The following is a 115,343-nucleotide window of genomic DNA, read 5'->3' on the forward strand; positions in this document are numbered from 1 at the left end:
CAGCTTCGTGAAGCGCTTCGGACATAGTCGGGTGCGAGAACACCATCATGCCAAGGTCTTCGGCGCTAGTGCCAAATTCCATGCCGATCGCGCCCTGCTGAACCAGCTCGGCCGCCGCCGGGCCCATGACATGCACACCCAGAACACGGTCAGTCTTGGCATCAGCAATGACTTTGACCAAGCCAGCCGTGTCGTTTGCTGCCATGGCACGGCCACTGGCGGCGAACGGGAAGGTGCCCACGTTGATCTCGACGCCCTCGGCCTTCAACACCTGCTCGGTCTTGCCGACCCATGCGATTTCCGGATGGGTATAGATGACCGATGGAACCAGGTCGTAGTTCATTTGCGATTTATGCCCGGCAATCCGCTCGGCAACCATCACACCCTCTTCCGATGCTTTGTGCGCAAGCATGGCTCCACGAACGACGTCCCCAATGGCGTAAACACCCGGAACGCTGGTCGCGCACTGATCATCGACGAAGATGAAGCCGCGCTCATCCATATCAACACCTGCGTCAGCAGCGAGCAGATCGGTAGTCACCGGACGGCGGCCGACTGCAACAATCAGCTTGTCGAAGGTCTGCTGCTGCTCGCCTTCTGCGTTGGTGAAGTTGACCGTAACCTGATCGCCATTGACTTGGGAGCCAGTGACTCGGGCGCCCAGCAGAATCTTCAGGCCCTGCTTGCTCAGCACCTTGAAAGCTTCTTTGGAAATCTGCTCATCCGCGGCAGGCAGGAATTTGTCCATCGCTTCGAGGACAGTGACTTCCGCCCCCAGGCGCGCCCATACCGAACCCAGCTCCAACCCGATGACGCCAGCGCCAATAACGCCAAGCTTGGCCGGAACGCTCTGGAAATCCAGCGCGCCAGTGGAGTCAACAATGATGTTCTGATCAACCGGTGCCGGCGGAATGTCGACTGGTTTGGAACCGGAAGCAAGGATCACATGCTCTGCGCCCAGGACCTGGGTGTTGCCGTCGAGGCCGGTGACTTCAACCTGCTTGCCGCTGAGCAGCTTGCCGTGGCCTTCGAACACGGTCACACCATTGGCCTTCATTAGGCCGGCAACACCGCCAGTCAGGTTCTTAACGATCTGGTCCTTGCGCGCGACCATCGTCGGGACATCCATGGCCACTTCGCCAGTGCTGATGCCGTGGACCTTGAAGCTCTCGTGGGCTTCATGGAACTTGTAGGAGCTGTCCAGCAGCGCCTTGGATGGAATGCAACCGACGTTCAGGCAGGTACCGCCAAGTGCGGTTTTACCTTCCTTGCCCTGATATTTTTCGATACAGGCGGTCTTCAGACCCAGCTGCGCTGCGCGAATGGCTGCAACATAACCGCCGGGGCCGGCACCGATCACGACGACGTCGAATTTCTGGCTCATTACGAATCCTCTTGAGTGCAGCAGAAAAAATCAAAGGCCGCAGACAGCAGGCCCAGCAAATGCCTAGCCTGCCAACTGCAGCCCGTGACGCTTGTTAGATGTCCAGCAACAGACGCGCCGGATCTTCCAGCAGGTTCTTGATGGTCACCAGGAAGCTCACCGCTTCCTTGCCGTCGATCAGGCGATGGTCATAGGACAGCGCCAAGTACATCATCGGCCGGATAACCACCTGACCATTTACAGCCATCGGCCGCTGCAGAATGTTGTGCATGCCCAGGATAGCGGCCTGTGGCGGGTTCACGATCGGGGTCGACATCATCGAACCGAACGTACCGCCATTGGTGATGGTGAAGGTGCCGCCAGTCATCTCATCAATCGACAGCTTGCCATCACGCGCCTTCTTGCCGAAGGTGGCGATGCCGCTTTCGACTTCAGCCAGGTTCATCAGTTCGGCATTGCGCAGAACAGGGACGACCAGGCCACGATCACTGGAGACAGCGACACCGATGTCCTGATAGCCGTGGTAGACAATGTCAGTGCCATCGATCGACGCGTTGACTGCGGGGAAACGCTTCAACGCTTCAACGGAAGCTTTGACGAAGAAGGACATGAAGCCCAGACGCACGCCATTGTGTGTCTTCTCGAAAAGATCCTTGTACTTCGAACGAAGGGCCATGACTTCGGTCATGTCGACCTCGTTGAAGGTCGTCAGCATCGCCATGTTCGACTGAGCCTCGACCAGGCGCTCGGCGACCTTCGCACGCAGGCGGGTCATCGGCACGCGCTTCTCGGTGCGATCACCGCCCGCTGCGACAGGAGCAGCAGCAGTGCTGGCAGCAGGCTTGCTGGCAGCCGGAGCGGACTTCTTGGCTTCGATAGCGGCAACCAGGTCTTCTTTAGTGACGCGACCGTCTTTACCAGTGCCCTTGACGCTGTTCGGGTCGATGCCGTTTTCTTCGGCCAGCTTACGTGCAGCAGGCGCGAGGATCGCATCTTCTGCGCCGGCTGCCGGTGCCGAAGCTGCAGAGGCTGCTGGAGCAGCGGTTTCAGCCGGTGCCGATGCGGCGGGAGCAGAGGCTGTTGCACCTGCGTCGAGCTTGCCAAGCAGCTCACCGCTGAGGACGGTATCGCCTTCGTTTTTGACGATTTCGCTCAGCACGCCATCCGCTTCGGCCAGCACTTCCATAACGACCTTGTCGGTCTCGATGTCGACAATGAGTTCGTCACGCTTTACCGCATCGCCTGGCTGCTTGTGCCAAGTCGCAACGGTGCCGTCAGCAACCGATTCCGGAAATTGAGGGGCTTTGATCTCGATAGCCATTAGCAGGGTCCTATTGATTCGGTTTTTACATCAAGGCCGCGATGTTCGCGGCCTCTTGCAAGAATGATTAAACGGTGAAGGCGTCCTGCAGCAGTTTTTCCTGCTGTTCGGCGTGCATGGAGGCGTAACCGACTGCAGGCGCTGCTGAAGCCTCACGACCCGCGTATTGCAGGAACAGCTCCTTTTTGTGCGCGACGGCAACACGACGCATATGGTGCTGGCTGCAATACCAGGCGCCCTGGTTCATCGGCTCTTCCTGACACCAGACGATATTCTTGATGTTCTGGTAAGGCGCCAGCACCTCAGCCAAATCATCTTCTGGGAACGGGTACAGCTGTTCCAGACGAACGATGGCGATGTCCTCACGGCCTTCGTTACGGCGCTTGTCCAGCAGATCGTAGTAAACCTTGCCACTGCACATGACAACGCGTTCGACCTTGCTCGGATCGATCTGATCGACCTCCGGAATCACAGTCAGGAAAGAACCTTGGGTCAGGTCTTCCAGAGTCGAGGTCGCCAGCTTATGACGCAGCAGGGACTTCGGCGTCAGCGCTACCAGAGGCTTGCGCAGGGGACGGATCGCCTGCCGGCGAAGCATGTGATAGACCTGAGCCGGAGTTGTCGGCACGCACACCTGGATGTTGTGCTCGGCGCACAGTTGCAGATAGCGCTCCAGACGTGCTGACGAATGCTCTGGTCCCTGCCCTTCATAGCCGTGCGGCAATAGCATGGTCAGACCACACAGCCGGCCCCACTTGTGCTCGCCGCTGGTGATGAACTGATCTATGACGACCTGTGCACCGTTGGCGAAGTCACCGAACTGAGCCTCCCACACCACCAATGCGTTCGGCATGGTAGTGGCATAACCATACTCAAACGCCAGTACCGCCTCCTCCGACAGGAAGGAGTCGTAGAGGTCGAAGCGAGGCTGGCCTTCGTAAAGATGCTGAAGCGGGATGTAGGTGCTGCCATCCTTCTGGTTGTGCAACGCCGCATGGCGGTGCGAGAAGGTGCCCCGACCCACGTCCTGACCACTGATACGAACCGGGTGGCCTTCGAACAGCAGGGTTGCATAGGCCAGTGTCTCGGCGTAGCCCCAGTTAATGGCGAGCGCACCGGCTCCCATCTTCTGGCGATCTTCGAGAATCTTCGAAACCTGCCGCTGAACAACGAAGCCTTCCGGCACCGCCAGCATCTTGCTGGACAACTCCTGCAGCGCCTTCAATTCGAAACGCGTGTCGTAGCGAGCAGTCCAGGTATGACCCAGATAAGGACGCCAATCAACAAACAATTCCTTGTTCGGCTCTTTGACCAGGCTCTTGACCACGTGAAGACCGTTGTCCAACGCGGCACGATACTCGTCGACCTTGGCCTGAACGCGCTCGTTGTCGAGAACGTTTGATTGCGTCAGCGAATCGGCATACAGCTCACGCGTAGTGCGCTGCTTGGCGATCTTCTGATACATCAGTGGCTGAGTGCCGCTAGGCTCATCCGCTTCGTTGTGACCACGACGGCGGTAGCAAATCAGGTCGATAACAATGTCGCGCTTGAACTGCATCCGGTAATCGACTGCGAGCTGCGTGACGAAGAGAACAGCTTCTGGATCATCCGCATTCACGTGGAAGATCGGCGCCTGGATCATCTTTGCAACGTCGGTCGCATACTCAGTGGAGCGCGCATCTTCTTGCTTGTTGGTGGTAAAGCCAACCTGATTGTTGATCACGATCCGGATGGTACCTCCCGTGCGATACGCACGAGTCTGGGACATCTGGAACGTTTCCATCACGACGCCCTGCCCCGCCACGGCGGCATCACCATGAATCGTGACCGGCAGAACCTTATCGCCCACCGCATCGCAACGACGATCCTGACGGGCACGGACGGAGCCTTCAACGACCGGCGAAACGATTTCCAGGTGCGACGGGTTGAATGCCATCGCCAAGTGTATTTCGCCACCCGGAGTCATCACGTTCGAGGAAAAGCCCTGGTGATACTTCACATCGCCGGAACTGAGGCCTTCAACCTTCTTGCCTTCGAATTCGTCGAAGAGGTCGCGCGGGTTTTTGCCGAAGGTGTTGACCAGTACGTTGAGGCGGCCACGGTGGGCCATGCCAATGACGATTTCCTTGGTGCCATAAGAGCCTGAGCGTTGGATTATTTCATCCAGCAATGGAATCAGACTTTCGCCACCTTCAAGGCCAAAACGCTTGGTGCCCGGATACTTGGTGCCCAGGTACTTTTCCAGGCCCTCAGCAGCCGTCAGCCGCTCAAGCAGGTGACTCTTGATTTCAGGCGAGAAAGACGGGCGACCACGAACGCTTTCGAGTCTTTGCAGAAACCAGTTGCGCTGGTCTGAGTCGACGATGTGGGTGAACTCAGCCCCGATAGTGCGGCAATACGTCTCTTGCAGCGCTTGGTGAATTTCACGCAAGGTTGCCTGATCTTTGCCCATGGCAAGGTCGCCGGTACGGAATACCGTATCCAGATCGGCGTCAGTCAGAGCGTAGTTGTTGATTGCCAGATCGGCGGGCGCCGGCCGTTGCTGCAAGCCGAGCGGATCAAGCTGAGCCACCTGATGGCCCCGCATCCGGTACGCCTGAATAAGACGCAGGACTTCGACCTGTTTCTTCTCATGCTCGCTACTGACACTACCGGCCGAAGCAGGCTGAGCGCGGCGTTGGTTTTTGGCCAACAACACGAAGTGATCGCGGATTGTCGAATGCGATACATCGGCCGCAGCGCCACCGCTGACTGGCAGCTTCTGGAAATAGGTGCGCCATTCTTCTGGCACAGCGTTGGGATCGTGCAGGTAGAGCTCGTAGAGCTCTTCCACATAGGCAGCGTTACCACCGGATAGGTGGGCACTGTCCCACATGCGCTGCATTACGCTTTCTTGCATGTCTGGTCACCTTCGATAAGGAGACACCACCAGCGTGGAGACCGCAGCATGACTTCCCAAGTTCTGAAGCAGCGACCCAGGTAAAGCCACTACGGACCGCGCAGATAGTTTCCGAGAACCACCCCGGATGCCCCTGCTGGTCATCAAATTTTCAGAGCGAAACCACGGCTTTGTGAGCTGGGGTTCCTACTAAGACTACGGCGCCGAGTTGAACTCAGGCGCCGTAGGTGTCGCGGTAAAGCATTAAAGGCCTGCAACTACTATTAATACTCGCAGACGCTTTGGGTGCATCAGGTTGCGCTCTGCAGCAGCATATTCCGCACATGGCCAATGGCCTTGGTCGGATTCAGCCCTTTCGGGCACACGCTCACGCAGTTCATGATGCCCCGGCAGCGAAACACGCTGAACGGATCATCCAAAGCAGACAGACGGTTCTCAGTCTCGGTGTCGCGGCTGTCGGCCAGGAATCGATAAGCCTGTAGCAGCGCAGCGGGTCCGAGGAACTTGTCTGGATTCCACCAGAAGGACGGGCAGCTGGTGGAGCAGCAAGCGCAAAGGATGCACTCGTACAAACCGTCAAGCTTCTCCCGATCCTCCGGACTCTGCAGACGTTCGATAGCCGGAGCCGGGGTATCGTTCATCAAATACGGGCGAACCTTCTCGTACTGCTTATAGAAGATGCCCATATCGACCGCCAAGTCACGAATAACTGGCAAACCGGGTAGAGGACGAACAACCAGCTTGTTACCTTTGACTACAGACGAGAGCGGCGTGATGCAGGCCAGCCCGTTCTTGCCGTTCAGGTTCATGCCGTCCGAGCCACAAACGCCCTCGCGGCACGAGCGGCGATAGGAGAAGCCCTCGTCCTGCTCTTTGATAAGGGCAAGCACGTCGAGCACCATCAGGTCTTTACCATCGGTATTGACCTGAAAGTCCTGCATATAGGGCTTTGCGTCTTTATCCGGGTTATAGCGATAAACGCTCACTTGCAACATATCGGCGACCTCAGTAAGTCCGAACCTTAGGTTCGAAAGTCGGAACAGTCTTCGGAGAGAAGTTCACGGCACGCTTGGCTACGCGCTTCTCACCCGGGAAGTACAGGGTGTGGCACAGCCAGTTTTCATCATCACGCTCTTCGAAATCCTCGCGGGCATGCGCGCCACGCGACTCCTTGCGATTTTCCGCAGCGATGGCAGTTGCTTCAGCCACTTCGAGCAAGTTCTGCAGTTCCAGCGCTTCAATACGCGCGGTATTGAAAGCCTGGCTCTTGTCAGAAATCTTAACGTTAGCGATGCGCTGGCGCAGATCAGCAAGCTGTGCAATACCCTTCTGCATGTACTCGCCCGTACGGAATACACCGAAATAGTTCTGCATGCAGCTCTGCAGCTCTTTACGCAGTGAAGCGACGTCTTCGCCCTCTGTCCGCTCGTTCAAGCTGGCGAGACGATTCAAAGCAACGTCCAGGTCGGTTTCAGTCGCACCGCGGTGCTCGATGCCGTCTTTCAGGGCCTTTTCCAGATGGAGACCGGCTGCGCGACCGAATACAACAAGGTCAAGCAGGGAGTTGCCACCCAGACGGTTGGCACCATGAACCGACACGCACGCCACTTCGCCTACCGCAAACAGCCCGTCAATGATCTTGTCATTACCGTTTGCATCCTGGGTCATCGCTTGGCCATGAATGTTAGTGGCAATGCCACCCATCATGTAGTGACAGGTCGGGACCACAGGCACCGGAGCAGTTACAGGATCAACGTGCGCGAAGGTCTTCGACAGCTCGCAGATACCAGGTAGACGGCTGTGCAGAACTTCCTCACCAAGGTGGTCGAGCTTCAGCATCACGTGGTCACCATCTGGACCACAGCCGTTGCCAGCCAGGATCTCCTTGACCATCGAACGAGCAACAACGTCACGACCAGCCAAATCTTTCGCGTTCGGCGCGTAACGCTCCATGAAGCGCTCGCCATGCTTGTTGATCAGGTAGCCACCCTCACCGCGGCAACCTTCGGTCACCAGCACGCCAGCGCCGGCGATACCGGTCGGATGGAACTGCCACATTTCGATGTCTTGAACCGGCACACCAGCACGCAGTGCCATGCCGATTCCGTCACCGGTGTTGATCAACGCATTGGTAGTGGATGCATAGATACGACCCGCGCCACCGGTCGCCAGCACCACAGCCTTGGAACGGATATACACCGTTTCACCGTTTTCGATACAGATCGCGATGATGCCGACTATAGCGCCATCCTGGTTCTTCACCAGATCTACGCCATACCACTCATTGAGAAAGGAGGTACCCGCCTTCAAATTGGCCTGGTACAGGGTGTGCAACAACGCATGACCGGTGCGGTCAGCCGCAGCACAGGTACGAGCCGCCTGGCCGCCCTTACCATAGTCTTTGGACTGGCCACCGAATGGGCGCTGGTAAATACGGCCCTGCTCTGTACGGGAGAACGGCAGGCCCATATGCTCGAGCTCAAACACAGCTTCCGGGCCAACAGAACACATGTATTCGATAGCATCCTGGTCACCGATGTAATCGGAGCCCTTGACGGTATCGTACATATGCCAGCGCCAATCGTCGTTCGGGTCGGCCGAAGCGATAGCACAGGTGATGCCACCTTGCGCAGAAACGGTGTGCGAGCGCGTCGGAAAAACCTTGGTTACCACCGCTGTTTTATGGCCACCTTGTGCCAACTGCAGCGCGGCACGCATGCCCGCGCCACCACCACCGATAATGATGGCGTCATAAGAAAGAGTACGAATGCTAGCCATGGATCAGATACCCCAAAGAATCTGCACGCCCCAGACGAAGAAAGTGAACATGGCTATGCCACACACCGCCTGGAAGAGAAAACGCACGCCGGTAGCCCACTTACCGATAGCCATGTTGGTCAGGTAGTCAGTGGAAATCGTCCACATACCAACCCATGCATGAACACTGAGGGCAACGAGTGCAAGGAGACTGAAGATGCGCATCCACTGAGCGGAGAACAACGCATGCCACTGAGCGTATTCCAGCCCCGGATTTGCCATGAGGTATCCGATCAGGAAGAGGAAATAAGCCGCCAGGACCACCGCTGAAACGCGCTGAGCCATCCAGTCGTAAAGACCCGAGCGGGAAAAGTTGGTGACGTTGGTTACCATATCCAAACTCCCGCCAGAACGATCAGCACTGCCGATACGGCCAAAACGATTTTCGAGCCCAGCTTCCCGCCTTCCAGCGTTTCGCCATGGCCGGTATCCATGACCAGATGGCGCACACCGGCCACCAGGTGATACAGCAACGCAGAGAGCAAAGCCCAGACCACCAGCTTAGCCAGCGGACTACCGAGGTACGCTTTCACATCTTCAAAGCCTTCGACAGAAGACAAAGAGACATCAAGCGCAAGCAGTAGGACGGCCACACCAACAAACAAGATCACGCCAGAAATGCGGTGAAGTATTGAGGTGTAAGCAGTGATTGGGAGTTTTATTGTCCTAAGATCTAGGTTTACAGGTCGTTGGCTTTTCACGGCTTTTTATCACACTTGAGAGCCCCGAAACCGCAGGGCAAAGTTGTTGGGAAGAGCACGCAGCGGTACCCGCCACCCACGAGTGACAACCCACAGGAAACTGCCTGTAAGGCCCCTGCCGGTCGGTCGCCGATTATAAACAGTTAGGTCGCTAATGACAATGTGGTGAAGTGCCACTAAAGGCGGATGGCGCCTGGGTTTGGAATTCGCGTAAATAGCCTTTTCTGTGATGCGAATTCACCCCTAAACCCCCTCTACAGCTGGCGGCTCACCCAAATTGACTTTGTGATTTATCTCACTATAGTGATGCGGGCCCTGCGTGGGGGGCCATGATGATTCCAAGCATAAAACAGGAGGCCATACATGGCTGACAACAAAGCGCAGTTGATCATCGAAGGCGCAGACGCCATCGAACTGCCCGTTCTATCCGGCACCGTAGGGCCCGACGTAATCGACGTACGAGGCTTGACCTCCACGGGTCGCTTCACCTTCGACCCCGGCTTCATGTCCACCGCCTCTTGCGAATCCAAGATCACCTATATCGATGGTGACAAGGGAATTTTGCTGCACCGCGGCTACCCAATCGAGCAACTGGCTGAAAAAGCCGATTATCTCGAGACCTGCTACCTTCTGCTCAACGGCGAGCTGCCGACCGCTGAAGAAAAAGCCAAGTTCATCAGCACCGTCAAGAACCACACAATGGTTCATGAGCAGCTAAAGTCGTTCCTTAACGGCTTCCGCCGCGACGCGCACCCAATGGCCATCATGTGCGGCGTTGTAGGGGCGCTTTCAGCGTTCTATCACGACTCCCTGGACATTAACGACCCACACCACCGCGAAATCTCCGCGGTGCGTCTGGTCGCCAAGATGCCGACCCTCGCTGCCATGGTATACAAGTACTCCATGGGTCAGCCGATGATGTATCCGCGAAACGATTTGAACTACGCTGAAAACTTCCTGCACATGATGTTCAATACGCCGTGTGAAGTGAAGCCGATCAGCCCGGTTCTAGCCAAGGCCATGGATCGCATCTTCATTCTGCATGCGGATCACGAGCAAAACGCATCGACATCCACAGTGCGCCTGGCCGGCTCTACCGGCGCCAACCCTTTCGCCTGCATCGCGGCCGGCATTGCGGCACTTTGGGGCCCGGCACATGGCGGCGCCAACGAAGCCGTGCTCACCATGCTGGATGAGATCGGCGATGTCTCGAATATCGAAACCTTCCTGGCCAAGGCCAAAGACAAGAACGACCCGTTCAAACTTATGGGCTTCGGCCACCGCGTCTACAAAAACTTCGACCCCCGTGCCAAGGTCATGAAGCAAACCTGTGACGAAGTGCTGAGCGAACTCGGCATCAACGACCCACAGCTCGAATTGGCGATGAAGCTTGAAGAGATTGCGCTAAACGATCCCTACTTCGCCGAACGCAACCTCTACCCTAACGTTGACTTCTACTCCGGCATCATTCTTAAGGCAATCGGCATTCCAACCAGTATGTTCACCGTGATCTTTGCCCTCGCACGCACCGTCGGCTGGATCTCGCACTGGAAAGAAATGATTGCAATGGGACAGAAGATCGGTCGCCCGCGCCAGCTTTACACTGGTCATCCGCAGCGCGACCTGCCTCGCTGAGGTAGGGCGAACCGCCACCTGAAGTAACAGGCCTATAGGCCTGAGGATGAGGTAGATTCAGACGCCCGGCGCAGCGCACCGGGCGTTTTCTTAATGCGAAGCCTGTTATCCCGCAGAGCATTTGCGGGCTAAATACACGCCAACCTGCGCGTTCATCGAGAGCACTTCAGCCGCCGAGGCAGCATCTCGCCACACCAAGCTTCTCCGCCAAAGCTCCACGGCAATAACCACGGCCAACCTAGTCAGACCCATTTCGCGGTTGCGCTGATTAACTTGCCGCGATACTGCCCTGCGGCCTTACCGATACATCAATACTCAACAACTATTATGTAAGCCAGAGCTGCGCGCTGAGAATGGCTGACCAAGACAGCGCCTGCAAAAGCTTAATTCGAAACCGACGCAGCCGCATGCAATCAGGCCCTATCGCGCAGTGGCGCTACTGGCAAGCACCGGCGGAATCGCTGGAACCGCTTCAGCCCCACCCTGCCACCACACCAACGATGCGGGACGCGATCAGACGCAGCACGAGAGCGACAGGCGATCACTGTAGCCATCCGCATCCAAGCCGAACACCCCGAACACCCCGAACACCCCGAACCCGCACAAGCATGATTGATGCAGCGGATAGGCGTACGCGCTTATCCTCGATGGCTAGCGACTGAGCCCACCCACGAGATTGCCTAGCCAAACCACTCAACGCACCCCCGCAGCATTGCGCCGCATCACTGGGAGACACATCTAGCATGCCTCTGAAACCAAAGTGACGCCCCAGCCCAGCCGACAACCTCAGCAGTCGGTAAACTCTCAAAGCCAAGAAACCATGAGACATAAAAAAATCCAGTCACCGCTAGGCGACTGGATTTCTTTAGGTTTTTTGGTCGGGACGGAGTGATTCGAACACTCTACCCCTTGCACCCCATACAGGTGATTAATTGCACTAACGAGTTCGACCCGATCCGAGACCGACCAGCAAACCATTGATTTTGCTGGCTTCTAGCCCTTTTCTTGTCCAAAATACTCCGAAGCCATACGACCAAAGCCGATCTCAATTGGCAACCAATTGGCAACCAGACAATCTCAAATGGCAACGAATTGGCAACGGAGAAGCCGCCCAAATGGCCAAGATTACAGATCGTCAGATGACCGCTAAACCCGGCGCAAGCGACAAGTGGCTGAGCGAGGTCGCTATTTGGGGGCACGGCAGCCTGGTCGCACGTATCACCCCGAGCGGCGAACGCCTCTTCTATTTTCGCTACACCAACGGCAGCAGCGAGCGCGTGACCTTCCCCATCGGCACGTACAGCCGTGACGGAAGCGAAGGAACGATGACGCTCGCAGAGGCGGGGCTAAGAGCCAAGGAGCTTGCTGGGCTTCATAAATCTGGCATCAAGGATGTTAAGCAACATCTCGAGGCGGAGGAAGCTGCCCGTGCCGCTTCGCGTGACGCTGAGCTAGCGCGGATAGCTGCTGCCGAAGCAGTCGCGAAAGCGGCCGCAGCCCGACTGGCCGCCAGGAAAACCGTCCAGGACCTGTTTGATCATTGGGCGAAGGTTGACCTGATCAACCGCAAGGATGGTGGCGATGAGGTTCGCCGCATGTTCAACAAGGACGTCCTACCGCGTCTCGGCGCGCTGCCTCTTGATGAGGTAAGAAAAGGCCATATCACAGAGGTGACTGACGCTCTGTTAGCCCGCGGTGTCAACCGTATGGCCAAGCTGATTTTCAGTCTGATGCGACAGATGTTTCGATTTGCGGTTGACCGAGATCTTCTCAATCATGATCCGACCGCCAGCATCCGAAAGTCCAAAATCGGCGGTAAAGATGTTGAACGGGATCGGGTGCTTAGTGAAGGAGAAATTTGCCTCCTTGCTAGGCAGGCCCCTAATGCGGGCCTCCTTCCTTCGACGGAAGCGGCAATCTGGATCGCCCTTTCCACTTGCTGCCGTATCGGTGAGCTGATGAACGCGCGCTGGGAAAACATCGATCTGAAAGCAGGCAGCTGGGTCATCCCAGCTGAAGATAGCAAGAATGGCAAAGCTCACTCTGTGACCCTATCCAAATTTGCCATTCACCAGTTCAAGATAGTCGAGGCCTTCAGCGGAAAAAGCCAGTGGTGCTATCCCAACACCAAAGATACCGGCCCAGTCTGCTCCAAAACTGTGACCAAACAATTAGGTGATAGACAACGCCAGCCTGATCAAGGAATTTTGAACAATCGCAGCGCCAAAGCCCAAGCTCTTATACTAAAAGGTGGGAAATGGACCCCACATGATCTCAGGCGAACCGGGGCGACGCTAATGACTGCTTTAGGCGTTCTTCCAGAAGTCGCTGAACGCTGCCTCAATCACACCGAGGAAAACAAGGTGAAACGTACGTACCAGCGTCATAGTTACACGAAGGAAATGGCCGGAGCTTGGCTGGTCCTCGGCCAGCATCTCGAGCAGCTGACCCAGCGTGTCCCCTCCTGGCCGGGCGACGCACCGCAAGCATCCAAGATGGGCGCGCCGTGAGCCGCAAATGTTTGAAACACTCGCTACTAACGTTTAATGGATCAGCCAGCAAGCGGCGTCGCTGTATAGTCACACACATCAGCCCGGAGCCCATAAAGGTTTAACAAGCGCTTTAACGTTGAAAAACAGTTAACAACATAATACCGATTATTCCTAGTCGAGCAATTTAAATCTCAACTTAAGCCACGTTGTAATACTTGCACACACAGCGGCGCCCTTAATTAACTCACTAGATGTAAGATAAGAATGACAACGATCCCAGCGCCAATACTACCAAGCGAAATAAGCAACCAAGACATCCACACCGTCGTAGCGAAAGCCTCGATACAGCTAAGAACCATAATGAAAGAGCTTTGGCCGGATGAGGATGGCTATGGATTTAGCAAACGCATTGATAAACTCCTAAACAGCAGCATCATAAGCAATGAAACAATCGTTTCATGCTGGACCAGAACCACAGAACAAGCCAACCCTCTAACCCTTAACTTCTTCTACGCCAAGCTATATCAGCGCGCGGCAATAAAAGAGCTTGAGCAAAAAAATAACTTACAAGCAGAAGCCTTGTCGCCACATCTAGCTTACTATCTAGGCTTTGTATCTGGATACGCACAAATTATAGAAAACGCAGCGAACAGCCTGAAGGGCCCATCGCACGGCGGCCAAGCCACAAAGAAAATTAGAACCGAAGTAGAAGACCATTTAGTCGAACTCTTAAAATCCCCCCCCAGCGGGGCTTGGAAAAGCGCTCAACAAGCAGCAGCTCATTTGGAAAAACCGTTAGATGATTTCATTAAGTCCAGTCGTTTTGATCGCGTCGTCTCAGATACTGCGGATTTCATCCTGAAATCTCTGTCGAAGCGGGGAATCCCTAAAACCACCTATCAGTCTCACCAAAAAAGACCACCAAAAACTAGAGCGTGATGCACTTAGTCTTGCCTTGCTTATAAAACTCTAAACGCCTATCAAGCCATAATTCCTTCAGCGCCGCATCTAAGCGCAACTTGCTCCTCAACCTATAAGGCCCGTGTTGGCGAATATAGTTTGCTGACATCCATGTAGCTCCTTTTTCGCGAAACTTCTGCAACCACTCATCTAGCTCTATTGCATCGCTAATTTCCTGTCTTTGCGGCATAAAAAGCCTATAAAAATCATCTGAGCACCACGTACAGAAATCGATTGCAAAAGCAAGTGTAGCCCTGGAGATCTCAGTATCACCCTCTTCAAAAACATGCAAAAGCGCAGCAACACGTGCAATATTATCAGCCAATTTTGAAGCATGATCGCCTAGCCCATCGAACCTTTCATGAGCCACTATTTTAGACTCTATCTCGTTAAATGCATCTAGCCACAACTGTGCAGCCTCGCGAGAGAATTCCAATACCTTTCGGCTAGCGGAAGCGTCATCGAGTAGACGGAGATTTTCACGTACAACTGTGGCGAGCCGCTTTTGAAACTCTTCTTTGTACTTCCACGAAAGAACCCCGTTCTTTATAAACCTACTTCCCTGGGTCGACTCAGGATGACAAACCAAGAAACGAGCCCAAAGACCAGAGCCTCTGGCCTTTTCCCCACAACGTCTTACATATTCTTCGAAAGCGCTTTTCTGAGCCATTATCGATACTGTCAACCTAGCGTTGATAAGCTCGTAACTGTCTGCTGTCTTTCGATCAACCGTAATAGAGTCACCACTCCAAATAGCGTTAAACTTAGGAAGGTCATTGAGAGCTCGCCCGTTGAGCACGCTCCCACCCTCACTTGATATCAAGCCGGCAGTGGATAAATCACTATTCAACCCCCAGAAAAGCGCTTCGGGCGTTGAGTCATCATAAATGATTTTGAACCGCTTTGGCTTGGCAGGCTTCTGCTCCCCATGCGCCAACAGACGCGCTTCCTCCTCGTCGGTAGACTCGCCCTTCTCTGTTTTTTTTCCTATAGCTTTAAGAATTATTTTATTTTTTTCATTCCATATCTTTAACTTAGACTCCCACTTTTTAACGCTAGCCTGATAGGAAATATACTCGCTTCGCTGCAAGTCGTTTATTGATTCCATGAAATGATTTTCTGTGGTCGACTTACGCTCTCCAGATTGAGCAATACTAAGCAACATGACGGACGTCGGTACACATTGGCCATTCGGCTTGCGCACGTCATAAAGTCCTTGCAAAGCTACTGATAGCGCCGTTAACGCAGAGAAGCAGATCAGAGGCTGCGGGGCTTGAATATTGTTCTCCGCCTCCCTTATCGCCGAAGAAAAAAGCCACTTCTGCGGCAAATACGGGAACGATGCATTGACCCTCGGCAGCACTGCTGACCTCATTGGCCCACCCCTGCTCTATCGGCCACAGAAACAGAATCGAGCCAACGAGCAACGTCCGACGAAAGCCAACCAATGGCGCCTCTGCTGCCTCCCGAAAGCCTGAAGGGCCGGGGAAATGACGGGTTGTACCTAGGAGACCCACTATTCATCCAATCGTAAATGGTCGATCGCCCCACTCCGAGAAGTGCGCTCAGCGTCTTTAACCGCAGCACTCGTTCAACCGCTCGATCGTCGAAGCCCCGCTCGTCGCTATCTTTCACACCAACTGACCGCTGCATGGCTTTTCCTCCGCTCAGAACCAATGCGAAGGGATGCTACGCAGCGAGAAGTTAGGTGTAACCGGCAGCGCTTTCCGATCAGAATTTTATTTAAGCACATCTATTGCGTATGGCCGAAATCCATGGGCCAAGATAAGTTGACGCATCGTTCAAGGCGCCAATTCAGCTGTATTACTCTGCTATTTCTGCTATTTCTGCTATTCGTAGCAGCAATAGCGGAGTAGCGATGCTCTCCAGCTTCGTTGCTGTTGTGAGCTGTTCACAGTGATGGTTACAACGCCTTGCGCTCGAAGGTCCTTCACCTCCTATCTCGGGCCCAGCCTCAACGCTGCTGCGTCTGGCTATCTACCGCAGACGACAGCCTTCGGCCGGCGTTGAGGCAGCTATATTTGGCTATCCACTCCCCTGACCAGATCAGCATCAAGCATAGTTTCCTCCGACGATTGCATGCTGACTCAATAGCCATGCCGCGAAATTGAATCGGTTTGACAAGCTTCAGCGCTCCACGGTCAAACTCCGACACTACTATTGCGTGGCTTAAAGCCACCACAACTTGATTTGCTGGCGAAGGCTCCTTGAAGGGCGTCGTTCTGATGCCGTCAAGCCTTCACCTTCGGAGACTCCTTCGTGACGCCAAGCTCGACGCTGGGTTCTAGGTAGTCGTGCGCGGGAACCTCATGCTTCAACCTTCATGCACTGCACTACCTCGCACGCTAGAAGGAGTCTTTGCGGCGCACCCGCGGGCTCGCGGCGCTCTTGCGCTTCTTCGCGTTGCCCTCCTTGGCCTTCTTGGCGGGCAGACGACCACGCACGCGCCCTATCGCCAGAACCCTTTCAGGGGCCTCACTCGATGCGTCACGAAACACTGCAATTTCCGCACACCAGAAACCCAATGCCGCGGAACCGTCGACCTCAGCGAGCCATGCCTTTGTGGCTGCACCGGCTTTCTGAGGAAGCACGCTCGGCGATGTCGCCGCGCCACAGGTCAGCATCATCACTGCTGCCGGCTCGTCTGACTCGCCTATCAGTGAAAACACGCTGTTCGGATAAAACCCCAGTCTGCACTGGATGACGAGCAGATCTCTTTGTGCGGGACTTGATTCGCCAAGTAGATCACCCAGCAGGCTGGTGAGCCACGCTTCTGCATCATCCGAAGCGACTCCGCCGATGACCGTCCTGGAGACCTCTTGCGAAGGCAAGGCCCCGCTCTTGAACCCAACGGAAGGCGTTGCATAGACGAATCCCTTGGAGATTCGACGTTTGCTGGGGTTCGCCCCGAAGCCAGCCTTGAGCTCCTCGTTTCGCGTCGCGTAGAGGTCGGTGGTTGCGCACGGATAACCGCATGCGTCGAGGCCTTCTACCCTCACGGTGAGTGAGGCTCCGTGGGGAACCTCTACGGTCACGTCATGGGGGCCAAAATTCTTGCTTACCCACGTAGATCCGTCATATCGGATGCAAGCCTTTGCAATCTCTGTCCCGGCGCTGGCGATGTTATACACGGGTCCGAACCCCGCAATATTTGCGGCGAAATCGTCGGCAGCCTCTCTCAACTTCACGAGGTCGGTTGCCCCACTGGGGCCGGGTCGCGCGGCTGCGATGAAGCTGTCCGCCGCCACAAGGAGGGATTGCTCGGGGTTGCTAGTAAGCGTCAGCAAACTGCTGCCTTGAGGCGACGTCACCGATACGTATACCGCATCGGTTTCCTTCTGAAGGCCGTTTCCTGGCACCGTGTAGGTGGCGGCATAGTTCCAGAGCTTCGCTGCCGTGACCGTATGCGGGTTCAGGTTTGCTGCGACCCCAACATGTCCCGAAGCAACCGGCGTCTCGAGCGCTCGCCGCAGCGGAGCAGGGGCCGTGAAAGCAGGCAGCGTGAACTCAACCTTTGCCGAGCCAAGATCGACCAGACGCAACCAGAGCGTGCCAGCGCCTGTATGCGCCAGCGACTTCAACGCAGCAAGGTCTACGAAAACATACCGACTCTCGAACTTGAGGGCCGGAACGGTAACAAGCCCCGGATCTGCTCCCATCCAGGCGAGGATGGGCACTCGCCAATCGTCGCCACATTGGATCCCTGTGGTCGAGACTGGCAGCGACTGCTTAGGTGCAACGGTACCAGGTGAACCGGGATCCTGGAAATCACCGACGATTTTCAGCAGGGCCCCGCTTGTAGCGGCCTGCTTAGGCTTCACCGCCAACTCGGCGATCGAGGCAAGCCGCCAACATTCACTGGCTCGCCGCGACACGGCGTCCTCTACGGCTCTGCGCGACAGTTCAGGAGACTCCTGTCCGGTGAATATGTTTCGGAGCCTTTGCCCGCAGGTCACCCCAAGCTGACGCTTAAGTGACAATAGCGAGCTCACTGCGTCGCGCACCGAGCCGAGTCGACTCTCTTCCAGGAGTTCGTCTAGGCTCTCGCACGCCGCCGAAAGAGTCGAATCCAAATCTCGATCCACGAGCGTCGAGTCGAACTTCTTCACTGAGAGGGGTTTGTTTGCAAAAGGCAGGATGGCGTGGAAACCATCGTCGTCTTGAAGGATCTCGCCGCTGATGCACTTTTGGTTGACTAGGAAGTAGGATGAGTGCGTCAGAGCCGGATCACACACCGCAAGGCTCGCAGCGAAGTGGGCTGCGATCGGTCCGAAGAACTTCTTGAGCTCATCGACACTGTCCGTGCCGCCCCTCACCGAGAGTCCCTCTGGACTGAGTAATGTCGCCACTTCACGTACTAACTCTGGCTCCCTTCCCAAGATGCCCACAGTCCGCGACAGCCGGAGCACGGCAGCGAACGGCTCAACTTCCCAGCCCTTCGGAAGCACTGGGAGCTTAAGTGCCATGATGTGCTCAACGAACGTGTTCTTCGGTTCAACGGTGAGCGACGCCTCCAGCGAACCAAGTAGCGTCTTGACGAACGCCACCTTGTCGATCGAGGTGGAGGACATATCTCCGAAACGCCATTGCGCGGAAACTTGCAACCCGTTGTCTTCGAACTGATGCCGGATCAGATTCAGGCGGCGGTGAACAAAGTCAGCGCGATCTCTTTCGAGCCAACACGCACGCACGTTCGCCCGCAAAACCAGCGAAACGCCCTGTTTCGTTGAACGCAGGAAGGCAGTGATGTGTTCCCAAGCACTAGGCCCGACAAGTTCGTCACGGTACTCCTCAATGCGTTCGAATACCCGCGCCGGCTGATGCGGCGCCTGCTGGCCGTAGTGGTCCCGCAGGCGGCCATGTACTTCGACTCTCTTTCCGACGAGCGCATACGGCGAGGCAGTAGCTCCTAGCAGGAGGTTGACCGGGACGAATCCCCGGTAGAGATGCCATTGCCCAAGATAGGCGAGCGACTGCGGCCCCTCTTGCGTGGTGGGTATGAGCGGGAGGCTGGTTTCGAAGCCAATCTTCTCGGTGCCGTCGATCTTGACCCGGATCGCGAGCAAGTCGAAATGGCTTGCCTCAGCCTCGGTTTGGCTCACGAACGCATCGAAGTCGCTAACAAATGCGAGGCTTGCCGGCGACGACCCGAAGGCCGCTCTATCCCTGAAATCGCGCAGGCGGCCGACGGAAACCCATTCTTCCTGCCCAGTAAACCCCAGCAGGCGCGTCGGCATCCGCACCAATGCCTGGTTCATTGGGTTACGCTGCACCTCGACCAGCACTGCCTCCGGAGGAGATGCGGGTACGCGCTTTAACAGCTCGGGCGTTATCGCAAACCAGGTTGCACCGGGCGGGAGGACACCGACGACTGCATTACCAAGCCGATCGTACTTGCCCCCGCCCACATCAGCGTTCGCTAGAAGCATCACTTCGACTTCAGCGCTTCGGATCGGCGTGCCGCCACTGGGGGGCAGCGGTACGGTCATCCTGCACGCCCGCGAACCAGTCTTCGCCCATGCAGAGAGGAGCGCGACCAGCTCCTGCGAACCCTGTGCAAAAAAGGGAAATAGGCTCGTTGATGCGCGCACCGTCGGTCGCTCTTCTTGGGAAACATCAATCCTGAACGCGCTGAGAGATCTCAGGTTGTCGGGAGTGAGTTCCGCATATGGCACCTCCGGTGCAACGTCGGCGAAACGGTATCCGATGCGTAGAGATACTATTGCAGCAGCCGCAAGGGCGTGGATGAGTTCCCGCTCTTCCAGCGCGAGCGGCAACAACCCGATCTCGAAGGAGCGCGCGTCTGAGGCGACGCATATGCCGCGGAGCTTTAGAGCGGTCTGGGGTTTGGGCGCGGTAGGATGCGGCTCGAGATCTTTGAGCTCGTTCTTTGTATTGCGAATGCGTGCCTTCCAATCAATGACCAACCCTTGACTAGCGAGCAATGCCAGCACAAGTTCCTTCGGGAGAGCATGCACAGAATCCGAGCCCATGGTTGCGGACGCTGACAGCGGGAACTCCCTCGGTAAGTCTTCGTACCCCTCCGACCGTCTCGGCGTGAATGTCGGGACGACGAAGTCCGACTCCTGGCTCAGCTGAGTGACCTCGTATCCTAATGTCTCCGCCGGAAGACCGTCCGCTGCACAACCAGCGACATGCCCCCCATTTAGCGGCCATCCGGCGGCACCGGCAGACTCCTTCAAGCACAGGAGCGCACGCTCCCCTGGGGCGAGTTGGGGCGCATTGAACAGCGTACCCGCCAGCGTGAAGCTACCTTGCGTTTTCCCATCCTTGGTGAAGCGCAGGCCTCCGGCAAACAGTCTCGACACACCTTGAGCCGCTCGAAAGGCGGGCCCTTGAGGGCCTGCTACCAGTTCGGCCCGAAGTGCCTCGAATGTCGTCTCACCTAGCACTTCCAGCGTATCAATCGCCAGGCGTAGCAATTCGCTGCAGAACAAATGGTGCCAGCTGAGGAAAATCCATTCCTGCATCGGTCGCGTAGTGGCGGCCTTGGCACTCACAACATCACGCTCGGCTTTCAGCAACGCGTGGAATCGATCGAGCTGTCGCTGCAGTTCATCAACTTCGCTCTCGGAAAGCGCTTGGTAGGTGCTAAGGTCGCGCTTCACTTCGCTGACTGTCTTCCAATTAGCCCCATCTAACGCCTGGACAACATAAGACAGCTCGAACAGCGGAGGTAGCGGAAACGGTACACACGCCGGCTCAGTCTTCTCCTTGTCGCTCTTGTCTTTGGGCAACAAGACCTGGACATCCAGGCAATCGCGGTAGAGCTCCAGCAGGCGCTGCCACGTGAGGCCCCTGAATCCGGGTCTTGGTTTCGCGATGTCTCCCTCCTGCGAGATCAAGCGCTCTCCCTCTTCATCCGGGTTCTGCTTGTAGCCTGTCAGCTCCGCTGGAATTGATTTTCCCACCAAGCGGCTGTCCCTGCCCTCTGGCTGCAGTGCCATGTGGGCATCCATCAGGTCGAGATCGTGAGGCCCGATGCGGGTGCCACCATCCCACTTTTTCATGCCCTTCACCTGCGGCAGCATCCAGCGGATCAGCGCATCAGCTAGCGCGTTCACTGAATTCGGCCGGTTCACATAAACCGGGTGCTCTCCTGCGATCAGATGGCCGACCACTCCTGGAGTTCGCCGACCGCTTGGAGCAGTCCCATCCGCAAGCGTCGGCACAGCCACGAGCCAGAACTCGACTGGGTTCCTGTTTTGGTAACCAAGAGCCTGGAGCGTAGGTGTTGCCCATGTCCACTTGGCCAGAAGCTTGCCAGCGGGACGCACTTGCGGCGGACGTGGCCGGCTAGAGGGAATTATCGGCACCGGCGGGGAGGTGATCGAATTCCTCTCGAAGACATCATTCCATCGTGGGTCATCGTTCGAGAGGCGAAGCTCGAACTTCGCCTCGAAGGAAAACCGGAACACGAGCACGATTTCGAAGGATCCGTCGAACGGTATCTTGATGCGGGCGATCACAAGTCGGGCATATGCACTCAGCACAACCCCTGCGCTGAAGACGATTTCCTGCCACGTCTCGTAGGTGAACCCGAAGGAGGCCTGAAACTCAAGTCCGACATACGCCTTGATAAGCTTGAAGTCCACGCAGGCCTCAATACATCCCTTGACGCCGAACTGACCATCGAGGATCAGGTATGTCGACGGTGGGCGATGGGCGAGAGGCGGGTTGGACTGCGGGGCGTTTGGAGTCGATTGCACGGTGGCGAGCGCCCCTTCGAGCATGAAGAAGCCGGTCAGGGAAGCATGGCCGCTCATGGGTCCTGAACTGAAGTAACGCATAAGCCCGAATGAGCCAGCCATGCCGACCGTAAAGCAGCTATCACTCTTAAGTTGATAGGCATTCGAGTACTCTCGTGTCAGCTTAACCGGGAAGGTACGCGGCGCAACCCGGCCCAGATACACGCCACCATCGCCACCGAAGATACCCGCGACGATCTTTCCCGTGCGTTGCCAAGCTGCGATGGACTTCCTCCCTGGATAGCCCAGATCGACCAGGATGTGATTTCCAGGTGTTCCAACTTCGCCACGGATTGTGGGTAGGACGACCTGCACTGCTCCAAAATCGAGCAGGTCGACCGGCGGCGGCACCTCCATTGAGAAGATGCCCGTGTCTTCGTCTAGGCGGCGGTATAGCAGGTCGAAAAACCAGTCGCTCTTGAGGAACTTGAACTGCTCCCTGGAGATAACCACACGAGCTCCATAATGCGTGGGCTCGGCAATGAGGAGTTGCAGAGTCGCAACATCAAGGACGCGTGCTTCGAGACCAAGAAGCCAATCCGCATTCGGGTTGTAGGTGACGCCGGAGGTCCCGTCATACGGAAGGTTTCCAGGCTCCAGCGTCGCCTTGAACGCCTTCTTGATCGCCGTGATGCCATCTAATGTGCTCTGGCTGCTCAAGAGGCCGGTGACATCCACCCGCTGGCCCACTGCAAAAAGCGGGATCATTGAATCCTTTTTGCCGTCGACGCGAGCATAAAGCCATGCAACGGTACCGCCGGTAGACGGGTAGAACACGAAGATGCTCTGGTCTGCGTCTTGCGCCGGGAAGGTCTGGTCCAGCAGCCGCAGTTGCAGACCAGCAGCATAGATGTAGTACGCATCTCCATTTCTTAGCTGGCCAAAACCGAACTGCTTGGCGCGCACCTGGATAACGTCGAGCAGAGAGAAGTCGAGCGCTCCCCCCTTGTTGCCCTTAAGCTTGAAGCCCAGGCTAAGCTTGAGCTTTCCAGACACCATCTGCCATGCGAGGAGCAACTCCCCTTTGAAGCCCTCGAGCTTCTTGGACAGCGCGCCCAGTCCCCCTAGGTCGAGGTCGAAAGTGAAACCGTACGAGAAAAGCCCTGCGCCCCCGCCGCTTCCCCCGAAGAGAGGCTGAAAACCTAGGTCGCTCAGCGATAGGAGCTTGTCTGGCCCAATGCGGCCGAACACGAATGACGTAAGACGAAATGGAAGTTTTCCAAGCAGCTTGCTCAACTTGTCTCGATCGACGTTGACTTTGAGAAGTCCAGGATTGAACAAGAAGCTCCGGTCCTTTGCACTGAACTCGATCCCCAGCCGGTCAAACTGGAGTCCGGTTACACCGACGTGCTCAAGATCGAAATCCAGACTGCCGTTGATCAGAAAGCGTCCGCGCGGGCCGTCTTTATCGGGCCGTGCTCGCTCGTACCCTAACCGTGTCAGGGCCGCAGTTTTGAGGAAGGATCCGGGGCCCCAGGTTTGCGTAAGAGGGGTCTCTAGCGAAAAGCTATACACGTCGACCGGCACGCCACCCTCTAACCGCCGGTCGTACGCTCCGATCAGTTCGCCATCCTTGCCGAAGTTCTGCCCAAAAAACTTTTCGAGGCGTAGCGTTAACCTGCATTCGAACTTTTCCACGAGTGCCGCTCGCAGCCGCACCTTGAGCAACTTCAGGTCGAAGCCGCCAGAGCAATCCGGATCGCTCCCGTTGTTGATGTCGAGAGCGCCTGGTTTCAAGTAGCGAATGAGGGCGAGCACTTGAGAGGGCTCGCTGCTTCCCGCCATTGCGGGGCGCAGGTCGGCGCAAAGGACCGTAGCGCGGATACCACGCTCGTAGCTGTCGAAAATCGGCTGCAGGTCTGCTGGGAATGGGCCGTCTTGCTGCTCCACATCCATCGGAATAGACAGCACGACGACGCCGTTCCAGTTCGGGTCCAGAAGCTTGCCGGTCTGACGCGCAGGATCCGCGTTCACGAACGGGCCCGGGAACGAATCTGCCGTCTTCGTGCCTCCCGTTTTCTTTAGTTCGGCATCGTGTTCTTCTTTCAGCTCCTCGATGAGTTTTCTCATTCGCTCCTGGACTGCGGTCACGTCCGCCGGATTGCCGACAAACGTCGCCGTGCTGGTCCAATCCTTGGAGTCCTCGACGAGGTCGGCGAGTGCGCGAGAGCCGAATTTGATGATGACAAGAGGAGAGTCGTCGGTCGGCACCGCAGCGGTCACCGTCTGCGAGCTCTCGATCGACGTGCGGAACTTCCAACTGCTGCCGATGAACTCGAGCGAGAAGGCAGGCTTCCGCAGCGTGCCAGGCGGAACCGCAGGCAAGCATCGGGCGACGATGAATATCTCTTTCTGCAGGAAAGCTCGCTGCAGCTCCGTGGCGATGGTGGCGTCCGAACCGAAGCCCAGCGCGATGCGCCATGTCTTCCCTCGAGCAAATTCGACTTCTGACCAGAAAGCTCCCGCGTCAGTAACCTTGAAACCTTGCGGGGTGGTCGAAGAATCCTGGCGGGCGCCGAACTCGAACACCTGGCTCGATGCAGCGCGGATGATAGCCGCGCTCGCCAGAAGGCCAGCTCGATGTCTCGCTATCACCGTAGACTCGAATGCATTACGCGCCGCATTGCCTGCTGGCGGTTGATCGAAATCCATGGGGGCGATTGGGAGTCGATCCGGTACACCACATTGGATGGGGCGGTAGCTGCCTGCCGCTGCATCGAGCGAGTAAAGGGCCAAACGATCAGGTGAGAACTTAATCATCGGCGGATGCTTGCTGGCGCTATATGAAGCCGCAGAGGTGATGGCGTACTTTGATAGATACGCGTCTGGCTGCTCCTCCGTGTCGTTGGTCTTGGATACACGCCTTCCATTGTTGTCGTACAGCCATGCATCGAGTGCGTCTGCAGGATCATCCAGATTGAAAGTCAGGCGTTCGATGTTGGACACCCGCTCCAACAGACTGCCTCCTAGCAGCGCGCCCGATGGAGACTTGAGATCGACGCTGCCTCGCGGCAGGAGCACAACAGCCTTGTAAGACGGAACACCGGCAGCCGAGGTCATCCTCGTCGGGGCGGTGGCGAAGTGAAACTCAAGATAGTCTCTGATGCTCGATGCGGTAGCGAAGAGCCGCTGTCCGTCTGGTGAGAACAGATTGAGCGGCACGTCGCCTTGCACGATGCCCTTGCGAGAGACTTCCTCCAGACGAACCCAGGAACGAAGCATTGCGCTTGCAACGTCTCCCGGGGAAGGCTCCCGCAGATCCAGCGAGGCCGTTAGCCGCAGCATGGTGCTACCAGCACTAGGCGGTAGAGAAAACAAAGGGTATTGAAAACGCCTTAGTTGGAACGCGTTGCTAAGCGGGTCCCATACAGCCCGAAAATAGTGAAGGCCCAACATTGGCTGGTCAGTGTTGTAGTTGACCACAGGTATATCGAGACTGAAGTGGAGTCGGCCTGGATCTTTGGGCAGGAAACTCAGCGTTAGCTGGCGCGTGCGGGGTGTTTGCGCCCCGTACATGGCGAATCCATCTAGTTCGATAGGCAAAGCTGCGGGTACATCGAACTGAAGTTGCTCCCCGCTGTTCAACAACGTCAGCGTGGCGCCAATCGGAATCTGAGCTCCAACATTGCCCTGACCTTTCAAATCGCCAAACTCAGGTCGAATAGCACATCGCCTCGAGACAACCCATTTACCGCCTGCGGCACTCGCTTCAATCTTTTCGTCAATCTTAAACGAGAGGCGCTGGTCAAAACGTACCAGCGCCAACACACAACTCGCCGTCCCTGCGATTCTATTGACGAAGTCCCTGTTGACCTTCCAAGTAGAACCACTAGGGGCACTGACCAACGCAACAGCCCCCTGCAAACCAAAAACCTTTTCGAGGTCCAATTGGTCTTCAAGTCTTGGGGTGAACGGGATAAAGCAGAGAACCTTCTCGCGGCCAAGCCCCACGTCGACAGGCGACGCGTCCACGACATACAGCTGTTCGTGAACCCTGACCAGCTTGATTGTGCTCATGGTTGCCCTCCAAAGCGATCACCCGCTGCGATTGGAATCGCGTTCTGTTGTTTGGTGACATCGAACGCGATTGGCACTGCTCGGCCGCGGAAAATACGCGTCGCGTTAGCGGGGAATAAGAGCCTAATCTCGGGAACATCCGACGTCAGGGTTCCAGATGGGGCGAACAGCACTCGGCCATCAACGGAAAACGGTCGCAGCACATCGACAAAAGAAAAGTCTGGGAAGGCGAAGCAATGCTTCTTGTCCTTGTCATCACTCCCCTGACAGAGCGCCTCCAGCGTAGGCGGCTCTGATCCTTCGAGTTTCAATCTCTTTGTGTGAGCTAGCAGGATAGGAGTCAGAGGAACAGGGGGGGTAACCTCCCCGGTTGGGTAGATACGCCCTGCTTGTTCCAAAGACCATGGGCTCTCCTCTTGAGTAGCCGGAGGCTTGTTGTGCATGCCATAGCCGCTGTAGTAGACGTACATGAACGCGCCATGCGGCATATCGAGAGCGAGCGCGGCGCGTACCGCCAGCCATGAGCGCGCCTCGTGGACCTTCCCATCGTCCTTGTACAGGTCACTCGCGTACGGGAAAGTGTGGCCGGTATCGGTTCTGGAGAGAACGACCCTTCCCTTCGCGTCCAGTGCGTTGAGCAATTCCGTGCACAAGTGCGATGTTGCCCAAGCGGTTGGGCTCCCGGGTACGAGTGAGTAGTCTCTGTTCACGCATACCCTAGCGCCCGGCAGTAACTGGACGACTTCCACCGCATTTGCAGGAGCCGAATAGGCATAAGTGAGCTCCTCACGCAATGCGCCAGAACCACTCGCACTATGGGGGAGCACCTGCAGTATATCTGTGGCGAAATCTGAATCCGCTGGGACGCACTGCATCCAGGCGGAGTCCCCACTTATCGCTTCAGCCACCTTCTCCTCAACAATAAACTGGGGACAACTCACATTGTTCGGCGCGGCCCGTACTGACGTATTGAGGCATTGAGCAGGGGGCAGAAGATTGTGTCTGCGGGCAGCATTCTGAGGGACTGTAATTTTCAGCAAATACGAGCTTGTGCGGGGCCAATAGAGGTTTGAAACGGTGATATGTGCAGTTTTCTTTATAGGCAAAGGCCTTTGGCACTGCGGACTATCGCGCTCGACATGCAGCACGAGGCTATCAGCCCGGAATTCGGCACCGGGAGGAAGGATGACCCGATCGATGAGCTCCTCCGCAGGCTCGATCCGGAAGCTATACGGGACATTTGCACAACCGGCCAGCAAGGCTATGATCCCAAGCAGATGCAGCAATGAAATACGCACTGCGTAATACATGCTCACTTCCTCGAAAGGTCGGTGGAGGTGCCGACAGCGAACGCAAGTCAATACGCTCAGACATCCCGGGGAACTTCACCACTGAAAGTATTCGTGCTTCCAATCGTTCGGCGCAGCTTGCCCTGCCTCATACCAGCCAGTGCCGTAGAACTTCCAGGTGCCTGAATCAAGGATGACGACGTGACCTTGGCCGTCCGACTGCCTTTCCTGATAGACGGCGTAGAAGCCCGTTCCTCTTTGGACAGAAGAGACCGGGCTGCCATCCTTCTCGAGAAACCAGCATCGCATGTCCTTTGCCCGCGTCGGCCTCTTGCCACCTGAGGTGCAGTCGGGTGTGCCGCAGCGATGCGTGACGCAGGCGTGTGCACTAGACAGATCGGAGAAGCCTGCGTCGATGAGCGCGTCAGACAGGTAGTGCGCACAGTTATTTGCATAGCTGCTGACCTCGCCCTTGCATGCAGGTTCGAACAACTTCGCCGCACCCTCCAACGTTTTGGCGGCTTTCAGCTTCGCTTGGTTGGTGCTCTTCCCCTCGGCCGGCGAAGCGCTCGTCAGTAGAGAGGCGGGCTGCAGTATCGACTCGAAGTGCTGGGCTTGATCGTCAGGCTCGAGTCCGGTCGTCGTTGCGGCCTGGCTACCTTGTGGCCCCTCCACCAACATCTTTACATGCAAGTTCGGCTTGGCCTCGAATTGTAGTTCGACCTTGCTGATGCCCTGCGGAAAGAGGTCCGGATACCTCTGCTGGGCCGCCCCAATATCCTCAAGCGCTTGGCGGAGAACATCATTCCACCAAGCGTCGTCAGCGCTTCCGTCGGCCGGATTCGGTTGCCTTGTTGGCATGCGTTTCCCTCCTGGATTGATGTATTTCGATCATCCATTGCCGCTGTTACTGAGACGAGCGATGGCCAACCTTCCCAAGTAAAGCCCATCCCTCTCAACAATCCAGTCAGATGCTTAAACGACTTGTTTTGGAGTGGCCGTAACCTGTAAAGGCCGAGTATGTGTATGAAGGTGCGCAATCCGATCAAGCTGAGCGCGGCGGCGAGGAGGTCATCGGCGGGACGTACGCCGAGCAGCGGCAAGGCAGATTGGTTTAAGCACGGTATGACGTAAAGCATGATTGACTCGAGCGCCGCTCATGTTCGCCTCCATCCTGGCCAGCAGACCAGCCAGAGCCTACAGGTTGTTGCACAGAACGCGGCCCACTAGGTTCTATGCCACGACCAGCGGCGACACGACCCACAAGCGTTCCCAATTGATCCGATGTTAGAGGCGCTTGCGTTTTAACCAGGGAGCGCATCGAGGGCATCGAGGTCAAAGCGCGCTGTTTCCCGAGAGCCTGGATGACTACGTGGCGAACACCAACCCGGTGCGGGTGGCCGATGTTTTCGTCGATGAACTCGACCTTGGCCAACTGGTTTTCGAGGGTGTTGTCCCGGCGGAAACTGGCAGACCTGCGTACCATCCTGCCGACCGGCTGAAAATCTACATTTACGGTTATCTCAATCGTATCCGGTCCAGTCGCCGTCTCGAACGCGAAGCTCAGCGCAACGTGAGTTAATATGGCTGGCCGGACGTTTGATGCCGGAGTTCAAGACCATCGCCAACTTCCGTAAGGATAACGACAAGGCTATCCGCGGCGTCTGTCGGCCGTTCGTGGTGCTTGTCAGCGGCTTGGCCTGTTCTCTGAAGCGCTGGCGGCCATCAATGGTCGCAAGTTCAAGGCGGTCAACAATCGCGACCGCAGCTTCACCAGCGCCAAGCTTCAGCGGCGTATGGAAGAGATCGAGTCCAGCATTAACCGTTACCTGACCGCACTGGATACTGCAGATCGTCAGGAACCTGCCGTAGCTCAGGTCAAAGCCGAACGCCTCCACCAGCGTTTACGTGCCCAAGACGCTGACCTTGGGAGCGATAGCGGCCAGCCGCTTCGGCAAAGGTGATTTCATCTATGCGCAGCCAAGAACGATTACCAATGCCCGGCTGGGCAAAACCTGATCTGGCGGTACTCAAGCGTCGATAAAGGGCTGAAACTGCACCGCTACTCGAGTTCGCACTGCCAAAGTTGCGCGTTGAAAGAGCACTGTACGCCGAGCCCACAGCGCCGGGTGAGCCGCTGGGAGCATGAGGCGTGCTCGAGGCGATGCAGAGTCGCCTGGATCAAGCGCCCAAGATGATGCGGATCCGCCGGCAAACGGTCGAGCACCCGTTCGGCACCCTGAAATCCTGGATGGGCGCCACCCACTTCCTCACCAAAACGCTCGACCGGGTGAGTGCCGAGATGAGCCTGCACGTGCTCCCCTACAATCCCAAGCGTGTGTTGAACCTGCTGGGCAGCGCTGCGCTGATGGCCGCGATAAAGCCCTGAGGCCTGTTTTACGACTCTTCCCGCCCTCCAGCAGGCGCGCCGAAGCCCAAAGTGCCATAGCAACCAGAATCTCCGATTGCACCTGATCGGGTGTCCGGCGGCCTTCTGGGCACCGCGAAAAAATCCCCCGGCAGTTGATTGCTCAACGCTTGCCGCGTTTTTACACGGTCCGGGCCGTTTCCTGCCAGCGAGTGGCCAAAAACAGCTGACGCAACGACTCGCTACCGGTTGATTTCCGCCTGCGATACTTCCATCCGATTCGAAAAAATCTCAGCCCTACATCACCGCAATGACATCACCACCAAGAAGGATCGCTCCCATGTCATTGCAGTGCCCTCGCTGTCATTCCCCAAAAGTCGCTTCCTTCCACCACGCCATGAAGATCACCGCTGCGGTAGGCACCGTGGGCGGTGCTGCTCGCGGCGTCAGCGCTGCGCTGGCAGGCAGTCAGACCGGCGCAGCGCTTGGCGCTATCGCCGGCCCTGTTGGCATCACCATCGGTTCAGTGTCCGGCGCCATCATCGGTGGGTTGGTTGGTGGCGTTAGCGGTTGTGTGCTCGGCGCTCAGCTTGGCCACAAACTCGACCGCCACGTCCTGGCTAACAACCTCTGCCTGCTTTGCGGGCATCGCTTCAACTTGCCGGCCTGATCCAGCCGCTACCTCTTCTTACCTTTTTCTATCCCTACCGGCCGTTGCTGCGCTCTGCGCGGCGCTTTATGCCGGCTTGCACCCAAAGGAATCGTTTTCATGGCTCATCTCATCGAACAAATGGCCTATGTTGGCGCTACCCCGTGGCACGGACTCGGCAACAACCTACCGCGCAAGCAACCCATCGAGATCTGGCAACGGGAGGCCGGTATGGACTGGCAGATCCTAGAAAGCCCGGTCCATTTCAAATCCGACGCGGTAGCTCACCTCGGCGCTATTCATTCCTACCCCGAGCAGAAAGTGTTGTACCGCTCCGATACGAAGGCTCCCCTGTCGGTCGTCTCCAACCGCTACCACACCGTGCAACCCCGCGAAGTGCTGGAGTTTTACCGGGACCTGACCGAGGTCTCCGGCTATGAGCTGGAAACAGCGGGCGTGCTGAAGGGTGGCCGCAAGTTCTGGGCGCTTGCACGCACCGGGCAAGGCACGGCGATTAAAGGTCACGACCAGGTCAACAGTTACTTGCTGCTGGCCACCTCGTGCGACGGCACGCTGGCGACAACCGCAACGCCGACCACCGTTCGCGTGGTCTGCAACAACACCCTAACCATCGCTCTGGACCGCACTAACCGAGCAATCAAGGTGCCGCACAACACTCGCTTCGATCCGGCCGTGGTGAAGAAGCAGCTCGGGATCGCCGTCTCGCAATGGGACGACTTCATGTACCGCATGCGCCATCTGGCTGAGCGCAAGGTGCAGTGGCATGAAGCGATGGGCTTCTTCCTGAACGTCATGTGCGAAGTGAGCCCAACCGGCCAACTACCCGAACAGCTGCCCAACGAACGCGCCCTGCGCAAGGTTCAGGAGCTGTATGAAGGCCGTGGCCGAGGCAGTCAACTGGTGTCGGCACGCGGCACCGCCTGGGGCCTGCTCAATGCCGTGACCGAGTATGTCGACCATGAACGACGAGCGCGCAGCACTGAGTACCGGCTGGACTCCGCCTGGTTCGGCCAAGGCGCGCAGATCAAGCAGCGCGCACTAGACGCCGCCCTGCAGCTCGCCGCCTAAGCACTTCTCTCTCAATCGTATCGCCCGGTCAGCTTCGTGCTGATCGGGCTTTTTTACGCCTGCAAGGTGACCACATGACCACAACGTCGTTGAACCGCAACGCCAGCAAACCCCGTTCAGCCCTGCGCCTGATCAGCACCAAGGAACTGCCACGTGAAGAGTGGCTGGAGATACGTAAACGCGGCATTGGTAGCTCGGATGCCGCAGCCGCCGTTGGTCTCAACCCCTACAAGTCGCAGCTCGAACTGTGGCTGGAGAAGACCGGACGTGACACTGGATTGCCAAAGACCGACCCCGACGATGACGAAAGTTTGATGTACTGGGGCAACGTGCTGGAACCCATCGTGGCCTGGCACTACGGCAAGCGCACTGGCAACAGGGTCCGCCGTGTGAACGCCGTGCTGCAGCACCCCGACCCGGAGATGTCCTGGATGCTGGCCAACATCGACCGCGAAGTGATCGGCGCCGACGATGTGCAGATCCTCGAATGCAAGACAGCCGGCATAAACGGGGCGCGCCTCTGGAAAGAAGGCGTGCCCGAATATGTGCAGTTGCAGGTGATGCACCAGCTCGCTGTTACCGGCAAGCAAGCCGCGGATGTCGCGGTTGTGCTCGGTGGCCAGCACCTGGAAATCCATCGCATCGAGCGCGACGAGGAAATGATCGCTCGGCTTATCGAGCTGGAACGCACGTTTTGGACATACGTCGAGACCGACACGCCACCACCCGCTGATGGGACGGCCTCGGCTGAAACTGCACTGCGCTGCCTGTATCCCGAAGACGACGGCCAGACGGTGGACTTCAGGGACAATCCGGGGCTGACCGCTGCTTACGTCGAGCTCAAGGCCCTGCGTCAGTTCATCGATAAAAAGCATGCGCGCGAGGCTCAGCTCAAGCAGATGCTGCAACAAGCGATGGGCGAGGCAACGCTGGCCGAGTTCACCAACGGCTATGTCAGTTGGCGCAAAGCCAAGGATAGCGTCGGCTTCGACGTGGCCCGGTTACTTCAGGAAAGACCACACCTGAAAGCCAAATACTCACTGATCAAACCCGGCGCACGGCGTTTCCTAGTCGGCTGAAGCCAACTCTCCCAACCCTTCCCTCCCCTTGGCCAGTCCATGCAGTTCGCGCTGCGCGGCTGGCCTTTTTTCATTTCCAGGAGAACCACCATGCTCAAAGGTCTGGCTATCACCCCGCCGATGCTCGGGCGGATTTCCATCGGCAAAGTCATCGAGAAGAACGGCAAGCGCCTTCCGGAAAAGGATGACCAATTCACGATCACCTCTCAGGTACATAGCCGCGAGGGCTGGCTTGTGCATCCGCTCAACGATGAGCTGCGCCAAAGCAAGGACGACAAGCTGCGCAGCATTCCGGTACGGCTGCTGTTCAACGAACCGGAGCTGAACTTCCGTGCTGACTACACGCTGTTCGACCGGCAATCCGGGCGACCGCTATGCGTGGGCAACGGCGAGACCTGCAAGCGCGTCACTCAGGACGGCGTGCAGTCCCTGCCCTGCCCTTCACCGGACGCTTGCCCGCTGGCTAAAGGTAGTGCGTGCAAGCCCTACGGTCGGTTGAACGTGGTCATCGGCGAGGAAGATCCGCTGGGCAGCTTTGTGTTCCGTACCACCGGCTTCAACAGCATCCGCACCCTAGCTGCTCGTCTGCACTACTTCCAGGCCATCTCCGGCAACCGTCTGGCGTGCCTGCCGCTGGAACTCCGTCTGCGTGGCAAGTCGACCAGGCAGAGCCACGGAACACCGATCTTCTACGTCGACCTGACGGTACGCAGCGGCATGGACATGACCGAGGCGCTCCGAGTTGCTAGTCAGCTTGATGATCACCGGCAAGCGGCGGGCTTCGATCAGAGCGCACTGGATGAAGCAGCAAGACGCGGCTTCGGCAACGGGGCTTTTGAGGACAGCGAGGAAGACGTCGGCTCCATCGTAGAGGAGTTCTATCACGTCGAGGGAAGCCCATCGGCAATGAGCCAAACGGCTCGCCCCCCGATGAAAGCCAGCCTGACCGAGAAACTGGAGGCGCAAGCTGAGCGCCAAATCCCTCCATCTGATCAGACCAAAGGAGCCCACCATGCGCCTGCACAAGCTGAAAGCTAGCGAGCCGAGCGGTACCTATTTGGTTGAATCGCCGGTCACCGAAGCCGACATCCTGCTGATGGCCCGCCAGTTGGCGAATCTGCGTTTGCGTCGCGGACGAGCACTGACCTCACCGAAGGACGTATTCAGCCACCTGCAAGCGCTTCTGGCCGACTACGAGCATGAGGTGTTTGCCCTGCTCCTGCTCGACAGTCGTCATCGGGTGATCGCGTTTCAGGAACTGTTTCGGGGCACCTTGGACGGCGCCAATGTCTACCCACGGGAAATCGTGAAGGCTGCCCTGGAGCACAACGCTGCAGCAATGGTGCTGGTACACAACCACCCTTCCGGTAATCCCGAGCCCAGCCAGGCTGATCGAACCCTGACCCATAGGGTGAAGGAGGCGCTGGATCTGGTCGGAGGACGGACGTTAGACCACATAGTCGTCGGTCGCGAGGGCTGCTATCGCTGGTGGAACAGGGCCACCTGTAAGGAGAGCGCAGATGAAGCTACTACGGATCTTCGCTGCCGCTTTAGCGTTTGCCGGAATTCTCGCTGGCTGCTTGGCAGTTCTGGTGCTAGTGGTTCTAATGGTCCGGTTTCTGCCGCTGCTGGCCGCCGTGCTGCTGGCTTGCTGGATCTTCAGTCAGCTGCGGGCGTATGAACGGAAACCGCCAGGGTAGTGCGTGAGCTAACGTGGGCAGCCGAACGGGCTGCTCGCGGTGGCACCGACGCTCGTTTCTTTTTTTATCATCCGCGCTCACCGGCCGATTGGTAAGCCGCGCCACGTTCGCGCTTGCCCACGGCTACTACTACGACGACCACTCGCTCATCCTCGACTCGATAAACCAGGCGATAACCGGATGCACGTAGCTTGATCTTGAAGTGACCTGGCATATCCCGAAGGGCATCGGCCTGAACCTTGGGCGCCTCCAAGCGCTCCCGTAGCTTTTTCTTGATCTGCTCGCGCACCGTATGGCCAAGCTTCTTCCACTCCTTGAGCGCGGAAGGCAGGAATTCAAGCTTATAAGTCATCCAGACTCACCGGGATGCCGTTCTCTCCAGAGCGGGCTTTAACCACCTCGATCAGCTCCAGATCATCCAGGCGCTCCATCATCTGCTCGTACAGCTCAGCAGGCACCATATAGCCCATCACGCGATTGTGATTGAGAACTGCCACCGGCATTCCACCAGCGCCGGCCAGGACCCCAGACGGATTTTTCTTCAGTTCAGAAACGCTGACGGCAACATCAGCTAGCACACTCTGCATAATATCACCCTTATTTAAGTACCTAATTTTGGTCTTTTTATGAAGACATAGCAAGATACCAACCGTGATTCTTCACGGCACTGAGTATTCCGTACCGACATATTTGTTCCTCGTGATCGATCATCCGGTCGCGGTAGGGACGGCAGTTACTTGCCGCCCACCTGATGCGGTCGGTTACGCCACAGGTCGATACCGTCGAGCAGCCAGTTCAGCTCGTCGACCGTCAGTTCGATGGCCTCGTCGCCGACATCGGGCTTGGTCTTGAAGCGCTCGGCCTCAAGGCACTTGAGCCACAGGCAGGAGCCATTGCGCTCCCAGTAGAGGATCTTGGCCCGGCTACGGGTGCGGTTGAGGAACACGAACAGCACCGGGTTAAACACTTCCACCTTGATGTCCAGTGCGACCAGCGCGGCCAGACCGTTGATGGATTTACGGAAGTCGACGGGCTTTGGATAGGGGTAGACCTTCTGCACCTGGGCGTCGGGACGCATCATGGGATGAACTCCGGTGAAAACGGGAGCACAGCATCCGATGATCAGCAGGCTATGGGCAGGTGGGGTTTATGGAGCGCTTACTTGTTAGCAACGACTCCCTCCACAGCCATGCTGGCCATCGCCATAATGTTTGGTTGCGGCTTTGCATAGGTAGCTTGACCGACGGAAGAACTCATCTTGCCCAACGTAATCCGTACGGGTTAAATAATGGGTAGCGCCCTTGGTAAAATGAACCAATCCGCGTATCTCATCCACTTGCAAGCGAAGAGTCCTAGCCCAAGCCGACTCAATACGGTTAAGCATGTTGTTACGCTCGGAGTTGATACCTCCCACCGAACGATAAGCATCACGATTGAGAAAAACTATGCAGTGGTAATGGGGCCTCCCGTTAACCTCACCCAGCTCCCTGACCCAGAACATCCTAACCCTGGAGTCATGAGCTGATCTGTTAAGGTTTCGAGCACGTTGACGATCCCAGATAACTTGTTCGTCGAGCGACGCCTTAAAATCCCGAATCATCAGATTGGTCATTACATCGCTAGGCAAAGGTTTTCCATGCGGTAGCCTCAAGTCGAACCTGAAAGCAAATACACGAGCATAGTCAGCCAATGCGTATTGCATCGTTTGGTATAGTTTTTCCAGGTACTGCTCAACGAATGGCCCCTTATTTACCATTAGCGGATAACCATCGTAGGTGGCGTCGTACCAGTAACGAAGGTTCGTATTACCGGGGATACGTTTAGGTTTAAATGAATCACTCATTACGGCATGTCCTGTTGGGGTAAGTTCATACCAAATTAAGGTTTAGTTATTTTTTAACCATGAGTGATTACTAGATAATTACCTTCATACTTGTTGGATTGTTCTAATTCAAGAGAGGGAAGCGTAGTACCTATTACCCGAGTATCACTTTGTCAGCGTTAACGGGACATCCAGAAAAAAAGCATCGACAAATACGGGCGTTTTGGCCGTTTTAATGAGTGTATTTACTCCAAGAAATTATCAACAGACTAGGTCGCGGTAGGAGCCGCAGAGTGACGTCGACACAGCGGGCGATCATGTTGGGTGAAGACGGGATCGAGATTGGACGGTTCAAAGTGCGCAAGCTGATGAGCGAGATAAAATTGATCAGCAAACAGCCCGGTTCGCACGCTTATAAAAAGGCAACGGTCGAGAGACCGGATATCCCGAACGTACTGGATCGGGGGTTCACCGTATCCACACCGAATGAGGCCTGGTGAGGTGACATCACGTATGTGTGAGCTCAAGGTCGTTGGCACTATGTGGCGGCGCTGATTGATCTATTTGCCCGCCGTGTAGTGGGCTGGGCGTTTTCATCTAAGTCTGATGCCGATCTGATTATCAAGGCTTTGAACATGGCCCATGAGCTACACGGGCGGCCACAGGATGTGCTATTCCACAGCGATCAGGGCAGCCAATACGGAAGCAGAAACTTCCGCCAGCGGCTGTGGCGCTATCGGTTCAAGCAAAGCATGAGCCGGCGCGGGAGCTGCCATGACAACGCGCAATGGAGCGATTTTTTCGCAGCTTGGAGACGGATGGGCGCCTATCTTCACCAGAGCATGGAACCTCCGCTGATCCTTCAAAGCGGGAAACGAGCTCACACGGATTGATCAGTTCGATGATCGAAGGGACATGTCCTTGGTAGGCCAATCGTTGGCGCTTCGTTATTACTTCATGATGAAGGTGAGCAGCAGGCATTCTGCCGGTGATACCCGAAGTTCCCTGCTGGCTTCAACTCAGACGAGAAGCAGATACATAACTCAGCTGCAGCTCGCCATCTCGATCAATAAACACGTCCAATGCCCCTAAGAAATCGGGCCAATCTGCAAGAGTCAAAGGCTGGGGCAAAAGCCTGCTGGCCAGTGTCGACAATATGGTGTCATGCGTCACCCATACGATCAGTCCCGGACAGGGCGCAGAGAGTGCGGCTCGCATATGATCGTACATATTAGCCACAGCCGCATCGAATGAACGAAAGCCAGGCCATGTCTCTGTGCCGGATAGCAGGTGGGTATTAACCGCCTCACTTCCCTTGCTTAACCAGCTCTGCCAAGCAAGGTCGGCATCCTCGATAAAGAAACCCGGATCACCCAGCAGCCGACTGATCCCAATATCCTCGTGGGGGTAATTGTGCACATCGGCAATCAGCTGCGCAGTCTGTATGCAGCGCAAAATTGGACTACTGTAAATCGAGACAATTTCCTGATCCAAAGCGCTGGCAAAACGGCGTGTTGCTTGCATGCCAGCCTCGGTCAAACTTAGGCCATTGCCAACCTCACCTTCAGCAATCAGAGGTCTTTCGGCATGACGAATAACCAATAAACGATTAGCCATTGCCCATTTCCGCACGAAGCACACTGACTAGTCCGTTGCCAGTTTCGGCAGATATCAACGAAAGGCCGGCACGGGAAAACAAGGCTGCATATTCGCATAAACGACGCTCTTGACCGCCGGTTACTGTTAGGAGATGCAGATCACATAAGGCCCCGTTATAGCCATCGTCAGCCAGCAACATTTCCAGCACCAATATTTCACCACCCGGAAGTAACGAAGCTCGGGCATGGCGCAGAATCGTCACGGCCTGTTCGTCGTTCCAGTCGTGCAGAACCCTAGCGAGTAGCACCTTGCTGGATTTTACGGGCCAGGGTTGAAACAGATCGAACTCGATCGCCTGAACTCCATCCACGCTGCCGACTACCTGACTAATGTCCCCACAGGTGATTGTTGCGTTAGGATACCGCTCAGTTAGCAGCCGACTCAGTTCGCCCGATCCACCCGCAGCATCAAAAACGACATCATGTGACTTGAGATTCAGGAGGTCTAAGACAGAGGGGTAATCGCGCTGTGCATAACTAGCCAACATCCGGTGGTGACGACTACACCGCTGCGGGTCAGCCGCCACTGATGCAAATATGTCCTGGCGCACTTGCTCGCCTCGCACGATGGCTGGGAGCGCACGCCATCGATCCAGCAGGTCACCGCTATATTCGATAGCCGCTGGCTGCAAGGTCTGAGCATGAGCGCTGCATAGATACTGCCCCTTGGTCGTTACGAGCCACTTATCCGAGTCCAGCGTCACCATATCCAGTTCTGCCAGAGCACAAAGCAATCGTTCCAACTTAAATGGGTCAACATCTAAAACTTCTGCCAGATGCGTCGTGACCGCAGGCAGATGATCGAGCACGCCCAACTCGGCAGCAGCACCTAAGGTGAAGGTGCGCCAATAACCAACCAAATCAGCTGACAGCTCAGCGAACCGATCTCGCCGCTCCGGCCGTAGCTCGCGTAGGACATTGCCGGCTTCATCAATTACTAACAAGCCGCCGCCCAAGGTTTCCACCCGGGAACACCCGTTATAGAACGGTTCTACCTGTGCAAAGCGTTGCTCGTAAATCGGCTGACCAGAGCGATCAACATGATGCCAACCAACCGAATCGCGCGCCCTGGCAAAGCCCTTGTGAAACACCTCCAGATCGACAAACCATTGGCTATGCACACGCTCACCCACCGCGTTGATGTGCGTGCTTAGGCCCTTGTCATTTTGGACTACCGCGACGCCCTCCCTGAAGTCACCGCAGTAGCGCCAGCGCGACGGGTACAGCGCATTGCCCTGCAGATCGATATGGAAATAGCGACTTTCAGCGTCACAGACGACACAGCAGTCATCCTGAAAATTGCCCACAAAGGCGTAGCGCTCTTGATATAGCGCTAAGCCGTCAGGCCTGATGTGAAACCAATCACTGTCTTGACCGACTGCCGCAACTCCACAATAGAAACCGAAGCTACGTTGAAAGCGTGCTGCATATGCGTCATCGCCCTCAAGTTGGATATGCCAGGCCAGCCCATTCAGGCTGACAGGTGCAAGACCCGGCTCATGAAAAGGAAGGACATGATCAAAGCGGCGGGCATAAAGTGGTAGCCCTTGCGGCCCCAGATGATAAGTCTCGCAAGGGCTGACGCTTGGTCGGGTTTGGCTGAAACAAATCACGCTGGCCTCCTCATGTTGCAGGCCCTGCAAAGGTCATTTTGCGGATAGTGCGCAACCAGATCGGCGTATTTCGAGCCGTCGATAATCTCACTTAGGGATTGGTCGCTAAGATTGCCAAACTCACCCAGCCCTTTGCGCTGTTGATCAGGCGCGCAACACACGTTAAAACGACCAGTGGGATCAACCCAGATTTCCCGATTGAGAAAAGGGCACTCGCCACCTGGTGCGATGTCATCCAGATTGCCTAAGTCAAGTTCAAAGAAGTTGTCGAGCCGTAGTGTTTTACCCGTCAGAGCCCTGTGCTCGTACACAATGCGCTCGCACTCCTGCACGGTACGGTTCCACTGGTTAGCGAACACGATATCGTTGCGCAAGCTCTGTCGCTCCAGCTCAGGAAAGTGGGCCCAGAGCTGATGCCCTTTCACTCTGTCGAAGCCCAACTCAATTGCCAGCCGTACCACATCCGGTATCTCCGCCAAGTTGCAGCGCATAAACGTCAGCTGAAGGGTCATCGAGCAGTAGTGCTCCGCTGCCAACTCATCGCGCACGGCGATAAAACGTCTCGCATGGTCGACATGCTGCGCCAGGCTGGCACCCAGCATGATCTTGCTATGAACTGCTTCGCTGGCACCATTCCAAGAAATTTTCACATCACTGGCCAATGGCACGATTCGCCTGGCCCAGTATTCGACATTCTGGTGCTTTTCCGGGCTCGGAAAGGTGCCGTTTGTGGTGAGGTTCAAAGTAAGCCCAAGCTCTTGGCAGAGCTCGAGAAAACGTTCGAAGTGTGGGTATAGCAACGGCTCCCCCATGGTCGAGGGAATTATCTCGCTAAAGCCCAAGGCCGCCGCTTCACGAATCACTTTTTCCAGCAACTGTTTGCCCATGATAGGCCGCAGTCGACCCTGCGCTTTGCGTGTGGGCCGGTCGTCACCGAAGGGCGAATGGTCCTCGCACATAATGCAGTTGAGATTGCAGTGATCTGGGTTGGTGTCTAGCGTCGCCCGCCAGAAGGCTCGCTCGATGGTCATGGCACTACCCGCTGGTAAAGCGCCTCCAGGTCGGAGATGTGCTGATCAAGTGCCGGGATCTCGCCGTCGTCACTGAACAGATAGCCACGTTGACCCAGCTGCTGTGCAAACGCGGGATCATTTAGCAGTCGCTGCATCTGCTTGGCCAAGTCCGCAATATCGCGATGCTCATACAGCAGGCCGTTCACCTCATGCTGCACATACTCACTCATCCCCCCAGCGTTCGCAGTTATCACCGGAACACGTGCCTGCTGTGCCTCATGGATAACCAAGGGGGAATTCTCTACCCATACCGATGGCGTTACGATCACATCGGTCTGGCTGAACACATCCTGAGCGATCTGCTGGTTTTTATATTCAGGCATCCAGATCACCCGTGTCTGCTTATTCATCGGCAAGGTGGCAGTGATGGCCCTAAGCGCCCTACTATCCTGTCCACGATCACGGCCCCATATCCGCAGCTGGCAGTCACCCTCAAGCCTGCCAAAAGCCTGTATCAACTGGTGAATACCTTTGGCCGGAATGTGTGTGCCGATATAGCCAAAGGTGAACGGCTCATTGGAGACACGTTCCCGACCAGCCATGCGAGTACGATCAAACCCATAATCAAGATAAACACTCTTCGCTGCAGGCAACTCGAAATCACGCTCATAGCGCTGTTTCAGGTAGCGAGCCGGAGAAATAAACAGATCTACCTGCTCAACTACTGAGCGCACATGGGCCATGCGTCGCGCAACCCAGCGTTCCCAATAAGCGATGTCCTCCTCTTGCTCATCTTCAGCCCCGGAGAAATAGCGGGCATAGCACTGCGTGGCGCACTTACGGTTCTCTTGCCCTTCACAAGCCGCCCACAGATTGTCCTCAGCCGAGTGCATTTGCATAAACTGCCCACGCGGACACATCAACCAGTAATCATGCAGGGTGTACACCACCGGTAGCCCACGGCGTTTGGCCTCTGAAACCAACGAGGTTGATAGGTGATTCAAATGCCCGATATGCACTAGATCCGGCTGAAAGCTATCCAGCACTTCTGCAAAGCGTTGATCAACGATAGCCAACCGGTAACGGTCGCGATGGCGCGCATTGTTGACCAAGTGGATTTTGACCTTCGGTTCGTCCTGGTCGTAGGCGACGCGCACTGCGCCATCGGGGCTGAAGGAGTCTTCTTCGCGCGTAAAAACCTGCACGTCATGCCCATGCTTGATCAAACCATGGCAGATGGTTTGCGAGTACACCTCAGATCCGGCGTTATAGAGCATTGGGTAGCCATGAATGACCTTGAGAATTTTCATACCCGATCCATCACTTCAGCCTGTTGTTTAAACGCCGTCACTAGCTGCGCGATGCCCTGCTCAGGCGGAATTGACGCCTGCCAACCCAACAATGCTTTTGCTCGAGAAGGATCACCAACGAAGCGACTAACATCGTAATCACGCGAAGGCGCCTGGACCATTTTTGAATCAGAGCTCGCGCTGCGGACAGCCATCTGGGCCGCTTCTAGCAACGTCGTACCGATGCCCGGCAACAAGTGGATTGGTGGTATACCTTTTTCCCCTGCTTCCAGTAATCCAACCATTTCGATCAGGCCGGCAACGGTGTCGGAGACATGGGTAAAATCAAATAGATGGTCGAATCCATCGACCCGCAGCGGGAGCCCTTCAGCCGCATTGCGACAAAACGCCGGTAACACACGATCAGAATGGTCCAAGGTACAACCGTAGACATTTGCCAGTCGCACAATGGCAGTGTTGATACCGCCATTACGCGCATTGATCGCTGCCTGTTCCATTGCGAGCTTGGCCTTACCATAGATATTCACAGGCGCTAACGCGATGTCTTCAGACACCGGCAACCGCTTTGCCTCGCCATACACTTCTCGGCTGCTCGCCAGCAAAACCCAGGGTTGCAGTGGGCTGTTAATGGCCGCGTTAAGTAGAGCCTCACTGGCAAGCGCATTGGTCCGCCAGCACAATTCCGGATTGCGCTGGCCCCAGACGACACGGGACACCGCAGCGAGGTGAACAACTCCGTGGCAACCTCGCACAGCTTGTTCAATATCGGCGGAGCGGGTGATATCGCCACTTGAGTCAGCTGTATCGAGGCCGCTCAGCAAAAAGCCACGAGCGGACAACAAAGGTGCCAGGTATCGGCCGACCAAGCCGCAATGACCGGTGATCAGAATTTTCCGCATTGAGTAACCTGTTCAAACCATGGACTAAAAGCCAAAAAGGTCGTCGGCAATCGTCGGCTAGTAAAAGCCCTCGACCGGAAGGGAGGGACGTCAGCGACTCAGCATCTGAGGAGAGCATGAAAGAACCTGGCTATCAGCGCGCAAACAGAGAATGCTACGGATGGGCATCCCTCTACAGGTTGAATCGCCAACCCGACCGATCCATTAATGCGTAGAGTGTTCTACGCATCGCCTATAGAAATAGCTGAACACGTTGTGAGAGCTGCAGATCAAGTAATGTCTGTCTGAAGCAAACTACCAAGGGCCCGCTAACGTACAATGGTGCATAAGCACTTCGCTAGATACCAGAAGGTAATGAAACGAACCTAGAAACAGCTGCCACCGTATCTTCTGAAGCAAATACAAGGTCTGCCAGTTCAACCTCCCACCAAGTCCCGCGTAGCTCACTATTCAGCTGCGAAACCGAAAAAGCCTCCCCTTTCGGATACCCGACATCTTCCCATTGCTGCTTGATATCCAAAACCGATCCGTTCTCCAACCAATAGGCATATAAGCGAATGACTGGAATAGCATCAGGAAGATTGAGCGGATCGGGCTGCCCGCTTCCTTGGCGATTCTGTTTGAGCACTGATGGGTCGGTATGCAGCTGAAATTGAATAATCGCCTGCTGTTCTTCATCAGTCCGAGCGTATGCGAACTGGGCATTCAGCATAGGCAAATAATCCCACGCCCATTTACTTGACGGCTTGGTGCCAGATCGACATGGGCGGTCGAAATCTATTGGTTCCCAGAACCAAAATCCAGCACCGAACTTGGCGGCCAGCTCGTCCAGAGCCGGCAGGATTCGCCTGTAGAATCCTGCCAACAAGCGATGAGATTTCTGCACCTGCGTTACGAGAGAAACGCACTGTTCACGAGTCATGTCCACTGTAGTAGCTGTTCCTTTGCCAAAGTTTGTGCGAGGGGCAGCAGCGAGCCCCAATCTTGGGTACTGGCACCTGGTGTTTGTGTTGGGATTATTCCAGTGTCCGTCCAGCGTCTGATGAGCTCAAAATGCCTCGACAGATCTTCGCTGGCTTCGCACAGCGTTAGCAGCTCGCTAAAAGGTGCGATGTCGCTCGCCATGCCAAACAAGCGGAACGCTTCAAACCAGTCTTGAAAGATTCGCTCATCTCGAATGTCCGCCAGATCCCGAATTGCGTCGAGCCTACTCAGAAGCTCTGGCCAGTCTAGACAGACTACACGCAGCGCCGTAGCGGAAAATTCGCTTTCCAGCTTGTCAGCCAAACTTCGCCACTCGGGCTGGTTGCGGCCCAAAGCAAGCAGGATGATATTTTTTGGCTCGTCGCCCTGCTTGTGAAGCGCACGGACTTCCGCCCGCCATTGCCCCAAAGTCTGCATACCACCAAATGGCGGCTTAACTTCGATAAGCAACCGGTGACGCGGGTACTCGATTAGCACATCCGGTTCAACATATTTCCGGCCTTCAGTTTCCCTCAACCTAGGCCAGAACTGTATATCGCTCATTTGACCTAAACCACCCGCTAGCTGTTGGCCGAGTAGTGCGCTCAGAAATGCATCATGAGTCCGATCAGATAAATAAGGCATGCGTCCGAACAGAACACTCGTTAGCAAGTCTTCACGTTTACGAAACAGCGAACGCCAGCTTAGCGAGTGCCCTCCAATATCGACGCGGCCTGCTTTTCCATGCAGGATTGCCGTTAGCATTTTGCTCTCCTTGATCAGGCGGGCCAACTCGTACCGCTAGATAGATATCCCGATCGCCCATCGTTATTCAGCAGCTCATCACCCAAGCAGTACGGCGATTAGCTTCTTGGATGCGCACTGACGCCGTGTGTACGCAGCATGCTTCTTATCGATAGCATTAGGCCATAGAGGGCCAGGGATACCAAGAACATGCACGAGACCAAAATCCCTTTCGGTGAGCGTGACGGCATTCTCTTTCGGGCGCGTGAGGTCGAGAACGGGCTTCGGTGTGGCTGCGTATGCCCGGGCTGTAAGCAGCCGTTAAACGCAGCCAACAATGGCGAGAAGGTCATTCCACACTTCCGCCACGCGAAATCGAACGACTGCTTTGATGGCTTCCGCGAAGGCGTCAGACGCGCTGCGGTCGCGCTAATCGCTCAGCACAAACAGCTCATGCTCCCAGCGCTGATAGAAACAGTCAGAGTGGCTACACAATGTGGCCGGCTGCTGGAGGAAAAGGTCGAGCTGCAGCCGGTGGTCACCACTGCAGAGAGCGTTGAGCGGTTCGTCGACCTGGACGGCATGAGAGGTCATGCCGTCCTGCATCAATCCGATAGGCGACTGATCATCCGAATCAAGCTCTCCTCACGGATGGAGCATGAGCGTTATCGCCCGCTCAAAGGCCTTGATCACTCCAGCATGGAGATCGATCTCAACCACCTGACACTGGAGCAAATCAATGATCCGGCCAGCTTCGAGCACGCTGTTCTACACGACCCAGAAAACCGAAATTGGATCCGATCTATACGCGGCGAAAGGCTCGCGGCAATCGCGCAGCAAAAGCTTCAGTCACTTGCGGTCGAACTGAATGCTCAGTGGCAACTCGAACAGGCCGAGCGCGATGCTGCTGAGAAAGCCCGAAAAATTGAGCACGACAAAGAAAAAGCCCAATTGCAGCTTGCACTCGAAGCCCATAGAGCCAGGCAGCTTCAAATCGCGGTCGAGCAGTCGGCCACAGAGCAGGACAACACTGCGCAGGGCCGAGCCGAGCTGATCGCGGGAACCATGCTGAAGGCTCTACAGGTCTGGGGAGGGAAAGCCGTTGAATGCACGGCCTGCCACTTGCTCAGCCCACCTGAGTCCCAGTTCTGCGTTTACTGCGACGCGTCTACCAGCAAGGTAAACCCCGTGACGTTATCGCCGGATATACCCTCAACCATTCACAAACGCATGCGCTGCTCAGCGAAGCCCACTATGTCGATGAAAGCAGTACCTCGCCTACTTCTAAGGCCCGACCTGGAGGCAAGCGCAGGCGCCCCAATCACACCCGCCTTACAGAAAGATGCCCCACAGTAGTAACCGGCTGCGTGCTGGCGCGCGGCCATTTTAGACGCTGCGCCACACATCCAAACGCGTTTATGATGCCGAAGAAATTTGAATCACAGCGCAAGGGAGCACGCAATGAGGCTGATTCAGAACGCTGGTCACGACCGAGTTATCGATTTGCTCAACGAGCGAATGAAACCGGATCACCAGCTGGCCTGTGCATCCCCGGCGCTGTCCTTGTTCGCCTTCTCTGAGCTGGCCAAATCTCTCGGCCAGCTCCGCAAGGTTCAACTGATTCTGCCATCCGGCAGCGAGAGCCTGGAGCTGCTTGGCGGTGAAGCAGACCGCGCTGCACGCAATCGCCTCACTGCCCGAAGCCTGGCACGGCGCTGCCACCAGTGGCTGAACGCCAAGGTCGATTTGAAGCGAGCAAGCTCTGTCATTCCGCAAGGTATCGGTTTGCTAAGAGATCCCACTGGCACTCCCGATCAGGTGGTCATGGGTTCCTTCGCCCTGACCACCGATGGCCTCGGTATCACGCCGGGCAACCCCATGAGCCTGATCCAGGCCAGCGAGTCGCCCCAGGAAGCAGCCATGTTTGCGCCTTGGTTTGATAACCAATGGCAAACCCTGAACACCCGCCCCAGCGATAAAACCGAGCTGCTGAATGCGCTGCGCGAAATTGCCGAGCAGCGCTCGCCGGCCACGCTATACAACCTGGTTCTCCATCAGCTCTTCAAAGAAAAGGACGATGGGCTGGATGAAGAGCGCGTTGTGAAGTCCGCCACAGGCATCCGCAACACGGTGGTCTGGAACAAGCTCTTCAAATTCCAACGAGATGGCGTCGTCGGTGCCATCGACAAGCTCAACCGCTTTGGCGGCTGCATCATTGCCGACAGCGTTGGCTTGGGGAAAACCTTCGAAGCACTCGCCGTTATCAAATACCACGAGCTGCGCAACGACCGCGTGCTGGTGCTGTGTCCGAAGCGCTTGCGCGACAACTGGACGCTCTACAAGGCAAATGACCGGCGCAACGTGCTGGCGTCAGACCGTTTCAACTACGACGTCCTCAATCACACCGACCTTTCTCGCGAGGCCGGACTTTCCGGCGACCTCGATCTGTCCCACATCAACTGGGGCAACTATGACCTGGTCGTGATCGACGAATCGCATAACTTCCGCAACAAGAAAGCTCCGCGCCAAGGCCAAGAAACACGCTACGACCGCCTCATGCGCAGAATTATCCGCGAAGGTGTAAAAACCCGAGTCCTGATGCTGTCCGCTACCCCGGTCAACAATCGCCTGGCTGACCTGCGTAACCAGATCGCTTTCGTGACCGAGGGCGACGACAACGCTCTGTTTGAGCACGGCATCAGCAGCATCGAAGCCACCACCCGCAAAGCTCAGCTGCAGTTCAATCGCTGGCTGGATCTTGATGAGCGCGAGAAGACCCCGGAGCGCCTGGTCGAAATGCTCGGCTTCGACTACTTCACCCTACTCGACCTGCTGACCATCGCCCGCTCGCGTCGGCATATCGAGAAGTACTACGGCACCACCGAAACCGGCCGTTTCCCCACACGCCTGCCCCCGATCAACATCAAAGCTGACGTGGATGCTGCTGGGCAATTTCGCGCCATTCGCGAGATCAACCAAGAGATTCGCCGGCTCAACCTCGCCAGCTATGCGCCGCTGCGCTACGTCCTGCAGCACAAGCAAGCGGCTTACGACGCCAAATACAGCACCGAGATCCGCGGTGGCGAAAGCTTCTTCCGCCAAGCTGACCGCGAGGAGAGCCTGATCCACCTGCTGCGCATCAACGTACTCAAGCGCATGGAAAGCGCGGTGTCGTCGTTTGCGCTGACCCTCGAACGGCAGCTTAAGGATGTCGAACGCACGCTAGAACGTATCGAGCAGCACGCCCACGAAATTGAAGAAATCGATATCGCCGATGTCGACATAGACGACCCTGCGTTTGAAGCACTGCTGGTCGGACGCAAGGTCAAGGTGCTGCTGAGTGACGTTGACCTAGTGCGCTGGAAGCAAGATCTGCTGGAGGATCGCAATCGCCTGGCCACGCTGCTATCTGCAGCACAACAAGTACAACCCCAGCGTGATGCCAAACTGGCAGAGCTGCGCAAGATGCTCGCTGATAAGTGCCAGAGCCCGATCAATCCTGGCAATCGCAAGGTCATCATCTTCACCGCCTTTGCCGACACGGCGCGCTACCTGTACGACCAGCTCGCTTCTTGGGCCAGCGAAACCTTGGGTGTGCAAACGGCCTTGGTCACCGGCTCCGGCCGCAACCAAACTACGATCCCCGGTCTGCGTACCGATCTGGCATCCATACTGACGACCTTCTCTCCACGCTCGAAAGAGCGCCCTGCCGACATGGCCGAGGAAGGCGAGCTGGATCTGCTGATTGCCACCGACTGCATTTCCGAAGGCCAAAACCTGCAGGACTGCGACTGGCTGATCAACTACGACATCCACTGGAACCCGGTGCGGATCATCCAACGCTTTGGCCGAATCGACCGTATTGGCTCACCCAACCAGCACATCCAATTGGTCAACTTCTGGCCCAACATGGAGCTGGAGGAATACATCAACCTGGAGCAACGCGTCAGTGGTCGTATGGTTCTGCTAGACGTATCCGCCACCGGGGAAGAGAACCTGATCGAAGCGCAGTCCGGCGATGCGATGAACGATCTGGAATATCGCCGCAAGCAACTGCTCAAGCTGCAGGATGCCGTCATCGACCTGGAAGACCTGTCCAGTGGCGTGTCGATTACCGACCTCACCCTCACCGACTTCCGTATCGACCTTGCCCAGTACCTCAAGGCCCATCCCGGCGTGTTGGAGAACATGCCGCTGGGTGCCTGTGCCATCACTACAACGCGTGACGAGGACATACCGCCCGGCATTATTTTTTGCCTGCGAGCACAGGGAGAAGCCGCCGACAAAATCAGCGATGGCTACCCACTTGCGCCCCACTACCTCATCCATGTGGCAGAAGATGAAACCGTGCTACTGCCCTTCCCTCAGGCCAAACGCATTCTGGATCGTCTCAAGCGCTTGGCCCTTGGCCGCGAACTGCCTGACGCCACAGCTGACAACCGATTCGATGAGCTCACCAAACAGGGCGAGGATATGCGCCATGCGCAGAGCCTGCTGGCAACTGCAGTGTCATCCGTGGCCGGCAAGAGCGAAGAGCGAGCCATAGCCAGCCTATTCAACCCAGCCGGTAGCCATGCGATGAAGGGCGAGTTCGCCGGCAGCAACGACTTCGAAGTGATCGCCTTTATGGTCATACTGCCCCAGGAGTGAGCCGTGCTTGCCGAGGACATCATTGCTGCCCTGCAGCTGCCTGAGCAGGCACGGGTCAATCAGCGCGTATCTAAAAAGCTGCTGATCGAAAACCTGGCCCCGACAGCAGCGGATCGGCAGCAGATCAATGAAGGCATTGAAGAGGTCCAGTGGGTTGCCGCGCTAAAGCCCGGCAATTGCGGCATACCCGACTACCGCGACGCCCAACGTGAATACGTGGAAGTCGCCGTGCTGCACCTCACCCTGCGCCCGTCAGCTCGACCAGCCAGGCTCATAGAACTGCTGCACCGCGCTATACCTCACCCAACCCTACTAATGATCAGCACGCCGGAGTCGGTACAGCTCTCCCTGAGCCACAAACGTTGGGCTCAGAACGAAGCCGGCAAGACCGTGCTCGATGGTGAAATCACCACTGCTACGGTGCCAGCCTCCCCTCAGATAACCACAGCTTTTCTCGATGCGGTAAGCCTGGAGCGTCAACCGCGTAGTGACATGAGCGTTTTTTATCAGGGCTGGATAGATACCCTGCTGGCCCTACAGGCAGCGCAGCATACGGGAGGTTTTCGCACGGCCAACAGCCCGCTTGATGCCACTGCCCGACGCCAAGCCCTGCAAGCCTGCATCGAGCTGCAAGGACAGATCGCCACATTGCGCGCCCAGGCGCAAAAGGCTCAGCAGATTGCCCGTCAGGTGGAGCTAAACCTGCAACTGAAGCAGCTACAGCAAGCGCTCAGCGAAGCCCAAGCCAGACTGTAGGGCGATGGTTTCAGCCAGTAGCAAAACCTGGCCAACAAGCCTTAAAAGGCTGTCGAAATGGAATACCATGCCAGCCAGCATTACACCGCGCCTGCAAACACGTACATGCAGGTAGATCGTGAAGGAAATAGCGAATGACCATGCAAATAATCGACGCACAGTCGCCGGAAGCGCACAGCGCCGACCTCAAGGCCGAAAACATCGACAAACTCAAAGCCTTGTTCCCTGAGCTGATCACCGAAGGCCCCAATGGCGTGGCCATCAACCAGGACGTGCTCAAACAGCTAGTCGGCGACGCCACCGTAACGGACGCCGACGAAAAGTACGGCCTGAACTGGCACGGCAAGCGCGCAGCACGCCAACTGGCGCTCACGCCCAGCACCGGTACGCTACTGCCCTACCCCGATGAAAGCGTGGACTGGGACAGTACGCAAAACCTGATGATCGAGGGCGATAACCTCGAAGTCCTAAAGTTGCTGCAAAAGAGCTATGCGGGCAAGGTCAAGCTGATCTATATCGATCCGCCTTATAACACCGGCAAGGACTTTGTTTACCCCGACAACTTCCAAGATAACATAAACAACTACTTGGAGCTGACGGGCCAGATAGAAAGCGGGCAACGTATTAGCAGCAACACTGAAAGCAGTGGTCGCTTTCATACTGACTGGCTCAACATGTTCTACCCCCGGCTAAAGTTAGCACGCTCACTACTCAAAAGTGATGGCGTCATTTTTATCTCAATTGACGACAGAGAACTTAACAATCTACGAACACTAGCAAACGAGATACTTGGCGAAGAAAACTTTATCGCAACAATAACGGTCGTCACCAACCTTAAAGGCCGCAACGACAAGAAACATGTAGCGGCCTGTCACGAGTACGTCGTCGTTTACGCCGGAGCTAACTTTAAATCTAACGGCTTACCCCTCACAGATGAGCAGCGAGCAGCGTTTAAACACACTGACGAGAATGATTTCAAATATGCTCTACGCGATCTTCGCAAACGCGGCGGTCCGGATAAAAGACAAGACCGCCCAAATATGTTCTTCCCTATCTACTGGAACGAAGAGTCTGGCCGGGTATCACTTGAGCGTTTAACAGCCAACGATCTTGAAATCTTCCCCATGCGAGGAGACGGGACAGAGGGTCGTTGGCGCTGGGGTCAGGACAGAGTTAAAAAGCATCTTTCCTGGATGCACCCCAAGCGCTCAGACCGAAACGGTAGATTAGACGTCGAGCATCGAGTGTATCTCGACCCTTCAATTGCAGTAGACGATCTTGATGAAGATGATGAGGACGACGAAGGCGCAGTCGAAAGAACATCAAAACCCAAATCCATCTGGATTGGCGGAGAATTCTCAACTGATAGCGGTAAGCGAGCATTGAAAGAACTCCTACCGGGCGAATCTTTTGACTTCCCTAAGTCTATTGACTTTCTACGAACCTGCTTTTTGTTGGGAACGAGTGGAAATGAAATAATTCTCGATCTATTTTCAGGCTCGGGATCTACTGCACAGGCCGTGATGCAGCAAAACGCAATCGATGGGCACTCTCGCCGTTTTATTTGTGTCCAGCTCCCAGAACCCCTTGATCCATCCGAGAAAACTCAAAAAGAAGCTGCAGCTGTCTGTAGAAAGCTAGGTGTTGCCGAAAATATTGCAGAGTTAACCAAAGAGCGGATTCGTCGAGCAGCCGAAAAAGTCAAAGCAGAGAACTCGATGTTTTCTGGAGACACAGGCTTCCGAGTTTTCAAGCTCAACACTTCGAATATACAAGCCTGGAACCCTAACCCGGAAAATCTTGATCAAGCTCTCTTCAACCATCAAGATCACCTGGTTACTGGGCGGACTGAAACTGACATTCTCTACGAACTGCTTCTAAAGCTCGGTCTAGACCTGTGCGTACCCATCGAGCAGCAGCAGATCGCCGGCAAAACGGTGCACAGCATCGGCGGTGGCGTCCTGCTGGCCTGCCTTGCGGAGCGAATTACTCGCGATCAGGTGGAAGACCTGGCTCAGGGCATTGTTGCATGGCACAAGGCGCAAGCCCCAGCCAGCGACAGCACCTGCGTGTTCCGTGACAGCGCCTTTGCCGACGACATTGCCAAAACCAACCTGGCCGCCATCCTCAACCAGGCCGGCATCAAGAACGTGCGGAGCCTGTAAAATGGCCGTGCCTGCGCAGCCCAAGATTTATCACATCTGTCATGTGGACCGTTTGCCGTCCATCATCGCCAGCGCCAGCTTGCTGTCCGATGCGGTACTGTTGAATCAGGCGTTGCCAGGCACTGTCATTGGTATGAACCACATTAAGCAGCGTCGCCTGCAACTGGAGCTAGATAGTCATCCGGGCCTACATGTCGGTGAATGTGTGCCGTTCTACTTCTGCCCGCGCTCGGTGATGCTGTTCCTGATCAGCCGGGGCCATCAAGACCTTGCCTACAACGGCGGCCAAGGGCCTATCGTACATTTGGAGGCTGACCTGCATGCGACCGTACAGTGGGCTAATGTCCAAGCCAGGCGCTGGGCATTCACATTATCCAATGCAGGTTCGAACTACTTCGAGGATCGTGCAGATCTGGCGCAACTGAATGAGATCAATTGGGATGCCGTAGCAGCGCGGATCTGGCACCAGTGCAAAGAGTCTAAGCAAGCAGAGTTCCTGCTTGAACAGAGCTTTCCATGGCACTTGGTCGAGCGCATCGGCGTACAGTCGCGGCAAATTTATACGCAGGTAGCGAATGCACTGCCTGCACAGGGGCACAGACCAGCGGTCGAGCTGCGCCCTGAGTGGTATTACTGAGTGAAGAGCCAGTCATGATCGAATTTACCAGCGGCGACATCCTGCGGGATGACTCCGAAGCCATCATCAACACCGTGAACTGTGTCGGTGTAATGGGCCGTGGCATTGCCTTGCAGTTCAAGAATATGTGGCCGGAGAACTTCAAGGCTTACGAGGCGGCCTGCAAGCGTGAAGAGGTGCAGCCTGGCCGGATGTTCGTGTTCGACACCAACCAGCTCACGTCGCCACGTTACATCATTAACTTCCCTACCAAGCGCCACTGGCGCGGCAAGAGTCGCTTGCAGGACATAGACGCAGGGCTCAGCGCCCTGGTGGCCGAGATTCACCGCCGTGGTATCCGCTCCATCGCCATCCCACCGCTGGGCAGCGGTTTGGGTGGACTTGATTGGGCAGAGGTGCGCCCGCGTATTGAAGCAGCCATGGCCGATCTGCCGGACGTGCACGTGCGCGTTTACGAGCCCAAGGGCGCCCCCGCTGCAGACACCATGCACCATAGCCGCGAAGTGCCGAGCATGACCGCTGGCCGCGCCGCACTGGTGGAGCTAATGAATCGCTATGTGCGTGGGCTGCTTGACCCAACGATTAGCCTGCTGGAAGTACACAAGCTGATGTACTTCATGCAGGCAGCGGGCGAGCCATTGCGCCTCAAGTACGTGCAAGCTGCCTACGGCCCTTACGCCGAGAATCTTCGCCACGTACTGCGCGCGATTGAAGGTCACTTGGTAGCAGGCTATGCCGATGGGGGTGATGCACCCGACAAACCCCTAACGCTGGTGCCTGGCGCAGTCGATGACGCTAACGCCTTCCTGGAAGCGAATGCTGAAACCCGCGCCCGATTTGACCGGGTCGGAGAGCTGGTGGAAGGCTTTGAAACACCCTTCGGCTTGGAGCTGCTTGCGACCGTGCACTGGATCGTCAAAGAGGGTGATCCTGTTACCAGCGTCGAAGAGGTAGTCGCCCGCACCTACGCCTGGAACGCTCGCAAGAAGCAATTCACGCCACGCCAGATCGGTATCGCCGTAGATGTACTGGCAAGCAAAGGCTGGATCGAGCCCATAGCCCTGAGCGCCTGAAAAGACATCCTGAATCTGACTCCCGCTGCCGCCTCGCGGCATGGGGGAGTCGAGCAGCTAACTGACAGAATTTCTCGCCCTTGCCTGAAGGCGAGTTTGAAAATGGATTGAACATGAAACTGCACTTCGAGCCGGATCTCGACTATCAATTACAGGCTATCGAAGCGGTATGCGATCTGTTCCGTGGCCAGGAGGCGTGCCGTACCGAGTTCACGGTGACCATGAAGGCCCCTGTCCCGGCCGAAAGCGACCCGAGCGACGCGCCACAGCAGTTTGCACTGGGCATTGCCGAATCCGACCTGGGTGTTGGTAACCGCCTGACACTGCTTGATGATGAACTGCACAAGAACCTCAGCGACATCCAACTGCGCGGCGGACTCCCGCCTTCCGGCTTGCTCACGTCAGGCGACTTCACCGTCGAGATGGAGACCGGAACTGGCAAAACTTACGTGTACCTGCGAAGCATCTTTGAACTGAATAAACGCTACGGCTTTACCAAGTTCGTTATTGTGGTGCCGTCAGTTGCGATCAAGGAAGGCGTGTACAAGTCCCTGCAGATAACCGAGGAGCACTTCAAAAGCCTTTATGCCGGCGTGCCCTACGATTACTTCCTGTACGACTCGAACAAGCTCGGCGAGGTTCGCAACTTTGCGACCAGCTCAACCATCCAGATCATGGTGGTGACCGTAGGCGCGATCAACAAGAAGGACGTCAACAACCTCTACAAGGACAGCGAAAAAACTGGTGGCGAGAAGCCCATCGACCTGATCAAGGAGACTCGCCCGATCCTGATTGTCGACGAGCCGCAGAGCGTCGATGGCGGCCTTAAAGGGGCCGGCAAGACCGCATTGGATGCCATGAACCCGCTGTGCACCCTGCGCTATTCCGCAACCCACGTAGACAAGCACCACATGGTCTACCGGCTGGATGCGGTTGATGCCTACGAGCGCCGCCTGGTCAAACAGATCGAAGTGGCCTCGGCAACGATAGACGATGCCCACAACAAGCCGTTTGTGCGGCTGGTAGCGGCCAGCAACAAGCGCGGCACGATTTCAGCCAAAGTCGAGCTGGATCTGGGCACAGCCACAGGTGGCGTATCCACCCAAGAGGTCACGGTCTACGACGGCGACGATCTGGAGCAGGCAACCAAGCGCGCCGTCTATAAAGACCTTCGCATTGGCGAAATCAACACCGCCAAAGGCGAGGAGTTCGTCGAGCTGCGCTACCCAGGTGGCGAGAAGTACCTGCGCATTGGCGAGGTCCATGGCGGCGTGGAACCGTTGGCGATTCAGCGCGAAATGATCCGCCGCACGATCAAAGAACACCTGGACAAAGAAAAGCGCTTCCGTCCCATGGGCATCAAGGTGCTGTCGCTCTTTTTCATCGATACGGTCGAGCGTTATCGCCAGTACGACGCTGACGGCAATCCAGTGAAAGGCGTGTACGCGACCATCTTCGAAGAAGAATACAAACGTTTCGCCAAGCACCCGGACTACCAAAGCCTGTTCAGCGAGGTCGACTTCAACCACAGCGCTGAAGAGGTGCATAACGGCTACTTCTCCATCGACAAAAAGGGCGGCTGGTCTGACACCGCTGAGAATAACGCTGGCAACCGGGAGAACGCTGAGCGCGCCTACAACCTGATCATGAAGGACAAGGAAAAGCTGCTTACCTTCAGCACACCGCTGAAATTCATCTTTTCCCACTCGGCACTCAAGGAAGGCTGGGACAATCCCAACGTGTTCCAGATCTGCACGCTGCGTGACATTCAATCCGAGCGTGAGCGCCGACAGACCATCGGTCGCGGCCTGCGCCTGTGCGTCAACCAAAGCGGCGATAGGGTGCGCGGATTCGAGGTGAACACCCTCACCGTTATTGCCACTGAGAGCTATGAAGCCTTCGCAGAAAATCTGCAGAAAGAGATTGAAGAAGACACGGGTATTCGCTTCGGCATCGTCGAGGAGCACCAGTTCGCGGCTGTTGCCATCACCAGCGCAGAGGGCGAGTCCAAACCACTTGGCTTTGAGCAGTCCAAGGTGCTCTGGGATTTCTTGAAAGCTCAGCACTACGTAGATGCCAAGGGCAAGGTGCAAGACTCGCTGAAGCAGGCACTCAAAGATGGCCTGCTGCAACTCCCCCCCGAGTTCGAGGCGCAGCGTTCACAAATAGTTGAGTTGTTGAAGAAAGTCTCCGGACGCCTGGAGATCAAAAACGCTGATGAGCGCCGTGCCGTCCCGACTCGCCAAGCCGTGCTGCAAAGCGAAGAGTTCAAAGCCCTTTGGGACCGTATCAAGCACCAGACCACCTATCGCGTTGACTTCAACAACGAACAGCTGATCACCGACTGCATCAACAATCTGCAGAAAGCGCCAGCCGTGTTCCGCCCTCGCCTGCAATGGCGCAAAGCGGATCTAGCCATCGGCAAGTCGGGCGTGGAAGCCAATGAGAAAAAAGGTGCTTACACCGTCACCCTAGACGAGAGCGTTATCGAGCTGCCGGATATTCTGACCGACCTGCAGGATCGCACGCAGCTTACTCGCCGCACCCTTGTGCGCATCCTCACTGAGAGCAAGCGTCTGGATGACTTCAAGCGTAATCCTCAGCAGTTTATTGAACTGGCCGGCGAAATCATCAACCGCTGTAAGCGCCTGGCGCTGGTGGACGGCATCAGGTACGTGAAGCTGGGCGAAGACAGTTTCTATGCCCAGGAGCTGTTCGAGCAGCAAGAGCTGACCGGCTACCTGAAGAACATGCTGCTTAACACCGAGAAGTCAGTCTACGAGCACGTGGTCTACGACTCAGCCATCGAGCGCGACTTCGCTCAGGCACTCGAACACAACGACGCCGTGAAGGTTTACGCAAAGCTACCCGGCTGGTTCCGCATCCCTACCCCACTCGGCAGCTACAACCCCGACTGGGCAATACTGGTTGAGCAAGATGGCGCTCAACGGCTCTACTTCGTTGTAGAAACCAAGAGCAGCCTGTTCAACGATGATCTTCGTCCAATTGAGCAAGCGAAGATCGACTGCGGCACCGCTCACTTTGATTTGCTTGCAACGGATGAAGCCAGCCTGCGCTTCGGACGAGCGAGTAGCGTGGATGATGTGATTGCCGGAGCAATGAACTAGATAAATCGGATCAAATAGCGACTTAGAAAGGATAGGCTCGCAAGTATTCGACCAACTTTGAAGACAAAGCTAATGCGCACCAGCGCATTAGCTTTGTCTCTTCTGGGCGATCGACAAACTCACACCCCGCCGACCTTCTTATCTCGAAGCTTCTCCGCGTGAAGCGCACCGCCCTCGATCGTCGGGGCTAGAGAGCGCTAGGCCACCTTGCGCTTCCATCAGCCGGGTTACGATACAAGGGCCAGAAGCCCTAAATCACCACGCTAATTTGATCTGCAGTTAGCAACTGGCTGGCAATCAGCTCCGATCGTGCACCGACAGGGTCAGCGGTAAACATAAGAACGCGCAGATCCTCCTTCGCGCGCGAAAACGAGACATATGCAAGTTTCTGCGTTAGAAAGCGCTGTCGTTCGGTAGCCTCACCAGTTGTGAGCGGTGTCAGGACTTTGTTAAAGCTGTATTGGTTCCATGCGGCCTCTACATCGTCATAGACAACCAAGACCTTCCCATATTCCTCACCCTTCACGCCGTGCTGGGTGCTGTAGGCTGTGTTGTAGGCGATGTAGCGGGCGTAGCGCGCGACTTGTTCGGACGTCATTTGAAACAGTGAGTCTGCGAGCCAATCTCCCTTGTCGGCACCGTGAACGTCCTCGTCGAACACCTCGACCCGGGGGCCGCGACCAAGATGCTCGCACAACCTTTCGGGAGGCTGGATCATCTGCTTGTCGATACAGAAGCGCAGGATATCGCCGATCGTCTCGGTGCCCCACAACGCCTGCAACTGGTCGACCAGTGAGCTCGAGGTCTCGATCATTAACTTCAGCGACTTTTCGGCGTTCAATCCGTCGACCGCGAAAGCTGGACTGTCACGCCGTAGCACATTGATGATCTTGCGACTGTCGCCCTGTTCCTGTGCAGTAATCAGCGGGCAAATCGTCGAAAGAAAGGGCTTGAGAAGATAATGCTCGCCAGCTTCGAACGCATCTTGCGCCCGCGATGAGGCATAGGCGCCGGTGAATAGGCGGTTGAGATCGGCAAAGCCCAGCCGCCGCGCGATCATTTGGCGAGCAAGAAAGAGCTTCATTACATCCTCGCGTCCGGTCCATCCCCAGTCTGCTACCGCTGCGTCCATCCGTGCCAGCGCGCGCGCGATCTGATCCTCCGCATAACGCTTGCGCGGTTCGGTCGGCTCTTCGGCCTTGATCAGTCGGAATTCGACACTGCCTTCACATGCCTTGTTGTCGCCCGCGGCGTATTGCTCGACATCGCTGCGATAGGCGTTGAGAAGCCGGATGACACTTCTCGAACAGCGGAAATTTTCAGCCTTCGTGACGACCTCACCACCCTCGGGCGGCTCAAAGCTCCCGGCGCTTCGATCATAGATCTGCTGCCAGGGGTCGCCAAAGTAGCCGATCATCGGTAGACCCGTGCCGGAACACACGAGATTGAGCCCGGCGACGATGCCCTCGAATGTGTCCTGCGCCTCATCAACGAAGATATAAGGGAAACGTAGGCCGGTTATCCGCCGGAAAGTGGCATTCTTCGCAAATAGATAGGTTGCGATCTCAATGATGTCATCATGGCCAACTTGGCCCTTGCCATAGTCGCTGAAGCTGGTGTCGGCATATTTGAAGAACTCGACCGAGGCGAGAGCGGCAAGCTCTGCTGTCAGTCGCTCAATCTTGGCGCGGGCTTTCTGGGCCTTTTTGCTCTTGCCGCCATTATCATCTTCTTTGGCCCTTGCGATGAGCGCCGGGATACGGCTTTCGCGCAGCGCCTCACGAATGTCGTCGTGGAAGCGGCTGAGCTGTCCCCATAGAAAGCCGTGAAGTGTCGAGACCAGGTAGAGGTCGTCGAACCCCAGCCGTGCCGTGATGACTTCGACCGCGCGGTTGGTGAAAGTGATACAAGCGATTCGCTGACCTTGCCTGCGAAGTGAGATCCCCTCGCGATCACGGATTCGCCCAAGAGCATCGACTAGCGAGCTTGTCTTTCCAGACCCCGCGCCGGCAACTAACGCGAAGCTACGACGTTCATCTAGGCATTTGCGGACCAGAGCGTCCGCTTCGCTTTCAACCCAGGCGCCCATGCTATAGCACCACCGTAGCAGCAATTGCTGTGGCTGTTGTTGTTGTTGTTGTGACTGTGGTGGGAGGTTGGCACAGGCGCGACTCGAGCCAGCGCAATCCCTCGACGATATAGCCAGGGACGGTCCACTCCTCGGCGCAAGCCAAGATATCCATGGCGAAGTCCGTCTTCTTGAAACTGTCTGACTGAATCCGGCCATAGACAGCCTGATACGCGTCGCCGAGATGCCCCGGGATGGTGATGTCGATCGAGAGCGTGCCGGACCGGAGCAGCCCAAAATTCTCGTAGATGATCGCCTCCTCCAGGGTGCGTGGGCGGAGCGTCTGCTGGACCGTGCCGTCGGTCACCGTAATATCAGTCTGGAAAGCGATGCAGCGGTCTTTAGTGATGTGCTGTTTGTCGGCCGGGCTCAGCGCGATCAGATCAGCGACAGTGGTTTGCCCGCACAACTTCTTGAGAGAAGCATTGGACGTGCGTGCGCCGACTACGTCCGCCCGGCACGCGCGTGGATAGCCGGTGGGCATCACTGAATCGAGATCCGTGATGACTAGATAGGGAATATGAAGGAAGCTGAGCAGGCCTTCGAAACGGTGGGCATAGGCACCGCCCACCTCAAGAATCGTTAGGTATGTGGTTCGTAGGCGCTTTGCGGCGTTCTCGATCATGACCGGCATAAGAAGCTTTTCTACTGCACCTTCGACGAGAACGGCCGCATCGGCGAAGAACAGGTCGCAGTGCGTCAGACGTAGATAGCGCTTGAGGAAGACCAACGATTCCGACGGGGACACGAGCTTACCGTCGATCATCTCCGCTTCCGGCTGGAAGGCCCGAAGGCTGCGGACAGCGGACGCGTTTCGAATTCCGGAGGAGGCCGTCTCGCCCGTGATATGGCAGCGCTGGAAATAGCGGACCTTCTCGAAGTCGATGGCCTCCATGATGTGCGAGGAGTGGGTGGTGACGACAAGCTGCGGCACGAGATCGGGCTCGCCTGCAGCCTCAGCGGACTGGTTGATCACCTGCCAGATGTTCGAGATGAAGGTCTGCTGCACTTGAGCGTGGAGATGGACCTCAGGCTCCTCAATGAAGATCATCAAGCATAACGGCCTGTTCTCGGCGGTCATGACCCACTGGGAATGAAAATGCCGGGCCTGAATGGCCATGTAGATGAGATTCTTGAATCCGAGACCGTTGTAAAGCTCGGGCAGCTCATGCTGCCGGCTGGGGTCAACGTAAAGCAGCTCGGTGCTTCCGCGCAGCGCGGTTTCAGGGCTGAGTGAAGAGATGATGCGCAGTTCTCGATCGTTAATCGATGGCACGCCTAGGTGCTTGATGAGTTTGATTAGCGGGTCGAACTGCTTGGCATAATGGTCACTCAGCTGCCTGTTGTTCTCATCAATCACGCTGTGCGCATCGGCAGCAGGGCCGACCTGTTCAAGATTCTTCTGGTAGAAGGCGGCGAAGGCCGACGATAGTCGGTTGCTGCGGCTGCTGTCGTCGTCGTTGATGTTGCGCTGCGCGTCGACGAACTCGACCCGTACGAGATGCTTCACGAGCCGCTTGCCTTCGTCGGGCTCGAGCTTGCTCGTTACGATCTTGGCCCCGCCTTCGCTCTGTGGTTTCTCGTCGAGCGAGAAATAGCGGACCGCATAATGGCGACTAAGATTTCCGTCGAACACCAGATATTGCGACAGCGCCTTGGCGCGCGTCCCGTCTTCCTGTGTTGGATAGGCGGCATCATAATGCTCGAATAGTTTCTTCGCGTCCTCGACCTCATAGGACAGTCGAATACCGACCCGCGTGAAATCCGAAAGCTTGGGTAGCAGTGTAAATACTCTGCCGAACGCGATGCTTTCAGGATCAATTGTGAACCACAGATCGAGGCTAATCTTGGGAAGCTGTCCCGCATCTCCGACGGCAACGAAAGCGTCGAAATCAGCCATGCGGGCGACCGAGAAGTCGTGAATCCTGAAATCGCGACCGCCGAGAAAGCAGCGGAAGACTGCGGTGGCTGACGTCTTACCGCTGTTGTTTGGCCCAACAAAGATTGACTCGCGCTCTTCAATGTCTATTTCAACATTTTCTAATCGCCGGAAATTCCGAATGGCTATGCGGCTAATTTTCATCCAAAACTCCATTTAATGGGCAAGCAATCGAAACTCCCCGGTTGGCAATGTACGCGAGCATTCGGACCCTTGTGTCTGCTGTGCGCTACCTCATGGGTCGGTTACAGTTAGTCGTACATGAGGCGCATTGGTTAAATTCCCAGCATCAGGTCGCATGCAATAGGTGAGAGTTGCAATCCCGAATGCTCGCGGCGCGGTTCGCTGAGGTATGCCACTTATGCGAATGCGTGTAGTCACCGTCTCCAGCGAAGCCAATCTCAATTGGCAACCAATTGGCAACCAAAAAGCAGTTTTTGACAGGCAGCCAAAAACCTGTCAGGCATAAAAAAATCCAGTCACCGCTAAGTGACTGGATTTTCTAGGGTTTTTTGGTCGGGACGGAGTGATTCGAACACTCGACCCCTTGCACCCCATGCAAGTGCGCTACCAGGCTGCGCTACGCCCCGACAATGCCTTCAGATCTGCTGAAAGCGAATCGAACTATACACTAAGCGACTGAATATGTGAAAGTTTTTATGCCAGGCATTTAATTTTTAAGCACCTGAAGCACATCCTCAAGCTCGGTGATCATCTGCCGAATAAGCTGCTTATATTGGGTCGTATCCTCACGTGCCTCATCACCTGACATCCGCTGGCGAGCCCCACCAATCGTAAAACCCTGCTCGTAAAGCAACGAGCGAATCTGCCGGATCATCAGCACGTCCTGGCGCTGATAATAGCGTCGATTACCACGACGCTTCACAGGGTTCAGCTGGGGAAACTCCTGCTCCCAATAGCGCAACACGTGCGGTTTTACAGCACACAGCTCGCTAACTTCACCAATGGTGAAGTAGCGCTTGCCAGGTATCGTTGGCAGTTCGTCGTTATGACTTGGTTCCAGCATAGGCTTCGACTCTGGCTTTAAGTTTTTGCCCTGGCCGGAATGTCACGACACGACGCGCCGTGATCGGAATTTCCTCACCGGTTTTCGGGTTGCGCCCTGGGCGCTGTCGCTTGTCGCGCAGGTCGAAGTTGCCGAAACCGGACAACTTCACCTGCTCGTTATGCTCGAGCGCCTGTCGGATTTCCTCGAAAAACAGTTCGACCAGCTCCTTGGCCTCGCGCTTATTCAAGCCTAGCTCTTCATATAGACGTTCCGCCATTTCAGCTTTCGTCAGAGCCCCCATACGCTATTTCCTTAACGTGGCGTTGAACCTTTCTTCCAGGGAGGAGAGGATTTGCTGCATAGCACCACTCACCTCATCGTCGTTTAGAGTGCGCGAAGGGTGTTGCCAGGTCAAGCCGACTGCCACACTTTTGCTAAGAGGATCAATACCTTTACCTTGGTACACATCAAATAGCTTGAGGTCCGTCAGGTTCTCGCCTGCCGCGCCGCGAATGCATAGCAACACGTCGTCAGCCGGGATATCACGCGCCACCAAGATGGCCAGATCACGGCGCACCTCAGGGAAGCGAGACAGTTCACTGAAGCGCGGCAGTCGGCCTTCACTGATCTCGGATACGAGCAGCTCGAACAGATAGACCGGCTGATCGATTCCCAGCGTCGCAGCCAATTCCGGATGAAGACTCCCGATATAACCAACCAAGCGCCCATCCCGCTCGATTCGAGCCGTCTGACCGGGGTGCAGGGCCGGATGTTCAGCAGCGACAAACCCATACGAGACAGCATCGCCGGCAAAACCAAGTAAGGCCTCGACGTCGGCTTTCATGTCATAGAAGTCTGCTGCTGCTCGTTCGTTGCTCCAGGCCTCTGGCAGGCGGCTCCCAGTAATGACGCCCGCCAACATCGACTCCTGCGTCAACGTGTCCAGCTGGCCGACGAAACGCAGCCCGCTTTCGAACAGCCGTATGCGCGTTTGCTGACGATTGAGGTTGTACTGCAGCGCCTTGATCAACCCCGGCCAGAGCGTGGCACGCATCGCCGCCATGTCCGAGGAAATCGGGTTGGCCAGCTGCAGCGGCTCGATACCAGGGCTGAACAGCTCGAACATTTTCGGATCGATAAAGCTGTAGGTGATTGCTTCCTGGTAGCCACGAGCGACTAGCAACCGGCGCAGGGCGGGCAGTCCAGCGAGCGACTCAGGACTGGCCTCCGGCGCGAGACGTGCCTGGGGGTAGCGAACCGGCAAGCGGTCGTAGCCATACAGACGCCCCAACTCCTCAATCAGATCCACCTCGAGACTGATGTCGAATCGGTGACTGGGCACGCTGATTTCCCAAGAATCTGGACTCAGCTCAACTACCCCAAGACCCAGGGCCGACAACAGAGAGACGACCTGATCGGCCGCCATGCTCAACCCGAGCATCTGCTCGATTCGATCCTTGCGCAGCAGGATTGGGGGAACAGTCGGAAGATCGACTTCACTGGCAGCCTCGATGACAGGGCCTGCGCTGCCACCCACAACCTCCAACAATAGCGCAGTAGCCCGCTCCAGGGCTCGACGTGCCAACTGAGAATCGACCCCGCGCTCGTAACGATGCGACGCATCGGTGTGCAAGCCGTAGGAGCGAGCCTTGCCGGCGAGCGCAATGGTGTCGAAAAAGGCGCTCTCAAGGAACAGATCTTGAGTCGAGCCGCTGACACCGCTGTGCTCACCGCCCATCACACCCGCAATCGCCAGGGCGCGCTGATGGTCAGCGATGACCAGCGTATCGCTCCGCAATGTTACTTCCTGCCCATCGAGCAATACGATCTTTTCCTGCTCCGCTGCCATCCGCACCCTGATTCCGCCATTGATTTCGGCTAAATCGAAGGCATGCAGCGGCTGGCCGAGCTCGAGCATTACATAGTTGGTAACGTCAACCACCGCGTCAATACTGCGGATATCGGAGCGACGCAACCGCTCGACCATCCACAGCGGCGTAGATCGCGACAGGTCAACGTTACGAATTACCCGCCCGAGATAGCGCGGACAAGCTTTCGGCGCGAGCACCTCTACGGGGCGCACCTCATCATGGCTCGGGGGCACGGCAGCGATTTCGACGACAGTTACTGCTGCGTCATACATCGCACCAACTTCGCGTGCAAGCCCAGCGATCGAGAGGCAGTCGCCACGGTTCGGCGTCAGCCCAATCTCGATGCTCGCATCGACCAGACCGAGATACGATCGCAAATCACTACCAATCGGAGCGTCGCTAGCCAACTCCATCAGCCCACTGTCATCGGTACCGATTTGCAATTCGGTTTCCGAGCAGAGCATGCCGTTGGACTCGACGCCGCGAAGCTTCGCTTTCTTGATTTTGAAGTCGCCCGGCAGTTGGGCGCCAATCATCGCGAAGGGGACCTTCAGACCAGCGCGAACGTTCGGCGCGCCGCAGACCACCTGCAACACCTCACGCCCATTACTGACCTGGCACACCCGCAACTTGTCTGCATCGGGATGCTGTTCGGCGCTCACCACCTCACCCACGACAACACCGCTGAACTCGCCGGCAACCGGGACGACTGCATCGACTTCGAGGCCCACCATCGATAGCCGCGCCACCAACTCCTCGCGGGAAACCTGCGGATTGACCCACGTACGCAACCACTGCTCGCTGAATTTCATCCTGCTCTCCTAATGATTCTTTGACTGGACTCGGAACCTAGCGAAACTGCGCCAGAAACCTCAGGTCGTTATCGAAGAACAGGCGTAAGTCGTTGACGCCATATCGCAACATGGCAAGTCGCTCGGCCCCCATACCGAATGCGAAGCCTTGGTACTTTTCTGGGTCAATACCGGACATGCGCAGCACATTTGGATGCACCATGCCGCAGCCCATCACCTCAAGCCAGCCGGTCTGCTTGCAGACGCGACAACCTTTACCGCTGCACATCACACATTGCATGTCCACTTCAGCCGACGGCTCGGTGAAAGGGAAGAAAGACGGCCGAAAACGGACGCCCAACGGCTTCTCAAAGAACACTCGCAAAAACTGCTCAATTGTGCCCTTTAGATCCGCAAAGCTGATGCCCTCATCGACGAGCAAGCCCTCGACCTGGTGGAACATAGGCGAATGAGTGATATCCGAGTCGCATCGGTAGACACGCCCGGGACAGACGATACGAATGGGCGGCTGCTGCGACTCCATCGTGCGGACCTGAACTGGCGAGGTATGGGTACGCAACAGCATGTTGGCGTTGAAGTAAAAAGTGTCATGCATCGCCCGCGCGGGGTGATGGCCAGGGATATTGAGCGCTTCAAAGTTGTGGTAGTCGTCTTCGACCTCCGGCCCCTCGGCAACACTGTAGCCAATATGACTGAAGAACTGTTCGATCCGCTCTAGCGTACGCGTCACCGGATGCAGCCCGCCGGAGACCTCTCCACGGCCCGGTAATGTCACATCGATCCGCTCAGCAGCGAGCTTGGCGCTCAGTGCAGCATGCTCAAGACCCGCCTTCTTGGCGTTCAACTCATCCTGAACACGGCTCTTAGCTGCGTTGATGAGCGCACCGGCCTTTGGGCGCTCTTCCGCGGACAATTTACCCAGGGTCTGCATGACCTGAGTCAGCTCGCCTTTCTTGCCGAGATACTGAACCCGGATCTGCTCCAGGGCGGTGATGTCTTGACTATGTTGCACAGCCTCAAGCGCTTGCGAGACCAGTGCATCCAGGTTTTCCATGTACAACCTCCAGAGGTTCTTGCAGAACCGCACCAGACGATCAGCACTCAGGCTTTACGCGAGGTGCATTTTTGCAAATGCCCCTTCAGATACGAAATAGGGGAAGAGCACAAGGCTCTTCCCCTATCGGTGACGCTACGAATCCGAAGATTCGATTGTCGATGGGCTTAGGCCAGAGAAGCTTTAGCTTTTTCGACAATGGCAGCAAAAGCTGCTTTTTCGTTCACTGCCAACTCGGCCAGAACCTTACGGTCGATCTCGATAGCCGCTTTTTTCAGGCCAGCAATGAAACGGCTGTAGGACAGACCGTTTACACGAGCACCGGCGTTGATACGAGCGATCCAAAGAGCGCGGAACTGACGCTTCCGCTGACGACGGTCACGGTAGGCATATTGGCCAGCCTTGATCACCGCCTGCTTGGCAACACGGAACACACGCGAACGAGCGCCGTAGTAGCCTTTGGCGAGTTTCAGAATTTTCTTGTGACGGCGACGAGCGACGACGCCACGCTTAACACGAGCCATGAGTTATTCCTCTGAGTCTTGACCGAATTAACGAACGCGCAGCATGCGCTCTACTTTTGCGTTGTCAGACGGGTGCATCAGAGATGTACCACGCAGCTGACGCTTACGCTTGGTAGACATTTTGGTCAGGATGTGGCTCTTGAAAGCGTGCTTGTGCTTATAGCCATTTGCCGTCTTTTTGAAGCGCTTCGCAGCGCCACTTTTAGTCTTCATCTTTGGCATGTTCGGTACTCCACAGTGTGGGTGATTTCAAATAACCGCAAGGCCTGCCAGTGCCCTGGTGGTTACTTCTTCTTCTTGGGAGCGATGACCATGATCAGCTGGCGTCCTTCCATCTTTGGATGCTGTTCGACCGAACCGTATTCAGCTAGGTCACCTTCGACCCGCTTCAACAATTCCATCCCCAGCTCCTGATGCGCCATCTCACGACCGCGGAATCTCAACGAAACCTTGGCCCTGTCCCCGTCACTCAGGAAACGTACCAGGTTGCGTAGCTTGACCTGGTAGTCGCCCTCTTCCGTCCCTGGACGAAACTTCACTTCTTTAACTTGGATCTGCTTCTGGTTCTTCTTCGCTGCAGCGACCTGCTTCTTCTTTTCAAAGAGGTGCTTGCCGTAATCCATGATCCGGCATACAGGAGGAACGGCATCGGCGGAAATTTCCACCAGATCCAATTTGGCTTCTTCAGCTATACGAAGCGCTTCATCAATCGAGACGATGCCAACCTGCTCGCCATCGGCACCAATCAAACGGACCTCACGAGCCGAGATATTCTCGTTGATCGGGGCCTTGGGTGCAGCTCGTTTATCCTGTCTCATTTCACGCTTAATAGTCATTACTCCAATTCTTGGCGACCACGCCGGGAAACCGCTTGTGCCAGCAACTGCGCGAAGTCATCCAAGGGCATGGAGCCCAGATCAACGCCTTCGCGGGTGCGCACAGCAACGGCTCGTGTCTCAACTTCCCTGTCTCCAATAACCAAGAGATAGGGAACCTTGAGCAAGGTATGCTCGCGGATTTTAAAGCCGATCTTTTCGTTTCTCAAGTCAGACTTGGCACGGAAGCCGCTTTGACTGAGTGTTTTCTCCACTTCAAGAGCGAAATCCGCCTGCTTGTCAGTGATATTCATCACCACAGCTTGCGTCGGAGCCAACCAGGCCGGGAAAGCACCCTCATAGTGCTCGATCAAGATACCGATAAAGCGCTCAAACGACCCTAGAATCGCGCGATGCAGCATGATCGGCGTTTTTCGGCTGTTATCCTCCGCGACATAGCTCGCATCGAGACGCTGGGGCATGTTCGGATCGTACTGCAAGGTGCCGCACTGCCAGGAACGCCCTAGGCAGTCGAGCAACGTAAACTCGATCTTCGGGCCGTAGAACGCCCCCTCACCCGGCAAATACTCCCAAGGCAAACCGGCTGCATCCAGCGCACCCGCCAACGCAGCTTCGGCGCGATCCCAGAACGCATCGTCTCCGACACGCTTCTCAGGGCGCGTTGACAGCTTTAGCTTGATATCACTGAAGCCGAAATCAGCATAGACCTGCATGGTCAGCTTGATGAAATCAGCTGCCTCGGCACTGACCTGCTCTTCAGTACAGAAGATGTGCGCGTCATCCTGAGTAAAACCACGAACGCGCATGATCCCGTGCAGCGCACCGGAGGGCTCATTGCGATGGCAGGAGCCAAACTCAGCAAGACGCAGCGGCAACTCACGGTAACTCTTGAGCCCCTGATTGAACACCTGAACGTGGCAGGGGCAGTTCATCGGCTTGATCGCGTAATCGCGGCTTTCCGACTCAGTGGTAAACATGTTTTCAGCGTAGTTGCCCCAGTGCCCGGACCTCTCCCACAGGCTGCGATCCACAACTTGCGGTGTTTTGATCTCCTGGTAGCCGTTCACACGCTGCACGCCGCGCATGTACTGCTCGAGCACTTGATAGATGGTCCAGCCATTCGGGTGCCAAAACACCATGCCCGGGGCCTCTTCCTGCGTATGGAAGAGATCAAGACGTTTGCCAATCTTGCGATGATCCCGCTTTTCAGCCTCTTCAATGCGCTGAATGTAGGCCGCGAGCTGCTTCTTGTCCGCCCATGCGGTGCCATAAACGCGCTGGAGCTGTTCGTTCTTCGCATCGCCACGCCAATAGGCGCCGGACAGCTTGGTCAGCTTGAATGATTTGAGGAAACGGGTGTTAGGCACATGAGGACCACGACACATGTCGACGTATTCTTCGTGGTAATACAAACCCATTGCCTGCTCGTCGGGCATGTCCTCTACCAGGCGCAGCTTGTAGTCCTCGCCGCGCGACTGGAAAACATTGATCACTTCTTCACGCGGCGTAACCTTCTTGATCACGTCGTAGTCAGTGTCGATGAGCTCCTTCATACGCTGCTCGATTGCAGCCATGTCGTCGGGCGTGAACGGCCGCTCGAAAGCGATATCGTAATAGAAGCCCTCGGCGATGACCGGGCCAATAACCATCTTTGCAGCAGGATAGAGCTGCTTGACTGCATGCCCAACCAGATGTGCGCATGAGTGACGAATGATCTCCAGCCCCTCGTCATCCTTCGGAGTGATGATCTGCAGGCTCGCATCGCGCTCAATCAGATCACAAGCATCGACCAATCGACCGTCCACCTTGCCCGCCAGGGTGGCCTTGGCGAGACCTGCGCCAATTGACTGAGCGACCTCAGCGACGGAAACGGGATGATCGAATGAACGCTGACTACCGTCAGGAAGAGTAATGATGGGCATGGCGCCTCCTCTCCTAGTGGTGACCCCTACCAAAGGCCACGTGGGTTGGGATGAGCCAGGAAAGCGATCCGTCGAATAACCTGCCGCACAGAGGCAGGAGCCTAAGCTGATCGAGGCGGATCGAAGTCACTGGAGATATACGGAGCACGGATGCTTTCAGAAAGCTGCCGCACTGACAAGCAAGGCATAAAAAAAGGGTCGCAAGCGCGACCCTTTTCGGAATTGGTAGGCACAATTGGATTCGAACCAACGACCCCCACCATGTCAAGGTGGTGCTCTAACCAACTGAGCTATGTGCCTCCGATGGACGCGCATTCTAGAGATTCGCCCGGGAGAGTCAAGCGCTTTTTTTCGCTAAGCTACTGATATCCGTAATTTTTGAATAAGCGGGCAGTAGGCTGTCGCTGCTATGGCGTTCTGCTGCGCTCTCGCGATAGCATCGACGTAAATTATTTTAAACGGGACAGCCAGTATGTCGCACACACCTTACCCCGCTTCCTACTACGCTGCCTCGGCAAACCCAGCACCTGCTCGCGACCACCTGAGCGGCGATATCGAGACCGACGTCTGCGTGATCGGCGCCGGTTATACCGGACTGTCGACTGCGTTATTCCTTCTTGAGCATGGATTTCGGGTTGTCGTGCTCGAGGCCGCCAAGGTTGGTTTTGGGGCGTCGGGACGCAATGGCGGCCAGATCGTTAATAGTTACAGTCGTGATATTGATACAGTCGAGCGCAGCGCCGGCTCGGAAGCTGCTCGGTTGATCGGAGCCATGGCGTTCGAGGGTGGGCACATCATCCGCGAACGGGTGGCGCGTTATGGCATCGACTGCGACTTGAAAAGCGGAGGCGTGTTTGCCGCTTTCAATGCCAAGCAGATGCACCACCTCGAGTCACAGAAAACGCTATGGGAGCGTTACGGCTACGACCAACTCGAGATTCTTGATCAAGACAGCATTAGAAACGTTGTAGCGTGCGAGCGATACACTGGCGGGATGCTGGACCACGGCGGTGGCCACATCCACCCGCTCAACCTTGCACTAGGTGAAGCTGCGGCCGTCGAATCGCTCGGCGGGGTCATCTACGAACAATCCCCTGCTGTTCGCATTGATCGAGGAAGCAGTCCGCGGATCCATACGCAGCACGGCCAGGTATCCGCGAAGTTCGTTGTCGTTGCGGGAAATGCCTATCTTGGAGGACTGGTCCCGGAACTGGCAGCCAAATCCATGCCCTGCGGCACTCAGGTTATTGCTACAGAGCCACTCGAATCTGAGCTAGCTGCAACCCTCCTCCCCCAAGACTACTGCGTGGAAGACTGCAACTACCTGCTTGACTACTTTCGCATGTCTGCGGATAAGCGATTGATCTATGGCGGCGGAGTGGTCTACGGCGCTCGCGACCCGGCCGATATCGATTCGATAGTCCGACCGAAAATGCTCAAGAATTTCCCACAACTGCGAGACGTCAAGACAGAGTTCGCATGGACAGGCAACTTCTTGATGACGCTGTCGCGCCTGCCGCAGGTCGGCCGGCTTGGAGACAACATCTACTATTCCCAAGGTTGCAGCGGACACGGTGTGACCTACACCCATGTAGCAGGAAAAGTTATAGCCGAAGCGCTACGAGGACAGGCCGAGCGCTTTGATGCCTTTGCCAGCTTGCCGCATTACCCCTTTCCTGGTGGACAGACATTCAGCGCGCCATTGAGCGCTCTCGGCGCCCTCTATTACAGCCTGCGCGACAGAATGGGCTTTTGAGGCTTCATCGCACAGGACATGCGGGCGGCGCTTCACAGGCGCCGCGCTCTTTGGACCCCGGGGGCAACGCCACCCGGAATCGTGCATCCTTCGGCGCCAATCGAACCGCACAAGCGCGGGCTGCAGATGCATGCACAGGGCATCCCCGCTCCGCCAATACATGCGAAAGATTAAACCAGCCAGGTGCGAATGAATTGTCCAGCTGCACACTGGTTCGCAGGGCTAGCTCCGCTGCGTCCTCCTCGCCTACCGCATACCGAGCGTTCGCCAGCACGAACCACGACAAGCCCGTGGACCACCGTTGCGCAGCTGTTTCATAAGCGGCCCGAGCTGCACCAACATGCCCCGTTTGCTCAAGGTCATTTGCAGCCTTCAGCCAGACAGTTTCCTGAGCAGTACGAGGCAAATGGTCAGGCGCGACGGTTACCACGGCCCATCGACTGCCCTTCGCCCAGCTTCTCTCGAACTGGCTAAAACTTCCGGTCCAGCGCCGTGTAGTCCCAGAGCGCAGCACAATGGTCTGCGCGCCCAGGTCATACCCCACCACAACCGCAAAATGCCATTGAGGCCAGCGATCAAAGGCAAGATTCTGCAGCACCAGAACGGGATTTCCCGCTGCGACTTCCCTCAGCACCGCTTGCAGTTGTGGCTCCAGTGGATAGACCAGCAACTCGTGAGATCTAGCAGCTGCAACCATCTCGACCTGCAGACTACCTTTGCGCTGCGGAAGATATACCCGCTCCACAAGCTGTTGCGGCTCAGTAGCGACCCCACGCTGGGTAAGCATAGTGGCAAGCGCCGCCGGCCCGCATTGATAGTCCTCCTGCGGGAAGAATGGCACTTCATCCAGTTCAACCCGTTCAGGAAGTCCTGAAGCTCCAACCGGGACGATTGGCGTTCGCGCACACGCCCCGAGGAGGATTACCGCAAACAGCAGTATCAATCGCGCCATCAACGGTTGATACAGTTGACGAAGTTGAAGATGTTGGTGGCGCAGAGCAGATCGGTCACTATAAAGATGACGAGAAACAGCACGATGATCCCAACGACTCCAGCACCGGCCGGCGCTTGATCCAACTGTTGATTGAATTGCGCAAGTTCTGCTGGTGTCAGGCTGTTGATGCGCTGTTCGACCTGATCTTGCTCAACGCCCATCGACACCAGTTTCTTCTGGACATCTTCGTTCTCAAGCATTGTCAGCAATTGCTGGCGATCCACCTGCTGCTGTTGTTCGGCAATTACTTCTGGGCTACCAATCATCGTCGCCTGAGCCAGTGGTATCTGAGCGAACAGCATGAAATGCATCGCTGCCAAGAGAGTGGCAACACGCTTCATCACGGAGGAATTAAACATGGCGGAGTTCCTTTTTTATTTGGCGGCCCAGTGCAGTACGCAATGTGCCCTCAACGGTAAGACGGGGCAGCTGTTCCGCCAGTTCCCTTGTCCGCTATGGTTTAGCCATCAGCAGACTCAACATGCCGACCCAGATCGATTTGAACGATTGAACAGAAGGAGAACGCTTATGAACCTCGTCCGGCCTGCCGCATTGATAGCATGCTGCAGCATCCTGATTGGCTGTCAGCCATCGCCCAGCACAGCGCAGGCAACTGGAGGCAGCGCGAGTCAATGCGACGCTTCTTTAGTTCAGACATTTGTTGGGGAGCAGGCGAGCCCGGAGCTACTCGATCAGGCGCGCCGAAAAAGCAAAGCCGCGACGGCTCGTATTGTTCGACCCGGAGAGGTAGTTACGCTGGAATACAACGCGCATCGGCTAACGCTGACGACAGACGAGTCGCTGAAAATTCAACGAATCAGCTGTGGTTGAGCGAAATCACCTTTCGCAGCCAAGAGCCCATAGAGCCGTTCGGATTCCTGCATAAAAACGATACGTACGGCAGCAGGCAGACCAGCCGTCATGCCTGCCGATCGCCGCGCTCAATGCGCCATTGCCCTCGTCCGCAAGCTGGTTGCGGAAAACGATTTCGGTGGGGCTAACAGGAAGTAAAGGTCGTACTTCTTGATGATCATCTGAGCCAGCAACGGGGCAGCAAGCCCGACCAACGTTCCGACAATCAAGTGTACAGCGATGGAATCAATACCCATGAAGCTGGCGAGGATAACCCTAATGCCGCTTCCCGCGAGAATATGCATCAGGTAAATCGTCATTGATGAGGCGCCGATAAACAGCAGCCAGGCCATGCGAAGCCGACCGAGCCACATTGATAGGGCTACCACAAACAAGATCGAAACAGTCGCGAGCGAGAGCACGGGCCATCCACCCACCTCCCAGCTCAAGCCGAACGTCACGTGAAAGAGGTATTGTCCGGCGACAAACGACGCACCGAGCAACAAAGTGAGCGGGACATGTCTGGCGAGAAAGTACGCCTTGATCTCGTTGAACCAGATACCGAGCGCAAAGAACACGGCATTACCAAAGATAAATTTGCCGACACTGCCGACAGCCAGATCTCGACTGAGCACGTAAAGCACACCGAAAACCAGCAAAAGCGGTAAAAAGTAGCGACGGTCAGCCCTGGCATAGACCAAGGAGCAGACAACGAAAACCAGAAACAGCGCATACAGAAACCAGAACTGCGCCCGTGGCGACCAAAGCAGTGAAAATACCTGCCCTAACGTGACATCACCATTCGTGTAGCTCGACAACACCACCTCTATCAGCCCCTGCAGAAGTGACCAAACGATAAAGGGATAGATGATGGTGTCTACTTTGTTGATGATCAGACCGGCCTTACCGCGCTTTACGAGCGAGTCGTAAAAAAACAATCCCGACAGGAAGAAGAAGAGAGGCATGTGGAAGCTGTAGATGACACTGTCTACCAGCAGGTACTCATCCTGATCCATCGGCAATCCCGCGTTGAAGACCCCACGCGCGACATGCCCATATACGACAAGAATGATCCCAATGGCTTTGGCATAATCGACCCAGGCGTTTCTCTCCTGCATCCTATTTCTCCTTAGTTATGGGCAAGATCAGACACATCACAGCCAGATTTGCGAAGACGGGAAAAGTAGACAGTGAAAAACCCAATCAGTTTGTCCATCGCGCCGAGCCGACCACATTGGCCGACGTAATGCACCAGCTAGGCGTGGCCTCTGACTGGTTACCAGTCTGCCCTGGCCAAAGCAAACCAGGGCTCCAGGGTACGGCCTCGCCGGAAGAGAAATGACCGCAGGAACACTCCAACGAATTTCATGCGTTGTCTGCACTGACCGAAGGCCTGAAACCATTCACTCCCTGCCCGCAGGCAAATGCAACGCAACAGAACGGCGCAGGACTGACAAAAAATAATTCGTCCTGGCTTTCAATTAATCGACCGAGCACCCGGGTGTTATAGACCGGCTGACAAAGGAGTATTTGATGGCTCAGAGCTGGCTGGCGAATTGTTCGATCCTGCTACTGGCGGGCGGGCGCGGACAACGCATGGGCGGACGGGACAAGGGACTCGTGGAGTGGCATGGGAAGCCGCTTGTAGCGTGGCCGCAGAGCATCGCCCGCCCCCTTACGGATGACCTCCTGATCTCGTGCAATCGCAACCAGACACAATACGCAGCGTTTGCCGACCGACTGGTTGGTGACGACGTCGCGGATTTTCAAGGGCCACTTGCAGGCATACGAGCGGGCCTGGCAGCAGCCAGGCATCCGTGGCTCATGGTGCTGCCCTGCGACGCACCTCTGGTCGACGAAGCACTGCTTATACAACTGTACACTACGGCAAAGCTAGAGCCTGAGACGCCGCTGATGGCCCGACTAGGCGCCCAATGGGAGCCCTTGTTCTGCATCATACCTGTCAGTCTCGCTCCCGCCATCGAGCACGCTTGGCAGAACGGGGAGCGAAGTAACCTAAAGATTTTGCTGGCATTGCAAGCGCGAGCACTTGATCTCGATATAGACGATTCGCGCCTGGCCAATTTGAACTCACCCGAGCTGCTTTTTAAGCAGGCGCCTTCGGCGGGAACTTAGCCTCGTACGCTGCCGTCACAGACGCAACTACAGAGGAGAATTATTATGCGCGCAGTCACCGGTTCCGTACTGGCAGTTCTGGTAGGGATGGCACTCCTTACCGGCTGCTCCAGTCCCAGTGTTATCACGCTCAACGATGGCCGCGAAATTCAAACGCTGGACCAGCCTGAATATGATGACGAGGCAGGCTTCTACGAGTTTGAAGGAATCGACGGCAAACCGGGCAGAGTAAACAAGGATCAGGTTCGCACCGTTCAAGAGCTCTAGCTCTTTTCTTTTCCACGCTAAGCTCGTGTTTGGCCTCAGAAAAAAGCCTTTGCTAAACGCTTGTGAAGCAAAACTTTTTCTGTAAAATGCGCGCCATCTTCGGAGCGTAGCGCAGCTTGGTAGCGCGTCTCGTTCGGGACGAGAAGGTCGCTGGTTCGAATCCAGTCGCTCCGACCAAAATCCCGCACAGGCTTATTTAGCCTAGAAAAACCGGCCCATGAGCCGGTTTTTTTGTTTTTAGATGTGGACAGAGCTTAACTGTGAACCCACCTAAATCAACTGCCTAACATGTCCTCTGGCGACCAACGTTCACTTCAGCTCACGTTGATGGACCGCTGATATCCTAGCGTCGCAAGAACCAGACTACCTGCTCAACCTCAAACGGCCAATCCAGTTCGGCGCCCGTGTCGACACGACGTAGCACCGGTATACGAAGGCCATAATCGTCTACCCAGTCCGAGCGCTCCGCGATATCTAGCAGCTCTACCAGCAACCCATTCTCCACGAGCGGTAGTACTACCGCCTCGGCCTGCTCACACAAGTGGCAGCCCAGCGTTCCGAACAATTGGCATTCCGGCAGATGCATAGTCAAGCGCTCAACCTAAAGGGCATGCCAATTCTAGCAGGCCGATCACGGTGCGGCAGCAGCCCGTAAACATCTCGTTCTTTTGGACTACTCCGAATAAAAAATGTGACCTTGAGCCCACTCAAACGAGGGTTTGATTTTGCGAATCGACGCGCCGCTGGCAAACGGCTAGGATGCTGCAGCCCAAGCGACCGGAGAGTCACAGGGTTGGAGGCTGAGGTACGTAACGGAAGTGGCGCTCAGGCCACGTTTAGTTGGTCGAATACAACTTCCCGAAGAGTCAACCAAGGCCCCGCGATTAAGCCTCAAAGACTAAGGTCTAAAGGCTCAAATACTGAGGTAGTGTTTTATTACACGGCGCCAAAGAGCGACTTCAGAGCATCATCCAACGAGGAGAAATAAGAAATGCTCAAGACCCCAATCGCCCGGGGCGTGGCCCTTGCCACTCTGGGAGCAACACTGGCTATTCCAACTATGGCTCAAGCAGCCTTCGTCGAAGACGCCAAAGCTGGTTTGGAACTGCGGAACTTCTATATGAATTCGGACAATCGTTCCGTTCCATCCTCGTCTCAGTCGAAGAGCGAAGAATGGGCGCAAGGTTTTCTGCTAAGAGCAGAGTCCGGCTATACAGAAGGTACGGTCGGTTTCGGCGTAGATGCACTAGGCCTCCTCGGGGTGAAGTTGGATTCTGGACGTGGGCGTACTGGGACGGGGCTACTGCCTACGGACAACGACGGTTCAGCCCCGAATGAATATTCTGAGCTTGGCCTAACAGCTAAGGCGAAGATCTCAAACTCCATACTGAAAGTAGGCACACTCGAGCCGAAGAACATGGCAGTCGCACGAAGCGACTCTCGCTTGCTGCCACAAACTTTCAAGGGCGGACAACTAGTCTCTAACGAGATCAAAGGGCTGACGCTTGATCTTGGCTATCTGACCGAAGTAAACGAGCGCAACGACTCCCATTACGACGACCTGAAAGCGCAGCTGAGGGGCGGTACAACTGCCAATGAAATTGACAATTTCATCTTTGCAGGTGCTAGCTACAAGCTTCTGGATAATTTGACCGGTAGCTACTACTACAGCAACCTGGAAGAGGCTTACAAGCAGCACTCGTTCAACGTTGTGCACGTGCAGCCGCTTGGAGAAGGTCAGTCGCTGAAGACTGATCTCCGTTACGCGCGCTCGAGCGATGACGGCTCCTCAACCGTTGATAACAAAGCTCTCGGCGGAATGGTAACTTATTCGGTGAGCGGCCATAGCTTCGGCCTTGCCTATCAGGAAATGAGAGGCGACACCGGCTTCGCCTACCTGGACGGGACCGATCCGTTCCTCGTCAACTACGTAATGATCGCTGCCGATTTTGCGAAAGCTGATGAAGAATCTTGGCAGGCTCGTTATGACTATAACTTCGCTGCGATTGGCATTCCCGGCCTGACCTTTATGACCCGCTATGTAACCGGCGACGACTTCGGTGCAGGTGGCAACGGTAAAGAATGGGAGCGAGACACAGATATCGCTTATGTCTTCCAAGACGGCGCGCTGAAGAACTTAGGCGTGAAATGGCGCAACGGTACTTATCGCAGCAATAGCAATCGCGACATCGACCAGAACCGCCTGATCGTGAGCTACACTATTCCGCTGATGTAATAGCGAATACGGCAGCAAATTGAGTAGAAAAGGAGAACCCGCGTCAGCGGGTTTTCTTTTTTCCGGAGTGTGATCATGCTGGGGAAGCAATATGACCGCCAGGGCAGCGTAAGTGCTTCAGCCCCATTCAAACGGAACGGGAACCTTGTACCAGCTGCACGCTCGAAACCCTAAGCGCCGGGACCTATCGTTCCTGCGAGACTCAAGAGGAACTGCAGATGTCTACCGAATCGACTTTTGGCACCAGCGACAACACGCCCATCCCTGATGGAGCAGCTGGAACCGACACCTCATCTCTGATCAATAAGTCAGCTCATCGCCGCAACCTGCAGGCGGCTCAGAATGCGCTCATTGAAGAATTCCACACCCTCATCGGTGATACCGAGCGCCTGTTGAAACACACTCAGGATACGGCGGGCACTCAGACCGAAGAGCTCCGCGGCAAGATCAACGCCAACCTTAGCCGTGCGCGTCAAATGCTCAAGGACCAAGAAGGCACACTGAAAGAACAGGGCCAAGCGGCTATCCAGTGCACCGAGGAGTATGTTCATACTCACCCGTGGCAATCAATCGGGATCGCAGCGGGAGTTGGCTTTCTCTTCGGCCTGATCACCCGCCGTTAATAATGTGGGGAACGGATCCAATGGAAACCAGACACGCTGACGACGCCCCGACGCCGTCCATCAAGAAGATGGGCAGCGCGCTTGCTGGCCTCGTACAAGGGCATCTGGAGCTCATCGGAATTGAGATTCAGGAAGAGCGAGCCCGGGTATTCAAGCTGTTCCTTCTTGCCAGTATCAGCTTGATCCTCGGGCTGCTGATTCTCGTTGGGCTATCAGCTGCAATCGTGATCGCCTTCTGGGACAGCAACCCTATCGCCGCCATTCTGGTTCTCTGTGCTATCTACGCAGTTGTGCTGGCCGTCTGCATCAGCCGCGCCGTGCGCATCGTCAAAGAAAGCGTCTCGCCTTTCCAGGCGACGGTCGAAGAATTGGCCCGCAACCGGGAGCGTTTACTGCCATGAGCCTACCGCTAAGTAGCTCCGGCGATTTAGCCATGCGCAAGGACCTTGTTCGCTTGCGCATGGAAATGAACCGCCAACAAGTTCTATATCACTCACAGCCATTGGTTCACCCCTTCCAACGAATCAAGGGAATGGTCGCGAGCCGTAGCCATAGCGCTTCCTCAGAGCACCATAACGGCAAGGGCCCGCTGATGATTGCAGCAACCCTGGGGTTAACCCTGTTTGGCCGTCGACTGGGCAAGGTTGGCAAACTGGCTAGAGTAGGGATGATGCTTTACCCCCTCATCCGCAGGCTGCGGCATTAAGGGATAAAACATCTGCTCAGCAGGCGAAGCAGAGCCGATCAATATCTCAGCAAATGCGGATGGTCTAGCGATCAGCAACTCTGTAGGCTGACAGCCAGTTACTGATTGGTCATTGGGCGGTTCGGTTGCGTGCGGCGAGCAAGCTGCTGACCTGGCAAGCCGCCCCCATCTGGCGACATCAAGGAGATTGCTCTTTGGACTGGCACACGCTGCTGAATCGAGAGCGGCTCGGAAAATCCGTACACAGCAATGAAGAGCTTGGTCGAAGCCCGTTTCACAAGGACCACGACAGAATCATCTTCTCTGGAGCGTTCCGCCGGCTTGGACGCAAGACTCAGGTCCATCCGGTCTCAAGCAACGACCACATTCATACGCGACTTACTCACTCGCTGGAAGTCAGCTGCGTCGGCCGCTCGCTCGGCATGCGTGTAGGTGAAGTGCTCCGGGATGATATGCCAGAGTGGTGCAGCCCGGCGGATCTCGGCATGGTCATTCAGTCCGCCTGCTTGGCGCACGACATTGGCAATCCACCGTTTGGTCACTCTGGAGAGGATGCAATACGCCACTGGTTTCAACAGGCGGCCGCGCGTGGCTGGCTGGACGACATGAGCGATGCCGAACGTGCCGATTTTCTCAATTTTGAAGGCAACGCCCAAGGTTTCAGGGTACTTACACAGCTCGAATATCACCAGTTCGACGGCGGAACGCGCCTTACCTACGCAACACTAGGAACTTACCTCAAGTACCCTTGGACATCACGCCACGCCGAAGCGCTTGGCTATAAAAAACACAAGTTTGGTTGCTACCAGAACGAACTGCCGCTATTGGAGCAGATAGCAGCCAAACTCGGCCTACCGAAGTTAGACGAACAACGGTGGGCGCGTCATCCCCTTGTGTATCTGATGGAAGCTGCGGACGACATTTGTTACGGGCTCATCGATCTCGAAGATGGGCTTGAAATGGACCTTCTGGAATACGCCGAGGTGGAAGCCCTACTGCTGAATCTGGTGGGCGATGACGTACCTGAAACATACCGGCAACTCGGTCCCGAGGGCTCACGTCGACGCAAGCTGGCGATCCTCAGAGGCAAAGCCATCGAGCACCTGACCAACGCTGCCGCCGAAGCGTTCGTTGAACAGCAACAAGCGCTGCTGACGGGTTGCCTCGCGGGAGATCTGGTTGAACATATGCATGGTCCAGCCAAACAATGCGTTCTGCAGGCCAAGGCGCTGGCCCGGGAAAAGATTTTCCAAGACAAGCGCAAAACTCTGCATGAGATTGGCGCCTATACCACCCTAGAAATACTGCTAAACGCATTCTGCGGTGCAGCGCTTGAGCAACACGGCGGTCGAACGCCATCGTTCAAGAATCGCCGCATCCTGGATCTGCTCGGCAACAATGCGCCAGATCCTCATTGGCCGCTGTATCAGGCATTTGTTCGAATGATCGACTTCATCGCAGGCATGACTGACAGCTACGCGACCGAGATGGCCAGCGAAATGACCGGACGCTCGAGCCCCACGTGAGCCTGATAAATAGGTCGCCATGGAAGGTTATTGGCTGGCAACCTGGCCGGCCCGCCTGGGGGGCTGCCGCGGTCGCCGGCCTGGGTTGTGCCCTGCCCCTGCTGCTCGGTTTATTCAGCGGGCATCCAGGTTTCCTTTGGGCAACAGTCGGCGCGTTCCAGGCAGCCAAGGCGAACCCACTCCACCGCCTCGGCATGCTGCGAATGCTGCTCTTGATCGGGCTTGGCGCTGGGAGCGCTGGGCTCGGCTTCTGGTCAGCCCCCCACCCGCTTGTCAGCCTCGGCCTGTTTGCCTTTTATGGATTGCTGCTAGCGTGGCTGCAGCGATATGGCAGCGAGGCCGGTAAGCTCGGCATAGGCCTGGCGATTTGCTTGTGTCTAGGCCAAGGTCAGCATGGCATCGGGGACTTTAATAATCCTCAGGCCATTGCGGCGCTGTTCGCCCTCGGAGGCCTTTGGGTCACCCTTCTGGCGTTCGGTCTCCGCGGAATGCATGGCCTGCGCATGTGGCCTTACATGCCGCGACTGTTGAGCATGGTGAAAGTGTTACGTCGTCGGGCGCGGCGTACACCAATCCGCAAATGGCGGCTGCACGCGATCACTTACATTCTGGCTGCGGCGACTGGCGGCCTGATCGTTACGCTGGCAGATCTGCCACGCGGCTACTGGCTGACACTAGCGGTGTTCACCACGCTGCAGATGGACCTGCAACGCAGCCTCATTCGCGCCCTACAGGCCGGCATTGGAATCTTCTGTGCAGCAGCAATACTGATCTACATGGGCCACAGCCTGGCCGACCCACCCATGATGGTGATGATCATGTTGCCGCTCGTAATGCTCAGCAGGGCATTCCAGGCACATCACTATGGCTTGTTTGTCCTGCAGACAACCTTGAGTTTTCTTCTGCTGGCCGAAACCTTGGCGCAAGACTGGGAATTGCCACAGCTGCGGCTGATCAACGCAGCAATAGGGGTAGGCGTGGCGCTGTCTATAACCTTGCTGATGTACCTACTGCGTCGGCTGATCACCCGGATTGCATTGCGCAGATCCAGGCAAACAGCCGTAACCGATCAGGGAAATGATGACTCAATCATGCCTTAGCGTTGATCTCGTTTTCCGGGTACCAAACGTCCATCAACGGGCTTACGTTGAATTCGGACAGTTCGTTGCGACTCTTGAGCCAAGCCTCGACCTGACCGCGCTGCTCTTCGTTGACCGAGCCACGGCTTGCGAGGCAGACGAAACCGTAATCCTCGCCACCAACATAGCCCAGACCATTGGTTTCGATGGCTTCGTTCAGGAAGGCTTCAAGAAACGCATCGACCGCCTTGGCCTCAAGGCCGTCACGGTAGGTCAGACTGACCTCGAAACCCAGTTCCTGGAATTCGTCGACACAAAGTTTTTTGCGCAAACGACGCGAGCGATTGGTAGCCATTGATTCGGTCCTTAGATAACGATGATGACGGCGCGCACTCTAACAGCAACAGGAGGCTTGTGCGATTGCAGCGCCGGCCTGGTGGCCGATACTCCGACCGCTGATTACTTGCTTATCTTTGTTTGCAGGGAGACGAGCCAGACGTCTACGCTTGTCGGATGAGAAGCATGTCACTTCTCGGACGTGGGCATAATAGCCCGCCCTCTTTTCCCTGAACGCTGTAGGGAACCGCTATGTCATTGATTTCGAGCCTGTCTGCACCAGCCAACCGGAGCCGCGCGACCCGTCAGTTGCGGTTCCGCCTCGCCGCTGCCGCGCTGACGCTGCCACTAGTGATTCCGGCCTTCGCCGAAACGGTCAATCAGACCTTACCAACCCGCGTGGTACAGGCACTCAAGACAAACAAGATCGAAACCAGCGCCCTTTCCGTTGTCATGCTTCCACTCAACGGCACCGGATCACCCACCTTCGTTAATGCGGATGTCTCAGTCAACCCCGCTTCGACCATGAAGCTGGTCACGACCTACGCCGCGTTGGAACTGCTCGGACCCAACCATCAGTGGAAAACAGAATTCTATGCTGACGGGCCGATTGAGAACGGCACGCTGAACGGCAACCTTTACCTCAAGGGCGGCGGTGATCCAAAGCTCAACATGGAGAAGCTCTGGTTGTTGCTGCGGGACCTGCGGGCCAATGGCGTCGAGACCGTTACCGGTGATCTTGTCCTCGACCGCAGCCATTTCGTGCAACCCACGCTGCCTGTATTCGACGACGACGGTAATGACAAGAACAAGCCTTTCCTGGTCGGACCGGATGCGTTGTTGGTCAACCTCAAGGCACTTCGTTTCATTGCCCGCAACGATGGCGGGAACGTGAAGGTTCTGGTTGAACCGCCAATCGCCACAGTTCAAATCGACAATCGCATTCAGGCCTTACCAAAAGCAAAATGCCCGGGATGGCCCGACATCCGCTACAACCCGATCGAAAACGGTAAAGGGGTGACCGTGGTGGTCACGGGCAAGCTCCCGGCTGGATGCAGCGGACAAACCTACCTTTCAGTACTGGACCATCAGCGCTACGCCGCCGGTGCCGTTCGCGCGATCTGGAAAGAGCTTGGCGGCACCATTCTCGGTGAGGATCGAGTAGCACCGGTGGCAGCTGACGCCAAGATGATCGCGCGCGCTTATTCGCCAGATCTGGTGGAGATCATTCGCGACATCAACAAGTACAGCAACAACACCATGGCACGACAGTTGTTCCTGAGCTTGGGTGCTGAGTTCCGTAACGAAGCGGATGCAGATGACTCCATGGCCGCGCAGCGTGTGATACGCCAGTGGCTGGCAAAAAAGGGGTTGATTTCGCCGCATCTGGTCATCGAGAACGGATCTGGCCTGTCGCGGGCCGAGCGCGTCAGCGCGCGAGAGCTGGCCAGCTTGCTGCAAGCCGCATGGAAAAGCCCATACGCCGCCGAGTTCATTTCATCGATGCCCTTGGCAGCGGTGGACGGCACCATGCGCAAGCGGCTTCGTAATACAGGGGTTGCCGGCAAGGCTCACGTCAAGACCGGAACGCTGAACACGGTGCGTGCGATCGCTGGGTATAGCCGCGACAACGACGGCAATACGTGGGCTGTCGTCGCGATACTCAACCATCCTCGCCCGTGGGGCGCCTCCTCGGTGCTGGACCAGGTACTGGTCAGTCTCTATAACCGTCCCGGCAACGAAAACACCGCGCAACGCTAGTCCGTTCAGTGCCGCCGTCGCAACATCACGTCGGCACTGAATTGAAACAACAACGCTGGATCACTGGCGCAGCGAATCAGCTGCGTAATGCGATGCCGGTGGATACCGAAACGCGGCACCTTCCTTAACAGATCAGCGCGCTTGGAGTCTCCAGGCGCGGTGAATCTTGCTGTTGCGGCGGAAATCTTCATCCAGAGTGGCGCCGGTAATTTCCTCCACGGCGTAGCGCTCGGCAACGCCCGGATCGAGGACGAATTTGCGAAAGTTGTTGGAAAAATACAGCGTGCCGCCAGCGGCGAGTCTTGCCATCGCCAGGTCGAGCAAGGCGACATGATCACGCTGGACATCGAACACCCCTTCCATACGCTTCGAGTTGGAGAATGTTGGCGGGTCGATAAAAATGAGATCGTATTCGCCACGGTCCTCCTCCAACCACGCCATGACATCGGCCTGCTCCAAACGCTGTCGATCCGACAGGCCATTGAGCGCCAGATTGCGCCGCGCCCAATCCAGATAGGTTTTTGACAGGTCGACACTCGTCGTGCTGCGAGCGCCGCCCTTCGCCGCGTGAACCGTCGCGGTAGCGGTGTAGCAATACAGGTTCAAGAAGCGCTTGCCTGCCGCTTCGCGCGCAATGCGCTGGCGCATCGGCCGGTGGTCGAGAAACAGCCCGGTATCGAGGTAATCGGTGAGATTCACCAGCAGCTTGACGTCGCCCTCTGTGACCTCAACAAAAGTGCCTTGTGTGGCTTGGCGCTCGTACTGCCGCGTTCCGCTCTGGCGCTCACGACGCTTGACCACCACCCGGTCCTGGGGAACACCTAAAGCTTGCGGGATAGCGCCTAGGGCGTCGTAGAGTCGTGCCTGGGCTTTCTCGGGATCGATCGAGCGCGGTGGCGCGTATTCCTGCACATGCACCCAGTCGCCGTAGAGATCAATGGCCAAGGCATACTCAGGCATGTCTGCATCGTACAAGCGATAGCATTGAATGCCTTGCTTGCGAGCCCACTTACCGAGCAGCTTCAGATTCTTCTGCAGCCGGTTGGCGAACATCTGCCCGCCCTCACTGAGGCGCGCCAATTCCGCTACGGGTTTCTCTTCGCTCTTGCTTTCAGCGGTGGCCGCTCGCTGACCAGTGACGAACTGATCCAGCTCGACTTTGATCAACAACAGCTTGCAAGGCAGAGCCCCGTTCCAGAAAGCGTATTGCTTGTGGCTACGGATGCCCATGCGCTTGCCCAAGTCTGGAGCAGATGTCAGCACCGCTGCTTCCCAGCCGAGACAGGCCTGACGCAGTCGCTCTCCGAGGTTCTGATACAGATAGACAAGACTCGCCTCATCGCCCAGGCGCTCACCATACGGTGGGTTGCAGATGACCAGGCCCTTCTGATGTTGATCCGGTCTAGGCTCGAACGTTGCTACATCGCCTTGGTAAACACGGATCCAGCTCGCCAGCCCAGCGCGCTCGATGTTGTTCTTTGCCGGCTGGATCAGACGCGGGTCCGCCTCGTAACCGCGAATCCACAGCGGCGGTCGGGCCATGCCCGCGTCGGCACGCGCCTGGGCTTCGGCGTGCAGGCGACTCCACAGAGCAGGCACATGGCCGAGCCAGGCACTGAACCCCCAGCGCTCACGGCGAAGATTAGGGGCGATGTCCGCCGCTATCATCGCGCCTTCGACCAGGAAGGTGCCGACGCCACACATTGGGTCGGTCAGAGCGCCGCCAGCAGCAGCGATGCGAGGCCAACCCGCACGGATCAGTACGGCTGCCGCAAGGTTCTCCTTGAGCGGAGCCGCACCCTGCTGAAGACGGTAGCCACGCTGGTGCAGGCTATGCCCGGACAGATCCAGGGACAGCACTGCCTGCCCCCGATCAAGACGCAGGTGGATGCGCAGGTCCGGGTTCAGCTTGTCGACACTGGGTCGCTCGCCGCTTGCGGTGCGGAGCCGATCGACAATGGCATCCTTGACCTTCAGAGCGCCAAAGTGAGTGTTGTCGATCCCGGAGCCATGGCCGCTGAACTCGACCGCCAGACTACCCGTTGCTGCGAGATGCTCCGCCCAGTCGACCTGATGAACTCCCTCATAGAGGGTTTCGGCATTCACCGTGGAAAAACGCTCGATTACCAACAACACCCTGTTCGCCAGCCGAGACCACAGACACAACCGGTAGGCGACCTCCATGCTGGCAAAGCCGCGAATCGCGGCGGTCTGCTCACGCGCCTCCTCGAGCCCGAGCTCCTTGGCTTCTTCGAGCAACAGGCCCTCGAGCCCTTTTGGGCAGGTGAGGATAAGTTCGTGGCGATCAGTCATGGCATGTCCAGTTAATTTGTTCGATCCGGTTGAGCACTCTTCCAGATCTCGTGTCGATGTTCGGGCGGTTTGCGGCTGTCTTTCGTCGCGAAGCAGACGCTGCGGTACCACTTAGGCAGTGCGGGGAGCGCTCCCCGCCTGCCTTATGGGCGGCACTACGGTTTGGTGACTTACTTATTACAAAACGATCATTCCCGCTTGGCAGTCATTGGGTTAGAACTCGACTCAGTCCGGCATCGCAACGATGCCGGAAGAACCCGCCACGCCGGCAGCGGGCTTCACTGGCAGTCTATCTGCCGACCTCGCCATGAGGACAACGGAAACACCAGTCAACCACTGAGGGCAATACCCAATGAGAAGACTCAAGCGTGATCCGATGGAACGAGCATTTCTACGCGGTTATCAGCATGGCATACACGGTAAATCTCGCGATCTCTGTCCTTTTTCTCATCCCGAGGTACGCCAAGCCTGGATTAACGGCTGGCGGGAGGGTCGCGGCGACAACTGGGACGGTCTGACCGGCGCAGCCGGCATTCATCGATTGAACGAACTTCACGCGGTCGGCTGACACAATCACACCGACTTCGACTAGCACGCCCCATCCGGGCGGCGGGCTTGAAGCCCGGGGCTCCCATCGGGAGCCCCACCGCAGCACAGCTTAACGATTCGCACCCTTCTGAGATTGCAGCGCAGCGATGGCGTCCACCGCCTCGCGAATCAGCGCTGGCCCCTTATAGATGAACCCCGTGTAGAGCTGCACAAGACTTGCGCCGGCTTCGATCTTCTCTGCCGCATGCTGCCCTTGCGTGATACCACCGACGGCAATGATAGGCAGGCGGCCCGCCAGGGTTTGTGCCAACACACGGACGGTATGGGTGCTCTTTTCACGAACGGGGGCCCCGGAAAGCCCGCCCGCTTCGTCGGCGTGCGCAAGACCCGCCACGCCTTCACGGCCAAGCGTTGTGTTGGTCGCAATGATTGCATCCATGCCGGCCTGGAATACCGCTTCGGCAACCAGTCGGGTTTCCTCGTCGGTCATGTCGGGCGCGATCTTGATGGCCAGCGGAACACGCTTTCCATGGAGCACTTCGAGGTCTTCGCGGCGCTGGCCAAGCGCATCGAGCAGTTGCTTGAGCGAGTCCCCGAACTGCAGGCTACGCAGCCCCGGTGTATTGGGCGAACTGACGTTCACTGTGACATAGCTCGCCTGGTGATAGACCTTGTCCAGGCACAGCAAGTAATCATCCTGAGCGCGCTCGACCGGGGTGTCGAAGTTCTTGCCGATGTTGATGCCCAAGATGCCCTTGAAACGAGCCGCGTCGACCCTTTCCAGCAGCGCGTCGACGCCATGATTGTTGAAGCCCATACGGTTGATAATAGCTTCGGCCTCGGGCAACCGGAAAATACGCGGTTTGGGATTTCCTGGTTGCGGCCTCGGCGTGACAGTACCCACCTCGACAAATCCAAATCCCAGCTGCGACATTCCGCAGATCGCCTCGCCGTTTTTGTCCAGCCCCGCCGCCAGCCCAACAGGGTTCGGGAAATCCAACCCCATCACCCGCACCGGCAAGCTCGCCGGAGACTTATTCAACATGGTGTTAAGGCCTAGACGGCCGCCCGCGCCAATAAGATCGAGCGACAGCTCATGAGACGTCTCGGGCGTAAACTTGAAAAGTAGCTGGCGGGCCAGGTTATACATACGCAGCCTAGATCCTGGAAAGTGTGGCGCGAGAGTATAGCAGGCGGGCATTGAGCGCAGCGGGCTACAACGTGGCGCCCGTGATCGAATTGCTCGACGAAGCGCGCCTAATCAACCCGTCGCAAGCGAATCAGTTTGCCTTCAGGCGCAAACTCCATCTCGAATGAACCAAACACGCCGGCTGTTGTCAGAAAAGGTCGCAGGTGATGTGCCGGCAAGCTGACGCTCGTCCCTTCCCGGCTTTTGATCAGGATACGATTGGCGCGCCCCTGATAGACCGCCAGCAGTTTTTCGGCGGGCAGTGCAATATCCAGCAAGAGGCTTGGCATGGAGGCTCCCTCATTGATCAACGCAGCGATGTTGCCATATCGGCCCTCGGACAGTGATCTGTCATTGAGCCGAGATCCCCAATTCAATAGACAAAAGCTCGGCAAATACGGTGCACCGGGCGCACGGCTCTGCCACACTTCGACCGTTGCCCTATGCGTTCGTCTTCCATGATGGGCCTGCCCGAGCCGATGCCGCCCGTGACTTCCCGAATCGTCAGATTTGCCCAACGCCTTGGATTGACCGGCAAATCACCGCGCCAGATCCTTGAGCACGCCAGCCAGATCAGCTTGCCATTTGCTCCCCTCTCGGAGCCGGCACCGAGCATCTTCTGGAACGACGGCCCTTGCCTGCAACGATTCGTCGATTTACCGAGAAGCGCCCTTTCCGGCCCCATTCAGGAAGACAAAGCCAAGGCTCATGCAGCCTTGACACGGCTCGTGCGCCAGGAGCGCAGCGCCTACCCGGCGCTCGATTTGCGACAGGTCGACGGTCTCGGCGGGCAAAGCCCCGACGAAGCGACCTATCCTACGTTCGAGGCGCTTGCGGCCACACCCGCCTGCCGTCAGCTACGGGTCATCAGTTACAAGGACTTCGTGCGGACCATCACCTCCGCATTGCCTGAATTCCAGATACAGGCCCCGATCGAGCTTCGCCAAGCCAGCTGGCTTGGCGAGCGGATTTACTGGAGCGGTGAGCACCATGCTGAAGCCTTCGCCAGCGCCATCGCCTATGCACGGTTGCGGGGGCTGGAGGTCAACCTGCCCTGCGAACTCACTGATTACCGGCTTGATGCAGCCGGACTACAGGCACTCGACAGCGAATACCATGCCGTCACGATGCCGGCACAAGCCTGGAGCGATCGCGCCTTCATGGGGCTGCTGCTTGAGGCAAAGATTCCCTATGCTCGCTTGACGCTGCTGCGCAACGCGAATAACTCAGAGCTACTTCTGCTGGACAAGCGGCAACCTGCTGCGAATGCTTTGGGAGAAGGGCTTAAGCTCGCCGGTGCTCCGGACATGGTGCGCTACTTGCGCGACCTGCCACAGATCACTCGGTTCCGCCTTGGCAACCGGGCCGTACATACCGACTGATCCAGCAACGCCACTGCCACGAAGCTCACGAGCCCCCTGCCCAACACCGCCTCCATGACGCAAAACGCCGATGCATAGACATCGGCGTTTCATTTCGCGTAACAGCCGCCAGGAAACCCAGCGGCATATCACAACTAGCGTCTGGCGCTTTCCAACGCGAGGTCTTGCAGCTCGCGACCGGCGACAGCATACATGGCGTAATCCACGCTACTGGCACTGCGCAGTTCGACCAGCATTCGCCGCCAACGCTCGACCTGATATTCCCGCTGCTCCAACCATAGCTGAACGCGAGCATCGAGATCGTCAGGCGCGTCGCTCATCTGCAACACCGACACGGTGATAGCGCGCTGCTGACTGTCCAGATCATCGCGGAAACCTTCCCTAGCCAGCGCTTGCCAATTGTTTTCCACCGGCAGACCGGTGACCTGCTGCAGGTACCAGGGTAACTCCAGCGCACCGCCCACGGCGAAGTAAGCCGCTGCGACCTCAGCAGGTGGCTGCCCGGTTTCATCAGCGGCCTCCAGTATCGGCAACAGCGTGTACAGATGGTTGGTGCCCGCGACCATCCGGGCCAGCAACTCGGGCACACCTGCGTCGGTGTAGCGCTCGTAGCGCGCTTGCCAAAGGTCGCGAGTTCCGCCCTGCAGCAGCGCGTCGAGCTTCAAGCCGAGCGCTGCGACGCGCGGCCCAAAGTGCCCGACGTCTCGTGCCGCATCCAGCTCACTGCGACGATTGCGCAGGAACCAACGGGTCGCCCGCCGTCCCAGCCGCATCAGTTCATCCATGAGGTTGAGCTGCAGTTCAGACGGAACCTTGTAATCCAGCGCTTCGATCTGTCGGAACCAATGAGGCAGATGGAAGATATCCCGCACGATCACGTAAGCGCCCGCCACGTTGGCGGCGCTCAGGCCTGTAGCCTCTCTGAGCCTCTGAACGAAGGTGATGCCCATGTTGTTGATCAGGTCGTTGGCGATCTGAGTGCTGACGATCTCGCGTTTGAGACGGTGCTGCAGCATCGCCGGGCGATACTGCTCGGCCAGCAACTGCGGAAATGCGCTCTCCATTTCGCGTGCCAGATAGGCGTCATCCGGCACGCGCGATTGCAACAGTGCTTCCTTCAGCTCGATCTTGCTGTATGAAATCAGCACCGACAGCTCAGGCCGGGTCAAACCCTTGCCCAGATTCGCGCGCTCAGCCAGCATTTCATCGCCAGGCAGGAACTCAAGCGCACGATCCAGAAGACCATCGGCTTCCAGGGAACTGATCAGTCGCTTGTACTCACTGCCGCCCTCATGAGCGCGATGCTCAGCCTGCGACAGCGCCTGGGTCTGCTTGTAATTGTCGTGCAGTACCAATTCGGCCACCGCGTCGGTCATCTCGAACAGCAACTGGTCACGCTGCTTGCCGGTCATGTCCCCGGCACTGACGATCTCATTCAGCAGAATCTTGATGTTGACCTCATGGTCGGAGCAGTTCACCCCGCCAGCGTTGTCGATGAAGTCCGTGTTAGCGGCACCGCCATGCAAGCAGTATTCGACGCGTCCCAGCTGAGTGATGCCCAGGTTGCCGCCTTCGCCGATGACCTTGGCTCGCAGCTCGTTGCCGTTGACCCGCAGGATGTCGTTGGCCTTGTCGCCCACGTCTGCATGAGTTTCCGCGGTGCTCTTCACATAGGTTCCGATGCCTCCGTTCCAGAGCAGATCCACCGGTGCCTTGAGCAACGCGTGGATGAGCTCGGCGGGGGTCAGCTGATCCGCTTCGATATCGAAACGCGCCTTCATCTGCGGCGTGATCGCGATACGCTTGGCCGAGCGAGGGAACACGCCGCCTCCCGCGGAGATCAGCGATGCATCGTAGTCGGTCCAGGATGAGCGCGGCAGATCGAACAGGCGTTGGCGCTCGACAAAGCTGCGCGCAGCGTCCGGATCGGGATCGATAAAAATGTGCAGATGGTTGAAGGCAGCCACCAGCTGCAAGGTTTCGGACATCAGCAAGCCATTGCCGAACACATCACCAGCCATGTCGCCGATGCCGATCACGCTGACGTTGTCGCGCTGCACATCGATGCCACGCTCGCGGAAGTGCCGCTGCACTGAGACCCATGCGCCCTTGGCGGTGATACCCATTTTCTTGTGGTCATAGCCGGCGGAGCCACCGGACGCGAAGGCGTCGCCCAACCAGAAGTCGTACTCCGCAGCGATGCCGTTGGCGATGTCGGAGAAGGTTGCGGTGCCCTTGTCGGCCGCCACGACGAGATAGGGGTCGTCCTCGTCGTAGCGAAGCACGTTGGCCGGCGGTACGACGTTGCCGTCTTTGAGATTGTCAGTGATGTCCAGCAGGCCGCTGATGAAGATTCGATAGCAGGCAATGCCCTCAGCCAGCACCTCGTCACGAGACCCATTGGTAGGCAGACGACGTGGCACGAAACCACCCTTGGCCCCTCCGGGCACGATGATCGCGTTCTTCACCTGCTGTGCCTTGACCAGGCCCAGCACCTCGGTGCGGTAGTCTTCTTCACGATCGGACCAGCGCAAGCCGCCGCGCGCGACCTTGCCGCCACGCAGATGGACACCTTCGACGCGAGGTGAATAAACAAAGATCTCGAATTTCGGCGCCGGCCGTGGCATCTCGGGGATCGACCGCGGATCGAGCTTGAAGCTGAAGTAGCTCTTCGGCTTGCCGGCCGCGTCCATCTGATAAAAATTCGTCCGCAGCGTCGCTTTGATCAGGGCCAGGTAACGCCGAAGGATGCGGTCTTCATTGAGCACGGCCACGTCATCCAGCGCCGTGATGATCGCCTGCTCCAGCCGCGCCTGCTTGTCGGCAAGATCTTCTTCGCCGAGTTTGCGCGCCAGGTAGAAGCGCATCTTGAACAGCCGCACCAGCTCACGAGCGATGTCGGTGTGGTTGAGCAAAGCGCTGGCGATATAGCCCAGGTCGAAGCCCATGCGGATCTGCTTCAGGTAGCGGCCATAGGCGCGTAGCAACGCGACCTCGCGCCAGGTCAGCCCGGCGGTCAGGACCAGCCGGTTGAACGCATCGTTCTCCGCCTGACAGTTGTTGATCGCGATGAAGGCATCCTGCAGCGGTTCATTGATCTCCATGAGATCAATTTCGAGCCCCTCTGCGTAGGTGAACGCAAAGTCGTGAATCCAGTATTCGCGGCCATCCTTGCGCCGCAGGTGGAACGGAAACTCGCCTAGCACGCGTAGCCCGAGGTTCTCGAGGATCGGCAACATGTCCGACAACGGCAGCGACGTGTTCAGGTGATAGAGCTTGCAGTGCAGGCGATTTTCCACCGCCGTGATCGGCTGGTAGAAGCTCATCACCAACGGGCGCTGCTCGCTGAGGCTGAGCACGTGCTGCATATCCACAGCCGCCGAATGCGGCGCGAAACGTTCACGGTATCCCGCGGGGAAGCCTTTCGGGAAATCAGCAAGTATCCCGGTGCCCTGGGCTTCGCCGAAACGCTCAATGACCACGCTCGAGTAGTCGTCCTGCCAGGTTCGACAGGCCTGGACCACCTCGTTTTCCAGCTGGACCGGATCGAACTGCACCTGCTTGCTCGGGTCCAGACGCAGCAGGAACTGCACGCGGATCAGCACGGACTCGGAGAAGTAGGTGGAGAATTCACAGCCGCTGGCTTCCAGGCGGTCTACCAGAACCTGCTGGATGCGCAAGCGGGTCTCGGTCGAATAACTGTCGCGGGGAACGTACGCCAGGCAATAGCAGAAGCGTCCATAGGGATCGATACGCAGGAACAGGCGCAGCTTGTTGCGCTCCTGGATCTGCACGATGGCGATGGCTGTGCTGAACAGCTGGTCGAGCGTCATCTGAAACAGTTCGTCGCGCGGCAGCACTTCGAGAACCTGAGTCAGCTCCTTGGCAAGATGCGCCGAATCATCGAAATGCGAACGCTGGATGACCTCTGCCACCTTGCTGCGAATGTAGGGTATTCGACGCACGCTCTGGGTGTAGACCGACGAGGTGAAGAGCCCGAGAAAGCGGCATTCCCGGGTTACGCGACCCTGCTCATCGAATTCGCGTATGGAGACGAAATCCGGATATGCCGGCCTATGCACCCGGCTCGGAGTAGCCGCCTTGGCGAACGACAGCAGCAGCGGCTCCTGCAGATAGGCCAGCGCTGGCGGCATGATCAGTTGATCGTCTGCTTCAAGTCCGGTGCGCAGGTTTCGCGACAGCCCCAACAGGGATGCCTCGTCATAAATGATGCGGCCGCCCTCCCCCTGTTCGACAACCGTGAATTCCTCATACCCCAGGAAGGTGAAATGGTCTTCGGCCAGCCAGCGCATGAAGTCCATGCTTTCAGCCAGCTGGGCGTGATCGGCCGGTTGCAGCATGGCCAGACGCGCATGATGCTCTTCAGCCTTCGCCTTCATCGCCGGGAAATCACTGACGGTCAGACGGACGTCCGCCAGAACGCCGTGCAGCGACTGCTCCAGTTCGTGCAAGGCCGCCGCACTGGCGCAGCGATCAATCTCGACAAATATCAGCGACTCGGCGCCGCTGCCATCACTCGAACTGCCCTTCGGTAGCAATTCGACCAAGCTGTCGTCACCGTCCCGGCGGACCTGCAATACGCTGTTCTGCAGGGTGTGAATGGCATAGCCACGACGGGTAAGCTCCATGCGCACCGAGTCGACCAGAAACGGCATGTCCGGGTGCAGTACCTCGACCACGCTGTGGGTCGATTGCCAACCGTGCTTTTCATAATCGGGGTTGAACACCTGAACAACAGGACTGCTTGGGTCGAAGCGCTCCAACAACCGCCAGCTGGCCAGCGTTGAGCCGACCAGGTCGGTCATGCGCCGCTGAGTCAGCTCGGGCAATGCGACGATTCCGAAAAACTGTTCGGCGAAGAGCCCCACTTGTGGCAGGAGTTTCTCGTCGACATGCTGTGCCAGGGCCACTTTCAGTTGTTGCTGAAAATCGGCTTTGCTGGCAGCTGTAAAGAACGCCATTTTTTCGCTCCATTCTGGCTTGGAATTCGACTAGGGCAGTCGCGGGACCTGACCGGCAACGCAACCTGTAAGTTCAACGTTAGTTCAGCGGACCGGGAATGCACCCAGTCGGGCCTCCTTTGTCTGGCGCCGCCAGCGACCGCGCGGTCACATTTAATTGAATTGCATGACCATCAGAGCCTGGCGCTGGCCATCATCAACGCTGCGTGACGAACTTGCCGAGCCGCGCATAGCTTGCCCCTCGCGAATGAATTAAAGTCGTGCTGGTCGAGCGCCCGCCCCGACACGCCCCTGTAGAAGAGCTCAGCGATGGACCACCGTGAAGCCATAGTCGCGCTGCGACAATTTCTTTCCACCCAGATTCTCGGCCAGGAACGGCTGATCGAGCGCCTGCTGATCGCTTTGCTCGCTGACGGCCACCTGCTCGTCGAAGGCGCCCCGGGGTTAGCTAAAACACGGGCAATCAAAGAGCTTGCAGGCGGCCTTGAAGCGGAATTCCATCGCATCCAGTTCACACCCGACCTGCTGCCAGCTGACATTACCGGAACTGAAATCTACCGACCGGAAACCGGCAGCTTCGTCTTTCAACAAGGCCCCATCTTTCACAATCTGGTGCTGGCCGATGAGATAAACCGAGCGCCCGCAAAGGTGCAGTCGGCGCTGCTCGAGGCCATGGCCGAACGGCAGGTCAGCGTGGGTCGCAGCACCTACGATCTGTCACCGCTCTTTCTGGTAATGGCCACGCAAAATCCCATCGAGCAGGAGGGCACCTATCCCCTCCCCGAAGCGCAGCTCGACCGCTTCCTGCTCCACGTAAAGCTCGGTTTCCCCGATGCGTCGGTGGAACGACGCATTCTGCAACAGGCGCGCGGCGAAGCGATCAACGGCGAAACCGCCCCGGAACACCGCGTCTCCCAACAAGCGATCTTCGCTGCGCGCAAGGAAATTCTCGGCCTGTACATGGCGGACGCGGTGGAGGAGTACCTGGTGCAGTTGGTCATGGCGACCCGCACCCCGGCCAAATTCGACGCTGAGCTGGCGGGCTGGATTGCCTACGGTTCCAGCCCGCGCGGCTCGATCTCGCTCGATCGCTGCGCCCGCGCTCATGCCTGGTTGGCGGGACGGGACTTCGTCAGCCCAGAGGACATTCAAGCGGTGCTGTTCGACGTGCTGCGCCATCGTTTGATCCTCTCGTTCGAAGCGGAAGCAGCCGGTATCGATCAGGACCGCGTCCTGCAGCGTATTCTCGACGTGGTCGCGGTGGCCTGATGCAACCCTTGCGGCCCACCGACGACAGCTCGGTGCATTCAGGGCCCGGCGATGGCGTCCGGGTAAGCCTCGTCGAGCTGATCGACATGCGTCATCGAGTCCGCGAAGTGCCCTTGTTTTCCAGCCCGCATCGGCGCAGCCAGTTGGTCGGCCTGCACCATTCGAAGTTGCGCGGACGTGGGGTGGATTTCGATCAGGTTCGCATCTACCAGGCCGGTGACGATGTTCGCACCATTGATTGGCGCGTCACTGCACGGACTCAGGAGCCGCATACCAAGCTATTCCACGAAGAACGTGAGCGACCCATTTATTTACTGGTCGAGCAGAGCCCGCGGTTGTTCTTTGGCAGTGCTCGGGCCTTCAAGTCGGTGGTAGTTGCCCAAGCCGCCAGCCTGGTGGGATGGGCCGCGCTAAGCCACAACGATCGCGTCGGGGGCCTGGTATTCGGACACGGCGATCAGCACGAGATCAAACCCCGGCGCAGCAAGCAAAGCCTTCTGCAATTGCTGGACCGTTTGGCGCGCGCCAATGCCGGCTTGCAAGCCGACCAGCCTGACGATCCAGAGGCCTTTGGCCTGGCGCTCAGACGCGCACGTGAAGTGCTGCGTCCAGGTAGCCTGGCGGTGATCCTCTGTGATGAGCGCGCCCTGAGCGATGCAGCAGAACAGCAGATGAGCTTGCTCGCGCGCCACGTCGACTTATTGCTGATTCCTGTCTGTGACCCACTCGACCACGCGCTGCCAGCGGCTGGACTGTTGCGCTTTGCGCAGTTTGGCGCTCGGCTGGAACTGGACACCCATGATGCAGCGCTGCGACAAGCCTACCGGCTGCAGGGCGAAGCCCGAAGTGCGCGCTGGAAGCGTCTGGCTGACCGTTTGCGCCTGCCTTTGATGCCGCTTGATACCCAGCGCGAACTGGTGGAGCAAATGCGTGAGCACCTCATCGGGCAGCAACAAGGCGCCCTAAGATGAATGCCCTCGAGCTTGAACCCCTGATCACCCCAGCAGCCGTGAGTTGGTGGCCACTGGCGGCTGGCTGGTGGTTTCTCGCTGCCCTGTTGCTCAGCCTCGTTCTGCTGCTGAAACTGCAGCCCTGGAAAAGACTTCAGCACGCTAAGCGAGAGGTGACCGTCCAGGACGAACAACTGCTCGACCCGCAACGTCAGACGGCTCTGCTTGAACTCGCCCAGTTGAGCAAGCCATACAATGGCCAGCCAGCCAGTCACTGGCTGCAGCAACTCAATGCGCTACTGAAACGCCTTTGCCGGATACGCTATCCCGACGATCATCCCCATACGTTGAGCGGACGTGCCTGGCTGGCCTTTCTCGACAATCGGTGTCCGGCCGCGGGATTGACGCGCTGGATGGTGCTGGTTGAAGGCGCTTACCGCGCCGAGTGCCGGTTGGACGACAAGGCCATCCAGGGCCTTGAACAGTCCGTGCAGATCTGGATTCGCAAGCATGTTTGAGCTGGCCTGGCCGTGGGTCTGGCTACTGTTGCCGCTGCCCTGGCTGCTGCGCTGGGTCTTACCCGTATCGGAAAGCGGCGACGCGGCATTGAAGGTCGGCTTTCTGGCCGAGCTGGAAACGCTGGCTGGCCGCCGCGCCGCGATCGCCCTGCCTGCCTGGCGGCAACAGCTGCCCTACCTGTTCATCTGGTGTTTGCTGTTGCTCGCCGCCGCCCGCCCGCAATGGCTCGGCGAACCGCTGCCGCTTCCCACCAATGGCCGCGACCTGTTGCTGGCGGTCGACGTGTCCGGTTCCATGGACTATCCAGACATGCAGTGGCAAGGCGATGAGGTCAGCCGGCTGGAACTGGTCAAGCACTTGCTCGGCGACTTTATTGCCGGGCGAAGCGGCGACCGCGTCGGGCTTATCCTGTTTGGCAGCAAGGCCTACCTGCAGGCGCCGCTGACTTTCGATCGACAAACGGTACGCACCTGGCTCGATGAAGCTGCGGTCGGCATCGCTGGCAGCAACACAGCCATCGGCGACGCCATCGGCTTGGCCGTCAAGCGCTTGCGCGAACGCCCGGCCAACAGTCGCGTACTGGTACTGATTACGGACGGCGCGAACAACGGTGGCGAAGTCGAGCCTCTGGTCGCGGCTCGCCTCGCTGCGGCCGCCGGCGTCAAGGTGCATACGATCGGCATCGGTGCCGAAGCGGATGACAGCCTGCTCAACCGGTTCGGTTTCAATCCCGGCGGCGACCTGGACGAAACGACCCTTCGCGCGATTGCCTATGAAACCGGCGGCGAGTACTTCCGAGCGCGTACAAATGAAGAGCTGGAAGCAGTCGGTGCCGCCCTCGATGAACTCGAGCCGGCCGCCCAGCAGCCGGCTCAGGCACGCGTCGCCACAGCGCTGTACGCCTGGCCATTGGCAGCAGCACTTCTGTTCAGCTGGCTGTTGGTCGCGCGCAGCGTCTTGCCTTTGTCGCTGCGTCAACTGGGCGCTCGGAGCAAGCGATCATGAGCGAGCTTCTGCCCTACCTGCTCAGACCGTTCTGGTTGATCGTATTGCCGCTGCCGATATGGCTGATGTGGCGTTTATGGCATCGTCAGCGCCAGACCGGTCGCTGGCAGCGCCTCTTGCCCGAAGCTTTTCATACCGCTCTGCTCACTCGCGGCAGGCTGCGTAACAGCAAGCTCCCTTGGATCCTGCTCGGCAGCGCCTGGCTGTTGGGTTGTCTGGCGTTGCTAGGGCCAAGCTGGCAGCAGGTCGAGCAACCCAGCCTGACACGCGCGGACCCGCTGGTCATCTTGCTGGAGACCACCCCGGCGATGCTGGCAACCGATGTGCGGCCGAGCCGACTCGAGCAGGCCAAGCGCAAAATCCTCGATCTGCTGCCGACCCGCCAGGATGCCCAAACCGCTGTGGTGGTCTTCGCCGGCAGCGCTCACACCCTAGTGCCCTTGTCCAACGACATGGCCACCACGCAAAACCTTCTGGACGCATTGCAGCCCGATCTCATGCCCGAACCCGGCCATCGTGCTGACCTGGCGGTGGCGCAAGGCATTGCCCTACTGCAACAGGGCGCCAATGGCGCTGGTCGCCTTCTGCTGATCGGCAGCAGTCTGAGCGAGCCGGAGCGCGCATCGATCGAGCAGCAACTGGACGAAAACGAGCAATCGCTGCTTCTGTTAGGCATCGGCACCGAGCAAGGTGCTCCGATTCCTCTGGAGGACGGCAGCTTCCTCAAGGATGACAAAGGTTCCATTGTCATCCCCCGGCTGGACGACAATGCCATGCGGCGTTTCGCCAGCCAGATCGGTGGTCGCTATCAACAGGCTCGAGTCGATGATGCGGACCTGCGCAACCTCGGCTTGCTCGAACGCAACGGAAAGCTTGTGGCTCAAGACGAGACCACCCGTCTCGACGCCTGGCAGGACCAAGGCTACTGGCTGCTGCTCCCTCTGGTATTGCTCGCCGCCTTCGCCGGGCGCCGGGGTTGGCTGTTCTGCTTGCCGCTCGTCCTCTTCGTCCCGCAACCCGCCAGCGCCCTGAGCTTTGACGACCTATGGCTGCGCCCCGATCAACAGGGCATGCGCCTGCTGGAATCTTCCCGCCCAGGCGAAGCCGCGACCCGCTTCGAAGATCACCAATGGCAGGGCTATGCCCGCTACCAGGCCGGTGACTTTGCCGGCGCCGCCGAGCAGTTCGGCAAGGGCGACTCCGCAGCCGATCACTACAACCGGGGCAATGCCCTGGCCCGCAACGACGAGCTGCAAGCCGCCATCGAAGCCTATGAACAAGCCCTGGAGCTGGATCCGGGCCTGGACGTCGCGCGGCGCAATAAAACTACCGTCGAAGAGGCCCTACGACAAAAAGAGTCTCAAGCTGATGCCGATCCCGACGCGTCGCCACCCCAGGAATTGACCTCCGAAGCCGAGCAGCGCAAGCAGCCTCGTGGAAGCAAAGCGCCAGACACCTCGTCGGACTCGACAGATCAAACCACGGCACAGGCCCCGCCAGAGCCAGCTGGCGAGGTGTCGAGCGAAACACTGAACTCGGGCCCTCCCGAGTCCGAGCCAGTCGCGACCGATCAGCAGATGGCACAAGCACAGGAAGTGCCGGTCGATCCCGAGCAGGATCAGGCAATGAACCAATGGTTGCGCAAGATCCCGGACGATCCCGGCGAGCTGTTACGGCGCAAGTTTCTTTATGAGCAACGCAAACGGCAGGAATTGAATCAATGATGCGCTGGATGACACTGGTGTTTCTGCTCCTGCTGGGCTTGCAAACCCACGCTGCTACCTTGGTAGCCCGGGTCGACCGTACCGAGCTGAGCCTGGACGAAACTGTGGAGCTGACTCTGGAAACGGCCGACGGCACCGCATTTGGCAAGCCCGACCTGCAGCCCCTCGACAGCCTGTTCAAAGTATCCGGGACACGTCAGAGCAACCAACTTGCCGGGGCCAACGGCGATGCACAGGCGATTACCCAGTGGCAGGTCACGCTCCAGCCGCTGCAGACCGGCTATGTCGTCATTCCGCCGTTGCAGCTCGGCGATGCCCGTAGCGAGCCAATCACCTTGCATGTCACCGAGCCCAGCGCCAGCGACAGCGACCTGCTTGCCCCCATATTCATCGACGCCAGTCTTGATCAGGAGGTCGCCTACGTGCAGGCGCAGGTGCTGCTGACGCTGCGTATCTACCACTCCGTATCGCTGTACGACGACAGCACCCTGTCACCGCTGCAGATGAACGATGCGCTGGTGCAGCGGCTGGGCGAACCACGCACTTATGAAAAAGACATCAATGGCGTCCGCCACGGCGTGATTGAGATCCGCTATGCGCTGTTCCCGCAGAAAAGCGGCGAGCTGACAATTCCCGCACAACTGTTCAGCGCCACGGCCGTGGCACCGTCGACCGGTGATCAGTATGGCTCGCGGTTCGGACGTTCGACCCAGGTCAAATCACCCACCATCCCGTTATCCGTAAAGCCCAAGCCAGCTGACTATCCTGCCGACGCCGCCTGGCTGCCGGCCCGAAGCCTGACGCTGGTCGAAGCCTGGAGTCCGGAACCTGGGGATGCTCAACTGGGCGAAGCCCTGACCCGCAGCTTGCTCTTGAAAGCTGACGGATTGACCAGCAGCCAGCTGCCTCCAATCGCCTCAACCAAGCTTCCGGGACTGCGCAGCTACCCCGACCAGCCGACCCTGAACAACGAAGTCACGGCCAACGGTGTCAGCGGCAGTCGCGAACAGCGCGAAGCCCTGGTCGCGACGCGCACTGGAGAGTTCCAACTCTCGCCCGTGGAAGTGGTCTGGTGGAACACCCTGGAAGATCGCCTGGAGCGCAGCACGCTGCCTGGTCGCAACCTGCAGGTCGCCGACAACCCGGACCTGCAACAGCCCGCCATCGAGACGGCGGACATGCCGGAACAGCGAGAGGCGAGACGGCTATGGCCCTGGCAGCTGAGCAGCGCATTGCTGGCATTGACGACCCTGCTCGGCTTTGGCTTGTGGCTGCATGCGCGCAGGCAGCCAGCGGTGATCCGCACAGTGCCGACCGGCCCGACTCCGCGCAGCCTGCTCGATGATCTGAAACGCGCCTGCTTGGCCAATGACACCCAGGCCACCCGCCACGCGCTCGATGCCTGGGCGCGTCAGCAGCCTGAAACGCTGGCCGATATGGCGGCCCGTTTCGAGCCGCTGTCCGATGCCCTCGATGGGCTTAATGGTGCCCTGTACAGCGAGACCGGTCAGCGCTGGCAAGGCGAAGCCTTGTGGCAGGCCATTCAGAACCTGCCCGCAGGTCAGGCCGGCGATGCCGAACGGGAAGCCAGCGCCCTGCCACCGCTGTATCCGCGCTGAGCTGACGGACTTCCCGGCCCGGTCGCGATCAGCTGTCCCGTCTTTTGCTGCGAGCTCGTGCACCAGTTAGAGGCGTCTTGCACCGTCCTTGGCATGTGGCTTGCTAAACCTGAACCAGACATCCCGCTTCGCACCGGTTCCCTCCCGGACGGTGCGCGCTTCGCATGGCAAAGGTTTTCTTCAGCATGACCGATCTCTCCCCTTCGCTCCGCCCTGACGCCAAAGCCTGGGTCGCCGGCAGCGACGCGCCAGAAAAGCACGTCGTGAACCTTGGTTTCATGGCGCTGACCGATGCTGCATCGCTGATCGTCGCCGCCACCCAGGGCTTTGCGCAGCCCTACGGCCTCACACTCAACCTGCAACGGCAGAGCTCTTGGTCCAGCGTGCGAGACAAGCTTGTGGAAGGCGAACTGGATGCCGCTCACGGACTGTACGGCCTGATATACGCCGTGCATCTGGGGATCGGAGGCAGTGCGCGTAAGGACATGGCCGTACTGATGGGGCTGGCGCAAAACGGACAGAGCATCAGCCTCTCCAGTGAGCTGAAAGCAGCCGGCGTGACCGATCCCGATGCGCTCGGCAAATGCGTGCGCCAGAGTGGTGCAAAACTCACGCTTGCTCAGACATTTCCCACCGGTACTCATGCGCTCTGGCTCTACTACTGGCTGGCCGCCCACGGCATCCACCCGCTGAAAGACGTACGCACAGTGGTGGTGCCGCCGTCGCAGATGGTCGCCCATCTACGGGCGCGACGCATCGACGGCTTCTGCGCCGGCGAGCCCTGGGGCGCCCAGGCCATTGAAGAAGACATGGGTTTTACCATCGCGACCAGCCAATCGATCTGGGCCGACCATCCCGAGAAAGTGCTCGGCTGCACGCGCGAATTTGTCGACCAATACCCCAACACCGCCCGCGCGCTGGTGATGGCCATCCTCGAGGCCAGCCGCTTCATCGATGAGAGCCAGGAAAATCGCCGTAGTACTGCACAGCTGATTGCCGGCAGCGACTATGTCAATGCGCCCGTTGCGTCCATCGAATCGCGCTTTCTGGGTCAATATGAGGACGGCCTTGGCCATGCCTGGCTGGACAAGCACCCGCTGCGTTTCTTCGGCAACGGCGAAGTGAACATGCCCTACCACTCCGACGGCCTCTGGTTCATGACTCAGCTGCGCCGCTGGGGTCTGCTGCGTGAAGATCCGGATTACCTTGCCGTGGCGCAAAGCGTCCAGCAAACCAGCCTCTACCGCGATGCAGCGAGCGCTTTGAATATCGCCGTACCCGACTCCCCCATGCGCAGCGCTATGCTCATGGACGGCAGTCGCTGGGATGGCAGCGATCCGGCGGGGTACGCGCGCAGCTTCGCGCTGCATGCCTTGGGCGACACCGCACCACACCCCAAGCCTTGAGAAGGGAGACTGTCATGCTTCGCGTTCTCCTGATCGACGACACCCCGCGCAAGGTCGGTCGCCTGCGCACCGCTCTGATCGAAGCCGGCTTCGAGGTGATCGAGGAATCCGGTTTGACCATCGACCTGCCCGAGCGGGTCGAAGCGATTCGCCCCGACGTGGTGCTGATCGACACCGACTCCCCCGGCCGGGACGTCATGGAGCAGGTGGTCATGGTCAGCCGTGACCAGCCGCGGCCCATCGTCATGTTCACCGACGACGACAACCCCGATGCCATGCGCCAAGCCATCCGCGCCGGCGTCAGCGCCTATATCGTTGAAGGCATCCAGGCCCAGCGCCTGAAACCCATTCTCGACGTGGCCATGGCCCGCTTCGAAAGCGACCAGGCAATCCGCGCGCAGCTCCACGCACGCGACCAGCAACTGGTCGAACGCAAGCGCGTCGAACTGGCCAAGGGCATGCTGATGAAAATGCGCAGCTGCAACGAGGAAGAGGCCTACACCCTGATGCGCCGCCAGGCCATGAGCCGTCAGCAGAAGCTGATCCAGGTCGCTGAACAGATCATTGCGATGAACGACCTGCTGGGTCAGTGATCCGCAATGTCGGCGCGCGAGGCCCAGCGGGGCTCAGCCGAACGGGTGCCTGCTGTGAACCTTGCGGGACTTAGATCCCGATCATTTTCGACCCTCAGCTAGGCCCAACGAGGCTGTTGTCCGCCGACCACAGCACGTTGCGCTAGCCGCCTCCCAACCACTCCAATCGGGCCTGAATGACGGGCGCGCCTTGCGCCCACCATTTCCAAGCTCTTCCATGCAAACGAACCAAAACGGAGCCAAAGATTGAATCGGGTGCTCGGCTATTGCACCGAGCCATAGCCAAGAGTGCCAAGCACGCAGGCTCAACGCATGTCCAACCTGGGCGGCTGATTAAAGCTTAAGCCGTTGTATTAGATAGCCTTTCCTAAAACCTGAATCGACAAAAGCCTCTCAGATTAAGAATTGGCAAGCCCCTTGCAGTCCCTCTGTTACCACGTCTTCAGGTCGCCAACGGCGGTGATCGGGACGAATTGACAAAGGCGTCAACGGTGCTCGCTCTGCTCATGCAGAGGGTGCTTCCGTTACGCCTTTTTTTCGTTTCGCGATTGAGGGATAGATCATGCGCAAGACCCGCCGTACTTTGTTGAAAACGCTGGTGGCCAGCATTGGCTGCTCTGCCCTGCTGCAACCGGTGCCGATGGCCGCCTGGGCGGCCGAGCCAGAGAAGGAGGAACTCAAGCTCGGCTTCATCAAGCTCACCGACATGGCGCCACTGGCGATTGCCTATGAGAAAGGCTTCTTCGAGGACGAAGGGCTCTACGTCACGCTCGAAGCCCAGGCGAACTGGAAGGTGTTGCTAGACCGCGTCATTGATGGCGAGCTGGACGGTGCGCACATGCTCTCCGGCCAGCCGATCGGCGCGACCATCGGTTTTGGTACCAAGGCCGACATCATCACGGCCTTCACCATGGACCTCAATGGCAATGCCATCACCATGTCCAACGCGATCTGGGAGCAGATGAAGCCCAACGTGCCGATGGCAGACGGCAAGCCGGTGCATCCGATCAAGGCCGACGCACTCAAGCCGGTGATCGAGCAGCTCAACGCCAGCGGCAAGTCCTTCAACCTGGGCATGGTGTTCCCGGTATCCACCCACAATTACGAATTGCGCTACTGGCTCGCGGCCGGTGGCATTCACCCCGGTTACTACGCACCGAAGAAAGGCGACATCAGCGGACAGATCGATGCCCAGGCGTTGCTCTCCGTTACGCCACCGCCGCAGATGCCTTCGACCATGGAAGCCGGCACCATCCATGGCTACAGCGTCGGAGAGCCATGGAATCAGCAGGCGGTCTTCAAAGGCATCGGCGTCCCGGTAGTGGCCGACTACGCGATCCGCAAGAACATGTCGGAAAAGGTCTTCGGCGTCTCCAAAGACTGGGCCGAAGCCAATCCCGAAACGCACAAGCGTCTGGTCAAAGCGCTGATCCGTGCAGGCAAGTGGCTGGACGAAGACAACAACGCCAACCGCCAGGAAGCGGTGGAAATCCTCTCGCGACCGGAATATGTCGGCGCCGACGCCAAAGTCATCGCCAACTCCATGACCGGCACCTTTGAATTCGAGAAAGGCGACAAGCGCGAGGTGCCGGATTTCAACGTGTTCTTCCGTTACAACGCGACCTACCCCTACTACTCCGATGCCATCTGGTACCTGACGCAGATGCGCCGCTGGGGCCAGATCGCCGAGGCCAAGCCGGACAGCTGGTACCTGGACATGGCCAAGCAGGTCTATCGCCCGGAAATCTACCGCGAAGCGGCAGCGGCGCTGATCGAAGACGGGCTGATGACAGCCGAGGACTTCCCCCCAGCAGGTGAAGACGGCTTCCGCGAGCCACTGGCGGACACCATTGATGGCATCGCTTATGACGGCCACACGCCTAACGCCTATCTCGAACAGTTCGCGATCGGCCTGAAAGGCGATACCACGCTCTGATTCCGCCTACGGGAGCCATGCGCGGCTCCCACCTTTCGGAGGACATGTCGATGAGCAATCCAGCCGTCGTGCAGAACATAAAAGAAACCCTTAGAGCTGGCCGTCAGGCCCGCATCAAGCGCTGGCTGCCGCAAGTGATCATGCCGTTGGTGGGCGTCTTTGCCTTCCTGCTGTTCTGGCAGTTGGTGGCCTCGAATATCCAGACCAGCCTCGGTCAGTTTCCCGGGCCGAGCCAGGTAGCCGAGCAGTTCAACGGGCTGGTCGATGCGCATATCCAGTCGCGGGAAAAAGCCGAGGCGTTCTACCAGCGTCAGGAGGAGCGGAATGCGGCCAAACTGGCCAACAATCCCGACGCCGAGGTGAAGATTCGCCTTTACACCGGCAAGCCGACTTTTTTCGAGCAGATCTTCACCAGCCTCTATACGGTGATGACCGGCTTTGCAATCGCCTCGCTGATTGCCGTGCCGCTGGGCATCGTCTGCGGGTTGAGCAAGACGGTGTATAGCGCGGTGAATCCGCTGATCCAGATCTTCAAGCCAGTGTCGCCGCTGGCCTGGCTGCCGCTGGTGACCATGGTGGTCAGCGCCGTCTACGTCAGTGACGACCCGTTGATGGCGAAATCCTTCGTCACCTCGGCGCTGACCGTAGCGCTGTGCTGCCTGTGGCCGACGGTGATCAACACCACGGTGGGCGTGGCCAACCTCGATAAGGATTTGCAAAACGTCAGCCGCGTGCTGCGCCTGTCACCGCTCAGCCATGTGCACCGGATCGTGCTGCCCGCTGCGATTCCGATGATCTTCACCGGCCTGCGCCTGTCCCTGGCGACCGGCTGGATGGTGCTGATCGCCGCGGAAATGCTGGCGCAGAACCCCGGCCTCGGCAAATTCATCTGGGACGAGTTCCAGAACGGCAGCTCCAACTCGCTCGGCCGGATCATGGTCGCAGTGGTCGTCATCGGCCTGATCGGCTTCGCCCTGGATCGCATCATGCTGATGCTCCAGCGCCGCGTGAGCTGGGACAAGAACGCAGACCTGCGCTGAGGAAATCACATGAACAATGCCCATCTCGAACTCACCGGCGTCGGTATCAGCTTTCCCACTGACAAGGGGCTCTACTGCGCGCTGCAGAACGTCAACCTGCGCATCGCCAAGGGCGAGTTCGTTTCGCTGATCGGCCACTCTGGCTGCGGCAAGTCAACGGTGCTCAACATCGTCGCCGGCCTCTATCAGGCCACCACTGGCGGCGTGATCCTCGACGGCCGTGAGGTCAACGAGCCCGGCCCGGAGCGCGCCGTGGTGTTCCAGAACCACAGCCTGCTGCCCTGGCTTTCCTGCTACGAGAACGTCGAGCTGGCGGTGCGGGAAGTCTTCAAAGGCCAGAAGAGCAAACGGGAGATGCGTGACTGGATCGAGCACAACCTCGAGCTGGTGCACATGACCCACGCTCGCGACAAACGTCCCAGCGAAATCTCCGGCGGGATGAAACAGCGCATAGGTATCGCCCGCGCGCTGGCCATGCAACCCAAGGTGTTGCTGATGGACGAGCCCTTCGGCGCCCTCGATGCGCTGACCCGCGCGCATCTGCAGGACTCGCTGATGGAGATCCACGCCGACCTTGGCAACACCGTGATCATGATCACCCATGACGTTGACGAGGCCGTGTTGCTCTCGGACCGCATCGTGATGATGACCAACGGCCCGTCTGCAACCATCGGTGAGATTCTGCGCGTCGAGCTCAAGCATCCTCGCGACCGCATGACCCTGGCCCACGACGCCCAGTACCACGCCTACCGGGCGCAGGTCCTGGAGTTCCTCTACCAGCGCCAGCAGCGGCCTGCGGCCTGACAAGTCACCAGGATGCTACTCGAGAAAGGATCACGAGCATGGACAGAGCCTTGAACGCCACGCGCCCAACGCACGCCGTACCGCAAGCCACCACCGCGGCCCTGCAGTCGTACATGGATTGGCTATTGCTCGCCGCCTGGGCGATGGCCTGTATGGCTGGGCTGTGGCAGCAGCAACTGCTGTCGCTGGCCCTCGCCTGTATCGCCGCAGGTCTGCAACTGGCCCAACAGCGCAAACGCCGCGAGCATCAGCGCCACAGTGAGCATTTGCTGGCCGTGCTCGGCCAGCAGCAGGGGCTTAACGAGCCTCGTGAGGATCTGGTCGCCGCCTTTGGCGCTCAATCGCTGCGCAGCGAGCGTTTACGAAGTGAAGTGCAGTTCGCCAGCGATGCCCTCGAGCGCATGGCCGCAACCGCCGAGCACAGCAGCATCGGCCAGGGCGAGCGAGTGCTGGCGATGACCGACGCCAGCAAGGCGCTGAGTCACAACCTGGAGCGGGTCAGCACACTGGGCCAGCAAGCCATGCAAGCCTTTGCCGACACCCACCGGCAAAGCCAGGCCGGCCGCGACAACGCGATGTCGGTCAGCACCCGCATGACCGAGGTACGCCAGAGCATGCAGCGCACCTCGGACGCGGTCGGCCAGCTGTTGCAGGACACGGCTGCCGTCGGCAAAGCCGCCCTGAGCATCCAGAACGTCGCCAAGCAGACCCAGTTGCTCGCCCTGAATGCGTCCATCGAAGCGGCGCGAGCCGGCGAGCACGGTCGCGGTTTCGCGGTGGTGGCCGACGAGGTCCGCCAGCTGGCGCTGACCAGCGACTGCGCCGCCCAGGACATCACCAGCGTGGTCGCCACGACCGGCAACGCAGTTCGTCGCGTCGAGGCCGAGGTCGTCCAGCACCAGCAATTGCTCGAGCAAAGCGGCGAGCAAAGCAGTGCCTTAGCCGCCGAACTCGATCAGTTGGCGCGGCGCAGCCAGCTGAGCCTGGCCGAACTCGATCACCTGCAAACAGCCCTCGAAGAACAGCGACAGGGCAACCGCCTGTTGCGCGACCAGCTCGATCAGGTCGAGACCGGCGTCGAGCGCCAACGCACCCAGGCCGAAGAGCTGCACAGCCTGACGCTCTACCTCACTCGTCTCAGCCGTACGGAAGCCTGACCATGGAAGTATCGATCGCCCTGATCCTGGCCGCCGGCCTGGTGCTGCTCGGCAACCATCTCAGTCGCATTGCAGCCGAGCGGCATCGCAAGCGCCTCAGCGCAACCGATGTCCAGGGGCTGCAGCATTCGCTGGAAGTTCTTCAATTCGTGCAGAAACACCGTGGCCTGGGTGGCCAACCTGATGCCGCAGCCGCCGCGCAGCGGTTGGAGGTTGCGAGCCATATTGATCGGCTCTGGCAGGAGTGGAAGGGTGAGGAAAACCGTCCGGCGATGCGCGCCCTGTGGCAGCAGATCCGCCGGAACCCGGCGGATTTCGAACCGCACTGCATCCTGATCGAGCAAATCCTCGAAAGCATTCATGTGCTTGAGCTGCGCCTTGTCTTCCAGGGCAATCCGCAGGTATCCGGCATGTGCGAGGCCTGTCGCGCACTGGAAGACCTCGGACGTTTGCGCGGCCTGGCAGTGCGTGCAGCCAACTTCGAAAAGTGCCCATTGGATATGCAGATCCAGATGCGCTATCTCTGCCTGCGCCTCACCGACCCGATCAGTGGCGACAGCCTGCGCAACCTCATCGAACATCTGGAATGCAACCTGATCGACGCACCGCGGGTCAGCCTGGCGCCAGCCGAATGCTACGCGCTGATCACCCCGATCATCGATGAGCGCCTGCAAGGCATTCGCCACAGCATCGCCTGACACCGCGCATGCGATATCAACAGGCCGGATCAAGCTTGGTGCTGACGTGCAGAGGCGTACAATCCGCCTCCGCACGTCGCGCTGCCAACCAGCGCCAAACACAAGCAACGAGAGCATCATGGCCCGCCTGACCCTGCAGTTTCCCGAAGATCAGTTCTGCTTCAGCACCCAGCTGACTGTTCGCATCACCGATATCAACGCCGGCAACCATCTTGCCAACGACTCGATGATCTCGATGATTTCCGAGGCCCGTGCGCGCTTCCTGTTCGCCTACGGCATCGCCGAGACCAGCAAGGATGGCGGCGGCATCATCGTCACCGACCTGGCCACCACCTACAAAGCCGAGGCCCATGCACGGGACGCCCTACTGTTCGAAGTCGGCGTCATGGATTTCAACAAGTACGGCGGCGACATCACCTTTCGTATCACCCGGCCGGCGGACGGCACGCTGATCGCCATGGCCAAGTCCGGCTTCGTCTTTTACGACTACGTGCAGAGCCGCGTTGTCGCTATGCCTGAGGCATTTGCCGCCAAATTCCCGCGGGTGAACCGGATCGACTAGATCAACTGTTGCCATCGCCGAGCTGCAGCAGTCGCTGCACATCCTCGCGGTGGCAGAGCTCGGTACCGGGGCGCATCACGGTGGCGGCTCCGGCGGCGATACCGTAGCGCACGGCCTCGTCCAAGCTGCTCCCGTCGGCTAGCGCCAGCACGATGGCACCGAGCATGCTGTCGCCTGCGCCTACCGCACTGACCACCGGAACCTGGGGCGAGCTCAGCCGCTGCAATTGCTCGCCGCAAGCCACCAGCGCCCCATCAGCGCCCAGCGACAGCACGATGATCTGCGCACAGGCCCTCGCCATCAGGCTGCGCAGCGCTTGCTCCTGCTCCAGTTCGCTGGTGATCGGGCGACCGACCAGGGTCGAAAGCTCGTTGAGGCTCGGCTTCAGCAGATAAGCTCCGCCCTGACGTGCCGCGTAGGCCAAGGGCTCGCCAGACAGGTCGACGACCAGCCTGGCGCCGATGCGGCGCGTCAGGCTGAGCAGATCATCGTAGAACGTAAGCGCCACACCCGGCGGAAAGCTCCCACTCAGCACCAGATAAGCCGGCACCGGGTCCAGAGAGGTCAGTGCATCGAGACAGCGGGCCAGCTCCTCGGAAGACAAGGAGGGCCCAGGCAGTACAAAACGGTACTGCAGCCCGGTCTCAAACTCGTCCACCGTGAAACTTTCACGGGTGTCCCCAGCGATTGAAACGGGTCGGTGCGCCAAGCCAAGCTCATCCAGCGCTCGCGTGAGCAGATCGCCGAACGGACCGCCCGCGGGATAGACGGCCACCGCCTCGCCACCCAGCGTGTCGACCACCCGCGCGACGTTGATCCCGCCGCCTCCCGGGTCGTGGCGCGGCAGCGAGCAGCGTAGCTTTTCGGTGCTGGTTACCCGCGCAGTGCTGACGGACAGATCCATTGCCGGGTTCAGGGTCAGGCTGGCAATAACGGGCATCGATCACTCCTCGAAGCTTGGCAGGTAAAGCCTAACAGCCGACGTCAGGACAAAGACAATCGGCAAGACACTGCCCTGAAATGGCGCCCACCGCACAACGGCTGTGCAACCAAAGTCGACCGGCCGGGCAAGGCCAGCGACACGAGCCGCATGGAACGGGGCTGGAGGCTGACTGGCACGTTAGATGCTTTGCTATCGACACGGTAGGCCAACGGCGGTCTCCACCCTAAGACAAAGGCGTCGCACCATTCCTGCTCCGGCAGGCGTGATGCGGCGCCTTTTTGTTTTCGCCTCGAAGTTGGGGCGGCCTCTTTTGCACAAGACGAATGCCTGGAGCCCACCCGATGAATACCAGTTTCTGGAAAGCCGGCCACACGCCGACCCTGTTATCAGCCTTTCTCTATTTCGACCTGAGTTTCATGGTCTGGTACGTGCTTGGCCCGCTTGGCGTGCAGATTGCGGCCGACCTCGGCCTCACCACCCAGCAGCGTGCCCTCATGGTCGCCACGCCCATCCTTTCCGGTGCAGTGCTGCGCCTGGTGCTGGGCATGCTGGCCGACCGCACCTCCCCCAAGACCGCCGGGCTGTTCGGTCAGGTCGTGGTGATCGCTGCGCTGTTCGTGGCCTGGCTCCATGGCATTCATAGTTATGAACAAGCCCTGTTGCTCGGCCTTTTCCTTGGCATGGCAGGAGCCTCCTTCGCCGTCGCCCTGCCACTGGCTTCGCAGTGGTATCCACCGCAGCATCAGGGAAAGGCTATGGGCATTGCCGGTGCGGGCAACTCCGGTACCGTTTTCGCGGCGCTGTTCGCACCTGTGCTGGCGACGATGTTTGGCTGGAGCAATGTGTTCGGTCTCGCGCTGATTCCACTGGTCCTGGTGCTGATCATCTTCGCTACGCAGGCGAAGAATGCACCGAATCGTCCGGCGCCCAAGTCCTTTGCCGACTACATGAAAGCCCTCGGCGACCGAGACAGCTGGTGGTTCATGTTCTTCTACAGCGTCACCTTCGGCGGCTTCCTCGGTCTGGCCAGTACCCTGCCGGGCTATTTCCATGATCAGTACGCCTTCGACCCGGTCAAGGCCGGCTATTACACCGCCGCCTGCGTCTTTGCCGGCAGCATGCTGCGCCCGCTCGGGGGGGCACTGGCCGACCGAATCGGCGGCATCCGCTCGTTGCTGGTGATGTACACCGTTGCTGCCGTTTGCCTGTTCGTTGTCGCCTTCAATCTACCGAGTTCGACGGCTGCACTGGCCTTGTTCGTGGTCGCCATGCTCAGCCTGGGAGCGGGCAACGGTGCGGTGTTCCAACTTGTGCCGCAGCGCTTCCACAAGGAAATCGGCGTGATGACCGGCCTGGTCGGCATGGCTGGCGGCATCGGTGGTTTCCTGCTCACAGCAGGTCTCGGCGCCGTCAAGCAGGCAACGGGTGACTATCAAATGGGTCTCTGGCTGTTCGCCAGCCTGGGTGCGCTGGCGTGGTTTGGCCTCTATGGTGTGAAGCGCCGCTGGAGAACCACCTGGGGTTCTGCCGCGATGACCGCCGCCCGCGTCTGAGTTCATCCAGGCAACACTCGGAAGGCAGGCCTCAGGGCCCGCCTTCGTCGTTCGTTTTTGCTGGCGCGCCATTGGAGTTTCCCCCATGCCCTTGCAGCTGTCGTTTGGTGAAGCCACCGCCACCGGCCCCCGCGAAGAAAACCAGGACGCCCTGCGGATCGTGACGCCGACCCCGGGCCTTGCTGCCAGCAAGGGGGCGCTGTTCGCCATCGCCGATGGCGTCAGCCACTGCGCTGACGGCGGCCTCGCCGCTCGGGCGACCCTGCAGGCATTGGCGACCGACTACTACGCCACGCCAGAAACCTGGACCGTCGCGCAGTCGCTGGATCGACTGCTGGTCGCGCACAATCGCTGGCTACAGGCCAATGGCGACGGGCTGCCTTTGCTGACCACGCTGACCGCGCTGGTACTGCGCGGGCGCCGCTTCACCCTCGCCCATGTTGGCGATTGTCGCGCCTACCGTTGGTTGGATGGCGAGCTGCAGCGGCTGAGCGAAGACCATGTCTGGGAACAACCCGGCATGCAGCACGTGCTCAAGCGCGCGATGGGGCTGGACCAGCACCTGGTGGTGGATTATCTCGACGGCGAACTCAGGCTTGGCGAAAGCTTTGTGCTGCTGAGCGACGGCGTCTGGGCCAGCATTACCGAGGGCGACATTCAGAACATCCTGCGGGCCGAGCCGGATCTCGCGCGCGCGGCCCATGCGCTGGTCCATCTCGCCCACCAGACCGGCAGCCAGGACAACGCCAGCGCGCTGCTGCTACGGGTCGACGAACTGCCGGAAACGGCGCTGGCTGACTCACTCGCGCAACTGGCGAGCTGGCCCCTGCCGCCGAAGCTGCGCCCGGGGCAGGTGTTCGAAGGCTGGACCGTCACGGCGTTATTGGCCGAGTCGCGGCAATCGCTGGTTTACCGGGTCAGCGATCAGCAGGGTCAGCCCTGGCTGTTGAAGACCTTGCCGCCAGGTCGTCATGACGAGCCTGAAGCCGGGCCGGCACTGCTGCAGGAAGAATGGTTTTTACGCCGCGTCGCTGGCCGGCACTTTCCGGAAACCCACGGCCTGCCGCAGCGCCAGCACCTGTACTACGTCCAGCGCGAGTACAGCGGCCAGACCCTCGCCCAGCTGTTCACCCAGCAGGGCCCGATGGCGATGGTCGACTGGTTGCAGCTGACACCACGCCTGATTCGCGCGCTGGGCATGTTGCATCGGCGCAACATCCTGCACCGCGACATCAAGCCGGAAAATCTGCACAGCGATGATGCCGGTGAGCTACGCCTGCTGGACTTCGGCCTCGCCTACTGCCCGGGCCTGTCCCAGGATCAACCGCACAACCTGCCGGGTACGCCGAGCTATATCGCCCCGGAAGCCTTTGTTGGCGCAGCGCCAAGCCGGGAACAGGACCTCTACGCAGCCGGCGTCACGCTCTTTTATCTGCTCACAGGCCACTACCCCTACGGCGAAATCGAAGCCTTCCAGCGGCCGCGTTTCGGCAACCCGGTGCCGGCCAGTCGCTATCGCCCCGACCTGCCCCAATGGCTGGACGACATGCTCAAACGCGCAGTCGCGGCTGATCCCTCACAGCGCTTCGAAACCGCGGAAGAATGGATGTTGACCCTGGAACAGGGCGAGCGCCTGGCAGGCGCTGCACCCAAGCTGCCGCTGCTGGAGCGTGAACCGTTGAAGGTCTGGCGCAGCCTGGCCTTGTGCTCACTGCTGTTGAACCTGGTCATGCTCGTCTGGTTGACGACAGGCGCTTAGCGAACAACTCGCCGTCAAATGCTGACGCGTCGGACGATCAAGCCTTGCCGAGAAACGCGCGTCAGCTGCCGCACACACTCCTCTAGACGCTCTGCGCTCGGCGCCTGGACGACCGCCAGGTCAAAACTGTTGGAGGCGAAGCGCGCCAGCGATTCATCAGCTCCGGTGAACTGAACGACAAAGGCGCGCGGCCTACCCCAGCGCTTCGGCCAGCCGTCCAGATAGCGCAGAAGCGAGGGCTGATGGCTACCGCCAAGGAGGATTTTCGGATTGCTACGAACCAACCCGCTCGTGATCGGGGCCAAGCGTAGAGGAGCGCGTTGCAGTGCATTCATTGGAAGAAGTCCCGCCTCAAGAATTCCGCTGGGCAGCGGTGGGAGGCGACACCGAACCAGCGCTTTAGCGGTATTTCGAAGCCTTCGGCTCCAGGCGCCCCGCAAGTAGCTGACTAAATCGGCGCATGGGCTGAACAATAGAAAAGCGGCACGGCGGCTGTCAACGGCCAATTTTCGGCAGGCTTTGGTGCCGGTCTGCACCAGTGCTGCGCAGAGCGCTTCATCGGGGTGCAATAAATCGCCAATTGCTTTCGTAAAACAGCAGCTAAGCCGCTGAAAACACTCAAATGCCCCGTTGGCACAGCCTCTGCATTATCTGCCTTACATATGCCAGACCTTCAACGTGGAGGGTCGGGCTCCGAATACGGAAAAAAGGACAAAGGCGTCCTCACTGGGAGATCAGTGGGACGCCTTTTTTCGTTCTGGATTTTTACAACGGCACGGCAGGCAGCTATCGACTGCTCGGTCTACGGGGAGAACGGCATGAAGAAACTCAAGCTGGTAATGATCGGCAACGGCATGGCCGGGGTACGCACCCTGGAGGAGCTGCTCAAGCTTGCCCCCGAGCTTTACGACATCACCGTGTTCGGTGCCGAGCCGCATCCCAACTACAACCGAATCCTGCTCTCCCCTGTGCTGGCCGGAGAGCAGACCTTCGAGGAGATCGTGCTCAACGATCTCAAGTGGTACGCCGACAACAACATCCGCTTGATGCTGAATCGCAAAGTGGTCGAGATCGACAGGGTCAAGCGTCGTGTGATCGCTGAGGATGGCAGCGAGGCGGAATACGACCGACTGCTGATTGCCACAGGGTCGAATCCCTTCATCCTGCCGGTTCCCGGCAACGATTTGGAGGGCGTGATCGGTTATCGCGACATCGCTGACACCCAGGCGATGATGGACGCTGCCAAGACCCACAAGCACGCCGTGGTAATCGGTGGCGGACTGCTCGGGCTGGAAGCCGCCAACGGTTTGAAGCTGCGCGGCATGGACGTCACGGTTGTGCACATCGGTGAATGGCCGATGGAGCGCCAGCTCGATAAGACGGCCGGCACCCTCCTGCAGAACGCCCTGGAAAGCCGCGGCTTGAGCTTCAAGATGAAAAAGCAGACCGCCGAGCTGATCGGCAACGAAGCCGGTCGGGTCAAGGCCGTGCGCTTTGCCGATGACGAGGTCGTCGACGCCGATCTGGTGGTGATGGCGGCCGGTATCCGACCCAACAGCGCGCTGGCCGAAAGAGCAGGCATTCCCTGTGACCGCGGCATCCTGGTCAATGACACCCTGCAAACCTATGACCCGCGCGTGTATGCCGTCGGCGAATGTGCCAACCATCGAGGCACCGCCTACGGGTTGGTGGCGCCGCTGTTCGAGCAGGCCAAGGTCTGTGCCAACCACCTGGCGATGCTCGGTTTCTCGCGCTATCTCGGCTCGGTGACCTCGACCAAGCTCAAGGTCACCGGCATCGATCTGTTCTCCGCTGGCGATTTTCTCGGCGGTGAAGGCACCGAGACCATTACCCTCTCCGACCCCATCGGCGGGGTGTACAAGAAGCTGGTGATCAAGGACAACATCCTCGTCGGCGCTTGCCTGTACGGCGATACGGCCGACGGTGGCTGGTATTTCCGTCAGGTACGCGAAGGCCATAACGTCAGCGAAATTCGCGATCACCTGATGTTCGGTGAAGGCGCCATCGGTGACACCGGTCATCAGGGCCAGAACAAGGCCATGGCGATGCCCGACAGCATGGAAGTCTGCGGCTGCAACGGTGTGTGCAAGGGCGACATCGTCAAGGCGATTCAGGAACACGGACTGTTCTCCGTTGACGACGTGAAGAAGCACACCAAGGCGGCCAGCTCCTGCGGCTCCTGCGCCGGGCTGGTCGAACAGATCCTGATGAACACCGTCGGCGGCGCGGCGGACGTAAAGCCCAAGAGCGAAAAAGCCATCTGCGGGTGCAGTGATCTCCCGCATGGACAGGTGCGCAAAGCCATTGTCGAGCAGCACCTGATCAGCATTCCGGATGTGATGAGCTACCTGAATTGGCGCACGCCCAACGGCTGCGCCACCT

89 protein-coding genes, 3 tRNA genes and 3 pseudogenes (2 of these 95 cut by a window edge) are annotated in these 115,343 nt (G+C 57.8%); 49 read left to right on the forward strand and 46 right to left on the reverse strand.

Features of this window, described 5'->3' with window-relative positions:
* From lpdA to sdhC, 7 genes are all read right to left on the reverse strand, one after another.
* Window positions 1-1,384, reverse strand: partial view of a dihydrolipoyl dehydrogenase gene (gene lpdA, locus ALTERO38_RS08545; RefSeq protein WP_102836265.1) — the 5' portion only. Its footprint begins 53 nt before the window's first position; the window shows 1,384 of its 1,437 coding nt (coding positions 1-1,384); it begins with the start codon at window positions 1,382-1,384; its stop codon lies off the left edge, out of view.
* Window positions 1,385-1,478: 94 nt separating this feature from the next.
* Complete coding sequence (odhB, locus tag ALTERO38_RS08550) at window positions 1,479-2,705, reverse strand: 2-oxoglutarate dehydrogenase complex dihydrolipoyllysine-residue succinyltransferase (RefSeq protein ID WP_159968052.1); 1,227 nt, start codon at window positions 2,703-2,705, stop codon at window positions 1,479-1,481.
* A gap of 67 nt (window positions 2,706-2,772) precedes the next feature.
* Window positions 2,773-5,604 carry a 2-oxoglutarate dehydrogenase E1 component gene (locus ALTERO38_RS08555; protein WP_159968053.1) on the reverse strand — a complete coding sequence of 944 codons (2,832 nt, stop codon included), beginning with the start codon at window positions 5,602-5,604 and terminating at the stop codon, window positions 2,773-2,775.
* A gap of 290 nt (window positions 5,605-5,894) precedes the next feature.
* Complete coding sequence (locus ALTERO38_RS08560) at window positions 5,895-6,599, reverse strand: succinate dehydrogenase iron-sulfur subunit (protein ID WP_045426311.1); 705 nt, start codon at window positions 6,597-6,599, stop codon at window positions 5,895-5,897.
* 10 nt (window positions 6,600-6,609) lie between these two features.
* Entirely contained in the window at window positions 6,610-8,382 is a 1,773-nt protein-coding gene (gene sdhA, locus ALTERO38_RS08565; RefSeq protein ID WP_102836262.1) for a succinate dehydrogenase flavoprotein subunit, read from the reverse strand.
* Window positions 8,383-8,385: 3 nt separating this feature from the next.
* The gene (gene sdhD, locus ALTERO38_RS08570) at window positions 8,386-8,754 is read right to left on the reverse strand and encodes a succinate dehydrogenase, hydrophobic membrane anchor protein (RefSeq protein ID WP_102836261.1); all 369 of its coding nucleotides are present in this window, start codon (window positions 8,752-8,754) and stop codon (window positions 8,386-8,388) included.
* Window positions 8,748-9,122 carry a succinate dehydrogenase, cytochrome b556 subunit gene (gene sdhC, locus ALTERO38_RS08575; protein WP_159968054.1) on the reverse strand — a complete coding sequence of 125 codons (375 nt, stop codon included), beginning with the start codon at window positions 9,120-9,122 and terminating at the stop codon, window positions 8,748-8,750. The genes sdhD and sdhC overlap by 7 nt, the downstream gene beginning before the upstream one ends.
* A gap of 363 nt (window positions 9,123-9,485) precedes the next feature.
* Between sdhC and gltA the strand changes: the two genes are divergently transcribed.
* The 3 genes from gltA (at window position 9,486) to ALTERO38_RS08590 (ending at window position 14,188) form a co-directional block, all read left to right on the forward strand.
* Window positions 9,486-10,757, forward strand: coding sequence for a citrate synthase (gene gltA / locus ALTERO38_RS08580; RefSeq protein ID WP_102836259.1), 1,272 nt, complete (start codon window positions 9,486-9,488; stop codon window positions 10,755-10,757).
* 1,115 nt (window positions 10,758-11,872) lie between these two features.
* Window positions 11,873-13,267 carry a site-specific integrase gene (locus ALTERO38_RS08585; RefSeq protein WP_159968055.1) on the forward strand — a complete coding sequence of 465 codons (1,395 nt, stop codon included), beginning with the start codon at window positions 11,873-11,875 and terminating at the stop codon, window positions 13,265-13,267.
* A 342-nt stretch (window positions 13,268-13,609) separates the two neighbouring features.
* Window positions 13,610-14,188, forward strand: coding sequence for a hypothetical protein (locus ALTERO38_RS08590; RefSeq protein ID WP_159968056.1), 579 nt, complete (start codon window positions 13,610-13,612; stop codon window positions 14,186-14,188).
* On the opposite strand, the gene ALTERO38_RS08595 is transcribed toward ALTERO38_RS08590, so the two are convergent.
* The 5 genes from ALTERO38_RS08595 to ALTERO38_RS08615 all read right to left on the reverse strand — a co-directional run bounded on the left by ALTERO38_RS08595 (window position 14,178) and on the right by ALTERO38_RS08615 (window position 28,166).
* Window positions 14,178-15,584 (reverse strand): YfjI family protein, encoded by a 1,407-nt coding sequence (locus tag ALTERO38_RS08595; protein WP_159968058.1) that lies wholly within the window; start codon window positions 15,582-15,584, stop codon window positions 14,178-14,180. The genes ALTERO38_RS08590 and ALTERO38_RS08595 overlap by 11 nt on opposite strands.
* Entirely contained in the window at window positions 15,581-15,862 is a 282-nt protein-coding gene (locus ALTERO38_RS08600) for an AlpA family transcriptional regulator (RefSeq protein WP_159968060.1), read from the reverse strand. The genes ALTERO38_RS08595 and ALTERO38_RS08600 overlap by 4 nt, the downstream gene beginning before the upstream one ends.
* Window positions 15,863-16,575: 713 nt before the next feature.
* Window positions 16,576-26,016, reverse strand: coding sequence for a hypothetical protein (locus ALTERO38_RS08605; RefSeq protein WP_159968062.1), 9,441 nt, complete (start codon window positions 26,014-26,016; stop codon window positions 16,576-16,578).
* Entirely contained in the window at window positions 26,013-27,326 is a 1,314-nt protein-coding gene (locus tag ALTERO38_RS08610; protein ID WP_159968064.1) for a hypothetical protein, read from the reverse strand. The genes ALTERO38_RS08605 and ALTERO38_RS08610 overlap by 4 nt, the downstream gene beginning before the upstream one ends.
* A 75-nt stretch (window positions 27,327-27,401) precedes the next feature.
* Window positions 27,402-28,166: a hypothetical protein gene (locus tag ALTERO38_RS08615; RefSeq protein WP_159968066.1), complete on the reverse strand. Its 765-nt coding sequence runs from the start codon at window positions 28,164-28,166 to the stop codon at window positions 27,402-27,404.
* A 436-nt stretch (window positions 28,167-28,602) separates the two neighbouring features.
* Between ALTERO38_RS08615 and ALTERO38_RS08620 the strand changes: the two are divergent.
* The 7 genes and pseudogenes from ALTERO38_RS08620 to ALTERO38_RS21505 all read left to right on the forward strand — a co-directional run bounded on the left by ALTERO38_RS08620 (window position 28,603) and on the right by ALTERO38_RS21505 (window position 34,190).
* Window positions 28,603-29,694: pseudogene (locus ALTERO38_RS08620) on the forward strand (transposase).
* A 319-nt stretch (window positions 29,695-30,013) separates the two neighbouring features.
* On the forward strand, window positions 30,014-30,343 hold the full coding sequence (locus ALTERO38_RS08625) for a hypothetical protein (RefSeq protein ID WP_159968068.1): 330 nt from the start codon (window positions 30,014-30,016) through the stop codon (window positions 30,341-30,343).
* 99 nt (window positions 30,344-30,442) lie between these two features.
* Window positions 30,443-31,411: a DUF932 domain-containing protein gene (locus tag ALTERO38_RS08630; protein ID WP_159968070.1), complete on the forward strand. Its 969-nt coding sequence runs from the start codon at window positions 30,443-30,445 to the stop codon at window positions 31,409-31,411.
* A 74-nt stretch (window positions 31,412-31,485) separates the two neighbouring features.
* Window positions 31,486-32,490 carry a YqaJ viral recombinase family protein gene (locus tag ALTERO38_RS08635; protein ID WP_159968071.1) on the forward strand — a complete coding sequence of 335 codons (1,005 nt, stop codon included), beginning with the start codon at window positions 31,486-31,488 and terminating at the stop codon, window positions 32,488-32,490.
* A gap of 90 nt (window positions 32,491-32,580) precedes the next feature.
* Complete coding sequence (locus ALTERO38_RS08640; RefSeq protein WP_159968073.1) at window positions 32,581-33,528, forward strand: hydrolase or metal-binding protein; 948 nt, start codon at window positions 32,581-32,583, stop codon at window positions 33,526-33,528.
* A pseudogene (radC, locus tag ALTERO38_RS08645) lies at window positions 33,503-33,999 on the forward strand (DNA repair protein RadC). The gene ALTERO38_RS08640 and the pseudogene radC overlap by 26 nt, the downstream one beginning before the upstream one ends.
* A gap of 11 nt (window positions 34,000-34,010) precedes the next feature.
* Complete coding sequence (locus tag ALTERO38_RS21505) at window positions 34,011-34,190, forward strand: hypothetical protein (RefSeq protein ID WP_159968075.1); 180 nt, start codon at window positions 34,011-34,013, stop codon at window positions 34,188-34,190.
* A 67-nt stretch (window positions 34,191-34,257) separates the two neighbouring features.
* Here ALTERO38_RS21505 and ALTERO38_RS08650 read toward each other — a convergent pair whose 3' ends face one another.
* The 4 genes from ALTERO38_RS08650 to ALTERO38_RS08665 form a co-directional block, all read right to left on the reverse strand.
* A complete protein-coding gene (locus ALTERO38_RS08650) occupies window positions 34,258-34,542 on the reverse strand; it encodes a type II toxin-antitoxin system RelE/ParE family toxin (protein WP_159968077.1) in 285 nt (94 codons plus the stop codon).
* Window positions 34,532-34,777: a type II toxin-antitoxin system prevent-host-death family antitoxin gene (locus ALTERO38_RS08655; RefSeq protein WP_159968079.1), complete on the reverse strand. Its 246-nt coding sequence runs from the start codon at window positions 34,775-34,777 to the stop codon at window positions 34,532-34,534. The genes ALTERO38_RS08650 and ALTERO38_RS08655 overlap by 11 nt, the downstream gene beginning before the upstream one ends.
* 146 nt (window positions 34,778-34,923) lie before the next feature.
* Window positions 34,924-35,271, reverse strand: a complete 348-nt coding sequence (gene tnpB, locus ALTERO38_RS08660) for an IS66 family insertion sequence element accessory protein TnpB (protein ID WP_256663834.1) — start codon at window positions 35,269-35,271, stop codon at window positions 34,924-34,926.
* 84 nt (window positions 35,272-35,355) lie between these two features.
* Window positions 35,356-36,033 (reverse strand): inovirus-type Gp2 protein, encoded by a 678-nt coding sequence (locus ALTERO38_RS08665; RefSeq protein ID WP_159968081.1) that lies wholly within the window; start codon window positions 36,031-36,033, stop codon window positions 35,356-35,358.
* Between the two features lie 296 nt (window positions 36,034-36,329).
* On the opposite strand from ALTERO38_RS08665, the pseudogene ALTERO38_RS08670 reads away from it, so the two are divergent.
* Window positions 36,330-36,832, forward strand: a pseudogene (locus ALTERO38_RS08670) (IS3 family transposase); the annotation flags it as partial.
* Window positions 36,833-37,026: 194 nt separating this feature from the next.
* On the opposite strand, the gene ALTERO38_RS08675 reads toward ALTERO38_RS08670, so the two are convergent.
* The 7 genes from ALTERO38_RS08675 to ALTERO38_RS08705 all read right to left on the reverse strand — a co-directional run bounded on the left by ALTERO38_RS08675 (window position 37,027) and on the right by ALTERO38_RS08705 (window position 44,233).
* The gene (locus ALTERO38_RS08675) at window positions 37,027-37,629 is read right to left on the reverse strand and encodes a histidine phosphatase family protein (RefSeq protein ID WP_159968083.1); all 603 of its coding nucleotides are present in this window, start codon (window positions 37,627-37,629) and stop codon (window positions 37,027-37,029) included.
* Window positions 37,622-39,283 carry a methyltransferase gene (locus tag ALTERO38_RS08680; protein ID WP_159968085.1) on the reverse strand — a complete coding sequence of 554 codons (1,662 nt, stop codon included), beginning with the start codon at window positions 39,281-39,283 and terminating at the stop codon, window positions 37,622-37,624. The genes ALTERO38_RS08675 and ALTERO38_RS08680 overlap by 8 nt, the downstream gene beginning before the upstream one ends.
* Window positions 39,280-40,314, reverse strand: coding sequence for a radical SAM/SPASM domain-containing protein (locus ALTERO38_RS08685; RefSeq protein ID WP_159968087.1), 1,035 nt, complete (start codon window positions 40,312-40,314; stop codon window positions 39,280-39,282). The genes ALTERO38_RS08680 and ALTERO38_RS08685 overlap by 4 nt, the downstream gene beginning before the upstream one ends.
* Window positions 40,311-41,606, reverse strand: a complete 1,296-nt coding sequence (locus ALTERO38_RS08690) for a glycosyltransferase (RefSeq protein WP_159968089.1) — start codon at window positions 41,604-41,606, stop codon at window positions 40,311-40,313. The genes ALTERO38_RS08685 and ALTERO38_RS08690 overlap by 4 nt, the downstream gene beginning before the upstream one ends.
* Complete coding sequence (locus ALTERO38_RS08695; RefSeq protein ID WP_159968091.1) at window positions 41,603-42,505, reverse strand: NAD(P)-dependent oxidoreductase; 903 nt, start codon at window positions 42,503-42,505, stop codon at window positions 41,603-41,605. The genes ALTERO38_RS08690 and ALTERO38_RS08695 overlap by 4 nt, the downstream gene beginning before the upstream one ends.
* 337 nt (window positions 42,506-42,842) lie before the next feature.
* Window positions 42,843-43,433, reverse strand: coding sequence for a hypothetical protein (locus ALTERO38_RS08700; protein WP_159968093.1), 591 nt, complete (start codon window positions 43,431-43,433; stop codon window positions 42,843-42,845).
* Window positions 43,424-44,233, reverse strand: coding sequence for a hypothetical protein (locus ALTERO38_RS08705; RefSeq protein ID WP_159968095.1), 810 nt, complete (start codon window positions 44,231-44,233; stop codon window positions 43,424-43,426). Before ALTERO38_RS08705 ends, ALTERO38_RS08700 begins: the two co-directional genes overlap by 10 nt.
* Window positions 44,234-44,665: 432 nt before the next feature.
* Here ALTERO38_RS08705 and ALTERO38_RS08710 point away from each other — a divergent pair, with 432 nt between their 5' ends.
* From ALTERO38_RS08710 to ALTERO38_RS08740, 7 genes are all read left to right on the forward strand, one after another.
* Entirely contained in the window at window positions 44,666-45,568 is a 903-nt protein-coding gene (locus ALTERO38_RS08710; RefSeq protein WP_159968097.1) for a hypothetical protein, read from the forward strand.
* Window positions 45,569-45,673: 105 nt separating this feature from the next.
* Window positions 45,674-48,862, forward strand: a complete 3,189-nt coding sequence (locus tag ALTERO38_RS08715) for a helicase-related protein (protein WP_159968099.1) — start codon at window positions 45,674-45,676, stop codon at window positions 48,860-48,862.
* A 3-nt stretch (window positions 48,863-48,865) separates the two neighbouring features.
* Window positions 48,866-49,618, forward strand: coding sequence for a DUF4391 domain-containing protein (locus tag ALTERO38_RS08720; protein WP_159968101.1), 753 nt, complete (start codon window positions 48,866-48,868; stop codon window positions 49,616-49,618).
* A 134-nt stretch (window positions 49,619-49,752) separates the two neighbouring features.
* The gene (locus tag ALTERO38_RS08725; protein WP_256663835.1) at window positions 49,753-51,783 is read left to right on the forward strand and encodes a site-specific DNA-methyltransferase; all 2,031 of its coding nucleotides are present in this window, start codon (window positions 49,753-49,755) and stop codon (window positions 51,781-51,783) included.
* Between the two features lies 1 nt (window position 51,784).
* The gene (locus ALTERO38_RS08730) at window positions 51,785-52,420 is read left to right on the forward strand and encodes a DUF4433 domain-containing protein (protein ID WP_159968103.1); all 636 of its coding nucleotides are present in this window, start codon (window positions 51,785-51,787) and stop codon (window positions 52,418-52,420) included.
* A gap of 14 nt (window positions 52,421-52,434) precedes the next feature.
* The gene (locus ALTERO38_RS08735; protein WP_159968105.1) at window positions 52,435-53,493 is read left to right on the forward strand and encodes a macro domain-containing protein; all 1,059 of its coding nucleotides are present in this window, start codon (window positions 52,435-52,437) and stop codon (window positions 53,491-53,493) included.
* 113 nt (window positions 53,494-53,606) lie between these two features.
* The gene (locus ALTERO38_RS08740; protein ID WP_159968107.1) at window positions 53,607-56,621 is read left to right on the forward strand and encodes a type III restriction-modification system endonuclease; all 3,015 of its coding nucleotides are present in this window, start codon (window positions 53,607-53,609) and stop codon (window positions 56,619-56,621) included.
* 250 nt (window positions 56,622-56,871) lie between these two features.
* Here the strand turns inward: ALTERO38_RS08740 and ALTERO38_RS08745 are convergent, their stop codons facing one another.
* From ALTERO38_RS08745 to ALTERO38_RS08800, 12 genes are all read right to left on the reverse strand, one after another.
* Window positions 56,872-58,710, reverse strand: coding sequence for a UvrD-helicase domain-containing protein (locus tag ALTERO38_RS08745; RefSeq protein ID WP_159968109.1), 1,839 nt, complete (start codon window positions 58,708-58,710; stop codon window positions 56,872-56,874).
* Between the two features lies 1 nt (window position 58,711).
* Window positions 58,712-60,832 carry an ATP-dependent endonuclease gene (locus ALTERO38_RS08750; protein ID WP_159968110.1) on the reverse strand — a complete coding sequence of 707 codons (2,121 nt, stop codon included), beginning with the start codon at window positions 60,830-60,832 and terminating at the stop codon, window positions 58,712-58,714.
* A 369-nt stretch (window positions 60,833-61,201) separates the two neighbouring features.
* A tRNA-Pro gene (locus ALTERO38_RS08755) sits at window positions 61,202-61,278 on the reverse strand.
* A gap of 80 nt (window positions 61,279-61,358) precedes the next feature.
* Entirely contained in the window at window positions 61,359-61,715 is a 357-nt protein-coding gene (locus tag ALTERO38_RS08760) for a MerR family transcriptional regulator (protein WP_025242142.1), read from the reverse strand.
* Window positions 61,696-61,998, reverse strand: coding sequence for an integration host factor subunit alpha (gene ihfA, locus ALTERO38_RS08765; RefSeq protein ID WP_003282572.1), 303 nt, complete (start codon window positions 61,996-61,998; stop codon window positions 61,696-61,698). The genes ALTERO38_RS08760 and ihfA overlap by 20 nt, the downstream gene beginning before the upstream one ends.
* Window positions 61,999-62,001: 3 nt before the next feature.
* Window positions 62,002-64,380, reverse strand: a complete 2,379-nt coding sequence (pheT, locus tag ALTERO38_RS08770; protein ID WP_159968112.1) for a phenylalanine--tRNA ligase subunit beta — start codon at window positions 64,378-64,380, stop codon at window positions 62,002-62,004.
* Between the two features lie 37 nt (window positions 64,381-64,417).
* Window positions 64,418-65,434: a phenylalanine--tRNA ligase subunit alpha gene (gene pheS / locus ALTERO38_RS08775; protein WP_159968114.1), complete on the reverse strand. Its 1,017-nt coding sequence runs from the start codon at window positions 65,432-65,434 to the stop codon at window positions 64,418-64,420.
* A 167-nt stretch (window positions 65,435-65,601) separates the two neighbouring features.
* Window positions 65,602-65,958, reverse strand: a complete 357-nt coding sequence (rplT, locus tag ALTERO38_RS08780; RefSeq protein ID WP_019339387.1) for a 50S ribosomal protein L20 — start codon at window positions 65,956-65,958, stop codon at window positions 65,602-65,604.
* 27 nt (window positions 65,959-65,985) lie between these two features.
* Window positions 65,986-66,180, reverse strand: coding sequence for a 50S ribosomal protein L35 (rpmI, locus tag ALTERO38_RS08785; protein WP_019339386.1), 195 nt, complete (start codon window positions 66,178-66,180; stop codon window positions 65,986-65,988).
* A gap of 62 nt (window positions 66,181-66,242) precedes the next feature.
* Window positions 66,243-66,794 carry a translation initiation factor IF-3 gene (gene infC, locus ALTERO38_RS08790; protein WP_019339385.1) on the reverse strand — a complete coding sequence of 184 codons (552 nt, stop codon included), beginning with the start codon at window positions 66,792-66,794 and terminating at the stop codon, window positions 66,243-66,245.
* The gene (gene thrS, locus ALTERO38_RS08795) at window positions 66,794-68,716 is read right to left on the reverse strand and encodes a threonine--tRNA ligase (RefSeq protein WP_159968116.1); all 1,923 of its coding nucleotides are present in this window, start codon (window positions 68,714-68,716) and stop codon (window positions 66,794-66,796) included. The genes infC and thrS overlap by 1 nt, the downstream gene beginning before the upstream one ends.
* A 223-nt stretch (window positions 68,717-68,939) precedes the next feature.
* Window positions 68,940-69,016: transfer RNA gene (locus ALTERO38_RS08800), tRNA-Val, on the reverse strand.
* Between the two features lie 172 nt (window positions 69,017-69,188).
* Here ALTERO38_RS08800 and ALTERO38_RS08805 point away from each other — a divergent pair.
* The gene (locus ALTERO38_RS08805) at window positions 69,189-70,472 is read left to right on the forward strand and encodes an FAD-binding oxidoreductase (RefSeq protein ID WP_159968118.1); all 1,284 of its coding nucleotides are present in this window, start codon (window positions 69,189-69,191) and stop codon (window positions 70,470-70,472) included.
* 4 nt (window positions 70,473-70,476) lie between these two features.
* Here ALTERO38_RS08805 and ALTERO38_RS08810 read toward each other — a convergent pair whose 3' ends face one another.
* Both ALTERO38_RS08810 and ALTERO38_RS08815 read right to left on the reverse strand, forming a co-directional pair.
* Entirely contained in the window at window positions 70,477-71,424 is a 948-nt protein-coding gene (locus ALTERO38_RS08810) for a PA2778 family cysteine peptidase (RefSeq protein WP_372239361.1), read from the reverse strand.
* Entirely contained in the window at window positions 71,424-71,825 is a 402-nt protein-coding gene (locus ALTERO38_RS08815) for a PA2779 family protein (RefSeq protein WP_102836253.1), read from the reverse strand. Before ALTERO38_RS08815 ends, ALTERO38_RS08810 begins: the two co-directional genes overlap by 1 nt.
* Window positions 71,826-71,994: 169 nt before the next feature.
* Between ALTERO38_RS08815 and ALTERO38_RS08820 the strand changes: the two genes are divergently transcribed.
* Complete coding sequence (locus ALTERO38_RS08820) at window positions 71,995-72,297, forward strand: I78 family peptidase inhibitor (RefSeq protein WP_159969666.1); 303 nt, start codon at window positions 71,995-71,997, stop codon at window positions 72,295-72,297.
* Window positions 72,298-72,407: 110 nt separating this feature from the next.
* Here the strand turns inward: ALTERO38_RS08820 and ALTERO38_RS08825 are convergent, their stop codons facing one another.
* Window positions 72,408-73,436 carry an acyltransferase family protein gene (locus ALTERO38_RS08825; protein ID WP_148926185.1) on the reverse strand — a complete coding sequence of 343 codons (1,029 nt, stop codon included), beginning with the start codon at window positions 73,434-73,436 and terminating at the stop codon, window positions 72,408-72,410.
* A 415-nt stretch (window positions 73,437-73,851) separates the two neighbouring features.
* Between ALTERO38_RS08825 and mobA the strand changes: the two genes are divergently transcribed.
* From mobA to ALTERO38_RS08840, 3 genes are all read left to right on the forward strand, one after another.
* Entirely contained in the window at window positions 73,852-74,454 is a 603-nt protein-coding gene (gene mobA, locus ALTERO38_RS08830; protein ID WP_159968122.1) for a molybdenum cofactor guanylyltransferase MobA, read from the forward strand.
* A gap of 45 nt (window positions 74,455-74,499) precedes the next feature.
* Entirely contained in the window at window positions 74,500-74,721 is a 222-nt protein-coding gene (locus ALTERO38_RS08835; RefSeq protein ID WP_159968124.1) for a YgdI/YgdR family lipoprotein, read from the forward strand.
* A 100-nt stretch (window positions 74,722-74,821) separates the two neighbouring features.
* Window positions 74,822-74,898, forward strand: a tRNA-Pro gene (locus ALTERO38_RS08840).
* A gap of 166 nt (window positions 74,899-75,064) precedes the next feature.
* Here the strand turns inward: ALTERO38_RS08840 and ALTERO38_RS08845 are convergent.
* Entirely contained in the window at window positions 75,065-75,307 is a 243-nt protein-coding gene (locus ALTERO38_RS08845; protein WP_102836248.1) for a glutaredoxin family protein, read from the reverse strand.
* Between the two features lie 405 nt (window positions 75,308-75,712).
* Between ALTERO38_RS08845 and ALTERO38_RS08850 the strand changes: the two genes are divergently transcribed.
* From ALTERO38_RS08850 to ALTERO38_RS08870, 6 genes are all read left to right on the forward strand, one after another.
* Entirely contained in the window at window positions 75,713-76,957 is a 1,245-nt protein-coding gene (locus tag ALTERO38_RS08850) for an OprD family porin (RefSeq protein ID WP_159968126.1), read from the forward strand.
* A gap of 218 nt (window positions 76,958-77,175) precedes the next feature.
* Entirely contained in the window at window positions 77,176-77,580 is a 405-nt protein-coding gene (locus ALTERO38_RS08855; protein WP_102836246.1) for a YqjD family protein, read from the forward strand.
* A gap of 20 nt (window positions 77,581-77,600) precedes the next feature.
* Window positions 77,601-77,981 (forward strand): phage holin family protein, encoded by a 381-nt coding sequence (locus ALTERO38_RS08860; RefSeq protein WP_148926190.1) that lies wholly within the window; start codon window positions 77,601-77,603, stop codon window positions 77,979-77,981.
* Window positions 77,978-78,286: a hypothetical protein gene (locus ALTERO38_RS21510; protein WP_102836244.1), complete on the forward strand. Its 309-nt coding sequence runs from the start codon at window positions 77,978-77,980 to the stop codon at window positions 78,284-78,286. Before ALTERO38_RS08860 ends, ALTERO38_RS21510 begins: the two co-directional genes overlap by 4 nt.
* Before the next feature lie 194 nt (window positions 78,287-78,480).
* The gene (locus ALTERO38_RS08865; RefSeq protein ID WP_148926191.1) at window positions 78,481-79,812 is read left to right on the forward strand and encodes a deoxyguanosinetriphosphate triphosphohydrolase; all 1,332 of its coding nucleotides are present in this window, start codon (window positions 78,481-78,483) and stop codon (window positions 79,810-79,812) included.
* Window positions 79,809-80,912 (forward strand): FUSC family protein, encoded by a 1,104-nt coding sequence (locus ALTERO38_RS08870; protein ID WP_256663836.1) that lies wholly within the window; start codon window positions 79,809-79,811, stop codon window positions 80,910-80,912. The genes ALTERO38_RS08865 and ALTERO38_RS08870 overlap by 4 nt, the downstream gene beginning before the upstream one ends.
* Here ALTERO38_RS08870 and ALTERO38_RS08875 read toward each other — a convergent pair.
* Window positions 80,902-81,246 (reverse strand): YggL family protein, encoded by a 345-nt coding sequence (locus ALTERO38_RS08875; protein ID WP_148926192.1) that lies wholly within the window; start codon window positions 81,244-81,246, stop codon window positions 80,902-80,904. The genes ALTERO38_RS08870 and ALTERO38_RS08875 overlap by 11 nt on opposite strands.
* Before the next feature lie 233 nt (window positions 81,247-81,479).
* Here ALTERO38_RS08875 and dacB point away from each other — a divergent pair, with 233 nt between their 5' ends.
* On the forward strand, window positions 81,480-82,988 hold the full coding sequence (gene dacB / locus ALTERO38_RS08880) for a D-alanyl-D-alanine carboxypeptidase/D-alanyl-D-alanine-endopeptidase (protein WP_256663837.1): 1,509 nt from the start codon (window positions 81,480-81,482) through the stop codon (window positions 82,986-82,988).
* A 132-nt stretch (window positions 82,989-83,120) separates the two neighbouring features.
* On the opposite strand, the gene rlmKL is transcribed toward dacB, so the two are convergent.
* Window positions 83,121-85,301, reverse strand: coding sequence for a bifunctional 23S rRNA (guanine(2069)-N(7))-methyltransferase RlmK/23S rRNA (guanine(2445)-N(2))-methyltransferase RlmL (gene rlmKL / locus ALTERO38_RS08885; RefSeq protein ID WP_159968128.1), 2,181 nt, complete (start codon window positions 85,299-85,301; stop codon window positions 83,121-83,123).
* Window positions 85,302-85,653: 352 nt separating this feature from the next.
* Between rlmKL and rmf the strand changes: the two genes are divergently transcribed.
* A complete protein-coding gene (gene rmf / locus ALTERO38_RS08890) occupies window positions 85,654-85,869 on the forward strand; it encodes a ribosome modulation factor (RefSeq protein WP_082082129.1) in 216 nt (71 codons plus the stop codon).
* Window positions 85,870-85,959: 90 nt separating this feature from the next.
* Here the strand turns inward: rmf and ALTERO38_RS08895 are convergent, their stop codons facing one another.
* Both ALTERO38_RS08895 and ALTERO38_RS08900 read right to left on the reverse strand, forming a co-directional pair.
* Window positions 85,960-87,000 (reverse strand): quinone-dependent dihydroorotate dehydrogenase, encoded by a 1,041-nt coding sequence (locus tag ALTERO38_RS08895; protein ID WP_159968130.1) that lies wholly within the window; start codon window positions 86,998-87,000, stop codon window positions 85,960-85,962.
* 107 nt (window positions 87,001-87,107) lie between these two features.
* The gene (locus tag ALTERO38_RS08900) at window positions 87,108-87,329 is read right to left on the reverse strand and encodes a DUF2835 domain-containing protein (protein ID WP_102836239.1); all 222 of its coding nucleotides are present in this window, start codon (window positions 87,327-87,329) and stop codon (window positions 87,108-87,110) included.
* 168 nt (window positions 87,330-87,497) lie between these two features.
* On the opposite strand from ALTERO38_RS08900, the gene ALTERO38_RS08905 reads away from it, so the two are divergent.
* Window positions 87,498-88,421, forward strand: a complete 924-nt coding sequence (locus tag ALTERO38_RS08905; protein ID WP_159969669.1) for a DUF6685 family protein — start codon at window positions 87,498-87,500, stop codon at window positions 88,419-88,421.
* A 134-nt stretch (window positions 88,422-88,555) separates the two neighbouring features.
* Here the strand turns inward: ALTERO38_RS08905 and ALTERO38_RS08910 are convergent, their stop codons facing one another.
* Window positions 88,556-93,403 carry an NAD-glutamate dehydrogenase gene (locus ALTERO38_RS08910; RefSeq protein ID WP_159968132.1) on the reverse strand — a complete coding sequence of 1,616 codons (4,848 nt, stop codon included), beginning with the start codon at window positions 93,401-93,403 and terminating at the stop codon, window positions 88,556-88,558.
* 309 nt (window positions 93,404-93,712) lie between these two features.
* Between ALTERO38_RS08910 and ALTERO38_RS08915 the strand changes: the two genes are divergently transcribed.
* The 14 genes from ALTERO38_RS08915 (at window position 93,713) to ALTERO38_RS08980 (ending at window position 108,685) form a co-directional block, all read left to right on the forward strand.
* On the forward strand, window positions 93,713-94,672 hold the full coding sequence (locus ALTERO38_RS08915; protein WP_148926195.1) for a MoxR family ATPase: 960 nt from the start codon (window positions 93,713-93,715) through the stop codon (window positions 94,670-94,672).
* On the forward strand, window positions 94,672-95,643 hold the full coding sequence (locus ALTERO38_RS08920) for a DUF58 domain-containing protein (RefSeq protein WP_159968134.1): 972 nt from the start codon (window positions 94,672-94,674) through the stop codon (window positions 95,641-95,643). The genes ALTERO38_RS08915 and ALTERO38_RS08920 overlap by 1 nt, the downstream gene beginning before the upstream one ends.
* Window positions 95,640-96,140: a DUF4381 domain-containing protein gene (locus tag ALTERO38_RS08925; RefSeq protein WP_159968136.1), complete on the forward strand. Its 501-nt coding sequence runs from the start codon at window positions 95,640-95,642 to the stop codon at window positions 96,138-96,140. Before ALTERO38_RS08920 ends, ALTERO38_RS08925 begins: the two co-directional genes overlap by 4 nt.
* A complete protein-coding gene (locus ALTERO38_RS08930; protein WP_159968138.1) occupies window positions 96,133-97,146 on the forward strand; it encodes a VWA domain-containing protein in 1,014 nt (337 codons plus the stop codon). The genes ALTERO38_RS08925 and ALTERO38_RS08930 overlap by 8 nt, the downstream gene beginning before the upstream one ends.
* Window positions 97,143-98,870, forward strand: coding sequence for a VWA domain-containing protein (locus tag ALTERO38_RS08935; RefSeq protein WP_159968140.1), 1,728 nt, complete (start codon window positions 97,143-97,145; stop codon window positions 98,868-98,870). Before ALTERO38_RS08930 ends, ALTERO38_RS08935 begins: the two co-directional genes overlap by 4 nt.
* Window positions 98,867-100,489, forward strand: coding sequence for a BatD family protein (locus ALTERO38_RS08940; protein ID WP_159968142.1), 1,623 nt, complete (start codon window positions 98,867-98,869; stop codon window positions 100,487-100,489). Before ALTERO38_RS08935 ends, ALTERO38_RS08940 begins: the two co-directional genes overlap by 4 nt.
* Window positions 100,490-100,674: 185 nt before the next feature.
* Entirely contained in the window at window positions 100,675-101,895 is a 1,221-nt protein-coding gene (locus ALTERO38_RS08945; protein WP_159968144.1) for a CmpA/NrtA family ABC transporter substrate-binding protein, read from the forward strand.
* 14 nt (window positions 101,896-101,909) lie between these two features.
* Window positions 101,910-102,488: an ANTAR domain-containing response regulator gene (locus tag ALTERO38_RS08950; protein ID WP_102836230.1), complete on the forward strand. Its 579-nt coding sequence runs from the start codon at window positions 101,910-101,912 to the stop codon at window positions 102,486-102,488.
* A gap of 562 nt (window positions 102,489-103,050) precedes the next feature.
* Window positions 103,051-104,424 (forward strand): CmpA/NrtA family ABC transporter substrate-binding protein, encoded by a 1,374-nt coding sequence (locus tag ALTERO38_RS08955; protein WP_159968146.1) that lies wholly within the window; start codon window positions 103,051-103,053, stop codon window positions 104,422-104,424.
* A 50-nt stretch (window positions 104,425-104,474) separates the two neighbouring features.
* The gene (locus ALTERO38_RS08960) at window positions 104,475-105,464 is read left to right on the forward strand and encodes an ABC transporter permease (protein WP_159968148.1); all 990 of its coding nucleotides are present in this window, start codon (window positions 104,475-104,477) and stop codon (window positions 105,462-105,464) included.
* Between the two features lie 9 nt (window positions 105,465-105,473).
* Window positions 105,474-106,268, forward strand: a complete 795-nt coding sequence (locus tag ALTERO38_RS08965) for an ABC transporter ATP-binding protein (RefSeq protein ID WP_148926204.1) — start codon at window positions 105,474-105,476, stop codon at window positions 106,266-106,268.
* Between the two features lie 614 nt (window positions 106,269-106,882).
* Window positions 106,883-107,425: a methyl-accepting chemotaxis protein gene (locus ALTERO38_RS21775; RefSeq protein ID WP_372239409.1), complete on the forward strand. Its 543-nt coding sequence runs from the start codon at window positions 106,883-106,885 to the stop codon at window positions 107,423-107,425.
* 2 nt (window positions 107,426-107,427) lie between these two features.
* Window positions 107,428-108,123 carry a hypothetical protein gene (locus ALTERO38_RS08975; protein ID WP_159968150.1) on the forward strand — a complete coding sequence of 232 codons (696 nt, stop codon included), beginning with the start codon at window positions 107,428-107,430 and terminating at the stop codon, window positions 108,121-108,123.
* A gap of 118 nt (window positions 108,124-108,241) precedes the next feature.
* On the forward strand, window positions 108,242-108,685 hold the full coding sequence (locus tag ALTERO38_RS08980; protein ID WP_073301959.1) for a thioesterase family protein: 444 nt from the start codon (window positions 108,242-108,244) through the stop codon (window positions 108,683-108,685).
* Window position 108,686: 1 nt separating this feature from the next.
* Here the strand turns inward: ALTERO38_RS08980 and ALTERO38_RS08985 are convergent, their stop codons facing one another.
* A complete protein-coding gene (locus ALTERO38_RS08985) occupies window positions 108,687-109,625 on the reverse strand; it encodes a 1-phosphofructokinase family hexose kinase (RefSeq protein ID WP_159968152.1) in 939 nt (312 codons plus the stop codon).
* Between the two features lie 344 nt (window positions 109,626-109,969).
* Here ALTERO38_RS08985 and ALTERO38_RS08990 point away from each other — a divergent pair, with 344 nt between their 5' ends.
* The gene (locus ALTERO38_RS08990; protein WP_159968154.1) at window positions 109,970-111,181 is read left to right on the forward strand and encodes an MFS transporter; all 1,212 of its coding nucleotides are present in this window, start codon (window positions 109,970-109,972) and stop codon (window positions 111,179-111,181) included.
* Between the two features lie 85 nt (window positions 111,182-111,266).
* A complete protein-coding gene (locus tag ALTERO38_RS08995) occupies window positions 111,267-112,940 on the forward strand; it encodes a bifunctional protein-serine/threonine kinase/phosphatase (RefSeq protein ID WP_159968156.1) in 1,674 nt (557 codons plus the stop codon).
* A gap of 14 nt (window positions 112,941-112,954) precedes the next feature.
* Here ALTERO38_RS08995 and ALTERO38_RS09000 read toward each other — a convergent pair whose 3' ends face one another.
* Window positions 112,955-113,275 carry a class I SAM-dependent methyltransferase gene (locus ALTERO38_RS09000; protein ID WP_159968158.1) on the reverse strand — a complete coding sequence of 107 codons (321 nt, stop codon included), beginning with the start codon at window positions 113,273-113,275 and terminating at the stop codon, window positions 112,955-112,957.
* 483 nt (window positions 113,276-113,758) lie between these two features.
* On the opposite strand from ALTERO38_RS09000, the gene nirB reads away from it, so the two are divergent.
* A protein-coding gene (gene nirB, locus ALTERO38_RS09005; protein ID WP_159968160.1) for a nitrite reductase large subunit NirB crosses the window boundary here: on the forward strand, window positions 113,759-115,343 show its 5' portion. The gene runs 866 nt beyond the window's last position; the window shows 1,585 of its 2,451 coding nt (coding positions 1-1,585); it begins with the start codon at window positions 113,759-113,761; the stop codon falls past the right edge of the window.

The organism is Pseudomonas sp. 9Ag (assembly GCF_902506445.1).
Lineage (GTDB): Bacteria > Pseudomonadota > Gammaproteobacteria > Pseudomonadales > Pseudomonadaceae > Stutzerimonas > Stutzerimonas stutzeri_AB.

What these genes read in the sequence shown, in the direction of transcription:
- odhB (WP_159968052.1), bottom strand. Translation starts at nt 2,705, where the DNA reads ATGGCTATCGAGATCAAAGCCCCTCAATTTCCGGAATCGGTTGCTGAC.
- ALTERO38_RS08555 (WP_159968053.1), bottom strand. Translation starts at nt 5,604, where the DNA reads ATGCAAGAAAGCGTAATGCAGCGCATGTGGGACAGTGCCCACCTATCC.
- ALTERO38_RS08560 (WP_045426311.1), bottom strand. Translation starts at nt 6,599, where the DNA reads ATGTTGCAAGTGAGCGTTTATCGCTATAACCCGGATAAAGACGCAAAG.
- sdhA (WP_102836262.1), bottom strand. Translation starts at nt 8,382, where the DNA reads ATGGCTAGCATTCGTACTCTTTCTTATGACGCCATCATTATCGGTGGT.
- sdhD (WP_102836261.1), bottom strand. Translation starts at nt 8,754, where the DNA reads ATGGTAACCAACGTCACCAACTTTTCCCGCTCGGGTCTTTACGACTGG.
- gltA (WP_102836259.1), top strand. Translation starts at nt 9,486, where the DNA reads ATGGCTGACAACAAAGCGCAGTTGATCATCGAAGGCGCAGACGCCATC.
- ALTERO38_RS08585 (WP_159968055.1), top strand. Translation starts at nt 11,873, where the DNA reads ATGGCCAAGATTACAGATCGTCAGATGACCGCTAAACCCGGCGCAAGC.
- ALTERO38_RS08590 (WP_159968056.1), top strand. Translation starts at nt 13,610, where the DNA reads ATGAAAGAGCTTTGGCCGGATGAGGATGGCTATGGATTTAGCAAACGC.
- ALTERO38_RS08595 (WP_159968058.1), bottom strand. Translation starts at nt 15,584, where the DNA reads ATGAGGTCAGCAGTGCTGCCGAGGGTCAATGCATCGTTCCCGTATTTG.
- ALTERO38_RS08600 (WP_159968060.1), bottom strand. Translation starts at nt 15,862, where the DNA reads ATGCAGCGGTCAGTTGGTGTGAAAGATAGCGACGAGCGGGGCTTCGAC.
- ALTERO38_RS08605 (WP_159968062.1), bottom strand. Translation starts at nt 26,016, where the DNA reads ATGAGCACAATCAAGCTGGTCAGGGTTCACGAACAGCTGTATGTCGTG.
- ALTERO38_RS08610 (WP_159968064.1), bottom strand. Translation starts at nt 27,326, where the DNA reads ATGTATTACGCAGTGCGTATTTCATTGCTGCATCTGCTTGGGATCATA.
- ALTERO38_RS08615 (WP_159968066.1), bottom strand. Translation starts at nt 28,166, where the DNA reads ATGCCAACAAGGCAACCGAATCCGGCCGACGGAAGCGCTGACGACGCT.
- ALTERO38_RS08625 (WP_159968068.1), top strand. Translation starts at nt 30,014, where the DNA reads ATGTCATTGCAGTGCCCTCGCTGTCATTCCCCAAAAGTCGCTTCCTTC.
- ALTERO38_RS08630 (WP_159968070.1), top strand. Translation starts at nt 30,443, where the DNA reads ATGGCTCATCTCATCGAACAAATGGCCTATGTTGGCGCTACCCCGTGG.
- ALTERO38_RS08635 (WP_159968071.1), top strand. Translation starts at nt 31,486, where the DNA reads ATGACCACAACGTCGTTGAACCGCAACGCCAGCAAACCCCGTTCAGCC.
- ALTERO38_RS08640 (WP_159968073.1), top strand. Translation starts at nt 32,581, where the DNA reads ATGCTCAAAGGTCTGGCTATCACCCCGCCGATGCTCGGGCGGATTTCC.
- ALTERO38_RS21505 (WP_159968075.1), top strand. Translation starts at nt 34,011, where the DNA reads ATGAAGCTACTACGGATCTTCGCTGCCGCTTTAGCGTTTGCCGGAATT.
- ALTERO38_RS08650 (WP_159968077.1), bottom strand. Translation starts at nt 34,542, where the DNA reads ATGACTTATAAGCTTGAATTCCTGCCTTCCGCGCTCAAGGAGTGGAAG.
- ALTERO38_RS08655 (WP_159968079.1), bottom strand. Translation starts at nt 34,777, where the DNA reads ATGCAGAGTGTGCTAGCTGATGTTGCCGTCAGCGTTTCTGAACTGAAG.
- tnpB (WP_256663834.1), bottom strand. Translation starts at nt 35,271, where the DNA reads ATGATGCGTCCCGACGCCCAGGTGCAGAAGGTCTACCCCTATCCAAAG.
- ALTERO38_RS08665 (WP_159968081.1), bottom strand. Translation starts at nt 36,033, where the DNA reads ATGAGTGATTCATTTAAACCTAAACGTATCCCCGGTAATACGAACCTT.
- ALTERO38_RS08675 (WP_159968083.1), bottom strand. Translation starts at nt 37,629, where the DNA reads ATGGCTAATCGTTTATTGGTTATTCGTCATGCCGAAAGACCTCTGATT.
- ALTERO38_RS08685 (WP_159968087.1), bottom strand. Translation starts at nt 40,314, where the DNA reads ATGACCATCGAGCGAGCCTTCTGGCGGGCGACGCTAGACACCAACCCA.
- ALTERO38_RS08690 (WP_159968089.1), bottom strand. Translation starts at nt 41,606, where the DNA reads ATGAAAATTCTCAAGGTCATTCATGGCTACCCAATGCTCTATAACGCC.
- ALTERO38_RS08695 (WP_159968091.1), bottom strand. Translation starts at nt 42,505, where the DNA reads ATGCGGAAAATTCTGATCACCGGTCATTGCGGCTTGGTCGGCCGATAC.
- ALTERO38_RS08705 (WP_159968095.1), bottom strand. Translation starts at nt 44,233, where the DNA reads ATGCTAACGGCAATCCTGCATGGAAAAGCAGGCCGCGTCGATATTGGA.
- ALTERO38_RS08710 (WP_159968097.1), top strand. Translation starts at nt 44,666, where the DNA reads ATGCTCCCAGCGCTGATAGAAACAGTCAGAGTGGCTACACAATGTGGC.
- ALTERO38_RS08715 (WP_159968099.1), top strand. Translation starts at nt 45,674, where the DNA reads ATGAGGCTGATTCAGAACGCTGGTCACGACCGAGTTATCGATTTGCTC.
- ALTERO38_RS08725 (WP_256663835.1), top strand. Translation starts at nt 49,753, where the DNA reads ATGACCATGCAAATAATCGACGCACAGTCGCCGGAAGCGCACAGCGCC.
- ALTERO38_RS08730 (WP_159968103.1), top strand. Translation starts at nt 51,785, where the DNA reads ATGGCCGTGCCTGCGCAGCCCAAGATTTATCACATCTGTCATGTGGAC.
- ALTERO38_RS08735 (WP_159968105.1), top strand. Translation starts at nt 52,435, where the DNA reads ATGATCGAATTTACCAGCGGCGACATCCTGCGGGATGACTCCGAAGCC.
- ALTERO38_RS08740 (WP_159968107.1), top strand. Translation starts at nt 53,607, where the DNA reads ATGAAACTGCACTTCGAGCCGGATCTCGACTATCAATTACAGGCTATC.
- ALTERO38_RS08745 (WP_159968109.1), bottom strand. Translation starts at nt 58,710, where the DNA reads ATGGGCGCCTGGGTTGAAAGCGAAGCGGACGCTCTGGTCCGCAAATGC.
- ALTERO38_RS08750 (WP_159968110.1), bottom strand. Translation starts at nt 60,832, where the DNA reads ATGAAAATTAGCCGCATAGCCATTCGGAATTTCCGGCGATTAGAAAAT.
- ALTERO38_RS08760 (WP_025242142.1), bottom strand. Translation starts at nt 61,715, where the DNA reads ATGCTGGAACCAAGTCATAACGACGAACTGCCAACGATACCTGGCAAG.
- ihfA (WP_003282572.1), bottom strand. Translation starts at nt 61,998, where the DNA reads ATGGGGGCTCTGACGAAAGCTGAAATGGCGGAACGTCTATATGAAGAG.
- pheT (WP_159968112.1), bottom strand. Translation starts at nt 64,380, where the DNA reads ATGAAATTCAGCGAGCAGTGGTTGCGTACGTGGGTCAATCCGCAGGTT.
- pheS (WP_159968114.1), bottom strand. Translation starts at nt 65,434, where the DNA reads ATGGAAAACCTGGATGCACTGGTCTCGCAAGCGCTTGAGGCTGTGCAA.
- rplT (WP_019339387.1), bottom strand. Translation starts at nt 65,958, where the DNA reads ATGGCTCGTGTTAAGCGTGGCGTCGTCGCTCGTCGCCGTCACAAGAAA.
- rpmI (WP_019339386.1), bottom strand. Translation starts at nt 66,180, where the DNA reads ATGCCAAAGATGAAGACTAAAAGTGGCGCTGCGAAGCGCTTCAAAAAG.
- infC (WP_019339385.1), bottom strand. Translation starts at nt 66,794, where the DNA reads ATGACTATTAAGCGTGAAATGAGACAGGATAAACGAGCTGCACCCAAG.
- thrS (WP_159968116.1), bottom strand. Translation starts at nt 68,716, where the DNA reads ATGCCCATCATTACTCTTCCTGACGGTAGTCAGCGTTCATTCGATCAT.
- ALTERO38_RS08805 (WP_159968118.1), top strand. Translation starts at nt 69,189, where the DNA reads ATGTCGCACACACCTTACCCCGCTTCCTACTACGCTGCCTCGGCAAAC.
- ALTERO38_RS08810 (WP_372239361.1), bottom strand. Translation starts at nt 71,424, where the DNA reads ATGGCGCGATTGATACTGCTGTTTGCGGTAATCCTCCTCGGGGCGTGT.
- ALTERO38_RS08815 (WP_102836253.1), bottom strand. Translation starts at nt 71,825, where the DNA reads ATGTTTAATTCCTCCGTGATGAAGCGTGTTGCCACTCTCTTGGCAGCG.
- ALTERO38_RS08820 (WP_159969666.1), top strand. Translation starts at nt 71,995, where the DNA reads ATGAACCTCGTCCGGCCTGCCGCATTGATAGCATGCTGCAGCATCCTG.
- ALTERO38_RS08825 (WP_148926185.1), bottom strand. Translation starts at nt 73,436, where the DNA reads ATGCAGGAGAGAAACGCCTGGGTCGATTATGCCAAAGCCATTGGGATC.
- mobA (WP_159968122.1), top strand. Translation starts at nt 73,852, where the DNA reads ATGGCTCAGAGCTGGCTGGCGAATTGTTCGATCCTGCTACTGGCGGGC.
- ALTERO38_RS08835 (WP_159968124.1), top strand. Translation starts at nt 74,500, where the DNA reads ATGCGCGCAGTCACCGGTTCCGTACTGGCAGTTCTGGTAGGGATGGCA.
- ALTERO38_RS08845 (WP_102836248.1), bottom strand. Translation starts at nt 75,307, where the DNA reads ATGCATCTGCCGGAATGCCAATTGTTCGGAACGCTGGGCTGCCACTTG.
- ALTERO38_RS08850 (WP_159968126.1), top strand. Translation starts at nt 75,713, where the DNA reads ATGCTCAAGACCCCAATCGCCCGGGGCGTGGCCCTTGCCACTCTGGGA.
- ALTERO38_RS08855 (WP_102836246.1), top strand. Translation starts at nt 77,176, where the DNA reads ATGTCTACCGAATCGACTTTTGGCACCAGCGACAACACGCCCATCCCT.
- ALTERO38_RS08860 (WP_148926190.1), top strand. Translation starts at nt 77,601, where the DNA reads ATGGAAACCAGACACGCTGACGACGCCCCGACGCCGTCCATCAAGAAG.
- ALTERO38_RS21510 (WP_102836244.1), top strand. Translation starts at nt 77,978, where the DNA reads ATGAGCCTACCGCTAAGTAGCTCCGGCGATTTAGCCATGCGCAAGGAC.
- ALTERO38_RS08875 (WP_148926192.1), bottom strand. Translation starts at nt 81,246, where the DNA reads ATGGCTACCAATCGCTCGCGTCGTTTGCGCAAAAAACTTTGTGTCGAC.
- dacB (WP_256663837.1), top strand. Translation starts at nt 81,480, where the DNA reads ATGTCATTGATTTCGAGCCTGTCTGCACCAGCCAACCGGAGCCGCGCG.
- rlmKL (WP_159968128.1), bottom strand. Translation starts at nt 85,301, where the DNA reads ATGACTGATCGCCACGAACTTATCCTCACCTGCCCAAAAGGGCTCGAG.
- rmf (WP_082082129.1), top strand. Translation starts at nt 85,654, where the DNA reads ATGAGAAGACTCAAGCGTGATCCGATGGAACGAGCATTTCTACGCGGT.
- ALTERO38_RS08895 (WP_159968130.1), bottom strand. Translation starts at nt 87,000, where the DNA reads ATGTATAACCTGGCCCGCCAGCTACTTTTCAAGTTTACGCCCGAGACG.
- ALTERO38_RS08900 (WP_102836239.1), bottom strand. Translation starts at nt 87,329, where the DNA reads ATGCCAAGCCTCTTGCTGGATATTGCACTGCCCGCCGAAAAACTGCTG.
- ALTERO38_RS08905 (WP_159969669.1), top strand. Translation starts at nt 87,498, where the DNA reads ATGATGGGCCTGCCCGAGCCGATGCCGCCCGTGACTTCCCGAATCGTC.
- ALTERO38_RS08910 (WP_159968132.1), bottom strand. Translation starts at nt 93,403, where the DNA reads ATGGCGTTCTTTACAGCTGCCAGCAAAGCCGATTTTCAGCAACAACTG.
- ALTERO38_RS08915 (WP_148926195.1), top strand. Translation starts at nt 93,713, where the DNA reads ATGGACCACCGTGAAGCCATAGTCGCGCTGCGACAATTTCTTTCCACC.
- ALTERO38_RS08920 (WP_159968134.1), top strand. Translation starts at nt 94,672, where the DNA reads ATGCAACCCTTGCGGCCCACCGACGACAGCTCGGTGCATTCAGGGCCC.
- ALTERO38_RS08925 (WP_159968136.1), top strand. Translation starts at nt 95,640, where the DNA reads ATGAATGCCCTCGAGCTTGAACCCCTGATCACCCCAGCAGCCGTGAGT.
- ALTERO38_RS08930 (WP_159968138.1), top strand. Translation starts at nt 96,133, where the DNA reads ATGTTTGAGCTGGCCTGGCCGTGGGTCTGGCTACTGTTGCCGCTGCCC.
- ALTERO38_RS08935 (WP_159968140.1), top strand. Translation starts at nt 97,143, where the DNA reads ATGAGCGAGCTTCTGCCCTACCTGCTCAGACCGTTCTGGTTGATCGTA.
- ALTERO38_RS08940 (WP_159968142.1), top strand. Translation starts at nt 98,867, where the DNA reads ATGATGCGCTGGATGACACTGGTGTTTCTGCTCCTGCTGGGCTTGCAA.
- ALTERO38_RS08945 (WP_159968144.1), top strand. Translation starts at nt 100,675, where the DNA reads ATGACCGATCTCTCCCCTTCGCTCCGCCCTGACGCCAAAGCCTGGGTC.
- ALTERO38_RS08950 (WP_102836230.1), top strand. Translation starts at nt 101,910, where the DNA reads ATGCTTCGCGTTCTCCTGATCGACGACACCCCGCGCAAGGTCGGTCGC.
- ALTERO38_RS08955 (WP_159968146.1), top strand. Translation starts at nt 103,051, where the DNA reads ATGCGCAAGACCCGCCGTACTTTGTTGAAAACGCTGGTGGCCAGCATT.
- ALTERO38_RS08960 (WP_159968148.1), top strand. Translation starts at nt 104,475, where the DNA reads ATGAGCAATCCAGCCGTCGTGCAGAACATAAAAGAAACCCTTAGAGCT.
- ALTERO38_RS08965 (WP_148926204.1), top strand. Translation starts at nt 105,474, where the DNA reads ATGAACAATGCCCATCTCGAACTCACCGGCGTCGGTATCAGCTTTCCC.
- ALTERO38_RS21775 (WP_372239409.1), top strand. Translation starts at nt 106,883, where the DNA reads ATGCAGCGCACCTCGGACGCGGTCGGCCAGCTGTTGCAGGACACGGCT.
- ALTERO38_RS08975 (WP_159968150.1), top strand. Translation starts at nt 107,428, where the DNA reads ATGGAAGTATCGATCGCCCTGATCCTGGCCGCCGGCCTGGTGCTGCTC.
- ALTERO38_RS08980 (WP_073301959.1), top strand. Translation starts at nt 108,242, where the DNA reads ATGGCCCGCCTGACCCTGCAGTTTCCCGAAGATCAGTTCTGCTTCAGC.
- ALTERO38_RS08985 (WP_159968152.1), bottom strand. Translation starts at nt 109,625, where the DNA reads ATGCCCGTTATTGCCAGCCTGACCCTGAACCCGGCAATGGATCTGTCC.
- ALTERO38_RS08990 (WP_159968154.1), top strand. Translation starts at nt 109,970, where the DNA reads ATGAATACCAGTTTCTGGAAAGCCGGCCACACGCCGACCCTGTTATCA.
- ALTERO38_RS08995 (WP_159968156.1), top strand. Translation starts at nt 111,267, where the DNA reads ATGCCCTTGCAGCTGTCGTTTGGTGAAGCCACCGCCACCGGCCCCCGC.
- ALTERO38_RS09000 (WP_159968158.1), bottom strand. Translation starts at nt 113,275, where the DNA reads ATGAATGCACTGCAACGCGCTCCTCTACGCTTGGCCCCGATCACGAGC.